Annotated in this window: 93 protein-coding genes, 2 tRNA genes and 3 pseudogenes (2 of these 98 cut by a window edge); 43 read left to right on the top strand and 55 right to left on the bottom strand. The window is 59.8% G+C overall.

All coding sequences use genetic code 11. The features are described 5' to 3' along the window. From L0U82_RS00720 to gatC, 4 genes are all read right to left on the bottom strand, one after another. Positions 1–168, bottom strand: the start of a protein-coding gene (locus tag L0U82_RS00720) for a PPK2 family polyphosphate kinase (RefSeq protein ID WP_233827807.1). Its footprint begins 672 nt before the window's first position; the window shows 168 of its 840 coding nt (coding positions 1–168); the start codon lies at positions 166–168; its stop codon lies beyond the left edge, outside the window. A gap of 166 nt (positions 169–334) precedes the next feature. Next, a complete protein-coding gene (gene gatB, locus L0U82_RS00715) occupies positions 335–1810 on the bottom strand; it encodes an Asp-tRNA(Asn)/Glu-tRNA(Gln) amidotransferase subunit GatB (RefSeq protein ID WP_233827806.1) in 1476 nt (491 codons plus the stop codon). Between the two features lie 5 nt (positions 1811–1815). Next, positions 1816–3309, bottom strand: a complete 1494-nt coding sequence (gene gatA, locus L0U82_RS00710) for an Asp-tRNA(Asn)/Glu-tRNA(Gln) amidotransferase subunit GatA (protein WP_233827805.1) — start codon at positions 3307–3309, stop codon at positions 1816–1818. A 143-nt stretch (positions 3310–3452) separates the two neighbouring features. Then, positions 3453–3752, bottom strand: coding sequence for an Asp-tRNA(Asn)/Glu-tRNA(Gln) amidotransferase subunit GatC (gatC, locus tag L0U82_RS00705; RefSeq protein WP_233827804.1), 300 nt, complete (start codon positions 3750–3752; stop codon positions 3453–3455). Between the two features lie 375 nt (positions 3753–4127). Between gatC and L0U82_RS00700 the strand changes: the two genes are divergently transcribed. From L0U82_RS00700 to rodA, 5 genes are all read left to right on the top strand, one after another. Beyond that, entirely contained in the window at positions 4128–5171 is a 1044-nt protein-coding gene (locus L0U82_RS00700) for a rod shape-determining protein (protein WP_004189550.1), read from the top strand. A gap of 154 nt (positions 5172–5325) precedes the next feature. Next, positions 5326–6489 carry a rod shape-determining protein MreC gene (gene mreC, locus L0U82_RS00695; RefSeq protein WP_233827803.1) on the top strand — a complete coding sequence of 388 codons (1164 nt, stop codon included), beginning with the start codon at positions 5326–5328 and terminating at the stop codon, positions 6487–6489. Continuing rightward, positions 6486–6998, top strand: a complete 513-nt coding sequence (gene mreD / locus L0U82_RS00690; RefSeq protein WP_233827802.1) for a rod shape-determining protein MreD — start codon at positions 6486–6488, stop codon at positions 6996–6998. Before mreC ends, mreD begins: the two co-directional genes overlap by 4 nt. Before the next feature lie 156 nt (positions 6999–7154). Then, positions 7155–9548 carry a penicillin-binding protein 2 gene (mrdA, locus tag L0U82_RS00685; RefSeq protein WP_233827801.1) on the top strand — a complete coding sequence of 798 codons (2394 nt, stop codon included), beginning with the start codon at positions 7155–7157 and terminating at the stop codon, positions 9546–9548. Positions 9549–9558: 10 nt separating this feature from the next. Continuing rightward, entirely contained in the window at positions 9559–10707 is a 1149-nt protein-coding gene (rodA, locus tag L0U82_RS00680) for a rod shape-determining protein RodA (RefSeq protein WP_233827800.1), read from the top strand. Positions 10708–10781: 74 nt separating this feature from the next. On the opposite strand, the gene L0U82_RS00675 is transcribed toward rodA, so the two are convergent. The 14 genes from L0U82_RS00675 to def form a co-directional block, all read right to left on the bottom strand. After that, entirely contained in the window at positions 10782–11492 is a 711-nt protein-coding gene (locus L0U82_RS00675) for a tetratricopeptide repeat protein (RefSeq protein WP_233827799.1), read from the bottom strand. Further along, on the bottom strand, positions 11489–12271 hold the full coding sequence (locus tag L0U82_RS00670; protein WP_233827796.1) for an HpcH/HpaI aldolase family protein: 783 nt from the start codon (positions 12269–12271) through the stop codon (positions 11489–11491). Before L0U82_RS00670 ends, L0U82_RS00675 begins: the two co-directional genes overlap by 4 nt. Positions 12272–12529: 258 nt before the next feature. Then, entirely contained in the window at positions 12530–12973 is a 444-nt protein-coding gene (gene queD / locus L0U82_RS00665; protein WP_233833063.1) for a 6-carboxytetrahydropterin synthase QueD, read from the bottom strand. Between the two features lie 9 nt (positions 12974–12982). Next, positions 12983–13615, bottom strand: a complete 633-nt coding sequence (queE, locus tag L0U82_RS00660) for a 7-carboxy-7-deazaguanine synthase (RefSeq protein WP_233827795.1) — start codon at positions 13613–13615, stop codon at positions 12983–12985. Positions 13616–13687: 72 nt separating this feature from the next. Continuing rightward, complete coding sequence (gene queC / locus L0U82_RS00655) at positions 13688–14419, bottom strand: 7-cyano-7-deazaguanine synthase QueC (RefSeq protein ID WP_233827794.1); 732 nt, start codon at positions 14417–14419, stop codon at positions 13688–13690. A 379-nt stretch (positions 14420–14798) separates the two neighbouring features. Then, a tRNA-Phe gene (locus L0U82_RS00650) sits at positions 14799–14874 on the bottom strand. A 94-nt stretch (positions 14875–14968) separates the two neighbouring features. After that, positions 14969–15658: a response regulator transcription factor EsaR gene (gene esaR, locus L0U82_RS00645; protein WP_233827793.1), complete on the bottom strand. Its 690-nt coding sequence runs from the start codon at positions 15656–15658 to the stop codon at positions 14969–14971. Then, positions 15659–18088: a sensor histidine kinase gene (locus L0U82_RS00640; protein ID WP_233827792.1), complete on the bottom strand. Its 2430-nt coding sequence runs from the start codon at positions 18086–18088 to the stop codon at positions 15659–15661. Further along, entirely contained in the window at positions 18078–18677 is a 600-nt protein-coding gene (locus L0U82_RS00635) for a DUF4390 domain-containing protein (protein ID WP_233827791.1), read from the bottom strand. The genes L0U82_RS00640 and L0U82_RS00635 overlap by 11 nt, the downstream gene beginning before the upstream one ends. Further along, on the bottom strand, positions 18674–20122 hold the full coding sequence (gene rsmB, locus L0U82_RS00630) for a 16S rRNA (cytosine(967)-C(5))-methyltransferase RsmB (RefSeq protein ID WP_233827789.1): 1449 nt from the start codon (positions 20120–20122) through the stop codon (positions 18674–18676). Before rsmB ends, L0U82_RS00635 begins: the two co-directional genes overlap by 4 nt. A 198-nt stretch (positions 20123–20320) precedes the next feature. After that, on the bottom strand, positions 20321–21178 hold the full coding sequence (htpX, locus tag L0U82_RS00625) for a zinc metalloprotease HtpX (RefSeq protein ID WP_233827788.1): 858 nt from the start codon (positions 21176–21178) through the stop codon (positions 20321–20323). 105 nt (positions 21179–21283) lie between these two features. Beyond that, positions 21284–21928, bottom strand: coding sequence for a LysE family translocator (locus L0U82_RS00620; RefSeq protein WP_233827787.1), 645 nt, complete (start codon positions 21926–21928; stop codon positions 21284–21286). Positions 21929–22044: 116 nt separating this feature from the next. Then, complete coding sequence (fmt, locus tag L0U82_RS00615; protein ID WP_233827784.1) at positions 22045–23034, bottom strand: methionyl-tRNA formyltransferase; 990 nt, start codon at positions 23032–23034, stop codon at positions 22045–22047. A 37-nt stretch (positions 23035–23071) separates the two neighbouring features. Next, positions 23072–23575 carry a peptide deformylase gene (def, locus tag L0U82_RS00610; RefSeq protein ID WP_233827782.1) on the bottom strand — a complete coding sequence of 168 codons (504 nt, stop codon included), beginning with the start codon at positions 23573–23575 and terminating at the stop codon, positions 23072–23074. Positions 23576–23816: 241 nt separating this feature from the next. Here def and dprA point away from each other — a divergent pair, with 241 nt between their 5' ends. From dprA to L0U82_RS00595, 3 genes are all read left to right on the top strand, one after another. Beyond that, a complete protein-coding gene (gene dprA, locus L0U82_RS00605; protein ID WP_233827781.1) occupies positions 23817–25124 on the top strand; it encodes a DNA-processing protein DprA in 1308 nt (435 codons plus the stop codon). A gap of 99 nt (positions 25125–25223) precedes the next feature. After that, positions 25224–25601 (top strand): thioredoxin family protein, encoded by a 378-nt coding sequence (locus L0U82_RS00600; RefSeq protein ID WP_233827780.1) that lies wholly within the window; start codon positions 25224–25226, stop codon positions 25599–25601. Between the two features lie 300 nt (positions 25602–25901). Further along, complete coding sequence (locus tag L0U82_RS00595) at positions 25902–28571, top strand: DNA topoisomerase III (RefSeq protein WP_233827779.1); 2670 nt, start codon at positions 25902–25904, stop codon at positions 28569–28571. A 220-nt stretch (positions 28572–28791) separates the two neighbouring features. Here the strand turns inward: L0U82_RS00595 and L0U82_RS00590 are convergent, their stop codons facing one another. Further along, positions 28792–29892 (bottom strand): LysR family transcriptional regulator, encoded by a 1101-nt coding sequence (locus L0U82_RS00590; protein ID WP_233827778.1) that lies wholly within the window; start codon positions 29890–29892, stop codon positions 28792–28794. Between the two features lie 38 nt (positions 29893–29930). Here L0U82_RS00590 and L0U82_RS00585 point away from each other — a divergent pair, with 38 nt between their 5' ends. Beyond that, positions 29931–30122 carry a hypothetical protein gene (locus tag L0U82_RS00585; protein WP_233827777.1) on the top strand — a complete coding sequence of 64 codons (192 nt, stop codon included), beginning with the start codon at positions 29931–29933 and terminating at the stop codon, positions 30120–30122. Between the two features lie 113 nt (positions 30123–30235). Here L0U82_RS00585 and L0U82_RS00580 read toward each other — a convergent pair whose 3' ends face one another. Beyond that, positions 30236–32092: a phosphoenolpyruvate carboxykinase (GTP) gene (locus tag L0U82_RS00580; protein WP_233827776.1), complete on the bottom strand. Its 1857-nt coding sequence runs from the start codon at positions 32090–32092 to the stop codon at positions 30236–30238. Positions 32093–32491: 399 nt separating this feature from the next. On the opposite strand from L0U82_RS00580, the gene L0U82_RS00575 reads away from it, so the two are divergent. Beyond that, the gene (locus L0U82_RS00575; RefSeq protein ID WP_233827775.1) at positions 32492–33505 is read left to right on the top strand and encodes a D-2-hydroxyacid dehydrogenase family protein; all 1014 of its coding nucleotides are present in this window, start codon (positions 32492–32494) and stop codon (positions 33503–33505) included. Between the two features lie 43 nt (positions 33506–33548). Here the strand turns inward: L0U82_RS00575 and L0U82_RS00570 are convergent, their stop codons facing one another. Together L0U82_RS00570 and L0U82_RS00565 are read right to left on the bottom strand one after the other, a co-directional pair. Next, entirely contained in the window at positions 33549–34424 is an 876-nt protein-coding gene (locus tag L0U82_RS00570) for a patatin-like phospholipase family protein (RefSeq protein WP_233827773.1), read from the bottom strand. A gap of 96 nt (positions 34425–34520) precedes the next feature. Next, complete coding sequence (locus tag L0U82_RS00565) at positions 34521–34925, bottom strand: PaaI family thioesterase (protein WP_233827772.1); 405 nt, start codon at positions 34923–34925, stop codon at positions 34521–34523. A 203-nt stretch (positions 34926–35128) separates the two neighbouring features. Here L0U82_RS00565 and L0U82_RS00560 point away from each other — a divergent pair. The 3 genes from L0U82_RS00560 to L0U82_RS00550 all read left to right on the top strand — a co-directional run bounded on the left by L0U82_RS00560 (position 35129) and on the right by L0U82_RS00550 (position 38219). Continuing rightward, a tRNA-Lys gene (locus L0U82_RS00560) sits at positions 35129–35204 on the top strand. A gap of 566 nt (positions 35205–35770) precedes the next feature. Beyond that, entirely contained in the window at positions 35771–37057 is a 1287-nt protein-coding gene (locus tag L0U82_RS00555) for an XRE family transcriptional regulator (protein WP_233827771.1), read from the top strand. Between the two features lie 13 nt (positions 37058–37070). Further along, the gene (locus tag L0U82_RS00550) at positions 37071–38219 is read left to right on the top strand and encodes a beta family protein (protein ID WP_233827770.1); all 1149 of its coding nucleotides are present in this window, start codon (positions 37071–37073) and stop codon (positions 38217–38219) included. 67 nt (positions 38220–38286) lie between these two features. On the opposite strand, the gene L0U82_RS00545 is transcribed toward L0U82_RS00550, so the two are convergent. From L0U82_RS00545 to mads1, 4 genes are read right to left on the bottom strand one after another with little or no spacing between them, the layout of a single operon-like run. Next, positions 38287–41004 carry a TnsA endonuclease N-terminal domain-containing protein gene (locus L0U82_RS00545; protein WP_233827769.1) on the bottom strand — a complete coding sequence of 906 codons (2718 nt, stop codon included), beginning with the start codon at positions 41002–41004 and terminating at the stop codon, positions 38287–38289. Beyond that, positions 40994–42952: a site-specific DNA-methyltransferase gene (locus L0U82_RS00540; protein WP_233827768.1), complete on the bottom strand. Its 1959-nt coding sequence runs from the start codon at positions 42950–42952 to the stop codon at positions 40994–40996. Before L0U82_RS00540 ends, L0U82_RS00545 begins: the two co-directional genes overlap by 11 nt. Further along, positions 42952–45873, bottom strand: coding sequence for an ATP-dependent helicase (locus L0U82_RS00535; protein ID WP_233827767.1), 2922 nt, complete (start codon positions 45871–45873; stop codon positions 42952–42954). The genes L0U82_RS00540 and L0U82_RS00535 overlap by 1 nt, the downstream gene beginning before the upstream one ends. Next, positions 45870–46082 (bottom strand): methylation-associated defense system helix-turn-helix domain-containing protein MAD1, encoded by a 213-nt coding sequence (mads1, locus tag L0U82_RS00530; protein ID WP_233827765.1) that lies wholly within the window; start codon positions 46080–46082, stop codon positions 45870–45872. The genes L0U82_RS00535 and mads1 overlap by 4 nt, the downstream gene beginning before the upstream one ends. Before the next feature lie 75 nt (positions 46083–46157). On the opposite strand from mads1, the gene L0U82_RS39670 reads away from it, so the two are divergent. The 6 genes from L0U82_RS39670 (at position 46158) to L0U82_RS00505 (ending at position 53566) form a co-directional block, all read left to right on the top strand. Next, positions 46158–49487, top strand: coding sequence for a sacsin N-terminal ATP-binding-like domain-containing protein (locus L0U82_RS39670; RefSeq protein ID WP_267929290.1), 3330 nt, complete (start codon positions 46158–46160; stop codon positions 49485–49487). Positions 49488–49815: 328 nt separating this feature from the next. Next, positions 49816–49947 carry a hypothetical protein gene (locus L0U82_RS39665; protein ID WP_267929289.1) on the top strand — a complete coding sequence of 44 codons (132 nt, stop codon included), beginning with the start codon at positions 49816–49818 and terminating at the stop codon, positions 49945–49947. After that, the gene (locus L0U82_RS00520; protein WP_233827764.1) at positions 49940–50428 is read left to right on the top strand and encodes a hypothetical protein; all 489 of its coding nucleotides are present in this window, start codon (positions 49940–49942) and stop codon (positions 50426–50428) included. The genes L0U82_RS39665 and L0U82_RS00520 overlap by 8 nt, the downstream gene beginning before the upstream one ends. A 90-nt stretch (positions 50429–50518) precedes the next feature. Beyond that, positions 50519–51484, top strand: a complete 966-nt coding sequence (locus L0U82_RS00515; protein WP_233827763.1) for a DUF932 domain-containing protein — start codon at positions 50519–50521, stop codon at positions 51482–51484. A gap of 74 nt (positions 51485–51558) precedes the next feature. Continuing rightward, complete coding sequence (locus L0U82_RS00510; RefSeq protein ID WP_233827762.1) at positions 51559–52554, top strand: YqaJ viral recombinase family nuclease; 996 nt, start codon at positions 51559–51561, stop codon at positions 52552–52554. Positions 52555–52603: 49 nt separating this feature from the next. Next, positions 52604–53566 carry a recombination directionality factor gene (locus L0U82_RS00505; RefSeq protein ID WP_233827761.1) on the top strand — a complete coding sequence of 321 codons (963 nt, stop codon included), beginning with the start codon at positions 52604–52606 and terminating at the stop codon, positions 53564–53566. 658 nt (positions 53567–54224) lie between these two features. Here the strand turns inward: L0U82_RS00505 and L0U82_RS00500 are convergent. After that, positions 54225–54482, bottom strand: a complete 258-nt coding sequence (locus tag L0U82_RS00500; RefSeq protein WP_233827760.1) for a helix-turn-helix domain-containing protein — start codon at positions 54480–54482, stop codon at positions 54225–54227. 67 nt (positions 54483–54549) lie between these two features. Between L0U82_RS00500 and L0U82_RS00495 the strand changes: the two genes are divergently transcribed. Then, a complete protein-coding gene (locus L0U82_RS00495; RefSeq protein WP_233827759.1) occupies positions 54550–54972 on the top strand; it encodes a hypothetical protein in 423 nt (140 codons plus the stop codon). Positions 54973–55073: 101 nt separating this feature from the next. Then, a complete protein-coding gene (locus L0U82_RS00490) occupies positions 55074–55292 on the top strand; it encodes a hypothetical protein (protein WP_233827757.1) in 219 nt (72 codons plus the stop codon). A 71-nt stretch (positions 55293–55363) separates the two neighbouring features. Here the strand turns inward: L0U82_RS00490 and L0U82_RS00485 are convergent, their stop codons facing one another. Further along, the gene (locus L0U82_RS00485) at positions 55364–55666 is read right to left on the bottom strand and encodes a helix-turn-helix domain-containing protein (protein WP_233827755.1); all 303 of its coding nucleotides are present in this window, start codon (positions 55664–55666) and stop codon (positions 55364–55366) included. A gap of 687 nt (positions 55667–56353) precedes the next feature. On the opposite strand from L0U82_RS00485, the gene L0U82_RS00480 reads away from it, so the two are divergent. After that, positions 56354–57088 (top strand): hypothetical protein, encoded by a 735-nt coding sequence (locus L0U82_RS00480; protein WP_233827753.1) that lies wholly within the window; start codon positions 56354–56356, stop codon positions 57086–57088. Between the two features lie 526 nt (positions 57089–57614). Here the strand turns inward: L0U82_RS00480 and L0U82_RS00475 are convergent. Together L0U82_RS00475 and L0U82_RS39830 are read right to left on the bottom strand one after the other, a co-directional pair. Further along, positions 57615–58742: a sensor histidine kinase gene (locus tag L0U82_RS00475; protein ID WP_233827751.1), complete on the bottom strand. Its 1128-nt coding sequence runs from the start codon at positions 58740–58742 to the stop codon at positions 57615–57617. 1289 nt (positions 58743–60031) lie between these two features. After that, a complete protein-coding gene (locus L0U82_RS39830) occupies positions 60032–61072 on the bottom strand; it encodes a helix-turn-helix domain-containing protein (protein WP_233827750.1) in 1041 nt (346 codons plus the stop codon). A gap of 521 nt (positions 61073–61593) precedes the next feature. On the opposite strand from L0U82_RS39830, the gene L0U82_RS00465 reads away from it, so the two are divergent. Next, positions 61594–62190 (top strand): recombinase family protein, encoded by a 597-nt coding sequence (locus tag L0U82_RS00465; RefSeq protein WP_233827748.1) that lies wholly within the window; start codon positions 61594–61596, stop codon positions 62188–62190. Between the two features lie 268 nt (positions 62191–62458). On the opposite strand, the gene L0U82_RS00460 is transcribed toward L0U82_RS00465, so the two are convergent. Next, entirely contained in the window at positions 62459–63043 is a 585-nt protein-coding gene (locus tag L0U82_RS00460; RefSeq protein ID WP_233827746.1) for a recombinase family protein, read from the bottom strand. A gap of 280 nt (positions 63044–63323) precedes the next feature. Between L0U82_RS00460 and L0U82_RS00455 the strand changes: the two genes are divergently transcribed. The 9 genes from L0U82_RS00455 (at position 63324) to L0U82_RS00415 (ending at position 73091) form a co-directional block, all read left to right on the top strand. Continuing rightward, positions 63324–64577, top strand: a complete 1254-nt coding sequence (locus L0U82_RS00455) for an EAL domain-containing protein (RefSeq protein WP_233827744.1) — start codon at positions 63324–63326, stop codon at positions 64575–64577. A gap of 69 nt (positions 64578–64646) precedes the next feature. After that, on the top strand, positions 64647–65174 hold the full coding sequence (locus L0U82_RS00450) for a Csu type fimbrial protein (RefSeq protein ID WP_233827742.1): 528 nt from the start codon (positions 64647–64649) through the stop codon (positions 65172–65174). 9 nt (positions 65175–65183) lie between these two features. Then, entirely contained in the window at positions 65184–65912 is a 729-nt protein-coding gene (locus L0U82_RS00445; protein ID WP_233827741.1) for a fimbrial biogenesis chaperone, read from the top strand. Positions 65913–65923: 11 nt separating this feature from the next. Next, the gene (locus L0U82_RS00440) at positions 65924–68206 is read left to right on the top strand and encodes a fimbria/pilus outer membrane usher protein (RefSeq protein ID WP_233827740.1); all 2283 of its coding nucleotides are present in this window, start codon (positions 65924–65926) and stop codon (positions 68204–68206) included. Next, complete coding sequence (locus L0U82_RS00435; protein ID WP_233827739.1) at positions 68203–68664, top strand: spore coat protein U domain-containing protein; 462 nt, start codon at positions 68203–68205, stop codon at positions 68662–68664. Before L0U82_RS00440 ends, L0U82_RS00435 begins: the two co-directional genes overlap by 4 nt. A 210-nt stretch (positions 68665–68874) precedes the next feature. After that, positions 68875–70335: an efflux transporter outer membrane subunit gene (locus L0U82_RS00430; RefSeq protein WP_233827738.1), complete on the top strand. Its 1461-nt coding sequence runs from the start codon at positions 68875–68877 to the stop codon at positions 70333–70335. A gap of 283 nt (positions 70336–70618) precedes the next feature. Continuing rightward, positions 70619–70762, top strand: coding sequence for a hypothetical protein (locus tag L0U82_RS00425; protein WP_233827737.1), 144 nt, complete (start codon positions 70619–70621; stop codon positions 70760–70762). Positions 70763–71183: 421 nt separating this feature from the next. Continuing rightward, positions 71184–71369, top strand: a complete 186-nt coding sequence (locus L0U82_RS00420) for a hypothetical protein (protein ID WP_233827736.1) — start codon at positions 71184–71186, stop codon at positions 71367–71369. Positions 71370–71969: 600 nt separating this feature from the next. Next, positions 71970–73091, top strand: coding sequence for a hypothetical protein (locus L0U82_RS00415; RefSeq protein WP_233827733.1), 1122 nt, complete (start codon positions 71970–71972; stop codon positions 73089–73091). 52 nt (positions 73092–73143) lie between these two features. On the opposite strand, the gene L0U82_RS00410 is transcribed toward L0U82_RS00415, so the two are convergent. The 10 genes and pseudogenes from L0U82_RS00410 to L0U82_RS00365 all read right to left on the bottom strand — a co-directional run. After that, positions 73144–74658 (bottom strand): hypothetical protein, encoded by a 1515-nt coding sequence (locus L0U82_RS00410; protein ID WP_233827731.1) that lies wholly within the window; start codon positions 74656–74658, stop codon positions 73144–73146. A gap of 250 nt (positions 74659–74908) precedes the next feature. Continuing rightward, positions 74909–76792: a hypothetical protein gene (locus tag L0U82_RS00405; RefSeq protein WP_233827729.1), complete on the bottom strand. Its 1884-nt coding sequence runs from the start codon at positions 76790–76792 to the stop codon at positions 74909–74911. Positions 76793–77119: 327 nt separating this feature from the next. Continuing rightward, positions 77120–77248, bottom strand: a pseudogene (locus L0U82_RS00400) (EamA/RhaT family transporter); the annotation flags it as partial. Positions 77249–77268: 20 nt separating this feature from the next. Further along, positions 77269–78438: an inovirus-type Gp2 protein gene (locus L0U82_RS00395; protein ID WP_233827727.1), complete on the bottom strand. Its 1170-nt coding sequence runs from the start codon at positions 78436–78438 to the stop codon at positions 77269–77271. 706 nt (positions 78439–79144) lie between these two features. Further along, positions 79145–80413 carry a hypothetical protein gene (locus tag L0U82_RS00390; protein WP_233827726.1) on the bottom strand — a complete coding sequence of 423 codons (1269 nt, stop codon included), beginning with the start codon at positions 80411–80413 and terminating at the stop codon, positions 79145–79147. 99 nt (positions 80414–80512) lie between these two features. Beyond that, the gene (locus L0U82_RS00385) at positions 80513–81934 is read right to left on the bottom strand and encodes a DUF3987 domain-containing protein (RefSeq protein ID WP_233827724.1); all 1422 of its coding nucleotides are present in this window, start codon (positions 81932–81934) and stop codon (positions 80513–80515) included. After that, positions 81934–82290, bottom strand: coding sequence for a hypothetical protein (locus tag L0U82_RS00380; protein ID WP_233827722.1), 357 nt, complete (start codon positions 82288–82290; stop codon positions 81934–81936). Before L0U82_RS00380 ends, L0U82_RS00385 begins: the two co-directional genes overlap by 1 nt. Before the next feature lie 742 nt (positions 82291–83032). Further along, positions 83033–83884: a hypothetical protein gene (locus L0U82_RS00375; protein WP_233827720.1), complete on the bottom strand. Its 852-nt coding sequence runs from the start codon at positions 83882–83884 to the stop codon at positions 83033–83035. A 112-nt stretch (positions 83885–83996) separates the two neighbouring features. After that, positions 83997–84311 (bottom strand): annotated as a pseudogene (locus L0U82_RS00370) (preprotein translocase); the annotation flags it as partial. A gap of 299 nt (positions 84312–84610) precedes the next feature. Next, positions 84611–84866, bottom strand: a pseudogene (locus L0U82_RS00365) (phage portal protein); the annotation flags it as partial. A gap of 499 nt (positions 84867–85365) precedes the next feature. On the opposite strand from L0U82_RS00365, the gene L0U82_RS00360 reads away from it, so the two are divergent. Continuing rightward, on the top strand, positions 85366–86268 hold the full coding sequence (locus L0U82_RS00360) for a glycosyltransferase family 2 protein (protein ID WP_233827718.1): 903 nt from the start codon (positions 85366–85368) through the stop codon (positions 86266–86268). 639 nt (positions 86269–86907) lie between these two features. Next, complete coding sequence (locus tag L0U82_RS00355; RefSeq protein WP_233827716.1) at positions 86908–87729, top strand: SIR2 family NAD-dependent protein deacylase; 822 nt, start codon at positions 86908–86910, stop codon at positions 87727–87729. Positions 87730–87938: 209 nt separating this feature from the next. On the opposite strand, the gene L0U82_RS00350 is transcribed toward L0U82_RS00355, so the two are convergent. Continuing rightward, positions 87939–88736 carry an 8-oxoguanine DNA glycosylase OGG fold protein gene (locus L0U82_RS00350; RefSeq protein WP_233827714.1) on the bottom strand — a complete coding sequence of 266 codons (798 nt, stop codon included), beginning with the start codon at positions 88734–88736 and terminating at the stop codon, positions 87939–87941. Positions 88737–89271: 535 nt separating this feature from the next. Next, entirely contained in the window at positions 89272–91431 is a 2160-nt protein-coding gene (locus tag L0U82_RS39825) for a C-terminal helicase domain-containing protein (protein ID WP_233827712.1), read from the bottom strand. A gap of 60 nt (positions 91432–91491) precedes the next feature. Between L0U82_RS39825 and L0U82_RS00340 the strand changes: the two genes are divergently transcribed. Next, on the top strand, positions 91492–91995 hold the full coding sequence (locus L0U82_RS00340) for a hypothetical protein (RefSeq protein WP_233827710.1): 504 nt from the start codon (positions 91492–91494) through the stop codon (positions 91993–91995). A gap of 107 nt (positions 91996–92102) precedes the next feature. Here L0U82_RS00340 and L0U82_RS00335 read toward each other — a convergent pair whose 3' ends face one another. From L0U82_RS00335 to L0U82_RS00310, 6 genes are all read right to left on the bottom strand, one after another. Further along, a complete protein-coding gene (locus L0U82_RS00335) occupies positions 92103–94127 on the bottom strand; it encodes a hypothetical protein (protein ID WP_233827708.1) in 2025 nt (674 codons plus the stop codon). Continuing rightward, positions 94124–95512 (bottom strand): hypothetical protein, encoded by a 1389-nt coding sequence (locus tag L0U82_RS00330; protein ID WP_233827706.1) that lies wholly within the window; start codon positions 95510–95512, stop codon positions 94124–94126. The genes L0U82_RS00335 and L0U82_RS00330 overlap by 4 nt, the downstream gene beginning before the upstream one ends. 209 nt (positions 95513–95721) lie before the next feature. Continuing rightward, complete coding sequence (locus L0U82_RS00325; RefSeq protein WP_233827704.1) at positions 95722–97431, bottom strand: LeoA/HP0731 family dynamin-like GTPase; 1710 nt, start codon at positions 97429–97431, stop codon at positions 95722–95724. Continuing rightward, positions 97431–99632 (bottom strand): hypothetical protein, encoded by a 2202-nt coding sequence (locus tag L0U82_RS00320; protein WP_233827702.1) that lies wholly within the window; start codon positions 99630–99632, stop codon positions 97431–97433. Before L0U82_RS00320 ends, L0U82_RS00325 begins: the two co-directional genes overlap by 1 nt. Positions 99633–99772: 140 nt before the next feature. Continuing rightward, entirely contained in the window at positions 99773–100123 is a 351-nt protein-coding gene (locus L0U82_RS00315; protein ID WP_233827701.1) for a hypothetical protein, read from the bottom strand. A gap of 706 nt (positions 100124–100829) precedes the next feature. Beyond that, a complete protein-coding gene (locus tag L0U82_RS00310; RefSeq protein ID WP_233827700.1) occupies positions 100830–101828 on the bottom strand; it encodes a helix-turn-helix transcriptional regulator in 999 nt (332 codons plus the stop codon). Positions 101829–102060: 232 nt separating this feature from the next. On the opposite strand from L0U82_RS00310, the gene L0U82_RS00305 reads away from it, so the two are divergent. Continuing rightward, positions 102061–102699 carry a hypothetical protein gene (locus L0U82_RS00305; RefSeq protein ID WP_233827699.1) on the top strand — a complete coding sequence of 213 codons (639 nt, stop codon included), beginning with the start codon at positions 102061–102063 and terminating at the stop codon, positions 102697–102699. On the opposite strand, the gene L0U82_RS00300 is transcribed toward L0U82_RS00305, so the two are convergent. Continuing rightward, positions 102700–103029 (bottom strand): helix-turn-helix domain-containing protein, encoded by a 330-nt coding sequence (locus L0U82_RS00300; RefSeq protein ID WP_233827698.1) that lies wholly within the window; start codon positions 103027–103029, stop codon positions 102700–102702. It lies immediately after the preceding gene. Between the two features lie 224 nt (positions 103030–103253). On the opposite strand from L0U82_RS00300, the gene L0U82_RS00295 reads away from it, so the two are divergent. Together L0U82_RS00295 and L0U82_RS00290 are read left to right on the top strand one after the other, a co-directional pair. After that, on the top strand, positions 103254–103883 hold the full coding sequence (locus tag L0U82_RS00295) for a hypothetical protein (RefSeq protein ID WP_233827697.1): 630 nt from the start codon (positions 103254–103256) through the stop codon (positions 103881–103883). Positions 103884–103976: 93 nt separating this feature from the next. After that, the gene (locus L0U82_RS00290) at positions 103977–105968 is read left to right on the top strand and encodes a cell wall anchor protein (protein ID WP_233827696.1); all 1992 of its coding nucleotides are present in this window, start codon (positions 103977–103979) and stop codon (positions 105966–105968) included. Positions 105969–106400: 432 nt separating this feature from the next. On the opposite strand, the gene L0U82_RS00285 is transcribed toward L0U82_RS00290, so the two are convergent. From L0U82_RS00285 to L0U82_RS00265, 5 genes are all read right to left on the bottom strand, one after another. Beyond that, positions 106401–106655: a hypothetical protein gene (locus L0U82_RS00285; RefSeq protein ID WP_233827695.1), complete on the bottom strand. Its 255-nt coding sequence runs from the start codon at positions 106653–106655 to the stop codon at positions 106401–106403. Between the two features lie 405 nt (positions 106656–107060). Further along, positions 107061–107429, bottom strand: a complete 369-nt coding sequence (locus L0U82_RS00280) for an ATP-binding protein (protein ID WP_233827693.1) — start codon at positions 107427–107429, stop codon at positions 107061–107063. 439 nt (positions 107430–107868) lie between these two features. After that, a complete protein-coding gene (locus tag L0U82_RS00275) occupies positions 107869–108054 on the bottom strand; it encodes a hypothetical protein (RefSeq protein WP_233827691.1) in 186 nt (61 codons plus the stop codon). Continuing rightward, entirely contained in the window at positions 108054–108584 is a 531-nt protein-coding gene (locus tag L0U82_RS00270; RefSeq protein ID WP_233827689.1) for a zeta toxin family protein, read from the bottom strand. The genes L0U82_RS00275 and L0U82_RS00270 overlap by 1 nt, the downstream gene beginning before the upstream one ends. Before the next feature lie 2 nt (positions 108585–108586). After that, positions 108587–109954 carry a tyrosine-type recombinase/integrase gene (locus tag L0U82_RS00265; RefSeq protein ID WP_233827687.1) on the bottom strand — a complete coding sequence of 456 codons (1368 nt, stop codon included), beginning with the start codon at positions 109952–109954 and terminating at the stop codon, positions 108587–108589. 768 nt (positions 109955–110722) lie between these two features. Here L0U82_RS00265 and L0U82_RS00260 point away from each other — a divergent pair. The 5 genes from L0U82_RS00260 to L0U82_RS00240 form a co-directional block, all read left to right on the top strand. Further along, positions 110723–111259 carry a PAAR domain-containing protein gene (locus tag L0U82_RS00260; protein ID WP_233827685.1) on the top strand — a complete coding sequence of 179 codons (537 nt, stop codon included), beginning with the start codon at positions 110723–110725 and terminating at the stop codon, positions 111257–111259. Then, positions 111256–112029 carry a nuclease gene (locus tag L0U82_RS00255; RefSeq protein ID WP_233827683.1) on the top strand — a complete coding sequence of 258 codons (774 nt, stop codon included), beginning with the start codon at positions 111256–111258 and terminating at the stop codon, positions 112027–112029. Before L0U82_RS00260 ends, L0U82_RS00255 begins: the two co-directional genes overlap by 4 nt. A 5-nt stretch (positions 112030–112034) precedes the next feature. Continuing rightward, complete coding sequence (locus tag L0U82_RS00250) at positions 112035–113153, top strand: type VI immunity family protein (RefSeq protein WP_233827681.1); 1119 nt, start codon at positions 112035–112037, stop codon at positions 113151–113153. A 332-nt stretch (positions 113154–113485) separates the two neighbouring features. After that, a protein-coding gene (locus L0U82_RS00245; protein WP_233827679.1) for an IS3 family transposase occupies positions 113486–114666 on the top strand; the annotation gives its coding sequence in 2 pieces (ribosomal slippage) (positions 113486–113738 and positions 113738–114666; 1182 coding nt in all). Between the two features lie 119 nt (positions 114667–114785). Next, on the top strand, positions 114786–115343 hold the 5' end (the start) of the coding sequence (locus tag L0U82_RS00240; RefSeq protein WP_233827677.1) for an IS3 family transposase. The gene runs 981 nt beyond the window's last position; only the first 558 of its 1539 coding nucleotides appear in the window; it begins with the start codon at positions 114786–114788; the stop codon falls past the right edge of the window.

Here is a 115343-nt window from a genome sequence, read left to right as displayed (position 1 = left end):
ATCGAGCTGCAGACCGATCTCCGATAATCGCGCGCGGTCCGCGTCTTTCGAGCCTCTCGAAAACGGCTTCGCGCCCGGGTCGAAAGCGTCGAGCAAGAAGTGAGCATTCTTCTTGCCGTCGTCGAAATACGGCACGCGGAAATCGTCGAGATCGGGTTGCTTCGACATACACACACTCCGTAGTCTGCGTCTACATACGTTCGAAGGGCTCGAGCGGGGCCGCAAAACAAAACGGGCCGTTGCGCCGCTTGCAGTCCGGCAACAGCCCGTGACACACAGGGCGCGAACGCCCGGCTTCAACACTCGAAGCGCCTGAAGCGCTTGAAGCTTCGACTCAGGACAGCTTCTTCTTCAGCAACTCATTGACCTGCGCCGGATTGGCCTTGCCCTTGGTCGCCTTCATCGCCTGGCCGATCAGCGCATTGAACGCCTTTTCCTTACCGGCGCGGAATTCTTCGACCGACTTCTGGTTAGCGGCGAGCACTTCGTCGATGATCGCTTCGAGCGCGCCGGTATCCGAAATCTGCTTCAGGCCCTTCGCCTCGATGATGCGATCGGCGGCGGCTTCGTCGGTGGCCTTCTCTTCCCAGATCGCGAGGAAAATTTCCTTCGCGATCTTGTTCGAGATCGTACCGTCGGCAATGCGCTGCAGCACCAACGCGAGCTGCGCGGCCGATACCGGGCACGCAGCAATGTCCAGTCCCTCGCGATTCAGCTGCGACGATACCTCGCCCATCACCCAGTTCGCCGCGACCTTCGCGTTCGCCGCGCCGGCCTTACCGACCACCGCCTCGAAATACGCAGCCATCGCCTTGCTCGAAGTCAGCACGTTCGCATCGTACGGCGTGAGGCCATATTGCAATACGAAACGCACCTGGATCGTTGCCGGCAGCTCCGGCATTTCGCTCTTCACGCGCTCGACCCACGCCGCGTCGATCACGAGCGGCATCAGATCGGGGTCGGGGAAATAGCGGTAATCGTGCGCGTCTTCCTTGCTGCGCATCGAGCGGGTTTCGCGCTTGTCCGGATCGTACAGACGGGTTTCCTGCACCACGGTGCCGCCGTCTTCGATCAGCTCGATCTGGCGGCGCACTTCGTACTGGATCGCCTCTTCGAGGAAGCGGAACGAGTTCAGGTTCTTGATCTCGGCGCGCGTGCCGAATTCCTCCTGACCAAGCGGACGCACCGACACGTTCGCGTCGCAGCGGAACGACCCTTCCTGCATGTTGCCGTCGCAGATGCCGAGCCATACGACGAGCGTATGCAGCGTCTTCGCATACGCCACCGCTTCGGCCGCGCTGCGCATTTCCGGCTCGGTGACGATTTCGAGCAGCGGCGTGCCGGCGCGATTCAGGTCGATGCCGGTCATGCCCGCGAAGTCTTCGTGCAGCGACTTGCCGGCGTCTTCTTCGAGGTGGGCGCGCGTCAGGTTGATGGTCTTCTCGTACGCGGCCTTGCCGGCCTTTTCATTGGCCGGCACCTGGATCGTCACCTGGCCGCCCTGCACGACGGGGATCTCGTACTGGCTGATCTGATAGCCCTTCGGCAGATCGGGGTAGAAATAATTCTTGCGCGCGAAGATGCTGCGCGGCGCGACCGTCGCGCCGATCGCGAGGCCGAATTGAATCGCGCGCTCGACGGCGCCGCGGTTCATCACCGGCAGCGTGCCCGGCAAGGCCAGATCGACGGGGCTTGCCTGGGTGTTCGGCGCGGCGCCGAACTGCGTCGCGGTGCCCGAGAAAATCTTCGATTGAGTCGACAGTTGCGTGTGGGTCTCCAGACCGATCACGACTTCCCATTGTTTGGCCATGGTGCTCACACTCCCGCCGGTGCCTGACGGTGCCAATCGGTCGCGCGCTGGAACGCGTCGGCCACCTGCAGCATCCGGGCTTCATTGAAATAGTTGCCGATGATCTGCAGACCGACCGGACGCTGCGCGTTCGCGCCGGCACCGAAACCGCACGGCACGCTCATGCCCGGCAGGCCGGCGAGGCTCACCGACAGCGTGTAGATGTCCGCGAGATACATCTGTACCGGATCGTCGCCCTTCGCGCCGATGTCCCACGCCACCGACGGCGCGACCGGTCCCATGATCACATCGCACTGCGTGAACGCCTGCTGGAAGTCCTGCGCGATGATGCGGCGAATCTTCTGTGCCTGCAGATAGTACGCGTCGTAGTAGCCGTGCGACAGCACGTACGCGCCGACCAGAATGCGGCGCTTCACTTCCGGGCCGAAACCTTCGGCGCGCGACTTCTTGTACATGTCGAGCAGATCGCGGTATTCGGCCGCGCGATGGCCGAAGCGCACGCCGTCGAAACGCGACAGGTTCGACGACGCTTCCGCCGGTGCGATCACGTAATAGACCGGGATCGACAGTTCGGTTTTCGGCAGCGAGACGTCGACGAGCGTCGCGCCGAGCGCTTCGTATTGCTTCAGCGCGGCGTCGATCGACGCGCGTACGTCGTCGGCGAGACCGGCGCCGAAGTATTCCTTCGGCAGACCGATGCGCAGGCCGGCAAGCGGCTTGCCCGCATTGTCGCCGCCTTCTTTCCACGCTTTGCCGAGATAGCGCGTGTAGTCTTCGTCGTCGCGCGCGAGGCTGGTGGAGTCGCGCTCGTCGAAGCCGGCCATCGCGTTGAGCAGCGTCGCGCAATCGGCGGCGCTTTGCGCCATCGGGCCGCCCTGATCGAGCGACGACGCGAACGCGATCATGCCGTAGCGCGACACGCGGCCGTACGTCGGCTTGATGCCGGTGATGCCCGAGAACGACGCCGGCTGACGGATCGAGCCGCCTGTGTCGGTGCCGGTCGCGGCGGGCACGAGACGCGCGGCCACAGCGGCTGCCGAGCCGCCCGACGAACCGCCAGGCACGGCCTTGCGATCCCACGGGTTCTGCACCGGGCCGAAGTACGAATTTTCATTGGACGAGCCCATCGCGAACTCGTCCATATTGGTCTTGCCCACGCACACCATCCCGGCGTTCTGCAGACGCGCAACCACGGTCGCGTCGAACGGGCTTTCGTAGTTCGCGAGCATCTTCGAGCCGGCCGTGGAGCGCCAGCCCTTCGTGACGAACACGTCCTTGTGCGCGATCGGCAGGCCGGCGAGCGGACCGGCGTGGCCGCTGTGCAGCAGCGCGTCGGCGGCTTTCGCCTGCGCGAGCGTCAGTTCGGGATCGACCTGGATGAACGCGTTCAGGCCATTGGCCGCGTCGATCCGCTTCAGGTACGACTGCGCCAGTTCGACGGCGGAGCATTCCTTGGCCGCGAGCGCGGCGCGCAGTTCGGTCAGACTTTTTTCATGCATTGCGTTTTATCCTGGAAAGCGCGGCAGCGCGGTCACGCTGCCGTGGAGGCGTCCGGTTGCCCATCGGGAGGCTGGGGCGCCAGCCATGCCCGCGGCGCAAAGCCGCGCGGCGGGGGCCGGGCCCGCGGCCTGCCCGGCGGGTCTTATTCGATCACCTTCGGCACGAGGTACAAGCCGTCCTGAACGGCCGGCGCGGGACGCTGAAAAGCCTCCCGCTCGACCGTTTCGGTGACGACGTCATCACGCAGACGCAACGCGACGTCTTCGATCTGCTCGATCGGATGAGCAAGCGGCGCGATGCCGGTGGTATCGACTGCCTGCATCTGTTCGACGAGGCCGAAGAAATCATTGAGCTGGGTGAGGGTGTGTTCGGCGTCGGCATCGGCGAGTTCGAGCCGCGCGAGATGCGCGATGCGTTTGACATCGGTCAGGGTCAGAGCCATGCGGTCACCGGAAAGAGGTGGAGTGTCGTAACGTTCAAAAAAACCGCGTTGTAACAGCGGGTTACGACACGATAGGACGGAGCCGGAAAAGGAACGGCGGTGACAAAAAGTGCCTTCCGTTTCCTTCAAAACATCCAAAATTATAAGGTATCATTACGCGTTCGACCCAAACCCGGACCGACTTACCAAGGCCTTACGGACAATTCCAAAGAACGTCCGGCGCTTTCCGCCCTGGCTTTGCAACGGCCTCCGGTAGACTCCCCCGCAGCTTCAAGTTCCAGTGGCGCCGCTTCGCCCGGTTGAAGCTGTTATTTATTCCGCTGCCGCCCTACGCATACGGTGCGAGGCCCGGCCCCCAGCGAGACAGGATTTTGAATGTTCGGCTTTTTGCGCAGCTACTTCTCCAACGATCTGGCGATTGACCTCGGCACCGCCAACACGCTTATCTACATGCGCGGCAAGGGCATCGTTCTCGACGAACCGTCGGTCGTGTCGATCCGCCAGGAAGGCGGCCCCAACGGCAAGAAAACCATTCAGGCAGTCGGCAAGGAAGCCAAGCAGATGCTCGGCAAGGTGCCGGGCAACATCGAGGCGATCCGCCCGATGAAGGACGGCGTGATCGCCGACTTCACCGTCACCGAACAGATGATCAAGCAGTTCATCAAGACGGCTCACGAATCGCGTATGTTCTCGCCGTCGCCGCGCATCATCATCTGCGTGCCGTGCGGCTCGACCCAGGTCGAGCGCCGCGCGATCAAGGAAGCCGCGCACGGCGCCGGCGCCTCGCAGGTCTACCTGATCGAGGAACCGATGGCCGCCGCGATCGGCGCCGGCCTGCCGGTGTCGGAAGCCACCGGCTCGATGGTCGTCGACATCGGCGGCGGCACCACCGAAGTCGGCGTAATCTCGCTCGGCGGCATCGTCTATAAAGGCTCGGTGCGCGTCGGTGGCGACAAGTTCGACGAAGCCATCGTCAACTACATCCGCCGCAACTACGGCATGCTGATCGGCGAACAAACCGCCGAAGCCATCAAGAAGGAAATCGGTTCCGCGTTCCCCGGCTCCGAAGTCAAGGAAATGGAAGTGAAGGGCCGCAATCTGTCGGAAGGCATCCCGCGCAGCTTCACGATCTCCAGCAACGAAATCCTCGAAGCACTGACCGATCCGCTGAACCAGATCGTGTCGTCGGTGAAAATCGCGCTCGAACAAACGCCGCCGGAACTCGGCGCCGACATCGCCGAGCGCGGCATGATGCTGACCGGCGGTGGCGCGCTGCTGCGCGATCTGGACCGTCTGCTCGCCGAAGAAACCGGCCTGCCGGTGCTCGTCGCAGAAGACCCGCTGACCTGCGTCGTACGCGGCTCGGGCATGGCGCTCGAACGCATGGACAAGCTCGGCAGCATCTTCTCGTACGAGTAAGCGAGCTTCTCTCCCATGTTCGTAGCGCGGATCTGGCACACGGCCCCTTGCGGGCCGCTTTGCCATTGGCTGGGCAAACCAGCCGCCGCGCGTTGAGCGTGCGCTTATCGCGCGCCGCCGTCTCACCCAACCGCTCACGCCCCCGGCGCCGACCATGGAATACAGTCCGCCGCCCCTGTTCAAGCAAGGTCCGTCGGCCCTCGCACGACTGGTGTTCTTCGTCGTGCTGGCGATCGCCCTGCTGATCTCCGATGCCCGCTTCCGGACGCTTGAGATCGTCCGCGGCGTGCTCGGCGCGGGTCTCTATCCGTTGCAGCGCGCGGCGCTCGTACCGCGCGATTTTTTTATGGGCGCCGCCGATCTCGCCGTGACCAGCGCCACGCTGCGCGACGAAAACGCCAAGCTGCGCGCAAAAGATCTGCAACTGTCGCTGCAAGCCAATACGGCCGCGTCGCTCGCCGCCGAAAACGGCCATCTGCGCGCGCTGCTGCAACTGTCGCAACACCTGACCACCCAATCGATGCCCGCCGAAATCCAGTACGACACGCGTGATCCGTTCACGCAAAAGGTCGTGATTGGGCGTGGCGCGCAACAGGGCATCCTGAACGGCTCGCCGGTTCTCAACGAAGATGGCGTGATCGGCCAGGTCACGCGCGTGTTTCCGCTGCAGGCCGAAGTCACGCTGCTCACGGACAAGGACCAGGCAGTACCGGTCGAAATCCTGCGCACCGGTTTGCGCAGCGTGATTTACGGCACGCCGAAGGGCGACGCGCTCGATCTGCGCTTCGTGCCGATCAGCGCCGACGTGCAGGCCGGCGACGAACTCGTCACGAGCGGACTCGACGGCGTGTATCCGCCGGGGCTGCCGGTCGCGAAGGTCGTGCGCGTCGACAAGCAGGCCGATACCGCATTCGCGCGCGTGGTCTGTCAGCCCGTCGCGGCGGTGCGCGGCGCGCGTCAGTTGCTCGTGCTGCATGTCGTCAACGACATACCGCCGCGTCCGGCCGAAGAGCCCGATGCGGCGACGGTCGCGAAGGAAGCGAAAGCGAAGAAGGGCGGCAAGACAGCGGACAGCAAGGGCGCGGCGGATAAATCCGCGCCCAAGGCCGGCGACAAGAACGCGGCTGACAAGAGCGTGGGCGACAAAGCCGCCACCGACAAACCCGCCGCAAAGGCGGCGGAGAAAACGCCCGCCAAATCCGCCGGCGCTGACAAAAAGACCGACAAGCAGGCTGAGAAGCAAGCCGACAAAAAGGCCGACAAGCCCGCCGCCGCGAAAACCGCGAAGCCGCAAGCCGCGCCGGGGGCTCAGCAATGAACCGTCCGCAATACATCCTGCAACCGGTCAACCCGTATTTCATCACCTTCAGCCTCGCCGCCGCGTTCCTGCTGAACCTGATGCCGTGGGGGCGTTTGGCCGGCGTGCCCGATTTCGTCGCGCTCGTGCTGCTGTTCTGGAACGTGCATCAGCCGCGCAAGGTCGGCATGGGCATCGCGTTTCTGCTCGGTCTGTTGATGGACGTGCACAATGCGAGCCTGCTCGGCGAGCACGCGCTCGCGTACACGCTACTGTCGTACGGCGCGATCACGATCCATCGCCGCGTACTGTGGATGTCGCTAGGCGTGCAGACATTCGCGGTGATGCCGTTGCTGGTCGTCGCGCAACTGGTGCCGTTCGTGATCCGTCTGCTGACCGGCGCGGCGTTTCCGGGTTGGAGTTATCTGATCGACGGTTTCGTCGAAGCCGCGCTGTGGCCGGTTGCAAGCGTGCTGCTGTTGATGCCGCAGCGCCGCCCCGCCGACCCGGACGACACGCGGCCTATTTGACCCCGCATCGGGCCCGCCGGCCGCTCTGTCGCGACGAATCGCAATAGAGCCGCGCGCCGCCGGCCGGCCCGACGCGCAAAGCAGTTTCTGCCCCCGGTCGAGGCCGGTTGGGCGCACACTCTTCATGGCCGCGCGCCGGCCTTTTGCTTACATCGCATGACCGAATTCAAGGACACTCAGCAGCAGCTCACGAAATTCCGCCTGCGCGTCGCGGCGGCGGGCCTGTTCGTGTTCATCTGCTTCGGGCTGATCGGCTTCCGTTTCCTGTTCCTGCAGGTCTGGCACTACAGCAAATACTCACTGCAAGCCGATGAAAACCGCATCTCCGTCGCGCCGATCGTGCCGAACCGCGGCATCATCACCGACCGCAACGGCGTCGTGCTGGCGAAGAACTACTCGGCCTACACGCTCGAAATCACGCCGTCGAAACTGAACGATTCGCTCGAAAACGTGATCGACAACCTGGCCACGGTCGTGTCGATCGACGCGCGCGACCGGCGCCGCTTCAAGAAGCTGCAGGAAGATTCGAAGAACTTCGAAAGCCTGCCGATCCGCACCCGCCTGACCGATGACGAAGTCGCGCGCTTTACCGCGCAGCGCTTCCGTTTTCCCGGCGTCGAAGTGCGCGCGCGCCTGTTCCGTCAGTACCCGCTCGGGCCGACCGCCGCGCACGTGATCGGCTACATCGGGCGGATTTCGCAGCGCGATCAGGAACGCATCGACGACGCGAGCGACCAGAACGACAGCGATCCGGACCACTACGATCCGCGTCTGGACGCCAACAACTACAAGGGCACCGACTACATCGGCAAGATCGGCGTCGAGCAGAGCTACGAGACCGAGCTGCATGGCCAGACCGGTTTCGAGGAAGTCGAGGTGACGGCCGGCGGCAGACCGGTGCGCACGCTGTCGCGCACGCAGGCCACACCGGGCAACAATCTCAAACTGTCGCTCGACATCGGCTTGCAGCAGGTCGCCGAGCAGGCGTTCGCCGGACGCCGCGGCGCACTGGTCGCGATCGAGCCGTCCACCGGCGACGTGCTCGCGTTCGTGTCGGCGCCGAGCTTCGATCCGAATTCGTTCGTCGATGGCATCGACCAGCAGACCTGGGACGAACTGAACAACTCGCCCGATCACCCGCTGCTGAACCGGCCGCTGCACGGCACCTATCCGCCGGGTTCGACGTACAAGCCGTTCATGGCGCTTGCCGCGCTGACGCTGCACAAACGCACGACGAGCTGGGGCTTCCAGGATCCGGGCTTTTACACGTTCGGCGGCCACACGTTCCGTAACGACGTGCGCTCGGGCCAGGGTTGGGTCGACATGAACCGCGCGATCGTCGTGTCGAACGACACGTACTTCTACATGCTCGCGCACGACCTCGGCGTGAACAACATTGCGAACTTCATGAAGCCGTGGGGCTTCGGCCAGATCACCGGCATCGATATTGCCGGCGAGGCAAAGGGCATTCTGCCGTCGACCGACTGGAAGCGCCACGCTTACCGCCGCCCCGAGCAGCAGAAGTGGTACGAAGGCGAGACGGTTAGCCTCGGCATCGGCCAGGGCTACAACTCGTTCACGATCCTTCAGCTCGCGCATGCCGTTGCAACGCTCGCCGACAACGGCATCGTGATGAAACCGCACCTCGTGCGCGACATCGAAAATCCGATCACGAAAGAAACGCGGCCGGTCGTGCGCGCTCCGAGCGACAAGATCGCGGTCAAGCAGCAAGACATCGACTTCATCAAGCACGCGATGGAAGGCGTGGTGACGAACGGCACGGCAGCCAAGGTGTTCGCGGGTGCGCCGTATCAAGCCGCCGGCAAGACCGGTACCGCGCAGGTGTACTCGCTGCAGGGCGCGAACTACAAGGGTCACGCGATCCCCGAGCGTCTGCGCGACCACGCGCTCTTCATCGCGTTCGCGCCCGTCGACCAGCCGAAGATCGCGCTCGCGCTGATCGTCGAAAACGGTGGCTGGGGTGCGGAGGCAGCCGGCCCGATCGCGCGCAAGGTGCTCGACTACTATCTCGTCGGCAAGAACAAACCGGGTGCCGAGGCGGCGGCTGTCGCGGCCGCGGCGTCGGCGACAGAAGACGCGTCCGCGCCGCAGGTCGGCGATGCGCCGCCTTCGCGCGATGACGCGCAGCCGCTCAGGATCGCGACGGGGTTCACCGCGCTGCCGATGCCGGGAGCGGCGGAAGCAGCCGCAGCGGCGTCGGGAGCTTCGGCGGCTGTTGCGGCTTCGGCCGCGGATGGTGGTGCGTCAGCGCCCGTCGGCGCATCGGCGGTGAGATCGGGCACTGCGCCGGTTGCTGCTTCCGCGAGCGCGGCACAAACAGCACAAGCGGCACAAGCGACGGCGGCATCGGCGGCGAAGCTCGCGTCGTCGACCGCCGCCGCGAAGAAATCGGCGTCGCGTTCACCGAACGCGCCGCATAAACCTCGTCCGGCGAGCGAACCGGTGCCAAGCGTTGCGGCGCCGTCGCGCGAGGACGCGGCTCAGGACGCCTCGCCACGCCAGCCGGCCACCGGCGGCATCGACGAATAAGGAGAAAGGCATGCAATTCGACAAGCGCGCCTGGCTCGACCGCATCAAACGGATGTTTGCGGGCTTCGACCGTCCGCTCGCACTGATCGTGTTTCTGCTGCTGTGCGTCGGCATCGTCACGCTGTATAGCGCGAGCCTCGACATGCCCGGCCGCGTCGAAGACCAGTTGCGCAACATCCTGCTGACGTTCGTGCTGATGTGGGGGCTCGCCAATGTGCCGCCGAATACGCTGATGCGATTCGCGGTCCCGCTCTATACATTCGGGATCGCGCTACTGATCGCGGTCGCGATGTTCGGCCTCACGCGCAAGGGCGCGAAGCGCTGGATCAATGTCGGCGTGGTGATCCAGCCGTCGGAGATCCTGAAGATCGCGACCCCGCTGATGCTCGCCTGGTACTATCAGCGCCGCGAAGGCGTGATGCGCTGGTACGACTATCTGGTCGGCTTCGTGATCCTCGCGGTGCCGGTCGGCCTGATCGCGAAGCAGCCCGACCTCGGCACTGCGGTGCTCGTGTTCGCGGCCGGCCTGTTCGTGATTTACTTCGCCGGCCTGAGCTTCAAGCTGATCGTGCCGGTGCTGATCGCGGGCGTGATCGCGGTCGCATCGATCGCGGCATTTCAGGACAAGATCTGTCAGCCCCAGGTGCAGTGGCCGCTGATGCACGACTATCAGAAGCACCGCATCTGCACGCTGCTCGATCCCACCTCCGATCCGCTCGGCAAAGGCTTCCACACGATTCAGGCGGTGATCGCGATCGGCTCCGGCGGCCCGCTCGGTAAAGGCTGGCTGAAGGGCACGCAGGCGCATCTGGAATTCATCCCCGAGAAGCACACCGACTTCATCTTCGCGGTGTTCTCCGAAGAATTCGGTCTGGCGGGGGGCATCGTGCTGCTGACGCTCTACATGCTATTGATCGTGCGCGGGCTCTACATCGCGGCCAACGGCGCGACGCTATTCGGACGATTATTGGCCGGCTCATTGACGATGGCGTTCTTCACTTACGCATTCGTGAATATCGGCATGGTGAGCGGGATCCTGCCGGTGGTCGGCGTGCCGCTGCCGTTCATGAGTTACGGCGGCACCGCACTGGCTACGCTGGGCGTCGCGGTCGGCCTGATCATGAGTGTCGCGCGGCAAAAGCGGCTGATGCAAAGTTAGCGTCGCATATGCTCAGCCGGGCACACGGCTAAAATACAAAGGGCGCTCTCGCTTTCGCGGAGCGCCCTTCTGTTTTATTGCGGCTTCACTTCCTTCTGATCGCGCAACTGCGCGCTCAACTGCTGATACTTCAGACGCGCCGCCGGATCGCCTTGCGCGGCCGCCGCCGCGTAATAGGCGCGCGCGACGTTCAGATTCCTGTCGACGCCATCGCCGCCGCGCTCATAGAACGAACCGGTCACGTACTGCGCGGTCATGTCGCCGCCTTGCGCCGCTTTCTTGTACCAGACGAATGCCTGCTTGTTGTCGCGCTCAGTGCCGCGGCCGTCGAGGAACTGATTGGCGAGCGCAAGCTCAGCCTGCACATGGCCCTGCTGCGCTGCCTTCAGGAACCAGCGGTGCGCCTCGGCCGGATCGCGCTCGACGAACTCGCCATCGTCATACATCTTGCCGTACACGTACTGCGCGTGCGACATGTTCGCGTCGGCGGCCTTACGCAGCCACTTCTTGCCCTCGTCGACGTTGACCGCCGTGCCCTCGCCATTGAGCAGCATCATCGCGTAATTGAATTGCGCGAGCCGGCTGCCGCGTTCGGCAGCCTGGTGGAATTCGTTCAGCGCCGCGCCGAGATTGCCGGCGTTGTAATCGGCGACCGCGGTCTGCGTCTGCGGATCGTTCGATTTCGCGACGCGATCCTGCGCGGACGCGAGGTTCGTTGCGCCAGTCGCGAGCAGCGCCGCCGCGACGGCGAGGCACCTCAGGACGCCCTGCATTCTGCCGTTCATGTCCTGACCTCCTGTAATGCCTGACGGGTCGCGCGCAACATCCAGATGACGTCCGCGCCTAGCGCGACGAAGCGAAAGCCGGCCTCGCGATGCTGCCGAGCGCTCGCGGCGTCCATCGCGAAAATGCCCGCGGCGATGCCGGCCTTGTCCGCGGCGCTGACGATCCGCGCCATCGCCGCCTGCACGTCGGGGTGCTTCGCGTCGCCGAGATGACCGAGGCTCGCGGCCAGATCGCCCGGCCCGACGAACAGGCAATCGATGCCCGGCGTCGCGGCAATCTTCTCGACTTCGTCGACACCGCGCGCCGACTCGATCTGCGCGATCGTCGCGATTTGCGCGTTGGCCGTTTGCACGTAGTCGCGCCGCATGCCGTAGCCGGCCGCGCGCACCATGCCCGCGACGCCGCGCTGGCCATCGAGCGCCTCGGCGGTCGGATATTGGGTCAGACGCACGGCGTGTGCCGCTTCCTCGGCCGATTCGATGTTCGGGAACATCAGCGTGCGCGCGCCGGCATCCAGCACGCGTTTGACCAGCCACGGCTCGCTCGCGGGCACGCGCACCACGGGCTCGCTCGGCAGATGCGCGGCGGCGATCGCGCGCAATTGCGACTCGACGCCGCCGCTATCGTTCGGTGCGTGCTCCATGTCGATCAGCAGCCAGTCGAAGCCCGCATGCGCAAGCGCTTCGGCTGCCGCCTCGCTGCCGAGCGACAGCCACAACCCGAACAGCGGCGTGCTTTCTTTCAGACGTTGTTTGAGGGGATTGGTGAACGTGCTCATCGGCTGGCCTCGTGCGGATTCGCAAACGTCGGGCGGGCCAGCGAGCAGCACGCCGCGGGCGGAGCCTCGGAAGACATCCAAGAGGAGACCCGAAGCGGGGCCAGATAAGAGATCAGGCAGAAACCGGGGCGCTCAGCGCCTCGATGCCTGCTGCGACGCAATGCGGTGACCGGCATGTCTCGCTCCGTATGGTTATCGGAGCGATCATACCGTGCCAATAAATAACGCGAGGGCGGGCTCGCGCGGCGGGGCGAAGCGTCAGTCGCGGACCACGTCGGCCCAGCAATTCGGCGTCTCGTACAACCGCACTTTATGCAGTTGCAGATTCACGCCGTAGTGCGCGTCGTACACGTTCGCGAGGATATCGAACGCAATCGCGGCGAGATTTTCGACGGTCGGAATGCGATCGAGCACCACCGTCTTGTGGCCCGCCATGCTTTCGAGAAAGCCGCGTACCTGCGTGTCGCCTTCGTAGACGAGGAACGCGTGGTCCCACTTGTCGACCAGATGCTCGTTTGCAAGCGACTTCACATCGGCGAAGTCCATCACCATGCCGCGATCGGGCGCGCCTTCGGTGTCGACCAGATCGCCTTGCAGCGTGATTTCGAGCACGTAGCGATGGCCGTGCAGATTACGGCACTGGCTGCGGTGATCGGGGATGCGGTGGCCCGCGTCGAATTCGAGTTTTCGGGTAATCGTCAGCACGGCAAATCAGGGAATGTTCAGGTACTTGTGGGTCTGCATCGACAGGCGCCACTGCGGATGGCGCTTGCACCAGTCGATCGCGAGCCGCGTGTTGATATCGCGCGACGGACCGTCCATCGGCTGGACGAGGAAATACTGGAAGTCGAGCTTTTCGTAATCGGCGAGGCGTTGGTTGTCTTGCGGGATCACGACCTTCAGTTCGTTGCCCTTCGTCACGACGAGCGGCGCGTCGGCCTTCGGGCTCACGCAGATCCAGTCGATCGTTTCGAGCACCGGCAACGAGCCATTGGTTTCGATCGCGATCACGAAGCCGGCCGCGTGCAGTGCGTCGACGAGCGGCTGATCGATCTGCAGCATCGGTTCGCCGCCGGTGCACACGACGAAACGCTCGCCCTCGCCTTGCGGCCATTGCGACGTGATCATCGCGACCAGTTCGTCGGCGGTGCGGTACTTGCCGCCGTTCTCGCCGTCGGTGCCGACGAAATCGGTGTCGCAGAAGCGGCATACGGCTTCCGCGCGATCCTCTTCGCGGCCCGACCACAGATTGCAGCCCGCGAAGCGGCAGAACACGGCGGGACGCCCGGCATTCGCGCCTTCGCCCTGCAACGTGTAGAAGATTTCCTTGACCGCGTAAGTCATGCTGCTATCTGCCTTGTGTTCCTGAAATGAGTGATTCGCGAGTGCCGCTCTCGCACTGCTGCGAAATGCCGGTTAGACGGGCTCGGTGACCTTTTCGCCGGCGAGGTACGCTTCATAACCGCGTTTGCGCAGACGGCATGCCGGGCATTCGCCACAGCCAAAACCCCAAGCATGCAGTTCCGAGCGCTCGCCGACGTAGCAGGTATGCGTGTCGACACGCACCAGTTCGACGAGTTCGTCGCCACCAAGCTCATGCGCGAGGCGCCATGTGTCGGCCTTGTCGAGCCACATCAGCGGCGTCTCGAGCGCGAAGCGCGTATCCATGCCGAGATTCAGCGCGACCTGCAACGCCTTCATCGTGTCGTCGCGGCAATCGGGATAGCCCGAAAAGTCCGTTTCGCACATGCCGCCGACCAGCACCTGCAAACCACGCCGATAGGCAATGGCCGCGGCGATCGTCATGAACATCAGATTACGGCCCGGCACGAACGTGTTCGGCAAGCCGTTGGCCGAAGCCTCGATTTCGATCTCGCGCGTCATCGCGGTATCGCTGATCGCGCCGAGCAGCGACAGATCGATCATGTGGTCGTCGCCGAGACGATCGGCCCACGCCGGAAACGCGCGCGTGATGGCTTGACGGAACCCTTCACGGCACTCGAGTTCGACGCGATGCCGCTGACCATAATCGAAGCCGAGCGTTTCGACCGTGTCGTAGCGATCGAGCGCCCATGCGAGACAGGTGGCGGAATCCTGGCCGCCGGAAAACAGCACGAGCGCGCTACGCTTAGCGTCTTTGCGGATCACCGTGAAACTCCGTGAATGAGAGTGCGACGTCGCGCTGCGCGAGGTACGCGATGCAGGCAACGCGGCGCGACGTGGGCCGGCACTATGCCAGCCCAAAGCAGTATAGGTCGCGCGTTGCGCGTGAACGTGGCTGGGCGCTTATACCGCCGATCGTCAATCGAAGAGTCTGGCGCGGTGGGCACTGCACATTGCACGCTGCGTCTCTGCGAACCGGACGCCACGCTTGCGTGCAAGTCCTTGAACTGGCGCGGATTTTATCACGCGGCACCGAATGGCACTCGCCCCTGCCGCCAGCGCCCTCGCTGGCTCGGCCGAAACAACAGCTGTCCGCCAAACGGAAAAGCCCCAGGAAATCTTGCGATTTCCTGGGGCTAAATCCTGGTGGCCTGGGGCGGAATCGAACCACCGACACGCGGATTTTCAATCCGCTGCTCTACCAACTGAGCTACCGGGCCAACGAAGAACGAAACTATATCAAAGGGATTTCGGCTCAGCAAGCCCTTTCGCGAAAAAAGCTGCCGGGAAGCCTTTGCTCGCAACGGGTGACCTTCACTCCCCCTTGTTCTTGCCGAGATCGACGCCGAGTTGCTTGAGCTTGCGATAAAGATGCGTACGCTCCAGACCGGTCTTCTCCGCGACGCGCGTCATGCTGCCGTTCTCGCGCGCGAGGTGATATTCGAAGTACGCGCGCTCGAATGCATCGCGTGCGTCGCGCAACGGGATATCGAACGAGATCGACGCGGTTTGCGACGTAAGCGCGCCGCCGCTCACGCCATCGGCCGACAACATCGGCAGCGCGGCCGCCGACGCCACCGTCGATGCGCTCACCGGCATGGCCGGCTTCGTCGTCGCACCACCGGGTACGGCCGCCGCATTGCCGCGCGCCAAACCCTGCTCGACCGCCTTCAGCAGCTTCTGCAACGCGATCGGCTTTTCGAGGAAATTGAGCGCCCCGATCTTGGTGGCTTCGACCGCGGTGTCAATCGTCGCGTGACCGGACATCATGATGACCGGCATCGTCAACTGACCTTGCGCGGCCCATTCCTTGAGCAGCGTCACGCCGTCGGTATCGGGCATCCAGATGTCGAGCAGCACGAGGTCCGGCGCCTGGCGCAGACGGAACTCGCGCGCCTCCTGCGCATTTTCAGCGGCCTCCACGACATGACCTTCGTCGCTCAGGATCTCCGAGAGCAATTCCCGGATGCCCATTTCATCATCTACCACCAGGATGGTTGCCATTTACGCTGCCCTTGTCTGCACTGTTGCTTTTGTCGTTCCTCGCGCCGCGCCGCCGTGCGCCGGATGCGCGCCGCTACCCGGCGCGTCGGGCGTTGAGGTGCCGTCCGCCAGTTGAAGGAAGAGGATCGAAATCTGCGCGCCTTCGATCACATCGCCGGCTTTCATGCGATTACGAATATCGATGCGCGCGCCATGCTCGTCGACGATCTTCTTGACCATCGCAAGACCCAGGCCCGTGCCCTTCGCCTTGGTCGTCACGTAAGGCTCGAACGCGCGCGTGAGAATGCGCGTGGGGAAGCCCGGTCCGTTATCCGACACGGTCAGACGTACCGCGACACGCACCTTTCCTTCCGCGTCGGGGTCTCCGTATTCTACTGTCCTCGTCTCGAGCAAAACACGCGGATGCCCGACCTCGGCCACTGCGTCCTGCGCGTTCTGCAGCAGGTTGTGAATCACCTGGCGCAGTTGCGTCGCGTCGCCGCGAATCGCCGGCAGCGCGGCGAGCTCCACCTGGATCGCGCCCTTGCCTTCCTCGATACCGTACAGCGTGAGCACTTCGCTGACCAGATCGTTCAACTGCAAATGCGCGAGCACCGCGGGCGGCGTGCGCGCGTAGTCGCGGAAATTGTCGACCATCTGCTTCATCGCCGCGACCTGATTGACGATCGTCGTCGCGCCGCGCTTGAGCACGTCCGCGTCCGACGGCGCGAGCTTGTCGGCGAGCTTCATCTGCAGACGCTCGGCGGACAGCTGGATCGGCGTGAGCGGATTCTTGATCTCGTGCGCGAGACGCCGCGCGACTTCGCCCCATGCAATCGAACGCTGCGCGGAGATCACGTCGGAGATGTCGTCGAACACGATCACATAGCCCGAGGTCTGCATGTCTTCGGCATCGCGTTCGGTCGCTGCCACGAGGCGCGCACCGCGCACGAGCAACGTAAGCGGCTCGGTTTCGCCCGGCACCTGCACCGAGAACTGCTGCTGCCAGTGGCCGTTGTCGTCGTGACCGTCCTCGCTCGCCGCCTCGCGATCGGCGAAGGCCTTGCGCACCATCGCGCCGAATTCGCTCAGCACGCTGATCTGGTCGAGCGACGAACCGAGCACGGTCTGGAACGGCTGGCGGAAAATCCGTTCGGCGCCGCGATTCGCGGTGGTGAGCCGGAACTGCCGGTCGAACACGAACACGCCCGCAGTGAGATTCGCGAGGATGCTTTCCAGATAGGTCTTCGAATGCTCGAGCGCGACGCGGTTCTTTTCGACCGCGGCGCGTGCCTCGGACAACTGCCGCGTCATCGCGTTGAACGACTGCGTCAGAAAGCCGAGTTCATCGCGCGATTTGATCTCGCGCTTCGGCGTGTAGTCACCCTCGGTGATTTCCTTCGTGCCCTGCGCGAGCAGGAACAGCGGCCGCGCAAGCTGATTGCCGAGCGCGAGCGCGAGCATCATCGCGATGAAGGTCGCGAGAAACAGCGACAGCGTCAGCGTACCGATATACATCTTGCGCAGACCGGTGCGGCCAAGTGCCTTCTCCTGATATTCACGATACGCGCGCTGCACCGAATCGGCATTGCGCGCGAGCGTCTGCGACACCGGTTGCGTGAGTTGCAGAAAGCGCTCGACAGGCTGTAACTGCGATGCGTTCGAATCGGGGATGCGCTGCACGACGCGCAGCCGCAGCGTGCCCTTGCCGCCCTTCGCTTGCGGATCGCCATCCACCTCGCCTTCGATCGCCGCATAGCCGCGGCCACGCGCCTGTTCGATCATCAGCGGCGTGGGCAGATCGTTCGACAGCAGCATCGCGTAATTGCCGGAGGCCTGCGCAATCACGTGCATGTCCGGCGTCGCGCCCGACATGCCGCTGCGGCTCGGCTCGACGATCGTCGCCTCCTGCACGCCGAACTGGTCGCGCAGGCGCAGTAGCGTCAGCGTCGTGCCGGCCGCGTCGGCGCTCGCCAGTTGCTCGGCCATCAGACGTGCCTTCGTCTGCAGATCGGACAGCGATGCGTCGAGCATGCCCCGCCCCAGATTCAGACCCGACGCGAGCGCGGTTTCGACGTTCACGTCGAACCACGATTCGATACTGCGCGACACGAACTGATACGACACGATATAGATAATGCCGCCCGGCACCACGCCGACAAGCGCCATGAAGAACGCGAGTTTCGCGAGCAGCCGCGTACCGAACTTACCGGTGCGCAATCGCACGGCAATGATGATGACGAGCGCCGTCACCACCAGCAGGAAGATCATCGCGACCGCCACGTTGGCCGCGTACAGCCACTGGTAATAGCGATCGAAGAATTCGGTGTTCGCGCTCGCGGCGGCCAGCAGCACGAGCAACAGCACGGCCGTCACTGCGACCGTCGACACCAGCACGCGCACGACGATGCTGCTGACGCTTGTGGAGGATGAGCGCACTTTATTTAGCACGTTCGGTCGCCGTGAAGGTAAAGCGCTTCCAGTCGGAGGCGAGGTTCCAGTCGCGGTTGTTCACTGCGTCGATCTGGAACGGCTTGGGCATCAGCGCGATGTCGAGTTGCATGCGTACCGACGCAGTATAGGTTTCGTCGGCGCGCACCTGATTACGGTCGATCACGTGCCATGACGTGATGTGCTTGATCACCGCGAGCGCGTCCTTGAGCGTGGAAAAACCGAGCTGCAAGCCGCCCGACGACACGCTCGACACACGATACTCGCGCGTGAGCGGCTGGAACGACAGGCGCAGACTCTGCGACACGCTGACCGGCTGCTCGTCGAACCAGTACCAGCGCGGCCGGCTCAGTTCGAAATCGGTCGTGAAGTAAAGCGGAATGCCTTTGTTGACCGCGTCTTCGAGGTTGCTGTTCAGCTCGAAGTCGAAATGCGCGTCGAGACTCCAGCCGCCGTTATCGGCTTGCAGCGACGCGCGCTGCACCGCGATCGAATCGGCATGCGCCACGCCCGGCGCTGCAAGCCAGACGGCCAGCGCGATCCAGAGCACGGCAGCGAGCCGAAGCGGGAAGAAGCGTTTGATGGTCACCGTTTCTGAAAGCGCGCGTAGAAAAATCCGTCGTGGTCTGAGTTCGCACCGGCGCTCTCTTCGCTGTATTGCGCGGGCAGTCCGGCTTGAGAACCGGCCGACGAATCGGCGGGCGCGCGGGCAACTGCGGGTAACAGTTGCCCCGGCGCGTCCAATCGTACCGCATCCTGATGCTTGTTTCCAAACCACTGCGCCTGCAACTCGCCTTCTTCGGGGAATATCGAGCACGTAACGTAAAGCAACTCGCCGCCTGGTTTTACGAGCGGCCACAGCGCGTCGAGAATGCGGCGCTGCTCGGCGACAAGCGCGGCGATGTCCGATGCGCGACGCAGCCAGCGGATATCCGGATGACGCCGCACGATGCCCGACGCCGAGCACGGTACGTCGGCGAGAATGCGGTCGAACGGCTGATCGAGGTCGTCATGCCATTGCGCGGGCGTGCCCGCGTCGCCGATGCGCACCTCCGCCTCGAGCTTCAGGCGCCGCAGGTTTTCGCCGATGCGTCGCGCGCGCGACGCATCGCTTTCGAGCGCGACGAGCTGAATATTGGCGAGTTCGAGCAGATGACCGGTCTTGCCGCCGGGCGCCGCGCACGCATCGAGCACGCGCATGCCATCGCGCGCGCCGAGCAGTTGCGCCGCGAGTTGCGCGCCCGCGTCCTGTACGGACACGACGCCTTCGTTGAAACCGGGGATGCGCTCGACGGACATCGGCGTCGCAAGCGTCACCGCCTGTTCGCCCGCTTTGCTCGCCGCAATCTGATGCCGTTGCAGCACTTGCAGATAGGCGTCGACCGTCGAATGGCGCACGTTCACGCGCAGTGTCAGTGGACCGTGCGTGTTGCCGGCGGCCAGCACGGCCTGCCACGCATCGGGCCATGCACGCTTCACCGCGTCGATCCACCATGCCGGGTAATTCCAGCGTGCGACCTCGTTGGCTTGCGCGGCGGCGAGCAGCGTATCGCGCTCACGCAGGAAATTACGCAGCACCGCGTTGACGAGCCCTTTCGCGAATGCGAATTCGCGGCGCGCGCTGATCGCGCTGACTGCCTGATCGACTACCGTGAAAGGCGTGTAGGCGGCGCTCGCTTCGTCGTCGACGAGCAGCGCGAGCGCGCACTCGAGCATATGCCCGACATGCGGCGGCGGCGCTTTCTTCACGAGCTTCGCGATCAGCCACTCGACAAGCGCGAGGCGTCGCATCGTCCGGTACGCGATGTCCTGCACCGCGCCACGCGCCGCCGCGACACTGCCTTCGGGCACCGCGACGAAAACGCTCTGCAACGCCGCGGGCAATGCCGCGCCGAGACGTACGGCGCCGACGGCCTGAGCGGCGCAGTCGAGCGCGAACCCGAGCGATTCGGGCGACAGGTGCAGCATCGACAAACGGGAATCGCGCGAACGCGCCGGCGAGGAAGCAGAACGCGAAGAAGGCTTTGAAGTCATGAAGAGGGCTAGGGCAAGCCGCACGGAACGCGCGGCGCAAACTGCACACATTGTAGCGTGGCGCTGGGCGGCGGCTGCCGCGGGCCGATGATCGCGGCCGTGTCGTCGCGCAACGGCAATGCAGACGCGAAAAAAAAAGCGGGCCGCGCTGGCCCGCTTTTCAGTATTCCGTGCTGACCGCTACAGCGGTTCGGCCACTCAGTCGAAGCGTCCCGTGCGCGCCATGTCCATCAGGCGCGCGATACGTTCCTCGGTGGCCGGGTGAGTCGAGAACAGGCTCGCGATGCCGCCACCCGACAGCGGGTTCATGATCATCATCTGCGCGGTGGCCGGATGCGCCTCCGCGGTCGGGAACGGAATACCGCTCGCGTAGCGATGGATCTTGTCGAGCGCCGCAGCGAGCGCCTGCGGATCGCCGGAAATCTGCGCGCCACCACGGTCGGCTTCGAATTCACGCGCACGCGAAATTGCCATCTGGATCAGCGCACCGGCGATCGGTGCGAGCAGCGCAACCGCGATGCTTGCGATCGGGTTCGAGGGACGGCCGTTTTCGTCGCGGCCGCCGAAGAACATCGCGAAGTTCGCCAACGCGGAGATCGCGCCGGCCATCGTGGCCGAAATCGTCGAGATCAGAATGTCGCGATGCTTGACGTGCGCGAGTTCGTGCGCCATCACGCCGCGCATTTCGCGCTCGGACAGCACCCGCAGGATGCCGGTAGTCGCCGCGACCGCCGCGTTCTCTGGATTGCGGCCGGTCGCGAACGCGTTCGGCGCGTCTTCGTTGATCAGGTACACGCGCGGCATCGGCAGGTTCGCGCGCGTGGCAAGCTCGCGCACCATCCGATAGAACTGCGGCGCACTGTTTTCGTCGACCTCCTGCGCGTTGTACATGCGCAGCACCATCTTGTCGGAAAACCAGTACGAGAAGAAATTCATCCCGAGCGCGATGATCAGCGCGAGCATCATGCCGCGCGAACCGCCGATCATCCCGCCGATCACGATGAAAAGGGCCGTGATGGCAGCCATCAACATCGCGGTTTTGACCCAATTGAACATGTCTGCTACTCCTTGCCCCAAGCGTGGGCTTCGTCTCTACGCCGCGCGATCGCGGCGTCAGATTGTAAGCTAAATGTTAGATAAGGGCAGTCAAGGAAAATTCAATCATCGCGACGCGGTGGCGAGCTTGATCCCAAGGCCGACGAACGCACTGCCGACGCCGCGATCGAGCCACCGTTTCACCGTGGGCTTACCGGAGAAGCGCTGCGTCACGCTGCCCGCGATCCACGCGACAAAACTGTTCCAGATCATGCTCATGACCACGAACACCGCGCCGAGCGTCAGAAACGCGAAGGTTTTGTGATCGCTGCCCGTCGCGACGAATTGCGGGAAGAACGACACGAAGAACAGCACCACCTTCGGGTTCAGCACGTTGGTCCAGAAACCTTGCAGGAAAAGCTGGCGCAGCGACTTCGGCGTTGCCGCCGATACGCGCGCTTCGCCCGCGGGCGCATCCGCCGCCGGCTTCGCGAAAATGAGGCGCACGCCGAGGTAAATCAGATAAATCGCGCCGATGAACTTGACGACGGTAAACGCCGTGGCCGACGCGGCGAGCAGCGCGGTCAGACCGAACGCGCAGGCAAGCGAGTGAATGCAGCAACCCGCCGAAATACCGAGTGCCGACATCAGCCCCGCGCCACGGCCCTGCGCGACGCTGCGCCCGACGATATAAGCGGTATCCGGCCCCGGCGTGATATTCAGCAGAAAAACCGCGACGACGAAAAACTCGAAATGGACGATGCCGAACATGGGATGAACCCTCGAAACTTTGGCTATTGCATGGAGAATTCTAACGCGCGGCAGGCCCGCGGCGGGGGCCGTGAACATCGGCCGAATGGCCGATGTTCACGCAGTGGGCAACGCGGTTATTCTGCGTCGAGAAGTTGAAAGTGCTGCCCCACGGCGAGCGTCGAGCCAGCGAGGAACTCGCGTACCGGCAGTCGCTTGCCGCCGGGTTTCTGCAATTGCGTCAAACGCAGCCCGCCTTCGCCACAAGCCACGACCACGCCTTCAGGTGAAACCTCGGTGATGATGCCGGGCGCCTTCTGGCCGCCCGAAACCGGCGCGGCAATGGCGCCCCAGATCTTGATGAGGCTGCCGTCTTCGAGCGTCGCAGCGCCGCCGGGGAACGGGTCGAACGCGCGCACCTGACGCGCGAGTGCCTCGGCCGGCCGGCGCCAGTCGAGCGCCGCCTCGTGTTTGGCGATTTTTTCGGCGTAGGTGACGCCGTCCGCCGGTTGCGGCGTCGACGCGAGCTTGCCGGCGCGTTCGAGTTCGACCAGCGCGTCGACGATCAGTCGCGCGCCGCCGTCGGCGAGACGGTCGTGCAGCGTGGCGGTGGTGTCGTCGGCGTCGATGGGCGTGCGCATTTCGGAGATCATCGCGCCGGTGTCGAGGCCGGCGTCCATCTGCATCAGCGTAATGCCGGTTTGCGCGTCACCGGCTTCGATCGCGCGATGGATCGGCGCCGCGCCGCGCCAGCGCGGCAGCAGCGACGCGTGGATGTTGATGCAACCGAAGCGCGGAATATCGAGCACTTCCTGCGGCAGGATCAGGCCGTACGCGGCCACCACCATCACATCGTGCGGCGTGGCACGCAGTTGATCGATCGCGGCGGCGGCTTCCTGTGGATATTTGCCGGCGCGGCGCAGCGACGTGGGCTGCGCAACCGTCAGCCCGTGCTCCTGCGCATAGCGCTTGACCGGACTCGCCTGCAGTTTCATGCCGCGACCGGCAGGGCGATCCGGCTGGGTCAGCACGAGCGGCACCGGAAAACCGGCACGATGAATCGCGGCCAGCGCGGCCGCGGCGAATTCCGGCGTACCGGCGAAGATGACGCGCAACGAATGACTCATGAAGGGCGGTGTGCGAGATATGCGGGGTGAGCGCGCGTTACATCGCGTGGGCGAGCTTCTTCATCTTGCCCTTGATGCGCGTCTGCTTCAGCGGCGACAGATATTCGACGAACACGCGGCCCATCAGGTGATCCATCTCGTGCTGGATGCACACCGCGAGCAGCCCTTCGCAATCGAGTTCGAAGGTTTCGCCCTTTTCGTTCAACGCGCGAACGCGCACTTTCTCGGCGCGCTCGACGTTGTCGTAGATGCCCGGCACCGACAGACAACCCTCTTCCGACAGCTTTCTCTCATCGCTCGACCAGACGATTTCCGGGTTGATGAAGGCGAGCAGTTCGTCGTGCGTTTCCGATACGTCGATCACGATCACGCGCTCATGCACGTCCACCTGGGTGGCGGCGAGACCGACGCCGGGCGCTGCATACATCGTTTCGGCCATGTCCGCGACGAGACGGCGAATGCGGTCGTTGACCTCCGCAACCGGCTTCGCAACCTTGTGCAGACGTTTGTCGGGGTAATTGAGGATATTCAGTAAAGCCATGATTTCAGTGTGAATTCAGACGCCGCTAACCGCTGGGAGACTCGCGTTGGCCGTTCGGCCAGGTTGTGAGCCCGTCGTAATACGCCGAGGATAGATGGCGTCGAACCGGTTCGATTCAACGCGCCCTCAGCGCCCAACGACGAGTCCGCGCGAGTGGGCGCGGCGTTATCGTTATTTCGGATGATGAAAATTTTAGCATGGCGCCTGCCCACCCGCAGGCCCTGCAGGAGGACCGCCCCGCATGCATACGTTGCCCGCAAGCCGAACCGAAGTGGCCGCCTGGCTGCGTCTATCGCTGGCGCCAGGGCTGAAACCCGCGGCGTTGCGCCTGATGTTGAGCGCATTCGGGCTGCCAGAAGCGATCTTCGCACAGTCGCTCGAGGCGCTCGCTGAGATCGCGGGCGAGGCTGCGGCGCGCGCGGCGCTAGCGCCGCCGGGTCCGGCGTTCGAAGGTCAACTCGACGCGGTGCTCGCGTGGTGCGAGTCACCCGGCAACCAGATCGTCACGCTCGACGACCCCGCGTATCCGCCCGCGCTGCTGACCATGCCCGATCCGCCGCCGCTGCTATATATAAAGGGCCGGCTCGATCTGCTGCACACGAGAGCAGTCGCGCTGGTCGGCAGCCGTAGCGCGACACCGCAAGGCCTCGAGGACGCGCAACGGTTCGCGCGGGAATTGTCGACGGCGGGCGTAACCATCGTGTCCGGGCTCGCGCTCGGTATCGATGGCGCCGCGCATCGGGGTGGGCTCGAAGGCATCGGCGGGACGGTCGCGGTGATCGGTACCGGCGCGGACCTCGTCTATCCGTCCGCGCATCATGCGCTTGCGCGGCAGATTGCTGCGCAGGGCGCAATTCTTTCGGAGTGGCCGCTCGGCACGCCGGGGCGCGCCGCCAACTTTCCGCAACGCAATCGCCTGATCGCTGGGCTGGTCAGCGGCGTCGTGATCATCGAGGCGGCGATGCGCTCGGGCTCGCTGATCACCGCGCGGCTCGCCAACGAGATGGGGCGCGATGTGTTCGCGTTGCCTGGCTCGATTCACGCTCCGCTGTCGCGCGGCTGTCATCGGATGATCAAGCAGGGCGCGCGGTTGGTGGAAACGCCTGAGGAAGTGCTGGAGGATCTCGGTTTCGCTGGCCATGCAGTGGCGCACGCCGCACGAATAGCGAGGCCGACCGGTCCGCTGACGGACGCGGGCTCGCAAGCTTCGTCAGAGGCCGGGCGCATAGGTGAGCGCACACTCACATCAATTCGAACACGCGAGGCATCGGCGGAGTCCGCAATAACAACGTCACGCCCCGCCGCAACTGGCACCGCGGCCTTTGAAGAACCGCCTCGCACCCGCAACCTGCCCCCGAAGCCACCGCTCGACCCCGATGCCCAGCGCCTGCTCGCCGCGCTCGGCCATGCACCGACCTCGCTTGAAATTCTTGCCGCCCGTACCGAGATGGAAGACGCCGCGTTACACGCCACGTTGCTGCAACTCGAACTCGCCGGCGAAGTCACGTTGCTGCCGGGCGGCCGGTTCATGCGGGCCCATCGGAGCTAAGTCGCGGCTGACCTGCGTCAACCGGCGTGCGCTGCCCTTCGCGAGCCGCCATGCTACATTCGCGCCAAAGCACCTGATCAAGACACAAGGAAATTACCCATGCCCGCGCTGAACCTCGACACCGACCAGGACCGGATCGCCGAGCGCGTCAACGAACCCGATACGCTGTTCGTTGCCTGCCTCTGCGCGGAGTGGTGCGGCACCTGTCGTGAATACCGGGACGCTTTCAATCAGCTTGCAGAGCGGCATCCGGAAGTCTGTTTCGCGTGGATCGACATCGAAACCCATGCGGATCGCTTCGACGATCTGGACGTCGAGAATTTCCCGACCATCCTGATCGAGGACTCGGTTACGACACGTTTCTTCGGTACGGTTTTGCCACAGGTATCGATCGTGGAGCGAATGTTGTCGGAGCGTACGGCACTGCCTGGCGTGACTGGCGCGCCCAAGCTGCGGCCCGCGCTGGCGGTCGCGTGACGGGCGTGTTGCCTCGCCTGGCAAGCGTCGCGGTACTGCTGGCGTGCGCCTTGCAGCACTGCGCCGAGTGGGCGGCATAGCAGCCAGTCGCGCATTTGACACGCCGCGTTTGCCTCAGCTTGATCAACGGCGAGGCGCGCAATTATGATGGCGCGCTTTCATGGCACTCGACCCGCCCGGTTCGCGCCATGTGCTATAAAGCGGTCGTTAATGGGTCGAAAAAGGTCTCAAACGAGCATCGCGCGGTACTCCGACGCGCTCCAGGCCACTAACCCGGATCTACCAACCTCACATCGAGTCATGTCCAAAGCACTGATCATCGCCGAAAAGCCTTCCGTCGCGAACGACATCGCGCGCGCTTTAGGCGGCTTTACCAAGCATGACGAATACTACGAAAGCGACGACTACGTCCTTTCCTCGGCAGTGGGCCATCTGCTGGAAATCGCCGCGCCCGACGACTACGAAGTCAAGCGCGGCAAGTGGAGCTTCGCCAATCTGCCCGTCATTCCGCCGCATTTCGATCTGAATCCGATCGCCAAGAGCGAGTCGCGCCTGAAGGTGCTGACCAAGCTGATCAAACGCAAAGACATCGACCGTCTGATCAACGCATGCGACGCGGGGCGCGAAGGCGAGCTGATTTTCCGCCTGATCGCGCAACACGCGAAAGCCAAACAGCCAGTGCAACGGCTGTGGCTGCAATCGATGACGGCCGGCTCGATCCGCGATGGCTTTGCGCGTCTGCGCAGCGACGAAGAGATGCAGCCGCTCGCCGATGCAGCGCGCTGCCGCTCTGAGGCGGACTGGCTCGTCGGCATCAACGGCACGCGCGCGATGACCGCGTTCAACAGCAAGGGCGGCGGCTTCTTCCTGACCACGGTCGGGCGCGTGCAGACGCCGACGCTGTCGATCGTCGTCGAACGCGAAGAAAAGATTCGCCGCTTCGTGCCGCGCGATTACTGGGAAGTGAAGGCGGAGTTCGTCTGCGCGGGCGGCTTCTACGAAGGCCGCTGGTTCGACCCGAAATTCAAACGTGACGAGTTCGACCCGGAAAAGCGCGATTCGCGCCTGTGGGCGCTCCCTGCGGCCGAGACGATCGTCGCGGCTTGTCGCGGCCAGCTCGGCACGGTGACCGAAGAGTCGAAACCGTCTACTCAGCTGTCGCCGGCCCTGTTCGATCTGACCAGCTTGCAGCGCGAAGCCAACGGCCGCTTCGGCTTCTCGGCGAAAAACACGCTGGGTCTCGCGCAAGCGCTGTACGAAAAGCACAAGGTGCTGACCTATCCGCGAACCGATGCGCGCGCGCTGCCGGAAGATTATCTGGATACGGTCAAGCAGACGCTCGGCATGCTCAAGGAGAGCAACAACTACCTGCCGTTCGCGAAGCAGGTGCTCGACAAGGGCTGGGTGAAGCCGAACAAGCGCATCTTCGACAACTCGAAGATCAGCGACCACTTCGCAATCATCCCGACGCTGCAGGCGCCGAAGAATCTGTCCGAGCCGGAGCAGAAGCTGTACGACCTCGTCGTCAAGCGCTTCCTCGCGGTGTTCTTCCCGGCTGCCGAATTCCGCGTGACGACGCGTATCACCGAAGTGGTCGGCCATCACTTCAAGACCGAAGGCAAGGTGCTGGTCGAGCCGGGCTGGCTGCAGATCTACGGCCGCGAAACCAGCGGCGACGACGCGAATCTCGTGCCGGTGCAGAAGGACGAGAAGGTCAAGACCGACAAGATCGCCGCGCAGCAACTGGTGACGAAGCCGCCCGCACGCTACAACGAAGCGACGCTGCTGTCGGCGATGGAAGGCGCGGGCAAGCTCGTCGAAGACGACGAGTTGCGTGAAGCAATGGCGGCCAAGGGCTTGGGTACGCCGGCGACGCGCGCAGCGATCATCGAAGGCTTGCTGACGGAAAAATATCTGATCCGCGAAGGCCGCGATCTGTTTCCGACAGCCAAGGCCTTCCAGCTGATGACGCTGCTGCGCGGTCTCGGCGTGAAGGAACTGACCGCGCCGGAATTGACCGGCGAGTGGGAATACAAGCTGTCGCAAATGGAACGCGGCAGCCTGCCGCGCGACGCGTTCATGCAGGAAATCGCTCGCATGACGCAGACCATCGTGAAGCGCGCGAAGGAATACGATTCAGACACGATCCCCGGCGATTACGCGACGTTGGCAACGCCTTGCCCGAATTGCGGCGGTCAGGTGAAGGAAAACTACCGGCGCTTCGCATGCTCGAAGTGCGAGTTTTCGATCTCGAAGATCCCGGGTGGGCGCCAGTTCGAAATCCCCGAAGTCGAAGAACTGCTGCAGAACAAGACGATTGGTCCGCTGTCGGGTTTCCGCAGCAAGATGGGCCGGCCGTTCTCGGCGATTCTGAAGCTGTCGTTCGACGACGAGATCAAGAACTACAAGCTCGAGTTCGACTTCGGTCAGGATGCGGCCGGCGAAGACGGCGAACCGCCCGACTTCTCCGATCAGCAACCGGTCGGCGCGTGCCCGAAGTGCCAGGGCCGCGTGTTCGAGCATGGCATGAGCTACGTCTGCGAGAACTCGGTCGCGAGCCCGAAGACGTGCGACTTCCGCTCCGGCAAGGTGATCCTGCAGCAGGAAATCGCGCGCGAGCAGATGGCCAAGCTGCTGGAGGAAGGCCGTACCGATCTGCTGACGAACTTCAAGTCGTCGCGTACCGGCCGTAACTTCAAGGCGTTCCTCGTCAAGCAGAACGACGGCAAGATCGGCTTCGAATTCGAGAAGAAGGAGCCGGCAGCGGGGAAAACCGCCGCGGCCAAGACGTCGGCGGCTCGTTCAGCGGCGAAGGCGATGCCGGAAGCGGACGAAGGCGATACCGCGGTGGCCGTGAAGGCCGAACCGGCGGCAAAGAAAGTGGCGGCGAAGAAGGCGCCCGCTGCGAAGACCGCCGCGGCTAAAAAGGCACCAGCGAAGAAAACCGCGGCGCGTAAAACCGGCTCGTAAGACGGACGGGCTTTCGCTTTCGCGCTCGCGCGGCTGGCCGATTGAAGCGCTTGTGTCGGCGCTTTAATCGGCGTTTGAGTCGCCAGTGCCGGAAGGTGGTTCACTTTCCACCTTCGCTTGAACCGTATCCGCCCATGAAAAAGGCGCAGTCACCTGAGGTGGCTGCGCCTTTTTAACTTCCGCCCGCACTCGCATTACCGCGGGCTTCAGCGTTAGCGACTCACAGCGGCGACAACACTGTCGTCCGCGTGCGATTCGTGGTCTTCGTGAGTGTCTTCGGCACGGGTGACAACTCGCTATCGAGCAGGCGCGACAGCGGCTCGGCACCGTCGAACGCTTCCGGCGCGCGAGGCTCGGTGGAGTCGAATGCCGCGGAAGTGGCCGGCCGCTCGAAGCCGTCCTTGATCCACTGCTCGCCGAGCAGACTGTTCGGCGTCTGGCTGAAGTGCTCGACCAGATGATCGATGAACGTGCGAACCTTGGCCGGCAAGTGACGGCGGCTCGGGTACGCAATGTTGATCTCCACCTGCGGCAGACGGTAGTCGCCGAGCAGACGCACGAGCCGGCCGCGCGTCATGTCGCGCCCGATCAGATAGCTCGGCAGAATCGCGATGCCCATGCCGAGCAGCGCGAACTGCCGCAGCATTTCCGTGTTATTCGCAACGATCACGTTCGACGGACGCACCCGCACTTCGCCTTCCGGCCCCGTGAACACACGCTCGTCGCCCCAGTATTCGGACGGCAAGCTCAGGCACGGATGTTCGAGCAGATGCTCAGGACGCGTCGGCATGCCGTGCTTTTCCAGATAAGCCGGCGTCGCACACACGGTCATGCAACCCGTAGTCAGCCGACGCGTAACGATGCTCGCGCTGCGCATCTGCCGCGCGATCACGACACCGACGTCGAAACCTTCTTCGACGAGATCGACCTGTCGATCGACCAGCGTGACGTCCGGAATGACTTTGGGATAGCGCTCGGCGTAGGTCTGCAACACCGGCGCGAGATTATGTAGCCCGAACACCACTGGCGCGACGATGCGCAGCGTGCCAACGGGTTCGTGATTGCGCGCGACCACCATCTGTTCGACGTCTTCCAGTTCGTCGAGGATCTGACGTGCGCGCTCGAGATAGACCTGACCGGATTCGGTCAGCGACAGACTGCGGGTTGTGCGATTGAGCAGCCGCGTACCAAGACGCCCTTCGAGGTCGGCAACGTGTCGGGTGGCAACTGCGTTGGAAATATCCATCGCGCTTGCGGCGCGGGCGAAACTGCCGAGATCCGCCACTTTGACGAAAACTCGCATCGACTGCAAATGATCCATAGGACAACTCCTGCCGTGTTACTGCTTCCTGACAATTAGTGAAAACCAGTGAAGCGAACTTGGAATTCTCCTACGACTCGCAAAATCGTGCAGAAGTTGCCCTCGAAAGACGAAATATTGTCAATTTTGGTGCGACTGTATCGACAGAAGCGGGGCACGAGCAGCTTTTATTCCCCAAAATAGAACAATCTGCTGCGCCGCAGCTTGCATTGCGTTTTTTGTTTGAATAGACGCAAGGGTCATCCCCGCGTTTCCCGGCCCCCGAAAACCCAGAACAAGGCGCTCGCGATAAAAGAAAAGCCGCCCGGAGGCGGCTTTCGGTACGCAGTAAGCACTCACCCGATCAGGCGGCGAGTTTCTCCTCCAGCGCGCGTTTGGCTTCGGCCAGTGCCGGCGGCAGCCCGTGCTGCAGCGTGTCAAACAGTTGCGCATGCAACGCGAGTTCGTCGCGCCATGCGGCATCGTCGACGGAAATCACCTGCTCGAACTGTTCGCGGCTGAAGTTCAGGCCGTTCCAGTCAATGTCCTCATAGTGCGGCGAAATCCCGAACGCATGCTCCTCGCCGCGCGCGCTGCCCTCGATGCGGCCGACCATCCAGCTCAGCACCCGCATGTTCTCGCCGAAGCCCGGCCAGACGAATTTGCCGTCGGGACCCTTGCGGAACCAGTTCACGCAGAAGATCTTCGGCAGCTTTGCGTTGAGCTGTTGCAGACGCTCGCCGGTCTTCAGCCAGTGGCCGAAGTAGTCGCTCATGTTGTAGCCGCAGAACGGCAGCATCGCGAACGGGTCGCGGCGCACCACGCCTTGCTGACCGGCCGCCGCGGCGGTGGTCTCGGAGCCCATCGTCGCCGCCATGTAGACGCCTTCGACCCAGTCGCGCGCTTCGGTGACGAGCGGCACGGTGGTCGAGCGGCGGCCGCCGAAGATGAATGCATCGATCGCGACACCTGCCGGGTTCTCCCAGTCGGCATCGATCGACGGGCACTGCGAAGCAGGCGCGGTGAAGCGTGCGTTCGGGTGCGCCGCCTTGCGGCCGGTTTCCTTCGCGATGGCCGGGGTCCAATCCTGACCCTGCCAGTCGATCAGGTGCGCGGGCGGCTCGTCGGTCATGCCTTCCCACCAGACGTCGTTGTCATCGGTCAGCGCGACGTTCGTGAAGATCACGTTTTCCTTCAGCGTAGCGAGCGCGTTCGGATTGGTTTTTTCGCTGGTGCCCGGTGCAACGCCGAAGTAGCCGGCTTCCGGGTTGATCGCGTACAGGCGGCCGTCCTTGCCCGGCTTGATCCATGCAATGTCGTCGCCGATCGTCGAAATTTTCCAGCCGTTCATGCCGGCCGGCGGAATCAGCATCGCGAAGTTGGTCTTGCCGCAGGCCGACGGGAACGCCGCCGCGACGTGATGCTTGCGTCCTTCCGGCGAGGTCACGCCGAGCACCAGCATGTGTTCGGCGAGCCAGCCTTCGTCGCGGCCCATCGTCGATGCGATGCGCAACGCGAAACACTTCTTGCCGAGCAGCGCGTTGCCGCCGTAGCCCGAGCCGAAACTCCAGATCTCGCGCGCTTCGGGGAAGTGCACGATGTACTTGGTCTTGTTGCACGGCCACGGCACGTCCTTCTCGCCAGCGGCGAGCGGCGCGCCGACCGAATGCACGCACGGCACGAACTCGCCGTCTTCGCCGAGCACGTCGTAAACCTCGCGGCCCATGCGCGTCATGATGCGCATGTTGGTCGCGACGTACGGGCTATCGCTCAGCTCGACGCCGATGTGCGCGATCGGCGAACCGAGCGGGCCCATCGAAAACGGCACCACGTACATCGTGCGGCCGCGCATCGCGCCGTCGAACAGACCACCGAGCGTCGAGCGCATTTCGGCGGGATCGGTCCAGTTATTGGTGGGGCCAGCGTCTTCGGCGTGCTGCGAGCAGATGAACGTCCGATCTTCGACGCGAGCGACGTCGGACGGATCGGAGCATGCAAGGTAGGAATTAGGGCGCTTGGCGGGGTTGAGCTTCTTGAGGGTACCTGCTTCGACCATCTGCGCGCACAGGCGGTCGTATTCTTCCTGCGAGCCGTCGCACCAGACAATTCTGGCCGGCTTGGTTAGCGCCGCGATGCGCTGCACCCAGTCGATCAGCTTGCGATGTTTGATCCATGTGGGCGCCTCGATAGTGGGCTGCCCTTCGAACGAGGGATGATTCATCGACCTGTCTCCGTTTTGAAAGCAATGGAAAAACGGTACAAGCCCGAGGGACGCTGCATGCGAGAGGCATTTTTCAATTCAGCACGCCGGCATGTCGATTTGTATCGATTTCACTGCCCGGCGCACAATTGCGCAGATCGTCCTGGGCCACGCAGCTTGCCAGGCGGAGGCGCGCTATCCACGAAGCTTCTGCAACCTTGTGTAAAGCGGCTTGCCTCAACACGCAACAAACTGCTAAAAACGTTCTCAATTCGCCTTCACGCAGTGCTGCCGTTCTTTTTCGCGACAGCTACAACGATAGGGCATCCAGCCAGACCAGCGTGTGAGCTAAGTAACATGCTGGGACAGTCAGCATAACATTCCGTTCGCACCATAGAGGTGCGTCGCAAAAAACATACCATGAAGATTGCCATCCTCGACGATTACCAGGACGCCGTCCGCAAGCTCGACTGCTTTCAAATGCTGGCCGACCATGAGGTGAAAGTTTTCAACAACACTGTGCGCGGTCTCGGTCAACTCGCAAGCCGTCTCGCCGAGGTCGATGCACTGGTCCTGATTCGCGAACGTACCCGCATCAACTCGCAACTGCTCGACAAGCTGCCGCGTTTGCGCATGATCAGCCAGACGGGCAAAGTGGCAAGCCACATCGATCTCGCGGCCTGTACCGAGCGCGGGATCGCCGTGCTCGAAGGCAGCGGCTCGCCGGTCGCGCCGGCCGAGCTGACGTGGGCACTCATCATGGCCGCTCAACGCCGCATTCCGCAATACGTAGCAAACCTTAAGCAAGGTGCCTGGCAGCAGTCCGGATTGAAGACGTCCGCGCTACCGCCGAACTTCGGTTTGGGTCAGGTGCTGCACGGGCAGACGCTCGGCATTTGGGGTTACGGCAAGATCGGCCGTCTGCTGGCGGGCTACGGCAAGGCGTTCGGCATGAAGGTGCTGATCTGGGGCCGCGAGCATTCGCGTGAAGCCGCGCGCGCCGACGGTTACGGTGTCGCCGAAAGCCGTGAGGATCTGTTCGAAAACAGCGACGTGCTGTCGCTGCATCTGCGTCTGCATGACGACACGCACGGTATCGTCAAGCAGGAAGACCTGATGCGCATGAAGCCGACCGCGTTGCTCGTGAATACGAGCCGCGCCGAGTTGCTCGAAGAAAACGCGCTGGTGAATGCGCTGTCGCACAACCGTCCGGGGATGGTTGCGATCGACGTCTACGAAAGCGAGCCGATCCTGCAGGGCTACAGCCTGCTGCGCATGGAAAACGTGATCTGCACGCCGCACATCGGCTATGTGGAGCGCGAGAGCTACGAGCTGTATTTCAGCGCGGCGTTCAAGAACATTCTGGCGTTCGACGCGGGCGATACCGCGAGTGTCGCGAATCCGGAAGCGTTGCAAGGCGGCCGGCGGCGCTGATTGCTGATTTGCTTAGGCGCGCCCGCGAGACCCCTACCGTTGTTTAGCGCGCCTCGTGCGCGCCTGCTTCCATCAGCGCGGGAATCCGTTCAAGGAAGACTTCCCCGTCGGCGCGTCCGAGGTTGTACGCATGCACCATCTGCGACGGACTCGTGTAATCCCAACTTGAAATCGGCACCTTGCGTGACGGCTGCACATACAGCCGTTGCTGCACGCCGTGCGGAACGACAAACATCTGCGGCCGCGGATAGAGACGCGTGACCATCACGAGCACATTGCCCGGCGTATCGGCATCGAGCGCGCCGACCGGCACGTTATCGACCATGCCGCCGTCCAGCACCGGCCGGCCGTTGCGCCGCAGAACCGGCGTGAACGGCGGTGTACTCGACGATTGCAGGATCAGATCCGCGAGTTCGTCGACGCTCGCGCAGTCCTGCGCGCGCACGAATTCCGGATGAAAACCGAGCGCGCGGCCGAAGGTCGGATGCAGCGTCTTGCGCACGTATTTTTCGATGTTGTACGCGATCAACCCGGCGGCGACCGCGCTACGCGCGCCGAGCCAGCGCGGCAGATGCGACACGCCGATGCGAATTTCCGGCGCATGCTCAAGCTTCGAAAATTTTTCGCCGTAGATATCAAGCAGCGCCTGCCGGTAGATCCGGTAATGCGGAAACACCGACTCGCCGCGCAGCAGATTGCCCCAATAGGCATTGCGCGTGTTGTCGCGCAGGGCGTTTTCGTAATAGCGCATGACCCACTCGGAATCGCGCGTGTAGAGCATGCACGCAGTCGCGGCACCGGCGGAAATACCGGTGATCACGCGTGGGCGGATATCGAGCCGCGGCTGTACGACGTCCCAGAAACCCGCCTGCCACCAGCAGCGGTTGCCGCCGCCGGCGAATACGACCTGATCGAACATGCTGCTTTTCCTTGCTTTGCTGCTTTCTTGCTTGCTTGTTTGCTTTGCCGCTGGTTTCGCGTGATGCTGGCTCGCGCGTCGGTCAGACTCGGACGATCAGTCGAGCAGTGCGTAGGTAGTGGTCGCGTGAACGGCCATGTTGCCGCTTTCGTCGAACAGCTCGACCTCACCGAACACGAGATTGCGGCCCATGCGCAGCACGCGCGCCTGAATCAGAACGTCGCCTTTGCGAACCGCACGCATGAAGCTGATATTCAGCGATACCGTGCTCATCGGTTTGAAGCCACCGAGCGCCGCGCTAATCGCGACGACCATCGCCGTATCGGCGGCCGCCATGAAAACCTGGCCGCTGATCATGCCGCCCGAGTGGCGCCACTCACCGGAAAACGGCAGACGCAGCGTGGCGCCCTCTTCGTCGGCTTTGACCGGCGTCAGCGTAAGCGCCCGGACCCATGGCGCGAGGACTCGGTCGAGTAGTTCGGTAACCTCTTTGTCATCCATCGCAATCCCTGGTCGAAAGCCGCGCGCCGCTTCGCGCGGCCATGTGTCCGCGACATGATACCGGGACGACCGGACACGGCGATGTTTTCAAGATGGCGGTGTTGTCGAACGAAAACTCGGACCTGGACGATGTGAATTTTTTAATTAGTTTGCTAAAGGGGCTTGGCAAGCGCGAAAAGTTACTGCATAATCTCGCTTCTGTTGGGGCGTTAGCTCAGTTGGTAGAGCAGCGGACTCTTAATCCGTAGGTCGAGTGTTCGAGTCACTCACGCCCCACCAAAGAAATCAAGCACTTAGCCCAGCCTACATGGCTGGGCTTTTTGCTTTTCGGATTCCATGTAGGCACGGTGTAGGCATTTTGAGTTCGCACTAATCAAAGTCAATCCATATCCTGGTTCGCAGGCTGCGCCGAGAGGCCGGCGCAGAGTCACCTCGGACGCAATCTTCCCTGCCCCCTCGCAGTCGCGCCCATTGTCGAACCGCCCCGAAAGCGGGCAACTCGAGACCACCAGTCCAACCCCCCAGCTTCTCGACCGAGTCCGGCCAGCCCTGAAGCAGCGACTCGAGGCAGAAGCCCTTCAAGGACGCGGTCAAAGCAAGTCCAGTTGCCACTCGGTAGTCTCCCGCGACGTCGCTGGTCACCAGAAAGTATCCGTCGTCTGATCGCGCGACTATTTCGAAGGGACGTTATCTGTTAGCAGTGTTTTCCAGCGCTGAGGTGTTACATATCTGGAAACAATCAATGACGCCTCCGATCATTTAGCGTCAATCCAGACTCATGACCATCGAAAGCGTTGTCCAAGCCCTTAGTTGCACCCAACAAATTTGTTGGGTAGAATCGGGCAATGTTATCGAATGCCCTTATTACCAACGACCGTAACGCGCGTGAGGTTTCCAGCCTTATTGATGAAATTTCGCTTGCGACGTCATCCGAGCAAACGCTCGCTGCAGTCGTCGGCGGCTTATCGCCCGACGTAGGTGAAAGTATCCGACGGGCGCTGAATGTTGAGCGCCAAGAACTTTCTGGCATGCTGTCAGCATACCAGGAAGCTAAGTGTGGCAATTTGGAGCCACTCAAGCAACGCGCCGGCGGGGACCTCGGCGATATGCTGATCGTTGCACGTATCGCAAAAGGCTGGTCCCAAAAGGAACTCGCCAGACAGATTGGTCTAAAAGAACAGGCCGTTCAGCGCTATGAAGCTGAACGCTACCGCTCAATCAGTCTCGCAGGCTTCCTCCGGGTGGCCAGAGCGCTGGGGCTGACAATTGCCTCGGATATTCAGTCGCCGGCCTCCACTCCGTGGCTGTCTTTGCCTTCTCTAGATGTTTCGGCTGCGGAGGCCCAGAAGGTCCTCAAACACGCTAGGGAAAACGGCTGGCTCGGAGATGGCGACTCCGACGAAAATGCATTGAGTCAGCTGAAACGGTATGTCTCGGAGCATGTTGGCGCACACGGGAAGCCGTCTCTGCTTCGAACTGGCTTGACCGTCGAAAACTACGCAGACGACTGGTCGTTGCTCTGCTGGAAGGCACAAATTACCCGTCGAGCCAATTTCTTAATTGATGCACATAAGGTGAAGTATCGGCCTCTTGACCTCTCCTGGCTGAAAGACCTACCCAAATTGAGTGCACAAGCGGACGGCCCGGTCCTTGCCAGACAATTGCTTCTGAGCCACGGCATTGTCCTTGTCATCGAGCGGAACATCTCAGGGATGAAGGTGGATGGCGCAGCGTTTCTGGTCGATGACATCCCGGTGATCGGGTTGACCCTTCGCCGCGACGCTGCTGACAATTTCTGGTTCACTCTTCTGCACGAAGTCGCTCATGTAGTGCTTCACTACCGCACGGGCTTGGCCGCCGGATTCTTCGATAACATTGAAACACCGGACGTCGACGCAATGGAAGGAGAAGCCGACCGTTTTGCGGGAAGCCTCCTCATCCCCCAAGAAGTTTGGCTACGCTCACCGGCTCGAATCGCTAAGGCAGCCGACACAATTGAACGATTCGCAAAACAACTAGGCATTTCTCCCGCAGTGGTGTTCGGCCGTATCAGGAAGGAACGACAGAACTACGCGATTTTTTCGGACAAGATAGGTTTGGGTCAGATTCGCAAGCAGTTTTTCCAACAGTAGTCGGAGGTTCTGAATGCATGATGGTTCGATGGTTTTGTACTGCCCTGCCTTACGCCTGAAGCTCGGCGAACTGGTAGGTGTGAAGGAACTTGATGACGCCGTAGCTCGTTACGTTCTGCCTCGTTTCGTCGTGCCTCCGCTGTCTGATCGAAAAGACGAAAAGCAATACGAACTCTTTGAGTCCGGCTACAGTGTTCCCGACGTTGGTGGCATGCTGAGCCGCCACTGGCTACGCCGTCGAGCATTTGTTGACGTGTCCTACCTGATTAAAGAGTGCTCTGCCGAGAAGAGCGCGGAATGGCTGCCGCCGATTTTCACTCGAGCGACCTCACTCGGTGTCCGCGCGATCCCTCTTGTCCGCTTGGGCGATCTGGACCCCAGCCTCATTACCGCTTTTAAGAAGGCTCTGCCCCCCTCGGAAAAGCTGAAGCTTGGTATCAGTGTACTGTCCGGTGATCTGGTGGAACCGCAAGAGTTCGGTGACAAACTCCGTGGCCTTCTGGCGGACTTGAGCGTCGAGTTCGCGGACTGCGCAGTGGTTGCCGACTTCGGGGACGCCGATTTCTCCGAAGTCGAACTGGTCAGCCCGATCATTACGTCGACAATGGAAGCATTGCAAGATCTCGGCCCTTGGCAATTAATCATTTTCCAAGGCACGTACTATCCCGAAAAGAACCCTGCCGTCGGCGGTCAAACCGTCGTCTGGCCACGCAACGAATGGCATGCATGGCATGGCGCCGTCAAGTTCGATGCCGCTACGGCCGAGTACTTTATCTTCGGAGATTTCGCCGCCGACTCAGCAAAGATGAATTTTGCGAAAGGTCGAGCAGCTCCCATCCGACACTACCGCTATTCAACACCGAGCGACTGGCTTATTGTTCGAGGCTCGGACACTGGCACGACCGAAACCATCATGACAGATGTGTGCACCCGAATTGTAGAAAGCGGTCAATTTGCCGGGCGCAGTTTCTCGCGGGCGGATAAGTACATTCACGCGACTGCATTCCGCCGAGACACACCGGGCAGCCCCACAACTTGGCGCCAAGTGAACACCACGCACCACATCACGCGCGTGGTGGTAGACGTCGCCAAGGTCAAGGGCATTGCCATCGCACCTCTGCCGTCTACTCCCGTCTGGCATCAGGCCCCCTTGTTTGGCTGAGCCCTTAGCCCTGACCACGCGTCGCCCGCCCATCTGGCTGCAGGCCGTCAGTAGCTGGTCGAGCCAGCTATAGCAGCACTCGGAAGTGACGCTTGTCCGCATCGGAGGACTTGAGGATGTGGTACTCCATCCCACTGGCCACGGCGATCTGCTGGGCGAAGTCCTTCTTGGCCTGCACCACAGCGTCCTCGATCTGGTTGTCAGCCTTCACCTCAACGATCACGTACTTCAGGCTACCATCTGGTTCTTCGCGCTGGAAGATGAAATCAGGGTAGTAGCTGCGCACGGTGCGCGAATCCGGGTCGATGTACTGGATGAAGAAGTCTGACTGACCGTGGGTCAGCATCCCGGTGAAGTAGATCTTCTTCACCCGCTGCTCACGCAGCAGATCCCAGAACAGCCAGCTCTCCGAGCCGGAATCAAAGCAGTAGGTATCAAGGTGAAAGCTCTTCGCGCGCTCCTCGCCCTTAATCTTCACGTCGTTCATCCGGACGATCTTGTCCTTGGCCGCCGACACCTCGTAGTAGCCGTTCGGGGGCATCTTGATCAGCTCGACTTCATGCTCCTCGATTTGCTGCGACTCGTCGAGGTCGTAGAGCTGGCGAAACAGGCGTGGGATGATCTCGTCATACAACAGCTCATTGAACTCATTGGTTATCGCCACCAACTCGTCAGTGCCCTCCTTCGTCGAATCCAGCAGCTCCTCAATGTTAAGTGGGCGTAGATTAAGGTAGCGGGACGCCTCCGCCACCAGCGTCATCCGTGAGAAGATGCGCTTTTCGCGGCGTTCGGTCAGGTCGAAGGTGCGACTGCCTGACGCGCGTGCGGCGTCGGCGGCGGTCAACCCCTCCTGCTTCGTTTCGATCAGCCGGTACTTCTCAACTAACCCCGCCCACTTCTCTCTGTTAGAACGTTCAGGAATCAGTTCCTGCCCAGGGACAAGCTGCTTTTCGCGCATCTGGTATTGCTTGCGCACACGCATAAGTTTGATCTTGACCGGCGGCTCCACTACTCGCACTTCCACGCGCTCCTTGTCGCTGCCCGTCTTTTGCAACTCGTCTGCGCTGATGCGGAAGTTCTGTTGTAACTCGTCGTTCAGGGTATTGAGGTTGTCGTTCGAGAGGAAGACATGGCCTGTGTGCTGGGCCTCGCCGATGGCACGCAGGCAGCGCATCGTGGCTTGCAGCACGAACACCCTGGACTTCGGTTCACGGAACAGGCCGACACCGAACAGCGATCGGCAGTTCCAGCCTTCACGCCCCTTGTTGACCAGCAGGACGAACTGCTTTTCCGAGCCTTCCGTGTCGAGCCGATTGAATTCGCGGATATCGTCGTTGGTGGTGAGCTTGTCATCACCAACGTTGACCAAGATGCGCGAGGTCGGAATGCCGTGCCTGATAAGCGCGCGCTCAACCGCCGGTTTCAGCTCGCTGGTCAGCTCGTCGATGGTGGCGGCGAAAAAGGCCAGCTTAGGCAGTAAACCGTCTGGGCGAAGTGTGCCGGACTCCTCCAGGAAGGCTTCGACGGCGATGTCCACGAACTCCTCGGTGCGGGTGTTGCTGTAGCCGTGCAGCAGCACCTTCTTAAGGAAGCCCTTGTCGATGGCTTCCTTCAAGCCGTAGGCATACACCACCTCCGGCAACACCTCGCGCCCGACATAGGGTGTACCCGTGTAGTTGTAGCAAGCCACCACGCGCGTGCCCGCCGCGTTGAGGCTGGCGGCGAGGATATCAATGGTTGTGCGCAGGCTGGTGTCCGTGTCCTTCGCACCAACGCCCATGTCCTTGGCGAGCGCCTTGCCAAAGGCGTGATGGGCCTCGTCCACGTAGATGCCCAACTGCTCCAGACGACGCAGCTTCTCGAACCGCTGGTTAGTGGTCAGTTCGCCCTCTTCCTCAGGTTGATCGAAGTTGTAGAGGTCGGCTGCATCGGCATAGACGCCAGTGGCCGCAAGCGTGTCGGCAGTAACGCCGAACAGCTTGTCAACGGAAGTCTTTTCCTTGTGCTGGCGCTTTAGGATGATCTTCTGCGTGTTGGAGACGATGATGTTGAAGCGCGAGCGATCCAGCGTATCCAGAGACGTACCTGCTTCTTCAAGGTAGTGGAAACGCAAGTGCGTGGTTAGGAAGTTGACGTACTCCGGCGGCACCACGCGGGTGAGGTCGAACGCTTCGATCTCCCTCAGCGATTGCAGCACCGTCTTGTCCGGCGCGAACACCAAGGCGTTGTGACAGTAGCGTGCATCCTTCTCGAATTTGTTGCCCAGCAGGAACTCGTAGAAGATGCAGGTCGCCATCAAGATGGTTTTGCCTGTCCCCATCGTCAGCGCGAAGATGTAATTCGGGTAGGCACGCGAGTTCTTGCGCATCTTCTCGAATAGAACCTTGTACGAGCTCAATTCCAAGTCGTCCGTCTCACCGAACTGGAACATCTCTTGCCCTGCGGTTCCGAGGAAGGAACCGAACTTGCGGCCCTCGAACTTGCCGCTACGCTCGTACCATGCCCTGAAGATTTCCTCGACCTTGGCGTTACCCAGAAACTCCTTCAGAAAGACGTAAGTCTCCAGCGCCTCAAACTGCGGCTGGCGGAGGAACGCCTTTGGGTTGTGCTCCGGATTATTGAAGTCGAGGAACTTGCGCGTCAGCTCCTTGTAGTTCTGGCGGATCACACCCCGATTGTCCTTGTAGAACTGCCACAGAAAGCGGAAGAAGGCGAAATCCAGCGACGCACCAGATGAGCTGACCACGTTGCCGTTGGCCTTGCCTGCTGCGCGTTTAGTCGCCATTGCTAATGCTCCCTTCCCACGATTCCGAGAGCAAATCGGTAATCTTCACGCGAATCGTCCCCGCGTCCTCTGGCACCTTGTAGACGCCCTTGACCAGCTCGTCCCTGCCCGGAATGTCTACCACCGCCGGTTGCAGCACCGCACCGTCGTAGTTCCAGTCGATCAGCACCGATTCGACCAGTTCCTTCCAGTCCTCGACTGACTCCTTCTGGAGCGAGAGCTTTTGCAGCAGGTTCATCGGGTAGAACTTCTCGATGGCTAGCTCGCCGTTTTTGACGGACATCTTGGCTTGCGAATCACGCTTGAATTCTAGGTCGGCTTTGTCGCGCAGGATGTCTACAACGTCCACGTCGATCTTGAAGGGCTTAGCTGCCAGTTCCAGTTGTGCTCGAAGATCTGGCTCGTGGCCCATACAGACGAGCATGATTTTCTCGACGGGGCGGTTCGGGTTCTCGTTCTGCTTGCGTTCCCACGCTTTGTAGTCGAAGCCCGCGATCAGCTCGTTTAGGTCCGCCCGCGTAGCGATGCGGTTGACGGGCATGATCTTAATCATACGTCCATCCTTCTCGCCGTCGAAGACAGTACTCAATTCGAGCTTTTGCACCTCAAGCGCTTCCAGTAGCAGGTCTTTGGCCTGCACCGGGTTACGGAAGATGTCGTACTGGTTGACGTTGTGGACCTCGAAGCCTGTGAAGCGCGGATGTGCTGAGTCTGGTAGTTCCTGCCTCAACTCGTCGGCTAAATTGATCAGCCGTTTGGTCGTTGTTTGGATTGCGCCCAAATTGACGTCAGCGCCGATGAACCGACGACCAAGACTCATGGCAACAGATTGCGTAGTTCCGGACCCCATAAAACAGTCAAATACCAAGTCATTTTGCTCGGTCGTCATGTTAATAATCCTCCTAAGCAGAGCTTCCGGCTTCTGCGTAGGGTAGTTCAAGCTTTCAGAGGCTTGCGAGTTGATGACGAATACGTCCGTCCAAAGATTGGGGACTGGCTGCCCTTTGTACTCGTCAACGAAGATTTTCCTGCGAATGCGCTTTGTTTTGTCGTCTGGAATCATTAGCTTGCCTTCTGATTCCCATTTTTCCATGATTTCCTTGGAAACCGACCAGCCCGTCGGCGGGGGCGGGAATCCCCGAAATTCATACATCAAGTTCGCCCTCGGACTCGGGCTGATCACTGGCGAATCCATGAATTTTCGCCCGGTCGTTGGGTCAGAGCGGTTAAATCGCTCCGTGATGTATTTCTTTGCCTCATCGCTGTCCTTTGTGTATTCAGCGAAATACTTTTTATCCGCGCCTCTTGAGTACCAAAGGATGGTATCCGTCACCGTACCAAGCTGCGAAGTCGGGTTAGCCGATCCGCCCTTTCTCTTCCAAATAATCTCGTTAACGAAATTCCCAACACCGAATATTTCATCTAACAGGCAGCGAATCAAATAGTTTTTCTGACTGTCGCAGTGTACGAATATATTGCCGGTTTTTGAGATTAACTCACGACACAGAACAAGCCGCTCAAAGATGAACTGAAGATACTCATCGTTAGCCCAAATGTCCGAGTACTGCTTGTCCTCAAAAGCTCCGCGATCGCTCTCCGCCCCGCGCCCTTTGATTGAAACCAGTTTTTTGTAGTCAGCCTTTGAGTCAAAGGGGGGGTCAATATAAATCAAATCGATCTTCCCACGAAACTCCTTCAGCAAATGACTCATGACCTGAAGGTTGTCGCCCCAGAAAATCTTGTTGCGCCACCCATCTACTTCTTCCCCATGGACTTCCTTCAGTTGCGCGGGGAAATATTGTGTTGAGCTGAACGGGCGCTTGCCGCGCCAGTTCAACATCGGATAGCCCTTGATCGGCTCAAACTCATACTTCTCGACGTTGGTCGCACCCGCACCGGACGCGACCAGTTGCAGGCTCTCCTGCGCAAGTGTGTTCGTGTTCGTCATTAGTCGTTCTTCCTGAATTTCCAGTTCTTGTTGTCGCAATAGGCGCGCATATCGCAGTTTTGGCATAGCTTGGCCGGGCGCGTGGCGATGCCGTAGTCCTGCCGCTCGATGCGCGCCACAATGTCGTCAAAGCGCGCGATGGTTTTGCCGATGGCGCGGTTATCCTTGTCGAAGGAAACGTAAGGATTTCCGCCGTCCTCGCCGGTGTAATAGAGATGCATCCGACTGACCTTCTGGCCAGTACGCCCTTCGACTAGGTGGGCATATACCTCCAACTGGTGCTGGTACTGCCGCAAACGGTCTCGATCCTTCTCCATGTCGGGTTTCTTCTCCGACTTGAAATCGATGATCTCGACTGTATCGTGCTCGCCACGAATAAGGTCAACGCTCCCCTTGAGAATGTACTGATCCTTGACCAGTGAAATCTCGACCTCCGCTTCCTTGATACGATCCCAGTTTCCATTCTCGCGCTGATAGTAGCGCAGCACGTGCAGCAGCGCTGCCTGTAGGGAGGACGGCGCGAGATAAACGCGCTCTTTCTTCGACAGCATGGCGTAGTTGGCCGAGAACCAGCCTTCAATGGCTTCGCGATTGAGGATACCCTCCTCGCCGCGAAGCACCGTCTTGTGGATGTCCTCGATGGTTTGATGCACCAGCGTACCGAATAGCATTGGGCTTTCACGGATGGGCGCGAATTCCAGTTCCTTGAAGAAGCGGTACTGCTCGGCGCAATTTTCGAACACAGTGATGTGCGAGGTGAAGGAGTACTCGCGCTTGAGATTGATCTGCTTGACCGCCTCAAAGGTCAACGCAGAGAGGTCGATGTCGCGCCAACTCGGTAGCTCGTAGAACAGGCGCTCGAAGTATTTCGACGGAGACTTGCCCAAGCCTCGACCCTGCCGCTCCTGTGCGGCCAACACCAGCAGGTTTTGTGCACGAGAGAACGCCGTGTAGAACAACCGCCAAAAGTCAAAATTCTTGATGTGATCGAGCGGCTCGAAGCGCTCCTTGGAAAGGTAGCCTCCGTCTTCCAGCAGCACGTCGAGTTCGCCATACTGCTTCCGCGGTACCGCCTCGAGCGAGCCACAAACGACGACCGGAAACTCCAGCCCCTTCGACTGGTGAACGGTAAGGAACGACACGCAGCCCTTGGGCGCGTACTCGGCTTCGTCCTCGTACTCGCCGATGCCGCCGTCCACCAAGAAGCGCAGGAACTGGTTGAACAGGTCGCGGATGTTCTTTTCCAGCCACTCCGGGTTCAACACGCTGACGTAGTGCAGGTACTCGAACTTGGTGAGCAGTTTGGAGAAAGTCCCCAGGTTGCGCGCCGCGCGGCCCTTGTCCACGCCTTGCACAGCTTCGTCAATGAGGAAACGCGAGAACAACGGGAACTGAAGCAGTTGGTAGAACAGGCTGGAGAAGGCGTAGTCAGTGTTCTGCGTGAGCACAGCGTGGCGTTTGGCCAGCGGGCGCGCCCAATCGAGCAGGGACTTGTTCTCCGGCTTACGCAGCTCCGCGGCGAAGGCCGCGAAACACTGGTGGTCGTAGTAGTCCCAGATGGGCAGCGTGACGCCTTCGGCCCACGCCCGCACTTTGGGAAACTGTGGAAACAGAAAGATAAGCGCGCCTATCACCAAACGGATTTCCTCTCGCTCGAAGAACATGTTCGAGCGAGGAGAAAACACAGGTACGCCCTCGGTTTCGAGGAAATGGGCTAGGGCAACCACTTTGTCGTTTTTGACGGAACGGAACAGGAAGGCGACCTGATTCCAGTCCGTCAACTGACCTGATGCCTCCAAGCCGTTGAGGAAGGCCAGCACTTCGGCATGCCAGTTGGTGGTTTCGTCCTTGTTGTCGGTGGCGGCAAGCCGCACTGCCGTAGGCACGTCTGGAAAGTCGTCCTCGCGCGGCACGATCTGCTTGGCGAAGCGAAACACGCGCGTGCCGTCGTCCCACGTCTGTTCGTGCATCCATTCGTTGTAGAAGCGGATGATGTCTGGATGTGAGCGGTAGTTAACCGAGAGCGTGACACGCCTGCACTGCCCTTCCGGAAATAGCGCGGGAAATTCCAGAATGTTGCGGATGGTAGCCCCGCGAAAGCGGTACAAGCCCTGATCGTCGTCTCCGACGACGCACAAATTACGGCGCTCACCCGCCAGTTGCAGCAGGATGCGCTCCTGAATGGTATTGGTGTCCTGGTACTCATCCACCATCAGGTGGGTCAGCTTTTCGCGCAACTGCGCCAGCACCTCGGGATGCTTCTCCAGCAGTTGCAGCGCTTCGTACTGGATTCCAGAGAAGTCGAGTGAGTTGTTCTCGTGGAGCAGCTCCTGATACTTCGCGAAGCATGCGGCCAGCGCGCGGATTTCCACTTCGGGGGCTGCTGCGAGCGTATCGAGGTCGAGGGCTTCCTCGCTGACCTTGTTGAGCCACTTGAGCAAGTTCTCCGACTGCGCCCAACGGCCGGATTGATCGTCACCCATGACGAGCTGCGCGTCTGGCAGTTCACGAAAATCTTTGATGTGCTGGTACAAAAAATATTGCTGGTCGAACTGGTCGAACAGCGTGAAGCTGCGCTTAAGGCGAGTGAACTCGCGGAAGTCTTCCAGCAGCCGCAGGCAGATCGAATGGAAGGTGCCGAGGTACATCTCGTTCAGGTTGAACTTGATGCCCACCTCGGTCAGCCGGTTCGAGATGCGGGTAGTCAGCTCTCGCGCGGCTTTGTCCGTGAACGTGACGACGAACAGCGATTCGGGAGCGACTCCCCTCTGCGTAATCAGATAGACGATCCGCTCGACGAGAGTGAAGGTTTTTCCTGAACCTGGGCCGGCGATGATGAGCACCGGACCGTCGGTGGCAAAGATGGCTTCGAGTTGCTGGGAGTTCGCCTTGGACTGGAGGGCAGTAGCATTGAGGATCATTCCTCCCCCTCACGGTCATCCACGATCACCTTGCCGATGCGACTGGCAATCCACTGATCCAGCTCACCGCGACGGAAACGCCAAGTACCGCCGAGCTTGAACGCCGGAAGCTCGCCGCTTGCCGCAAGGCGATACACTGTACGCTTGCCCGCCTTCAGATATGCGGCAACCTCGTCAATTGTGAGGATCTCGTCCGGCTGGTCAATCATCCGCTTTCCCATGTCATTTGCACCGAGCTTGGTTTACTGTCATATTTTGTCACGATATTTCGCGATTTGGCAGACTTGAGCAAACTTGGCATCAAACGGATGCCTGACCTGAGGGGAGCGGTGGTGGCATCCAACTACGATGCAATTTGCAAGGAAAACCGGGAGAGCTATGGCACCAAAGGCGCCCAGAAATCTGGGAAGTTGGCCGCTGGGCTGTACGACAATCGCACGCACTTCATCTTCGAACTGCTGCAAAACGCCGAGGACGCGCTCGGTAGGCGGGGCGACTGGCACGGATCGCACAAGGTTGCATTCAACCTAAAACCGACCAGCCTGACGCTCTCCCACTTCGGCAAGCCGTTCGACGAGGCCGACGTCCGAAGCGTCTGCGACATCGCCGAGAGCACGAAGAACGAGTCCTCCATTGGCCGCTTCGGCCTCGGCTTCAAGTCCGTTTACACCGTCACCGATCTTCCGGAAATTCACTCTGGAGACGAGGACTTCGCCATTGAGAACTACGTCTTTCCCAAACGGTTGGAACGCTCGCCACGCGCGGCGGACGAGACACAGATCATCCTGCCCCTGAAACCGGAGGACACGAGCGCAGCGCAGGACATCACCGCTGGGTTCCGCCACTTGGGCCCGGGCGCGCTGCTGTTCCTGCGCCACATTGACGAAATCAACTGGAGCGTCGAGGGCGGCGCGTCCGGGTTCTACCTGCGCAACACCCCCGAAACGCTCGGACCCAATGTCCAGCGCATCACGGTGATCGGCAAAGAGGATGATCGGCCCGAAGTTGATCAGAACTGGCTCGTGTTCCATCACGACGTGTTTTCTGCCGAGCGGCAGAAGGTCGGGCGGGTGGAAATCGCTTTCTCGCTGGTTGCGGCCAAGGACACCCCTGGTCGCTGGGCTGTGCAGTCTCTGGCAAAGTCGCCGCTAGTGGTCTTCTTCCCGACCGTTGTTGAGAGTCATCTTGGCTTTCTCGTGCAAGGGCCGTACCGAACCACGCCTAGCCGCGACAACATCCCGCCCAGCGAGCCGTGGAACCAGCATCTGGTCAAGGAAACGTCCGGCCTGCTGGCGGAAGCGATGCGCTGGATGCGGGACAAGGCGTTGCTGGATGTCTCGGCGTTGCGCTGCTTGCCGCTTGATCGCGAGAAATTTCCGGAAGATTCACGGTTCGCGCCGATGTTCAATGCCGTCCGGCAGGCGTTTCAGGAGGAGGCGCTGCTTCCCACCTTCGATGGCAGGCATGTCACCGCCCATCAGGCCAAGCTGGCGCGCACGCAAGAGTTGCGCGAGCTGTTCAGCCCGGAACAGGTTGCGGCGCTGTTCGGTTCGGAGGTCGCTGCTTGGCTGTCTGGCGATATCACTCAGGACAAGGCACCCGAGATTCGCCAGTACCTGATGCGCGAACTCGACATCGACGAGATCACGCCGACAAAACTGGTGCCGGGCCTGACCAAGTCATTCCTTGAGACACAAGCCGACGAGTGGGTGTTGCGGCTGTATGAATTCCTGAGCGGCCAAGAGAAAGCTCTGCGTCGCCACCTCGACACTGTTCCGCTCATCCGCCTTGATGATGGCACCCATGTCGTCGCCCGCGAGAATGGGAAAGCCAAGGCCTTCCTGCCCAGCGCCATTGCCACCAGTTTCCCGACGATGCGCCGCGCAGTATGCGCGACTCCCGAGGTGCGCCTGTTCCTGAGTTCGCTGGGGATCACCGAACCCGATCCGGTGGATGACGTGATCTGGAACCTCCTGCCGAAGTACCAGCAGGAAGAAGTGGATGTTGGCGACTATGCTTACGCTGCTGACATCGAACGCATCCGTGCTGCCTTCAGCACCGACTCGACAGCACAAAAAGAAAAGCTCCGTTCCGCCCTGCGCGATACCACCTTTGTGATGGTGGTGGACACCGGCGACGGCAAGGCATATGTCGCCAAGCCCGGCGAAGTCTACATCGCCACCGACCGCTTGCAGCAGCTCTTCGCCGGTGTGCCCGGCATCCTGATCGTCGACAACGAATATGATTGCCTGCGCGGTGAAGACATCCGCGACGTGCTCGTGTCATGTGGGGCAAGCCGCTATCTCATACCGGAGGCAACACCGTCGAGTCTGGGGTATTCGGAGAAGGAGCGAATCCGCAGAGAAGCGGGTCTCGAGCGCGCAAGCTGGGAAAACCCGCCCGAAGACTTCACCCTTCGCGGGCTGACGCAGCTTCTGGACTTCCTGCCCACGCTGAAATCTGGAGAGGCGGCAGCGAGAGTGAAAGTTCTGTGGGAGGCACTGGCTGATCTCGATGCTCGCAACACAGCTGCCTTTTACGGCTCCTACAAATGGGGCTATTCGCACGAGACAAAGACGGCCCGATTCGACGCAGCTTTCGTCCGGACGCTGAATCAGGTGGCTTGGGTGCCGAACGCCGACGGCGAATTGGTACCTCCGGGCCTCGTGGTGTTCGACACCGTTGGCTGGAAGCACAGCCCCTTCCTCCTGACCAAGATCGCCTTCAAGCCGCCGATCATCGACCAACTGGCCAAAGAGGCGGGCATCGATCCGGCGGCGCTCGATCTGCTGCGCAAGCTCGGTATCACCAACGTGGCCGACCTGACTTCCCGGCTGGGCATCACCAATCCACCATCTGAACCAGAGCCATCGACAGCCTCCGAGCCGGAAGCCGACGAGCCATCCGATGGCGACGTTTATGACGATGCGAAAGACCTATACGGCGATGACATGCCGGATATCCGGCCCGGCACACCTGACCCCGATGGTGACGACAGCGTAGTCAGTGATGCTGGGCGTGGCGGGAAAGGTCGCACGAGTACTGGAACACCACGCGGCGGTGGTCTGGGAACCGGAGGCACGCCCGGCAGCGCAGATGCACACAGTGTTTCTGGTGGCAAAGGCAATGGAAATGGTGGCAGTCATGGAAAGGGGGCACCCGGACAAACGGGGGGGCGCCCCTTCATTTCCTACATCGGCACACATCCGGACGACGATGGGCCCGATCCAGACGGCATCGATCATGCGACACGTATGCAGATCGAAGGGCATGCCATCGACCTGATTATTAAGCTTGAGCCAGCACTTCGCCGCACACCAGAAGGCAATCCGGGCTTCGACCTCTACGAAGCCGACCCCAGTGGCAGGCAAGTTCGCTGGGTCGAAGTGAAGTCAATGATGGGTAGTCTGGAAGATCGGCCTGTAGCGCTCTCACACACTCAATTCGACCACGCCCGTGAGAAAGGCAGTGCCTACTGGCTGTACGTGGTCGAGCATGCAACGGACGCGACAAAGGCCCGAGTGCTTAGGATTCGAAATCCGGTTGGCCTCGCTCGGACGTTTACTTTTGACCGGGGCTGGCGTGAGATTGCCCAAACGGAACTCTCGTTCTGAGTGGTGGGTACGCGACCCAACAAACGAAACCGCGTACTCAGGGCTGAGGCGTTACTATTAGTTCAGCAGCGGACGCGAGTTAGATTCCGGGTTCCGCCAACGATTATCGAAGGTTACTCTCGATTGGTTCTTTCGTTCGTACCTCCAATATCGGCACGAATTCGACGCCGTGCCTTCGGAAGGGCGACATGCTAAGGTCCTCCGATCGCATGCATCCCTGACCGCAATCAAACAAATCTGAGACATATATCACCCGCCTGAGCAGGGCAACAGCCTGTCGCTCCGCCGCTGCGACTGCGCACGGCGAACCCGCTTAAGGAGTCCGGTGATGCTTCCCACCCCGCCCCTCGATTATCTGACCGCATATGTGATCTGCTTCGCCCTCGGCGCGCTGTGGACGATGTGCGTCGGCTGCTACGTCAGCCACACCCGACGAAAGGCAACGTCCTGCCATGTCTGACCGTCGCCCACCCTATCTGCCGTTTGACGATGACGACGATGACGAACAGCTACGCGAACAGACGCGCCTGCACGACCACGAGTTTGCGCATGCATCGTCCCGATCGTTCGGCCACGGACTCCCTCCCTACCGCCCCGATACGGGAGAGGTGATCCACGGCTGTCCGGCCTGCGAATCGTTCCGCACGCAGCCGCGCCACATTGCACGGCGTATCGGCGGCGCGATTGGTGCTACAGCCGGTGGCACCAGCGCAGCCGCCGCGGCCTTGTCCGGGGCCGAACTGGGAGCCGTCGCCGGCACCCTCGGCGGCCCGTTCGGCGTGCTGTGCGGTGGCATCGCCGGCGCGATCATCGCTGGCCTCGCCGGCGCCGCGGCCGGCTGCGCCACCGGCGCGGCACTCGGAGAAAACCTCGACCAGAAGGTGCTGCGCAACTGGTACTGCAGCGCGTGTGGACACGCCTTCTCGATCCGGCCGGACTGACCGGCCCATTCCGTCCTTTTCCGATCTCGTTATCCCTTTTCTTCATCGCCCGGCCGCGCGCCGGGCTCTATGCACTCATCTGGAGGTTTTATGCATCTCGTTTCCTCGATGGCCTATCGCGGCGAGACTCCGTGGCATGGTCTTGGTAATCAGCTGTCCGCCAAGCAGCCCATCGAAATCTGGGCACGTCAGGCTGGTATGGATTGGACAATCGAATCGGCCGACGTCCGCTTCGTCGCCACGCCTCCCGGTTCCGGTTTCGGCTCGATCCACGCGTTTCCCGAACAGCGCGTGCTGTACCGCTCGGACACAAAGGCACCGCTGAGCGTCGTGTCATCGCGCTATCGGGTGGTGCAGCCGCGCGAAATCCTGGAGTTCTATCGTGACCTCACCGAGGTCGGCGGCTTCGAGCTGGAGACGGCCGGCGTGCTCAAGGACGGCAAGAAACTATTCGCCCTCGCCCGTACCGGCCAGTCCGTCTCGCTCAGGGGACGCGATGAGGTGAACGGCTATCTACTGCTCGCCACCGCCTGCGACGGCACGCTCGCGACCACGGCCCAATTCACATCGGTACGTGTCGTCTGCAACAACACGCTACAGATCGCGCTGGGCGATTCTGCTGGCTGCGTGAAGGTGCCTCATCGCTCCCGATTCGACGCGCAGGCCGTCAAACGGCAGCTCGGCATCGCAATCTCGTCGTGGGACGGCTTCATGGTACGCATGAAAGCTCTGGCAGATCGCAAAGTGAACGATGCAGCGGCCGAGGCGTTCTTCCGTCGCGTGCTGACCTATCCAGCCAGTTCCAGTGTCTCGATGCCGGCCACCAACGACAGCGCGATCCGGGCCGTACAAGCGCTGTATGCCGGACTGGGAATGGGTGCCGACCTCTCATCTGCATGTGGCAGTCTTTGGGGCGCGCTGAACGCTATTACAGAATTCATTGACCACCGACGCCGTGCGCGCAGCGAGGATCACCGGCGCGACGCCGCCTGGTTCGGCGCCGGTGCAGCGATCAAGCAGCGCGCTTGGGACGAGGCAATGAAGCTAGTTGCCTGAGCGAGTGTCCATCACGTCATACGGCCCGCCGGGATCACGTCCCGCCGGGCCTTCTTCTTTTCTGGAGGTTGCACATGCCTTTGCCTGAATCAGTCGGGCGCAGTCGATCTCGGCCTGCATTGCGACTCGTCGATACGAAATCGCTTTCACACGAAGACTGGCTATCGGTAAGAAAGAATGGCATCGGCGGCTCCGATGCAGCCGCTGCTGTGGGGCTTTCACCGTACATGAGTCCACTGGAACTGTGGCTCATCAAGACGGGCCGAGATGAGGGTCTGCCAAAACCTGATCCGGGGGATACGGCGGAGCCGGTGTATTGGGGCACCCTGCTCGAGCCCATCGTTGCGGCGTCTTACACGAAGCAGACCGGCAACCGGGTGCGACGGGTCAACGCGATACTTCAGCATCCAACGATACCGTTCATGCTGGCCAACGTAGATCGCGAAGTCGTGGGCCGTCGAGACGTGCAACTGCTTGAATGCAAGACAGCGGGTGAGTTTGGAGCACGGCTATGGCACAACGGTGTGCCTGAATACGTGGAGTTACAGGTTCAGCACCAGCTTGCGGTTACGGGCAAGTCATCTGTCGACGTGGCGGTATTGCTCTGCGGCCAGAAGCTCAAGGTGCATCGAATTGAACGAGACGACGAGCTCATCGCCCGCCTGATCGAACTTGAAGCCGCGTTCTGGAGGCACGTCGAAGCCGATACGCCGCCCGTCGCTGACGGCTCGGAATCAGCCGATCGCGCGTTGCGCTGCCTGTATCCGGGCACAGGAGGCGCGGTCGATTTCACGCACGATCGCAATCTGTCTTCCGTGTTTTCCGATCTGGTAGCCGTACGCGCTGACATAGAAGGTCGCCAGGCCATCGAAGCGAAGCTCAAACAGACAATCCAGCAGGCGATGGGCGAAGCTGATCGGGCTACGTTTGAAACTGGATCAGTGTCATTCAAACGTAGCCAGGACAGTGCCAGCGTTGACCTGCCGCGGCTGCTGGCCGATCACCCCGGACTCGCCGCACAGTACGCCGTCACGAAGCCCGGTTCGCGCCGCTTTCTAGTGAACAGCTGAATTCCGCTGATCTTGCTGTTCCCCCTCCGTCTATGTACAGGAGAAGTCCATGTTAAAAGGCTTGAGCATCACTCCACCCGTTATCGGGAGGATTTCCATCGGCCGCATCGTCGAGAAGAACGGCAAACGCCTGCCCGAGAAAGACGATCAATTTACAGTCACAACCCAGATCCAGCAGCGAGGCGAATGGATACTACATCCGCTGAACGAATCGCTGCGCAAGGCCGCTACCGGCAAGCTACGCGCGATTCCTGTGCGATTTCTCTTCAACGATCCCGACCTCAATCTGCGGGCCGAGTATTCGCTGTTCGATCGAGATACGGGGCGCCCAATGTGCGTCGGCAATGGCGCAACGTGTAAACGCGTGTGCGAGAGCGGTATTGAAGAGCTGCCCTGCCCGTCGCCCGACGGTTGTGCGTTCGGACAAGCCCGCAACTGCAAGCCGTACGGGCGCCTCAATGTCACCATCGGTGATGAGGACGAACTGGGCAGTTTCATCTTCAGAACGACGTCCTACAACTCGATCAGGACACTGGCCGCACGCCTGCATTACTTCAGCGCGGTATCGGGCAACCTGCTTGCGTGTCTGCCACTGGAACTGAAGCTGCGCGGCAAGTCCACCACGCAGAGCTACAGAGGCGCGATCTATTACGTCGATCTCAGTGTCCGGACGGACAGTACGCTTGAACAGGCAATCGCGCAAGCCCGTGAACTCGACGGGAAGCGGCGCACAGCGGGATTCGATCAGGCGGCGCTTGATGCGGCAGCGCGTGCAGGATTTGCAAATGGCGCATTCGAGGACAGTGCCGAGGACGGCAGCGCAGTTGTCGACGAGCTCCATCCTGATGTCGGGCGAGATGGCGACGTTGGTTCCGGCTCCGGTTCCGCTGCCAATGTCAGTGGAGGCACCGATGCGACTGGCGGGGCAACGGTTGCTCCCGCTAACGGATCGCCGACGCTGCGCCAGAAGCTCGAGCGCAAGGCGGTGCTGCTGGGCGGGGCGAGCGCTTGAGCGCGGCACAACGATGGGTGGTCGCAGCGGCGGCGGCCACGACCGGGACGGCAGTATGCCTTTCGACAATTGCTGGCTGGCGGCGCGGCGGCTCATTCGCCGAGCATGTCGTCTGGATCGCGATGGGTGCGGCACTGATCGTGAGCGCGCACCTGCTGCCCGTAATCAACCGCGGTTCACCGGTTGCAGTCCGAGTCATGGGTCGTGTGCTGTGGGGCGCGTACATGGTCACCGCCTGCCTCTGGCAACCTTTGATAACGACGTGACTAGGCTCGCCAGTGATATCAGTGCAGGTCAGGTAAGACTGACCGTCGCCGGGATCCGGCGCCATCTTGGCTGTTCACAGGCGCACGCTTCTGCACTATGCCGCCGGCTTCTGAAAACCCGACCGTGACCCGAACGCGTCCTGCGCCCGGTCTTTTCTCTTCACTTCGCGGGTTTCGCATCAGGGCGGGCACGCATCCCGTGCTCGCCCGTTCACCTTCGCTGCGACTTGGGCAGCCTCAGTGCTGCTGATCGCCGTCAGAACGACCTGCCACTCGAACCCGGGCTACGGCAATTTTCCAATGATCTGCTCCTGAATGGGCAGACCATCTTGATCATCGCGGAATGGGATCGGTCCTCTACCACGCTCCATCTACCAGAACGGTACTAAACACTAGCGCGGCAACGAAGAAATCGGCTGATTCAGTAACTCATCAATAAACGCGTGGGGATCGGACTCCAGCGCCCGGAGAAAATCCAGCAGTTCAACCAGATCGATACGGCGGGCGCCGCTTTCGACTTTCGACACAAAGCCCTGCGGTCGTCCGAGCCGATTTGCAACGTCCTGTTGCAGCAGGCCGTGTTGCTTTCGGAGTTCGCCGAGCAGCGTGGCAATGCGCTGGTAGCGGGAGTCATGGATCGGATGAGTCATTCTAGAATTCTAAATACAGATGCGGAATATTCCAGATACGGATACGATATAGGCGAGGAGGTGTTTCATGTTTCTCGCAGTTCAATTGATATGGGCGGCTTGCGTCGTCATCACGGCATGTGCCATTGCATTCGACATGCACCAACTCGGCGCCCAAAGCGTCGCCTTGACACGTGTCGAGTGGATCGCCATATCGGTGTGTGCCGGACCGCTAGCTGGAATGATGTACATGAGCCGACGCGGCGCTGCACGACGCGAATTGATCCAGTCGGCATGGGTCATTGTCGGCAACTCGACCTTTTCCACTCAGATCCGTCGCGAGCGGTTGAGCGCCCTTAAGCGCACTGGCGTGCTGGGTCCAGCGATTTACCGCACCTGTTCAACGGCATTGGATGCCAAAACACCCGTCATGGCTAAACAGGCGGTACGCGAAGTGGATACGTCTCGAGCGACGGCCGGCACCTCGGTCGCCCCCTCCCAAGAGAAGTAATAGCGTGACGAACTCAAAACAAGCATCCGCACGGACGCCCTTACCAGCTCAACCGATCGATCAACCATTGCCTACCAGCAATCGATGCAAAGCCCACAACCATGAGCAAATACGTTATCACCATTGAGGATATTCCGGACGGCTCGCTCCAGATAACAAGTACACCCTCACTCGAGCATCTTGCTGTCCTCATCGAACAACCCGAGACGCTGACGCAGGCTGAAATCTACGCGGCACGTGTTCATGCTGCCATCCTTGCCGAGCATCAACGGGCAAGCGGCAGCCGTATTCGCAATCGGAAAGCTGGAGGCAAAGTCTGAATGCGCCAGACTCTGTTGTCTCGGGATGCTGCCGAAAAAAACCGTGCAGTGGCCATACTCCGTCAATTGACTCAACGGAGGAGTTCATCCACAAAACTTAGAACCCTCTCTCTTTGACCTTTGCGCAGTCGATGAAATTTCAGCAACAGATCCGCTTCGGAAGCATCAGTCGCATAAAAGAACGCTGCGGGAATATCTAATACCGACGCGATTCGCTCTACCAGTTCCAAGTCGGGCACGCGCTTTCCCAATTCATAACGGTTCATCCTCGTGCTGGCAGACATGGGGTCCAAGCCCGCTTCAATCCCTAGTTTCTCTTGGGAAAGTCCCGAGCGTTGGCGAGCTTCCTTGAGCCGTTGAGCAAGGACGGGCATCTTCCGCTTCCAAAACTGAAAGCAAAAATCCTCCTGGTTTAGCTCACGTCATATACTACCTATTTGGTAGTATTCGGTCGCTAATGAGGAACTGCCCAGCCGCGATTCTCAGTCACGTGTTTGAGCGATTCACACTAGTCATGTGATTGACCGCAGACCTACTTTTCAAACCGAAAGCAGCCTTGATCGCGACCAACTCGGTTGGCCGTTTGTCCGTCACACCGGCCATGGAATCAACAAGCAAATAGACAAAAAATGAAATTCAGATTTGAAAGGGGTTTGGAGGACCGAGTAGGCGGCACGACGGGCATTGCCGACGTGATGCACAACATCACGCACCCAACGACAGATCAGTGGCTGAGTCAATGGCGCGCGACTACCCGGTACAGATGCTCAACGGGCCAGACAATTCCCCGCGACCCGGATGGCTATCTGATGCGGGATGCCCCACACGCTGTCGCACCGTTCCCACGAATCCGCAAGACGCCCACGCCTCATGCTTCCTGCTTCCTGCTTCCTGCTTCCTGCTTCCTGCCTCCTGCTTCCTGCTTCCTGCCTCCTGCCTCCTGCTTCCTGCTTCCTCAGCACAAAGGTAGCTGCGCAGTGGACGCCTGAGGCACGAAGTCGTGCATGTTCAATACGAAACCTCAATAACACCAGCCGTTACTTAAAGAGAAAGACACAAACATGAAAATCACGCGCAACACGATACCGTTCAGACATATCGCGCTATATACCCTTCTGTCCGCAGGACTTACCGCCTGCGGACATAGCGCTCCATCAGAAAGCGACGCACGGAAAGCTATCGAAGCACGTATCGGCGATTGTGAGTACATTAAAGTACAAGATGCCAGCAAGACTAATGGCACTCCGATCGACGATAACGATTATCGAGTCGAAGTCAAGTACACTCTCAAGCTCAATCCAACCGACGGCATGAAGGCGCAAGCTGATAAGGTCAAAGCTGATTTCTCCAAGCTGGCTGATTCCAAGGCGGCTTACGATAAGGCGCGGGAAGATTTCAAGGCGAACGAAGAGGCTTACGCGCAAGCGCATCAGCATGACCCGGATAACAGCATCGCCACGCATGATCCCGCAGATCCGACCAAAGTCACCTACACCGTAGAACTAGGTGTAAATGGCGCGCGTGAGCAGTATGACCGTCAGAATTCGAGTGGTCTGAACGGCGGCGATATGGCTCAAACATACTCGGAAGCTGAAGAAATAGTGCGTCAAGACAAGATAATGCTTCCGTATGCGCAGGAGATCAGCGGCGCTTGCTCGGGTATTGGTTACAAGATGCTCAATGAAGCATTCGCGAAAATACATCTACCCGACGGTCTCACTAATGGCAATGAAACTCAGTGGAAGGAAACCATTTCGATGGTGAAGACTGACAACGGCTGGCAAGAAGCACGATAGTCGCTGGAACGTTACCACGTCCCGTACAGGGACACAGACGTGCTCGGCCGCTCCCCCGCCCGCTCGCAATCATTTAGGAATCGGGCTTCTAAGTTTAAGGCCGCGAAAAGCTGAACAGTTTCCAGAAGCCGCGTTGCGGCCACATTTGCCACGCGGTGACACACAGCAGTGCGACTTCCGTCGCACTGCTGTGTGTGTAGCACCATTTTTTTGTCTTCAGGCTGAGGCAGCGGCAACTTCTTATCGGACCGCCACTTCATGAAAAAAACATATGCGCCGCTATGCTGTCGGTCTCGACGTCAGAGGTTCAACTGCTATTAACAAAGTGAGCCAGTTTCGCCTCTCGACGACCGTAAATCGGCCATAGCCGCCGTTCGCAATTACCCGCAATTCCCGGGTGATGAATGACCGCTGGTGCGAAGGTCGGATGAGTGTTGACGACACGAATCTGCCTGTCGATTTATCCGTAATCAAACGTCCGGTCTCTATTGTCAACGGTCATCTGCTCGGGCGCTGTCCAGCGCATTCAGATGGACAGCGAAGGCGAAGCCGGTATCTGCACGGTAAAGCGGGTACCACGTTCCGACGATTCAACGCTTATCGTTCCCTGATGCGCAGAGGCAATACAGCGGCAAATGTAAAGGCCCAGACCCATGCCCGCGGCCATTCCGCTCCGGTCGGGCGTGGTCGCCCTCGTTAGCGGATCGAACAGCGTGGGGAGTGCGCGCTCCGGTATCGGATTGCCTTCGTTGGCGACGACCACGGTGACCTGTCCATCGTGAGCACGGGCTTCGACGACAATCTGCCCCGAACCATAGCGGACCGCGTTTACCAGTAGATTGACTAACAACTGTCCGAACCGGCCGCCGTCCCATCGACCCCGGAGATCCCCCTCAAGACGCAGCTCGATGAGTGCGTCCGGATAGGACGCGCACACTTCATCCACCGCGTCGCGACAGATGCGCTCCATGTCCTGAGGGCTGAAACCTACCGGCAGTGTGTCGCCCAGACGAGCGCGCGTAAAAATCAGCAGGTCCTCAATCATCTGTCTCATGCGCATCGTGCCGCGCTGTATGAATGCGAGTGCCCTTATACTGGCTGGAGCGAGGCCTTCGTCGCGCAGCAGCACTTCGGCGGAATTCAATATCGCTCCAAGCGGCGACCGGAGGTCGTGCGCAAGCACGCCGGCAAAAAGGTCCCGGATGCGTTCCGTACGCTGCGCATAGTGCCATACCGACTCTGCAAGCACCTGGTCAATCGCCTCGTTGAACCGGATCATCTGCTGAAACGCCGTAGCTCCGCCCGGGGAAGTCGTCTGCCAGCGGCGCAGCACAGTGGCGCGCAGGGCGCGAAACTCCGCGACGACATCATTGATACCGAACGCGTGTGAAAGGCGGTCCTCTGCGTACAGGCGTGCGACGTGACTGAACTTAGATTGTGGGACATATTTTTCGCCGCGCGACTTGCTCTGCTGCTGCGCCTGGTTCTGAGGCTCGCGCATGTCCGCCGCGATGGCGGCCAGGATGTCGGCAGCCGAATTGCGCAACTGGCCTTCGGAGAGTTGACTTTCCTCCTGGCTAATTGCAACGGCATATTCAGTCCAATCGTCGACCAAGGCCTGAATGTTGCCCTCAATGAAGTCCGTCAGGTCCATCCAGGCCTCCGATCGGTTACGTGCGCGCACGTCAGGCGTTGCATCCGGATTTTACTCGTGCAAGCTTCGGACGGCAGTGTCCGCTAACGAAAGCGGAGTTGGCCGCCGAATGTCCGACCGACCATGGATGCAAGCGGTGGTTCGCGGCCGGCCAGGGTCTCATGCGTTTTGCATCAACTCCAGCCTCCGTGGCGCCCCGGTGGCCGGCCGAAATCGTTAAGGGTTATTCGATATCTGCCTTCGGCCGCAGGAATGAGACGGTGCCGCTGCGCGTGCTGGCAGGCGTCGAATAACCCTTAACGCACTCCGTCACTGTTCGCCAACAATTCCCAGACGGGCCAAGCTCAGACCTTGAATCTGCCGGACGACCGGGGAGCGGTAGTCGAGAAGCCAGCCACCGTGAAGATTGAAGAGTTTCCGGGGACCTGCGTCGTCACGCGGGAATGGCAGTGCCTGAGCTTGTTGTGCGAGTGACCCGGAGGCTTCGACCAGCTTTGCCCGAACGATCCAGTCGCAGCGCGCTCCGGTTGTAGACAGCGAGATCTGGCACGACTCGATCAGGTGTTCGGTCCGTAATCGCTGTCCCGACCGCGCATACGCAAGCAACTGACTAGCCACCATGAACGTGAGCAACTCGGCTTTCGTTTCCGCTGTAGGTGACGTTGGAGGTTTGCGCGCCGGAATATTCGACGCACTGGTTCGAATCGCGGCACCCGAAGGCGTGCGCTATGAAGCTCGCGGGGCGGCTCACGAAAATCGGCATCAGTCAGGACCGGCATTTGGAGCGCGTGCCGCATCTGTTCGATCAATCGCGGCCATCGTTGTCGGCCACGAGCACTTCCGACACCATTTGCACTGGGTTTCGTGCGTACGACCACGGCATGCCATCGCGATAGCGCACCTTGTTCACTGCACGGAACGCTCAGCCCTCGCAATTCACCCGCTCGATCATGCGCCCTTCTCTACTTTCAGCGATCCAGTGCGCCCTGTTCGAAGTCGGAATCCACCGGGCAGGTAACGTCGTCTAGTCACGACCAGTCGGTGCATCGTTGATGTTTCCCGCGCACTTTGAGATCGAGTGTAGCCAAGTAGGCGATTGCGGTTTGCCGTTAAACACAGGGAAAATTTTTCCGCTCCGCGCCTTATGTGATGGGGTGTTCGGCCGTTTTCAACAATTGTTTCACGGTCGATCTGGGTGATAGGAGCATCGGGGATGCACGGACATGGAAGCAGGGGGCTTCATGTAGAAAACGCCACAATTTTCGTGTCACTCAAATGATGCCGCGAACTCAGCCCCGTAGCAAATGCAGCCATCGGTCCATCGAATAGCGTGGGCCACCCGAGATTGGCATATGCACGGGGCGCTGTGGTGCGGCCGCGAAAAGCTCGCGGGCGCTGTAGCCGAACTGCTCGCGGAACGAGCGACTGAAGTGGGCGGCTGTCTTGAAGCCGTGCATCTCGGCGATGCGGTGAAGGTGAGGGCGATGCTGGGCAGAGGTGAGCAGCGTGTGGATGTTGTACAGCCTGCGCTCCTTTATGAAACCCGCCACGCCGCCGAGTGGTTCGAACATCCGGTATAACGCGCTTCGGGAGATCTTGAAGTGCTTGCAGATGACGTCGGGCGTAAGGTCCGGGTTCGTGAGATTCGCCTCGATGAAATGGCGCACCTGACGCATCAGCGTCGCTTCGACAACCGGCCGCGCCAGCGCAAGTGTGTCCAGGGTGGGCGTGACGGCGGCCGCCAGCAATTGAAGCGTTGCGCCTGTCACCGCGGGTAGCTGTTCGCGTGTCAGTCCGCCGACCGTTTGCGTCAGCGTCGTGAGATGCGAAGCGAGCAGCACACTACATGGGCCGTTCAACGTAACACCATGCAAATCGACCGGGCGCGGGAGGAGAGGATCAAGCCGGTCACGCGGAATGATGACATTAATGGTCGTGCCGCCGTGGACGTGCGCAAGCTCTGGCTGAGCCATATGGGTAAGCACGGTTCCGCCTGCTTCCACATGAATAAGGCGACGTCCAAGGACCATATCGGTGTTGGCACCGTTTCCGATTCGAAAATGGATCTTGTAGTGATCGAGCTGGTCCAGCTTTATCGATCGTTCGGAGCGGTGCAGAATATGTGGGCTACATTCGCGCACGCTCAGCATCATGTCGCCGAGCATCCACATTTCGTTTCGGGCTTTGAACTCCGATGCGGTGAGGCCGCCTGGAAAACTTAACGTGCACACGTTGGACAGGCTGCCCTGCCAATAGTCGAGACGCTCGTCAGGCAACACGTCCTTCGAGTCGAAGCGGACATAAGGTATCTGTTGGGCAGCGGGGGACACGGCATGAGGCTCCCGTTCTCTCCGTACATATCACTAACGCGACGGCTGGCACCTTCAGACAATGATCGGGACGGACAGAACACAATCGGAATTTAAGTGGCTTTAGAATTCTGCCACTAAAAGTTCTCAGGACGCTAACGCCCAACAAGAAGGATCAAGCAATCAGTGCAATGTTGATTGCTCCCTAATAAGGCGTCGCCCTATCTCTGATCCGAATCGAGACTCGCTGGCGCGGTATAGCGGTTGTGACCGCAACTAAATGCGGATGAGCAAACGTTGTCGCGTTTCAGCGCGATATCCGGGACGAAATCCATTCGGGCGCGGGGCAGGGCACTCGCCTCCAACAGCTTCGCGGCGATCCGCCACAGCTGCCACTTGCGCATCCGCACTGTGCCGACCACCCGTTTGCATAGCGGCGCAATCGAACGCGGATTCGTCAATCTGGAAAAGTGACTTGAACAGCCCCTCGCCATTAAAAGCTATTCGGCTATGGATTGGCCCGCCCGCAAGAAAGACGACGTATGAGAATTGGCTATGCACGTGTATCGACCGATGACCAGCATCTGGATCTGCAGATCGCAGCGCTAGAGCGGGCATCGTGTGATCGCATTTTTACCGACCACGGAGTATCGGGTGCGAAGTTCAAACGGCCCGGTCTCGATCGAGCGCTTCGAACGCTTAAAAAGGGCGACACCCTGATCGTTTGGCGTCTTGATCGCCTGGGACGTTCGCTGTTGAAGCTTATCGAATTGACGGCTCGTTTCGCAAAGAAAGGCATTCACTTCGTCAGTCTGATGGATACCATCGACACGACAACGCCGATGGGCTCTTTCTACTTTCATCTCGTCGCCGCGTTCTCGCAGCTCGAGCGCGAGATGATCGGCGAGCGCACTCGCGCCGGCATTGCTGCCGCTCGCGCAAAGGGCCGGCCACACGGTCGACGTCGGGCGCTCACTGATGAGCAATGTCGCGAGGCGCAACGGCTCCTGCGAGAACTCCCACGAAAAGTGGTAGCACAGCGCTACGAGATCCACCCCCAGACACTGACGCGCAGCCTCATAAGGGTGGGGATTGTGCCGGTTTATATGCGCGGGTCGCCTGTTGCAACATCCCATTAACAGACGATTCGCATAGCGATATATTTCGCGAATTGTACGGATACGTTCCGATGCATCATGATGGCAGCATCGAGGCGAGCGATCGGCGCGCTGCATACGGACAGCCGACGAATACCGCCCTCGAACACTGCCTCATCAATCGAATCCGTTTCTTGACAAGCGTAGACGATGGATTTAAGTCTCCCATTAGTCGTTGTCGCGTTGGAAACATGCCATTCTCGATCTGCGCATTAGTGCATGCAACCGAGACGTTTCGCCCTAACATGGCTCACGCAGAACGGTCGGTATTCTCCCGAGCGCCTGGTATCTTCTTGGCCAGACGTCGAATTGTCTGGTCACTCACATTGAAGATTGAGCCGACCTCTTCAAACGAATGGTTCTCCAGCAACCTGATGGCCGTGTCCTGCTGTTGCGCCGTAAGGGCCGGGGATCGCCCATGTTGAACACCTCGCGCCCGCGCTGCGGCGATACCTGCCTTCGTCCGCTCGCTGATCAACGTGCGCTCAAACTGAGCCATTGACGCCATCAAGTGAAAAACCAGCATGCCACCGGGAGTGGTGGTGTCGATGGCTTCGGTCAGCGAGCGGAAGTGAACGCGCTTTACGCTTAACTTCTCGATTAACTTCACAAGATGCCCCAAAGACCGGCCAAGCCGGTCCAGACGCCATACCACCAACGTGTCCCCGGGCTTCAGGCGTGCCAGTGCCTTATCCAGCCCAGGGCGGGACGCATTCTTGCCCGACACTCCATGATCAGCATAGAGCAGTTCGCACTTTGCCTCTTTCAGGGCGGTCAGCTGAAGGTCGAGATGTTGATCCTCTGTCGATACGCGGGCGTAGCCAATATTTCTCATGATCGCTCCCTTTTTCGAGCGATAGGGTAATCGCCACCTGACTCCGCGCGGAAGTCCGACATGTGGTCCTGTATCGCTTAAATCACACCTGGCACCTAAGGATTGACGGAAACCTTCCTTTTCGTCACCGTCGTTTCTACCGCGACATGCCAACCGCGCATCATTGATTTCCTTCCGTTTTTTGCGTAAGTTTCCTAGCAGGCAGAACTCTCGCAGAAACGAACCTTTTCGTCACCGAACGCTCTTTTGCACCCTCGATCATTGACGATCGGGTGCCCGCATGAGCTTCAATTCGCTACCAGAAGCGTCTGAGCTCCGCGCGCTTTTTTCGCGTCTCGACGTAAAGAGAGCGCCGAGCCATGCTGCCCGCGAACCCCTGTGCATCGTTGCGTCCGTAACAAACCTGCGACAGATAGAGCAGGCCTACGGTGCGACTTTTGCATCGGCTGTGCGGCACGTTGTCTTTGAGCGCGCACGCGTGCTTTGTGAGGAACGCAGGGGCTCCTTTGCCCCGAGCGGTGATCACATGCTTTTCCTTTTCAACGCGCCCGCACCACGAACTGTGCGGGACGTCGGCTGTTCGCCGGTGGCGGCGATCCTGCTCGACCGCATACTGGCTGTGCTAGGTGACCGGCCCATCATCACCGGCTCGACAATTGCATTTGCAGCGATCACAGCGAAGATCGCGCATATGGATGACGACAGGCCCTTCGACCCTTCGGTGATCGCTGCACCCAAAGTGCAGGATGCGCAGCCACGAAAAGCCTGGCGTGATCAGTTCATAGCCGACACGGTCGTCGCGGAACGCGTTTTCGAAGCAATGGCCACCGGCCGTTTGAGCATGTCGTTTGAGCCGATTCGTGAAGCCAATCGACCAGGCGCGTTGGTCTACGAAGAAGCGCTGCTTTCCGAAACACCCAAAGGAAAATCTGACCGGATTCGAGTCGGTCGTCAGTTGCCGAGTCTCGAACGCCTGGGCTTGATACGTCGCCTCGATCGTTGGGTGGTCGATGCGGTTATCAATACCTTGCGCGATGATCCGGACGCCCATATCGGTTGCAATATTTCCGCGGAGAGCGCTACCGTCGACGCGTGGTGGGCGCTCACGCTCCTGAAGCTGAGCGAGGCTCCCAACGTTGCCAAACGGCTGACTGTTGAGATTACCGAAACTGCTCCACTTATCGACTTCGAAGAAGCGTTCGGTTTTGTTCGTGCGCTCAAGAACGTCGGTTGTCGCGTCGCTCTTGATGATGTTGGCAGTGGATATAGCAGTTTCAAAAGCCTGCTTACTCTAGACGTCGATGTTGTAAAAGTCGACGGCTCACTTTTACGTCATGCTCGCCTCGACGAGACGGCACGGGTCAGGTTGACGCAGCTGGTCAGCCTCGCGAAAGCATGCGTACAAACGGTGGTCGTTGAAGGAATCGAGACCGAGACGGACGTGCGTATAGCACGGCTCAGCGGGGCGACGTGGCTTCAAGGCTATCTCTTTTCTCGGGGTGAGCAAGGTCGCAGCAGCGGCCGCCACGCCTAATCTCGGTGTTATCGCAACGCAGCCGCGGCGTAGCCGGGCCGCAATTCTCTAAAACGAAAAGGACAACAAATGAAGAACAATCACGCTCTGCCGCGCAAGCTTCTGATCGCATCCCTCGCTGGTCTCGCACTGGTCGCCGCCGCGCCTGTCGCAGCGGCCAGTGGGACGGCGCAAGGCGTACTGGGTGTATCGGCTGACGTCACCGCATCCTGTTCGGTCGGGGCCTCCACTGACATTGCTCTCTCCGACCTTAGCTTTGCCGCTGACGGTGCGGGCCAAGGTGCGGTGAACATCACATGCACAACCGGAACGAGCTATAACGTCGGCCTCGATCAAGGAGGTGCGACGGGTGCCACAGTGACAACCCGCAAGCTCACCATCGACGATCAGTCCGGGGCAACGCTTGCATACTCGCTCACCACCGATCAGCAGGGCCAGACAAATTGGGGCGATACGGTCGGAACCGACACGGTGCCAGGAACCGGCAACGGCGCCACTCAGTCGATTCCGGTCTATATGCAGATTCGGGCTGCAGATCTCCAGGCCGCTGTTGTCGGACACTACTCCGACACTGTCAACGTAACGGTGACGTACTGATCGATGGTCATGTCGCTTGTCCGGATTACTTCAGTTATTGCGTGTGTTCTTTTTCTTGGCGTCCCTTTGAGTGCCTGCGCGCAAAGCTTGGAATTACATCCGGTCTCGATCGAAATACAACCGCAGCGGTCGTCGGCGACGCTGGTCATCACGAATCCGTCGGATGAGCCGGTATCGCTGCAATTGCGCGCTTTCGCGTGGACGCAACCCCCGAGCGGACCGGACAAGCTTGTTGAGTCGGACGACCTGATCGTGAGTCCCCCAGCAGCTGATATTGCTCCGGGCGAATCGCAGATCATTCGTGTGCTGTTGCGCGCTGGTCAGCGCGATGCGGAGGGGACGTACCGCTTGCTGGTCGATGAACTGCCGACCGGAAACGCTGCATCCGGTGTGCGCCTTTCGTTGCATTTCTCGGTGCCGGTCTTCTTCGAGGCACGGCCCAGGGCAGCCAGCGATCTGCATTGGACGCTTTCGATTCCGCGCAACGGTACCAGCGTGCTGAAGGCTGTCAATGAAGGCGGTAAGCGTGTGCGGATCGGGCAGATGTCGATTACGGGCGAGGGTTTAGTCGCCACCGACGTCAAATTCAATGGAAGTGCGTATGTATTGGGAGGAGCAGAGCGACGCTGGGACGTTCCTGAAGGCTCTGCCTTACGTACTGCATCGTCGGCGCAGCTTGAGGTACAGATCAATGGACAGTCAAAACAGATTGCGGTGCCAGTTGTTCAGGTGCCGTAATCGCACCGCTGATGGTCAGGGTCATCGCACGCCTCGTGCTCGTCACTCTCGTTTCGGGCAACGTCGCTTTCGCGGCAGATAAACAGTTTGTGCTGGAAGTCTTTATGAACGGTAGGGATACAGGGCAGGTCATTGCGGTAAGGCAGCGCGGCGCGAAGCTCGTTGCTTCGAGCCATGATCTGCTTTCGCACGGCCTGATGGTTTCGGACCTCCCGACCGATCATTCCAAAGACGGTCTCGTCGACCTGGCCGATATTCACGGCTTGTCATACCGGCTCGATATGCATTCTCAGGCGCTGTACCTGATAGCTGGCCGGGGAGTAATCGCCACGACGCAATTGGGCACCGCGAACGCCGGCATTGCGAAGCAAGTTTCCCCGGCGGCACCAGGCATCGTCGTGAACTACGATCTGGTCAGCACCAACGGCGCAGGCGTGCATTCCAGCGGCGGTACCCTCGATATGCGTGCGTTCGATCGATATGGCGTTCTCAGTTCCGGATTACAGGCAGTCAACAGCAGGAACTCTGATTCGTTGACGTCGCGTCTCGACACTACTTACACGTACTCAAATCCGAACGGCATGTATCGGTACCGGCTCGGCGATGTCATCACAGGCGGTCTCGCATGGTCGCAACCGGTTCGCCTCGGCGGCATCCAGCTCGCGACGGACTTTTCGTTGCGCCCTGACCTCGTGACCTATCCGGTGCCGAGCTTCGGTGGGACGGCTGCCGTGCCGACCACTGTCAGCGTGCTGGTCAACGGTATTCAGCAGATGTCGAAGCCAATTCCTGCCGGGCCGTTCGATATCGCGCAGCTTCCCGTGACCACTGGCGGCGGAAGCGTTTCGGTCGTCATGACAGACGCGTTGGGCCGGCAGATCGTCCAGACGCTACCGTTCTATGCGAGTCCGTCGCTGCTGAAACCGGGCCTTAGCTCGCTGAGCGCTGAAGTCGGCTCGGTGCGGCTCGACTATGCCAGCCCCAACGATCATTACGAGTCGGCTGCCGGCGAACTCTCGTATCGCCGCGGGATCACACCGTGGCTAACGGTTGAAGGGCACGGTGAAGGTTCTCCGGACGTCGCAATGGGCGGCGTCGGCGCTTCGCTATCGGTCGGCGACTTCGGCGTCGTGTCGGCCTCTGCTGCCGGGGCCACGGCTGCGCAGGTAGGCACGGGCAGGCAATACATGATCGGCTTTGAGCACATCAACCATGTGTTCAGCTTCAGCGCGTCGACGCAGCGCGCGACTGACGACTTCCGCGATATTGCGACGGTGAATGGCGATATTCCGCAGCGACGGCTCGACCGCGCGTCGCTCGGATTCGGGCTATCGAGATGGGGTTCGCTCGGGGTGACGTACGCCGGTGTGAAGACAAACGAGCAGAACGTGAAACTGCTATCGGTTAGCTACTCGGCGCATCTGATCGGATCGGTCTCTGGTTATTTGACGGCCTTTCGCGAGATGGCGGATGGTGCAAGCACGGGTGTGTTTCTTTCGCTCACGATGCCCTTTGGGCAGCGGGGTAGTGTTAGCACAAGCACAAGCATTCAGGGTGGACAGGCAGTCGCGGAGCTGCAGGCCTCGCAATCGGCTAACACGGTGGGCGATGTAGGTTGGAACGTGGCGGCGCAGGGCACTGGAAACGTGCGGCAACAGCACGTTTTCGGCAACGTGGACTACAAGTCGGACCACGGACTGGTTGGAGTTGGCGTGGACCGGATTGGACGTAACACCACCACGCAAGTGTCCGCGCAAGGCGCAGTCGTCCTGTCGGATGGCTCGATCTTCGCGGCGAACACAGTGCAGGACGCATTTGCGGTCGTGGATACCGAGCCGGGCGTTACGGTCTACAACGAGAATCGATTTGTAGGCAAAACGGGATCGAGCGGTCGGGTGCTCATTCCGGATCTTCGTTCGTACCAGCTGAATCATGTTTCGATCGATCCACGCGATGTTCCAGCTGATGCTGATATTGAACAGGCGGAGCATGAAATCGTGCCTGCAGACCGCTCGTCGGTCACGGTGCGCTTTCCTGTCCATCGAAACCACGGCGCCGTTGTGCGGCTTGTCCGGAGCAATGGGACGCCGGTCGTGCTCGGGAGCACGGTGCTCTCGGAGCAGGGTGCACGGCGAGGCACGGTTGGCTACGAAGGAAAGGTCTATCTGGAAAATCTGGAGAGTTGGAATCGCGTCCACGTGACCGGTCGTGATGGCTTCCGCTGTGTCGCATCGTTCGAATACAAGGCCTCCCGCGGCGATCTCCCGAACATCGGGCCGGTGACATGCAAATGATGCGCGTACACGTCACTCTGGCTATCGCTTCGTTGCTCGCCATGCCGATCGCCGCGATCGCCGCTGGTTGCACGGTGACGGCTACCGCATTGAATTTCGGCATCTACAACCCGTTGGCGTCGGCAAATGACGACAGCACGGGCACGCTCGACGTCGAGTGTCCGGGACAGACGGTGACCTATACCGTCGCGGCCGCCGCCGGGAATGGAACGTTCACGGAGCGTCAAATGCTCGCCGGCAGCCAGGCGCTTGCCTACAACGTCTACATCGACACACAACGCAGCAAGATCTGGGGAGACGGCACGGGCGCTACTTCCGTCATCTCAGGATCCTATCCGCCTGCGTCGGGTAGCGGCGCACTAACGTTCTATGGACGCATCAACGCGCGACAAACCGGTGTCGTCGCGGGCTCGGGCAACACGTTCACGGATAGCCTGGCCGTCACGGTCACTTTCTGACGAGGCGAAGTTGACAAATGGTGAAAGGAGTCACCGGACCACACGCATCTACACGAGCTTTTCGCAACGAGCGTCGCACGGGCTATTGCGGCCGGCGGGCTCGGCAAATAAATCTGATCTCCATCACCCGGGCATGTCCCCGGTTGAGTGCGCCACCACTGTATCCCGGGTGGGGCGATTACTGTTTCCGCATTCCTACTGCTATAAAACATGTTTAGGTCTTTGGCGGCGCCTATTGGTGCCGTGCTGCTTCTTGCCGGGTGCTCGCTCGAGCCTGCGTATCAACGTCCCGAACCCCCAATTCCGGCGTCTTATCCCGCGTTCTCGCGCGCGACCCTTAACGCGACGGTGGATGCCAAGTCGGCGCCCAGCAAGCGAGCTACACCGGATATCGGGTGGCGTGACTTCCTCGGCGATCCGCGCCTTGATCGACTTGTCGAGCTTGCGCTGATAAACAACCGTGATTATCGTGTGTCGCTTCTCAATGTCGAAGCCGCGCGGGCGCAGTACCAAGTTGCAGAGCTAGGCTTCTTGCCGACATTCCAGGCGCAGGGGGCATTGAACAGGTCACATAGCCCTGAGAACACGCTGAAGTCGGGCGAGCGCTCGCTTTCGAGTTCGTATTCGGTGGGCGCATACTCAGCTTGGGAGATTGATCTGTTCGGCCGTACGCTGAGCCTGAAGCGTGAGGCGCTCAATCAGTTCTTCGCCGTAGAGGAAAATCGGAAAGCGGCGCAAATGACACTGGTCTCCGCAGTCGCGAATCAGTATCTGATGCTGGTCGCTTGCGACGCGCAGCTTGATGTCACGGCCAACACGCTGAAGGCGGCTGAAGGACAGCTGAAAATCACGCAGAACGAGTTCGCGCAGGGTACGGTATCCGAACTCGATGTTGAATCAGCGGAGACCGTAGTCGCACAGGCTCAAGCTGCGCAGCAAGAGCAGATGCGCAACCGCGCGCAGACGCAGGACGCGCTTGTGCTTCTGGTCGGTTCGGATTTGCCTGCGAACCTTCCGCCAGGCCTCCCGCTCGACAGCCAGAAGATCCTAACCGATATACCGGCCGAGCTGCCATCGGATCTCTTGCATCGGCGTCCAGACATCGTGGCTGCGGAGGAGACGCTTAAAGCGGCCAATGCGAGTATCGGTGCAGCTCGCGCAGCGTTCTTTCCGGAGATATCGCTCACCGGCAATTTCGGTTCGGAGTCGAAGCAGTTGAGCGGTCTGTTTAAGCCGGGCTCGACAGCGTGGGCATTTGGCCCGCAGATTTCGCTGCCGATCTTCGATGCGGGTCAGAATGAGGCAAACCTGGACCTCGCACACATACAGAAGCGTATCGAGATCGCTTCATATGAGAAGGCGATTCAGACGGCGTTTCAGGAAGTGTCCGATGGATTGGCCGCGCGCAGCGCATACGAAATCCAGATTAAGTCTCTGGAGCGGTCGCAGGCGAGTCTTGAGCGCATCCTCAGAATCAGCAACAACCGGTTCAATTCCGGTGTGGATAGCTACCTCACGGTGCTCACCGCGGAGACGAATCTTTACACCACGCAACAGGCATTGATAGCCGCGCGACTGGCGCAACTCACGAACCTTGTGGATTTGTATCAATACCTCGGTGGCGGATGGATAGAGCACACGGATGACAGACCACGAGCGCCGGATGTTTAAGGCCAGAACGCGCACGTTGAAAGGCTGTCCCGTTTGCGGGAGCAATCTGCCTCGCGCTGCGAATGCATGCGGGCATTGCGGGGCACGTCGCTCTCAATCCACTCGAAGCTTGATCAGGCAATGGGCATGCCTTTGGTGGCTTGCCTGCGGTTTGCTTATCCAATGGACGCGCCCAAGGCACTACGCATGGCTTCTGATAGTGGTGGCCGTGATTGGTCTGCTCCTGAAGCCGCGATACATGTGGGTTCGAAGGCAAATCGATCACGCTGGGTAAAAAGGAGGATTGAATGATCTCGCGAATGCGAAGCGCGGCGAATTCCAGTGGATGAAGGCCTGCTCTACTGCGCAGCGAAACCTCATCGCGATGCTGGAGGTCGGGCTACAGCGTATCGAATATGTGCCCTCCCGCGGGATCGCGATCGACTGATCGTTGAGCTACGCAAACAGGATGTCGCACGCGCTGGTGTCCTGCCGCAGCGCTGTTTGATTCTGTTTTTTTACGGGCGGAAGTCAACCTACGGATTAGGAATACACAGTAATGAACGTATTAGTTAAACAGGACCCCGGCCTGTGCGTAACGGTCGCGGTCTTGGGTGCTGCATTTGGTGCAGTGATCGTCGCGGCTGTCATGAGCGCACGGCAACCTGTGATGCCAGTTCAAACGAACCACGTCACTATTACAGACGTTGGGGGCCGTGTCGCAATGCCGCTCGCTGTCGGCCCCTTTGTATCGCGCGTGTCGGCTTGTATCGATGCTATGCGGGATGGTCATGCCGGGGGGAGTTGACATGGCGCTAGTTTTTTGAAAATGCCCTTCACGTCCACCGAAGCCGGGAGATGTGGACGGCATGCAGGAATTCGTGGATGAACTCGACGCCGAGACGTCGACCGGGGACATTTCTGTCGAGAATCCTCAGCATCCGGGCGATGACAGTCCGCTGCCGCATCCAGAGTTGCCACAACGAACGAGCGAGACTACCCCGTTGCGCCTGATCAGCGCGATGAGTTGTCGTTACGCCGCCCACGCTGTCTGACGCAAAAATCTATCTGTAAGACGACAGCACTACTCTTTTCGGGCGTGACTTGGCATGGCATAAACGTTTCATGCAATTCGCTTGCTTGATGTGCGGTGAACATTTCGTACCGGGCGACGCTGTCACGCAGTGCGAAGGGGAGCGGCCGGTTCCCCTTCGCACTCAAATCGGCACGACCGATTGGCATCTATCGCAGTTCTGGTTCTTCTTTGCAGGGAAACGGAATTGGCTGGACTGGAGCGCGATTAGCTGAACTCGAAAGCACGGAATTGCTTGGACTGTCCAGATCCGCAGCGGCAACCAGCAACCCGGTCTCCCGCAGGGGGGCGTTATCCGAGGCGACCGGCATCTCGCGACCCGTTTCGGACGATGATCGGAGGAATACGTCAACGGCAGCTCCCAAGGTGCAATGGTCATCCTCGCCTACCTGCTGACCGACCGGTGAGGTCTTCGCAGTCGTTCGCTAAGCGACCGCGTATTATTCGCACCCCGCGATTCTGAAAAGCGGCGTCTGCGCGCGGAGTATTATCGGGAGCGCGGAATCGCGGGAGCATGCACTAACCCGAGGCCAGCACTAGATTGAGCGAAGCAAAGGCGAATATGAGCGAGAACAAATCGAAGATATTCCTGCTGAACGAGAGCGAGCCCGGGCTGGTTCTGCTGACCGAAACCGCTTACGAGAAGGAAGCGCATCTGCAGGACTATCTAGCCAGATACCCGGACCTGCTGCCCGGCGACCAGATCGGGTCGCCCGCACGCAGATGGCTCTTCATCTCACGTGAACTGGGCGTGCCTGACAGCAAGGATTCAGGAGGAAAGTGGAGCCTCGATCACCTTTTTCTCGACCAGGACGGTATGCCCACGTTCGTCGAGTGCAAGCGCTCAACTGACACCCGTGGGAGAAGGGAGGTCGTCGCCCAGATGCTCGACTATGCCGCCAATGGCGTCGCGTACTGGACCATCGATCACATCACGAAAGCCTTCGAGGCAGGTTGCACTGACAAGCTGCCACCCGACAAACTGGACGAGTTCCTGAACCAGGGCGACGGTCTGACGTACCCGACACCCGACGAATTCTGGCAAAAGGTTCACGAAAACCTCGTTGCGAGACGAATCCGGCTGATTTTTGTTGCCGACAAGATTCAACCCGAATTGAAGCGGCTCGTTGAATTCCTGAACGAGGAAATGCTGAACGTGGAAGTGCTTGCTGTAGAGATCCGCCAGTATCAGCGCACGGGCTCTTCCCAACGCGTGCTCGTGCCCGATCTGGTCGGTGCGACAACGCTCGCCCGCTCAGTCAAGGACAGGTCGCGCCTCACCAGGATCGACCGTGATGGCTTCATGGCGAGAGTCTCGGATGCCGCGCGGCCCTTTTACGAAGACCTCTTCGCAGCGCTCCCGAAACTCGGGGCCGTTGTGGAACTGGGCACCAAGGGTCTTTCAATCCGGATGCAAAATCCTGCGCTGGGCAAACTCGCGACGGTCGCCTATTGCTACCCGCCTGACGAATTCCAGTACTACGTCGACACGACTGGGCTTGCTTCGGACACTGAGCGCGGCACCCTTCGCGAGAGGGTGATCACGGAGAGCGGCGGAGCGCTGGTGAAGACGGGGCAATACATGGCGAAGTGCAACCTCAACTCAATGAACCGTGCCCTCGTGCTGAGGGCGGCACTTGACGCCTTCATGCGGGTCAGGGACGCACTTGCGAAGCTGGCCTGAGACAAGGCCGAGGTAACCATTTCCGTGACCCGGCCCTCGACTCGTGCCTCCATCAATAGCACTCCTTTGGCTGACCATTGTAGGCGCCACAATGGATCACGTTCCAGACTGCGCCATTGATGAAATAATCATCATGAGCGGATGGTGGCCATTCAAAAAACAACCACCGGGTAGCGTTGTCGACATAAACATTGATGAACTTCAGCGGAAGAATCTTGCCGGCTTGAGGGTTGCCGGCGTCTCGCTGATATTTGCTAGGCACCGGCCACGTCAGCAGATCGTCTGTATCGCTAAACGCTACAACAGATAGCTGTTCGCTTGGCGGGTCATCGTGACCACGGGGGTTCAGTGCAACCGCGGCCTGTTTGGCGACGCTCAGTCGGCAACCCACGTTAACACACCTGTCGATTGCCGCCTGAGCTCGGCCCTGAACGCCTGCGGCCAGCGACAGGTCTTGGCCTTGGTCCTGTTGTCCAATGAGATCAACCGCGGGTTTATCGACTATCGAGTCGGAGGTGTCTTGTGCGGTGGTGTTGGCCATACCGAGAAACGAAAGCTGGTTGGCCATCATGTAGACGACCGGGGTCCTGCTCATGACGTCAGACATATACGTCGATGACCGTGGAAACTCAGTCGCTAGAGCCGCCCGGTCGACCCCTGGCGCGTCTAGGTCCATGAGTCCGAGAAGAGTGTCATAGAGAAGCCGGCCTCCAAGGCTGTGCGTCACGAAGATAAAGCCCGTGTGAGGCGCGACGGTTGCCTTGTTCCAGTCGCAAACGGGAGCCTGCCTGTCACCTTGCCCATCTACTACGGGTTGCCCTGTCAACGCATGGCATAGGGCATCAGCCACCCCGAGTTGCATCACGGAATGATATTGGCCCATGTAGATGGCGGCGTCTGCCAGATTGCGATCGAGCAAGTCCTCTTTCAGAACGCGATTGATAGCGAGGCGCGGCGGCGGTTTCCCGCTTACTGGATCTATCTCTCCAGATATGACCAGATCGTCGTTACAGGAAACATTCCCTTTTTCAGTGTAGTCGTCGACAAGCTGTCGGTTTTTGATCCACTGCGTGAGTGGCGACCACGTTATTTCGATCGCCTCTACATGAGCCTTGGCAGTGCCATAGGTGAAGTTTTGCGTGCGCAGCGCGACGTAGGACTGGTTGTCAAACGGGTGTACAACAGAGCCGTCCGGTGTCGACAGGAATTCGTCGCTATAGATTTTTGTGGTTTTCGTGGGCTCAGGGTCGATAGGAGTAAGACCCAACTTGGCGGCCTTTTTGTCATCGAACCAGCCACCGGCTGTACCTCCGCTCAGCGCATAGCCTGGACAATGGTCCCCAACTCCGTGCAGGAAAACCAGTTTGATATCTGTGACTGTAGAGGGGATGTACCCGGCAAGTGACTCCACCGAACCTGACGGTTTGCCCACCTGGTCATAGACGACGGCCGTCGAGCATCCAGCAATCGCCATCAGTGAGGGGACCAGGGGCCCGCACAGAACGACCCGACAGCGAACTCCGCTGAGACGGGCCAGGAGATGAAATAGCCGGACGATCTTGTTCATTGAGCGCTCACTCGATATTTTTTGTCACCGCAAGGTAGTTGTGGCGGGATTCCTTCACCACGCGACTAGAGCTGCTGCGCCGACGCATTGCAGGTGTTCGAGGATGACGCAGCAGAATGCGGCGCTCGTAGAGGAAGCCACTGCTGTCGCATATCATCTCAGCGCAGGCGACGGGGCGATGCGAGACGGTCTCATTCTTCAGGCTGGACTTCGCCCACAGTCGCTGAGCTAGCCGGTCGTTGCTTCGCCTTCACGGCCCACCTTCCGGGCAGGCTACGGTCGGAAGCTTGCCCGCCTTAACGATCGCCTGCGCCTGGCTTATACAATCCGACTGCGCCTTCAGGGCGTTGTCCGCAAAACTGGCATTGCTACTCGCGAGGGAAGCGTTGCTGGTCAAAACTCCTTCCTGAGCGGTGATCGCACCGTTTCGCGCGGTGATTGCGGCATTCTGAGCAGTCACTGTGCTAGTGTACGCAGTAGCGGCGCCTCCAATTGCAGTAAGTCCCGAACCTATCGTTGAGTTGTCTTGGAAAGACAGCGTGTTCACTGCGCCGTCGGCACCCACGATCACACCAAGCGTCATATCCTTGCCGAAGGTATTGTGAAGCGGCAGATGCAACGTCTTGCCAAGCTGCGGCACTGAGACCGGCATTTCAGGCAGCAGATCGACATCCTTCTGGGCAGGGTCTTGCATGACAACACCGCGAATGTTGGGCTCCCTGCAAACCCCTAGGCAGGTTCGATAGTACCCGACCGCTGGCTGTCGCACGACCAAACCCTCTTCTTCGGTGGCCACACCGGAAGCTACCTGCGGTGCCACGACAACGCTACGAGAAGCGCTCGCTTTAGCGGGCACTGGCTGATCTTTCTTCTTCGCTAACCCACCGAAGCTGTACTTGCGAACGAAGAGGTGGAAAGAGACGTCGTCAACTTCGGGGACAACCAGCGCAGCGGTAGCAACGGGCTGATGTGCCTTGGACGCGGCGCTTGATGCGGCTTCTGCCGCTGCAGCAGCGTCAGCGGCGGCAATCGCCGCGTCTGAGGCCGCTGCAGGCGCTGAAGCTGCCGCTTCCGAGGCCGCTTGTGTAGCGTCTGTCGCGGCGTTGGCTGCCACAATCGCTGCCGCTGCGGCGGCGACTGCGGCGGAGTCTGTCGGCAACGCCTCTGTCGCGGGCTTCGAGCCGTTAAAAGAGACGTCAATCCATCCAGCCTGAAACTCCTGTCGCACCCAGATCGGCCTCAGGTATTTGAGCAAATCGTCCCTGTAAATCTTGACCAGTTTCAATTGACCGTTGACGACGAAATCATCCAATGTCGGTTCAATCGTAATCGGTATGGTTACGGTCACATGCTTGGTCGCTTCGATGACGTCGTTCGCCGCCTTGATGACCGCTGCGTCAGACGCTGCCGTTGGCGCGGACGCAGCGCCCTGCGGGCCATTTGTCGGTTTTGATTTAGCCTGCGCGGTCTTCAACGCTTTCTGCGCCTTCTCGAGGTTTCCTACGGCGGTTATGGCGTCATCGCTGCATGCTGTGACGAAGCGCTGAGTGGGTGCCGTGGCCGAGGGCTTTTCCCCATTATCGATTAACCTCTTGGCCTCTTTGAGCGACTCCTCACGGTACACAACATCTTCTCGCGCCTGTACCTTCTGAGACTCAGTAGTCGCCTGCTGAACATGCACATTGCCTGTAAAGGCTGCACCAGCTATCGCCGCCGCTGTCTGAAGGAAGGCACCAGTGACCTGCAAAGTCTGGTCGCTCGATTCGGTGTTGACGCTCTGCAATGTGTTGTCGCTGTTGGTCACGATTTTCAAGGTCGTAGATTTGAAAAATGACGTCAGCTGTGTGTAATCGACGTAATATCGTTGATTTTCATCAACCTCAAACAAAGGCGCTGTGGCCGCGGTCACCTTGAGGTCCATCGACGGGTACTTTGAATTTTGCACAGCGGTGCATGTGGCAAGCGTCACCGTGAAAACCGTCGTTAGGCGCGTCTTGGTCAACGCATAGGGAAACGAAGCTGGCGGGATCTCCGTGTCGTCCGCCATGTGATAAGAGATGAGATCCGTGCAGGCCACCGTCAAAGCAAGACTTGCCAAGGCCACGACCATTTTTGTCGCCGCAACGCGATCCATGGATTTCTCCTTTGACGACGGTTACGACAGACAACTTCACAGGTATAGGAGAGAGCGCTCGGAGGTTCAAGGGCAGTGTGGGTAATCCCTACCGCATGTCCGATGGGTCGCCTCATTAGGGTAAATATTTACCTCCTTGAGTCTCCGGATTTTGTCGGCTACTCGCGCACTTCGGCTACGTCCTTACCCATTATAAGCAGTTCCGTCTCCTGCCCGAGCCACTGGGGCAGACGTGCGATCGACCAGTTTCAGTCTTGCAGAATGGTTGTGGTAGAGCACACTCGAATCGCCTGACAACTCGCAAGCTTCGCTCCGGGAATTTCCTGGGCTTCCAACGAGCACAACCGCACATCCAGCGATCACCACCAGTGTGATCGTCTCACGTAGGAAAGCAGCGCCCCAGATCATTCCAAAAATAGGGATGAGAAAAGTGACAGACTCAGCGTATGCGGAGCCGACACGCTCACCCGCGATAACTATCGCCCCTTTGTGAGCGTCTGCGCTTTCGCCGTTGGTTTGACGCGCACCATCTGTCCATCGTCTTTTGCGAAGTACCCGACAACGTAATCAACGAACCTTGTAACCTGCCCCCCGTCGGAGCAGTCCAAGCGATCAATTGCCCACTGCACATGCGACTCGATGCTGCGCCGGTAAGCCTCGTCGTGACAATCGAATACCAACCCCTGCCCGCGAGTAACTCGACGCCAACGATCCCCCAAGCCGTATCGTAGTGCAGGCACGTCAGCCTTCTTCAACCCACTTGCGTCGAAGAGAAAAACGCAATGAAAGTGATTTACGCCGTTCTTGCCGCCCTGTTCCTGCTTGCAGACATGTCCGACCATGCGCTCAAACAGATGTTTGTCGGCTCCCCTGCGATTCGCAAAAAAACTGTCTCTATCTGCCGTTGCCGATCTGGTGTCGATGCGGGCGCGTGTCTCCTGTCTTCCATGGCTGACAGGTACGCATGACGGAACCATCTTCCAGCCTACGCCACTGCTCAATGACCAGCTCATACGCGACATTGCGTCGCTGGCGTCAAACGCGTCTTCTGCATAGCCCAGATCGAGGCGTATTGGCACAAGGCTCCCGAACTGGCTCGTAAGTTCGCCAAGATAACAACCGATTGACTTCGCCTGATCGCCAAGATTAGCTCGTGCATCCGCCAACTTCTTCCTCACCCCTTGACGTACCGCTTCAGCGCGCAGACAACCAACAAAGTCGTTGTAGAGTTTCGCAGCGGTTACTCTATCAACGTGCCCCATGAGCGTCCCATTGCTGAATAGTCGGGAATATTGATGCCGCATGAAGCAGTCGAAGAAGAGCTGCAAGTCGGCGCTATACGCATAGTCCGGCCAGCACAGGTCCATCCATTGCGCGCACTGTGGCATGAAGCCAACCAGGCTTTTGTAGCCAGAGACACCAACCGGGTTGCGTACCGCATAAGCGTTCCACGATTGATACAGGATCTCAAACGGAACCTGATCTGTTTCAAGTACGGTCTTGAGGAAGCTTTCGAGGCTCTGCAATAGACTCCGGTATTCCCCTACCTCCCAGTATCTGACAGGTCCAGCAGGTTCCCGACTGCCGTCTGTTATGGACGATACGAACTGATTCGATCCCAATGCTCCTAATTCGTAGCTCATCATGAAATCTCCTTGAATGGACATTTCATAGACGAACCTAGTTATTTTCCATGTATCAAACGGGCATAACGCATCTTCGCGTTAATCTAACAAGCCATCTTCGATGGTTCTTTGCATTGGTGATTGATCGCATGTTTCATGTCATCAATCCTGTCGACTGATAGCTCAAGAGAGCTCATTCAATCACTCAATGAACTCTTGATCATTCATGCTATATCCACCTGTCCTCTGAACTGTTCTGCATCTATAGATACCCTTCTACTACATCTACAAATTCCAACGACTATCCTAATATAGAAGACGATGAAATCCATCTACAAATTACAAGCTTAATCACAACATAATTCCACGACATGGATCGTACAGATCTCTCCAGTTAAACGAGAAATCCATCCATGTTCTGGGCGGCAACGATTACAGAAACATCCCGACGTTCAGAGCAGAAATCAACTCCCGTGGAAATAATCCACTGTAACCAAGGCGCGTTTCGACGAGAATATTGTGGAAAATTTCACGAAAAATTATCGCGGAAATTTTTGATGACTCGGGAAAATTTTGCGCAAATTTCCCGTGAAATTCTCTTGGGAAAAAAATACCGAGGCGGTGCATCGAGCACTTCCTCGGGTCCGCTGAGTGTGGGGCTCGCCGCCGAACCGGCGAATCAGAAATTACTTAGAATCAATAGGTTAGGCGTTTTGGACATTGTTTTTTAAGCGGACCGCCTGCGCGTTTCAGCGCCTCTGACTGACCGGCGTGGACTGCGGAGCTGACGCTCCGACACACGGAAATACTCTCCCGGCGGCTCATTTTTCAGGCGTACCAGCGCTCGCCGGAGCGCCAAGTAACCCAGCATTTCCTTGAGCTTTTCGCATCGGGAAATGTCATCGGCTCGAACCTCGCCGTGTACCCAGTTCCGGTTATACAGCCAAGGGCTCTGATCACCTCGGAGATAGCTCCCCCGGCCCTCTGTCGCGATTCGAACCCAGTACGCTCCGACTTGATCGGCGTAGTCTGTAAACGCATCGGCGAGCTCTGCGGATGCCATCCCTCTGTCTTCGAGCACCCGCCGCAGGGCCACACTGTTGAAGAGCAGGGTGATGTGCAGTTCGTACCCGCCTTCGAATGATGGAATGATCGACCATACAGAGCCCGGCGCATCAGTGAACAGCGATGGTTTGCGTCTGATTCGATCCAGAAAAATTCCCCGGGATCTTCGAAGCGCTTGAAGGTCACGATGCTGCTCCTCCACCGGTGCGCTAATCAGACTGGCTCGCTCTCTGGCATGCGACAGACGAAGATGGAGCACCGTGACACTGCCGTTTTGAGCGAACAAACCGTCCAGATAGGTATTCAGGTTCGCGACGTTCTCCCGGCTACCGAACTCCCAATTGTGCCGCTCCCGACGCAGCAGTTTCTTTTCCCGCATGGTTTGACGGAAATGGGCAACAAAATCGTTACAGAGTTCCGCAAGGATGCGCCCCGTGCAATCAACTTGCGAGTCGATGCTGCATCCGCCCCTCGCGACTGGGTGGCTAAGAAATACGTCGAGTAGCAGCCGTATATGCGGTGAATACAGTAGTCGACTTTCAAGTTGACTCATTGCCAGATCCCCAACGTCGCGCATCATCGCCCAGAAGAAGAGATCCGGGAAAAGGCCCGCTAACTCCCGGGCGGCCGGATCAGAGAAATTCGGGGTAGCACTCTTGACGTAGACTGGCTGAGAAACGCGCCGCATGCTACCTGTTGGTCCCACCTGCCCTATGAAGATCCGGCGAGTTTGGACGAAAATGAACGGGTCCAATGAGGCTTCAAGCGCCAGTCTGACGAAGCGGTCAAGCGCGGCCAGACGTGAAATCTCCGGGCCGTTGAAAACGCTATTGGGATAAATACGGGAATTCAGATTGCATTCGACATGTACGGCCAGTGCGTCAACGAGGAGCAATGGCGTGCGAGTGGCTGGAACCTTCGGTGATGTCATCGTAGTGTTGTCGCATTGGGTGAAGGGTAGCGGAACAGGGCACACGTGGCCTGTCATATCCCCAAAATCCCGCCCACCTCATGGCGGACGGGAAAACCATCAGCTCAGCCAGGGGGCATTTGGCAGGCCGACCTGATTCGCCAGTTGGAACATGGGGACGGGATTCAGGATCAGCTCAAGCTTGATGACCCGCCGACCGTTTTCGATGCGTGGCATCACCTGGGCAAGGCCCTGCCCGCATATCGACGTGATGGCAGCCTTCATTTCCGTCTTGCTCCAGCCAAAGTTCGGGGCCAACGCACTGACATCAGACTCTCGCCAGCTCGCAGTTCCCGTCCGGTGGAAAAAACAACGGAGCCAATCAAGGAGGCGCCGTCCACGCTGGACGGCATCAGGTATCGACGGCGTCGGAAACACGAGCGCGAGCCAGTGCGCCCCGAAGCATTCCGCAATCGTCGCCGCGCGGATCATCGTATCGCCTGATACGGCTCCCTCATAGCGCTCGAAAACGTGCATGCATCCAGCAATCCTTCGCGCATTAGCGGCCAGGCGAGCGCCAAACACGCGTGCGCTGTTCGGCGACAGGACAGGGCTCGCAGCCAGAATGAAGCGCTCCTGGGCCTGCCGGAGAATCTGCTCAGCCTCAGGCATGAGGGCTATCACGGGCAGTTCGTTCGCGGACAAGGCTTCGAGCCTGACCCGCGCGCTTGCAATCAGCTCCGCAATGCGGTGGTCGTAGTCCAGAAGGGTTTGTTCAGGTTGTAGGCCTCCGGCTCCCTCCACAGCAATCTGATCGGCTTCCATCATCAGCAGACGATACAGGTAGCCCGACTCCATCGCGTCTTGCGCATGCTTGTCGAGCCATGCACGATTTCTGTCATTCTGGACATTCACACACGCGACAAATATCGCGCTGTCTGGTGCATTGGCGAGTGCATCATCATCGTCGTCAGCACGATCAAACGCTGGCACATGGCCGTCGTATAGGTCGTTTAGTTCCGGGTACGCACAACTGAGCTGGCCATTGACCTGGTCACCGAGATGGCCACGTCCTTCGGCCATGCTGAGCATCGAAAAATCCGCACCACTGCGAATCTTTCGCAGCAGCGCGGGAGGCGTCACGTTGCCGAATAGCCAGTTCGTCTTCCAGCCTTTCATCGCCTCAATGACAGGTATGCTGAACCTATCATGGGCAGCCGATTTACCGCTCATAGGTGGCCCAGCAAAGCGGATTTGCAGGGCGAGCGGCATCGCTTTGCCGCTGTGACCGCGAATGCGGAAATTACCGGCGGCAGCGAAAGATACCTTGCCGAGCAGGTTGGCAAGAATGGCTCCATAGTCCGCACCGTAAATGAAGTGGCATTCACGGGCGACACGGTACAGATCAGGTGTTAGAGCATTGATAGCTTGCGGCAACGAAGGCGGGTAGTGACCTATCGCCGGACAGCTCGTCGGCTGATGAGGAACAAAGCTTGGCATGGGCATATAGCCCCCGCCAACCGGATTGACGGGACTATGCATCACGCAGACTCCTTTTCTGTTACTACACCGGATTGCGGTACGCCAGCTGACTGGTCAAAGTCCTTGATCCATGAAGGCTGCTCCGCCTTATTGCCTGAGTTCGAGCTCTGCTTGATTTTCCCGCGTAGATATTCAGCCTCCTTTTTCGTGAATGAAGGGCCACCGTGCTCTCGAATAAGAGCAAGGATCGCCGACCATGACCATTCTTTTTTCAAGGCTTCGTCGATTACGCGCATGAACGGTCGCAGGCGCTCGATCCGGATCTGCTCGCGCGACTGCTTCGAATGGATTGCCTTCAGTGCGCCTTCCACGTCGGGTGCGGAGTTTTCGGAACGCGATTTTGTGGATTTAGCCATGCTTGCCTCCCGACGCCACCATGCACCGTTGACCCTCGTCCTTTCTGGACGCATCGCAGACTTGGCATGAAGCATCGAAGGTCGCCAACTCCACGTCAGTACACGCGGAGACCGCGTCTCCGCCTTCCGCGGCTGCACCTACGGACGCGAGAGCCACCAGACCGACCTCGTCTGCACAAAAGTGCTTGCCGACGGAAATCGCGATTGACCCATTCGCTTTGCCGACTCCGCGTTCCCATGCCGTAACGGTAGACAGGGATTTGGATTTTCTATTGCGTCCGCGCATGTTAGTCCCCGTCCTTGTCGTTCGACGAATCAGCGAACAGTTTCTCAATCTCGTCGGAAGGCCAGGCAAGGCGGCGATTCGGTAATCGAACCGGTCGGATCCCGCAATAAGACCCGTCACGCGAATAGGATTTGAGGATCGTTTGCCGCAATACCAGCATGCGCTCTGCAAACTCATCAGTCGAGACATGGCGACGCTTCAAGGCGTCGGCGAAGTTTGGGTGCAACATCTTCAATAGCTCCGATTCAGGTCGCAAAAATGTGGGACTTCGCGCCGCAAGGAACTATCTACTGTCGTACCAGAAGTAGATTGGGCACCTCACGAAGCGAGGTGCCCAATCTAACTATCTCCATGTCTTTATTCGATCAATGTTCCGGAATGTTCCGCTATGCTCCGTGAGCCAAGTGATGATTCCATGTTGCGGAGGTCCACCGGCGTCGATCGACTCGAGCAAAATCACGACGCCCGCTCGTGATTGCGTCGCTTTCGAAGATAGCGAGCGAACGAGTCGAAGCGCATGATCGTATTCGCTCCGTCTTTTCTATATGTCAAGCTTTTCTTCTCGATAAACTCGACAAGCGTTGCATTCCTGCTTTCGCCAGTTCGGAGAATTTCAACAAGGAGTGGAAATACATCTGCAGCTGAATACTGGTCTGCGCCGCTCCGCCTTGCGCTGTCCCGTGCTTTCTCTATCTCCATGATGAGATCGTGTTTCTTGTGCGTGTCGCTATTTCGAGCTTCGGCTCCACGCGAAGCGGCCTGCCGGACGAGATCGAAAGGGGTGTGATTATTATTTTTCTTCGACGGAAATTGACAAAGTTCGACAAACGCGTCGAAATATGTTGAATTGCGTAGGGGACTATCGTCGCCATATTCCCACCACCAACCCACGAACTCGTCATACCTCAACTCGGTGGGCACACTGGTTCCGTCGGAGAGTAACCCTTCACAGAAGTCATTCCACACCTCCAGGATCGTGCAAACATCGCGCAGCCTGCGACGCGACTCCGACTTGAATAGCCGTGCGCCCTCAGGCTCCCCAACAGGCAATTGGTTGAAAAGTGGCGCGCCCTTAGGCTCCTCGATAGGCATATTCGCTGAATCTGCAGCATCGGACACTAGTTTCGACACAGCACGATGTTCGAGACTGCCCCAATCGCAAGCTTTGAGTGTGTCCCAGCGGTTACTGGGGTTGAGTCCAGACAGGAGCAAGGCCCCGTCTATCGGGTGCCACGGTGACCATTTAATGTATTTTTCAGCCCAAGCTCGCAGCTTGAGATTGAATTCAATCAGATCGGACTCTGTCATAGCAAGTAGTTCGTTTCTTCGAAACGTTAAACTCTCCAAAAACACGATGACACGTATGATCGCAGATCGAGTCAATATCGTTTATTGAGATTTACAAAAAGCGACTTATCGGTCAGTGGATAGAGTTATCGACGGCAAATGAGATGTCCACCTGCTCAAGCATCCAGGCCTCGATCCGGTCATGCCAGAGGCGCGCCAGGTCGAGCGGGCGGCGGCGATAGTGTTTCTCGGCGATGGCGGACGGCTTGTGCCCCTGAATCTGCGCGACGACGCCGACTGGAACCTCGACCCACTCGGACCGCGTGCCGAACGAACGCCGAAGGCCATGCGGCGTAACGTGAGGCAACCCCACCCATTCTTCCCGGCGCGCGCCGGTAAGCAGCAACCCTTGCAGGTAGGCGCCATGCACCGGATTCGCGACTCGGCGAGCCACGACGACTGGCGTTATGACAAAACCGCTTGTGTGGTCACGGCGTCGGCGGAATTTCCGCTTTCGGCAGAGAAAGAGCGTAGACGCGGCGGGCGCGATCTATGTTTGCCCTCCCCTCGCCAAGTCATGATCCACATAAGCCGATGCCTATTGCTTTTAATAGGAAGGGCGCGGCTCGGTAAGCTAAGCCCGGTTACTTTGCTGGGCGCCCCTGCAACCTCGCTTCACGCAGCTCAATGAATGGATCGGCGACGACATTGTGAGGTTCCTGCTTGGCAGCATCGCCGCAGCCAGGCAATTTCATTCGCACCGAACACCTCAGCCGCAGTGGCGGCCGCGCCAAACCCGCCGGTATTGCTCGGCACGATCCAGATTAGCTGCGGCGGCACGCGACGCACCGCGAGCAAGTCATCGCGGGTGACGTTCTTGATATTGATAATTCATCTTTAGTCGCGACCCCGAGACACGGGAATGAGCTGAATTCCGCCCTTCTCGCCTTCGGCGCGTACATGAACGGGTTACGGAAATTCCCGGCCCTTTGCGGTTTTTCAATATAGCGGGCAGAACGCCTCGCTGAAGATTTATTTACGCTGTAAACACTTCAAATGTTGAAGTGTTTACACTACAATTATTCGCGAGATCCGGACCAGTGATCGACTGGAAGAAAAACCGACGCCGTGTCGGCCTGCTTGAAAGGATCATCCACCCCAACGGCATGAGTCGCGACAGATAAAGCGCTTCTGGCTTTGGGGCGCCTCATATGCGGGGTAACAGATGACGTTTCATCCGCCGAACCGCGTCGGCAGCGTGGCCATCTCGGATGGGCTATGACTTCCGCATGCAAGGCTACCGACACGGTTAGATACCAGCATCGTTGGGTCGGAAAAGCGGTTCAGTTTTTTCTTAGGGCGCAGCGCTCCGTTTGAGCTAAGCGTGTTTCGCCGATAAACGGTGTTAGGGAATTTACGCACTTGATCATTGATCGTGATCCGCAGCGTCAATCGAAGCGCTCAGGAAATCCCACATGTGATGGTGTGCCCGGAGTGAAACTATGAAAGCGGCCACTGTATTGATTCCGGCTCGCAATGCGGAACAGACTCTGGCTGAAACGCTGGAGAGTCTCGTGAGACAGACCTTCAGGGACTTCGACGTGGTCCTGGTCGACGACGCCTCCACGGATCGCACCGTGGACATTGCCCGTAGTTTTCAGGCACGGCTGAATATCAGAATATTGTCCCCCGATGCTCATCTCGGGGTTGCCGGCGCGGCCAACTTCGGGTTGCGTGTCATTGAGAGCGCCTACATCGCGCGTATCGATGCGGACGACATTGCCATGCCCACCCGTCTGGAAAAGCAGTTTGCATTTCTGGAAGCCAATCCGGACGTGGATGTACTGGGCACCGGCATGGAGCTTTTCTACGGGCAGCCCGGCAACAAGGTTCGTACATCGATCAAGCCCGAAGATGATGCGTCCATCAAGACGGCTCTGGTTCAAATTTGCTCCCTGTCCAACGGCAGCGCAATGTTTCGCAATAGCTTTTTCAGGGACATTGGCACTTACGATACGCGTCTCGCCGTCGCCGAAGACTACGATCTGTGGTGCCGTGGAGCGTTACTGGGAAAGCGCTACGCCAATCTGCCGGAGCCGCTTACCCGCTACCGTCAGCGCGGTACGGTCGATGTTCAGAAATTGCAGCTGGAGCGTGAACTTGATCTACTGGTCAAGCGAAAATATCTGAAGGCTCTGCTGGGTGGTGAATCACCGCACTACCTTGCGGAATTCTTTTCCCTGATGACGGAATTCGTCAGCCGCGACATAGCTTTTCGGGTCGTCCAGCAATCCACGCCGCTATTGTTCAAGCTGTCGCGGAAGGTGCCGAACGAGACCATGTTCGGCAACATCGTCGTTGAATGCCTTAGTCGGCATTTGCAACAAGGGCGCGCTCAAATTTGAAGTACAACACCCAAGCCCAAAACACTTGGGCAAGCGAATCGACGGTCTCGCTTTTTAACGGCCTGGTCAACGAGTTGCATGGTCAGGCCAGGAAACGATCCGCCAGCAAGTCGACATCAACTAGTGCGTTTGTCAACGGGTGTAGAAATGAGCCGTGTCGAGAACCAGACCGGCACTCCAATCGCAACTGACGGCCGAACGCATTCACCGACGAAAAAGAACCGTATTGGCGCGATGCTTTGGACTATTCTTGCGCTGTTCGTGGCTTTCCTCGCCGCAGGCATTTACATGCCCCAGCATTCGCATTTCGTATGCATCCACGTTTCTCTTTATCTGGCTCGGGGGCGTGGTTCTCGGACGCCTTGGCGTGTGGATCGGCAATGCTGTCCGGCGGATTGCCGAGCCCAACGTCATCGTCACAAATGGGGGAATTTCAGAGATGCTTTGGATCAGGATTTGCTCGAGCATCGGTCTGCAACTGGTCCTGGTCGGTCTGTATCTTGGTGCCGTCAGTGGTACCAGCATTCTCGTCAATTGGGTGGCATGAACCGGATCACATTCATGTCGAACTGAGGTTCAAATCCTGGAGATTTCGTAGCTGCGGCCCGTGGCCACGGTCTGGTCAAGCAGGAGCATCTCATGGCACTATCGCCAACAGAACTGGCGGCAGACTGGATAGGTAACGCCGAAGGTTTGCTTATTACTGCGGGAGCCGGAATGGGTGTTGATTCTGGCTTGCCGGATTTTCGAGGCAAAGAGGGGTTCTGGAATGCCTACCCGGCGCTGCGAGCAGAAGGGCTCTCCTTCGCGGAAGCTGCTAGTCCACATACCTTTTACAGCGATCCACTGCGTGCGTGGGGCTTCTACGGTCACAGGCTCGCGATGTACCGATCGACCGTGCCGCACGAAGGATTCCAGATTCTGCGGAAATGGGAAAAAATCTGTCCCGCGGGTGCCTTTGTGTACACCAGCAATGTGGACGGAGCATTCCAAAAAGCGGGTTTCCCTCCGTCGCGCGTCGCGGAATGTCACGGCTCGATCCATACCATGCAATGCCTTGGCACCTGCACCGGCAGGACATGGAGCACGCATGGTTTCAGCCCCGAAGTTGACGACGCCACAACGCGATTGCGCAACCCGCTACCGCGCTGCCCGACCTGCGGCGGACTGGCGCGGCCGAATATTCTCATGTTTGACGATGGTAACTGGCTCGGTCGGCAGTATGAGTGCGCCGTGGAGCAGGCTCGTGCGTGGACTCAGGATGTCGACAAACTTGTGATCATCGAAATCGGCGCGGGGAGGACCATTCCGACAGTACGCCGCTTTGGCGAGCGCAGCGGTGGGCTCTTTATCCGCATCAATCCCGACGACTCGAAGGTGTCGCGCGAGCGCGCCATCGGTCTGCACGGCGGTGCGCTCGATGTGCTGCGGCAGATTGATAGAGTGATTGGCACCGGATAGCCTACGCGGCAGCCTAACGATGCAATCCGAAGGTACGCGTGCGACCAACCTAGCTCGACCCGATGCGGTCAACCTCGAAAGCGCGTAGTGATAAAAGTGGCAGTATCGGACGCGGCGAACGCAAGGTAATCGAGGACGGTGAATTCCATGACGTACGCGTGAGTCATCTCCCCAGACCCTTCTGTTGTTTTCCCAAAGAGAAGAATGCCTTACTGCTGTTTTGCCTTGAGCTTCCAGTCAAGTCGCTTGAGGAACGACCGCCATTCAGACCTCGAATCAGAAAACAGCCAACATTCGACATCTGCACCGTCGATGCGTCCCAAGGGCTTAATCAATGCCTCGACGCTCAAGCAATACGATTCATAATCGTCCCCTGACATGTTAAGCGCGATGCTGGTGCCTCCATATCCCAAGCGAACGCAATTGGCGTCCCCTCCGACAAACGCCAGCCCGCCATCCATTGTCGGATGCCAGTTCGCGGTCCGCAGTGCCAACATAGCCTTTCCCATCCATTGATCAAGAATGTAGGCGTTTGGGCAGCCGAAGAAGAACATTAGCTTGGTGAAGAATGAAGCCCGCATGCCTCGAAGAACTCCGGAAGCAACGAGTCGTTGGAATTCGGCGAACGCCTGTTTGCGAGTGAGTTCGGGAAGGAGCTTGAGCAGCGGCGTAATATTTTCGATGGAGGCCCACAGATTCCGGTTGTTTTGGGGGTTCCGCGCATTTGAGCGTCCCCAAGCCATAACGGCCGCTACTCGAAATTCAAGCGGAACGTCAGAGCGCATGCAAAACGCCATCAGCTTGTGTCGGTTGAGATGCTGACTAAGCTCCCCGTATCCGGCCGCGGCGAACAAGACGGCCAATTCAGGAGAGAAAGTTCGAGCCCAAGTAATTGCGGTCAATCCAATCCATTCCCTCGGCGCTTTGAGCGTGCAAAGCCACGCGACAAGGTCTTCGCGGAAGGTCGATTGATTGGGCTGTTGAGTGTTGAAGTGAAAGGAAGCCATCGTTTTCTCCTGCGATGAAATATCCGATGGCCTTTCGCTGGGCCCCATGCCCTTCGGTCGACGCATCGGACAGGACTTTTGACAATGACTGCAAGGTGGCAGTCATTGTCAAAAGTCCTTAACCGAAGCTATCGATCCGAAGGCCTAGGTAATCCAGGCGGGCTTTTGCTAGCCCTCCGCGCCGAAGCGCAGATTCCGAACCTAATCGTCCGAACCGTTGTTTCGGTGCGGAGTCGTTGCTTGCTTCCTCGATTAGGGAGAGGCGAGTGTAGTGCGGAGCTTCAATTCCGTCAACTGAGCCTCTTGGACGCCACCGCTAACGCGCTCCGATGAACGTTCGTGGCCCTTCGCTGTGAGCCGAAGTTACACCTGTAATTGAACGTGTTGGGTTTTGCGTACTCGCCATGGCCCGCGCGTTGTGCCCAGTGTTAAAGCTCGAACCGAACAAGAAACGCGAGTAGCCGTCAGCAATGTCCCGTACCTCGGCGCTGCGACGTAGCCGGAGCGTCTGCGAAACCCGATGACGCGCGCGCATTTATTGCCCAATCATCTCCGTTTCCGGCGAGTCATCGTGATCAGGACGCCGGTCTCGCCGTGCTTCAGGCTCTGTAGCACCATCCACATCACCACCCTGCTCTGCCGCGAGTGGCGAAAAGTTCGGCGCACCGCGGTTAATATCCTCGATTACTTCCGCGAGATCAGGATAATCTGCCGCGATGTGCGGCGAGATCACGACACCGTGCAATTGCGCGCGCAAGTCGTCCCAACGCGTGCGCAGCACTTCCCAATTTTTTTCGTCGTAGGTGCCACGAAATACAACCGGGCGCACGCGAATACGTGGAAACGTCTTGCCCGACACCCCATCGAGAATCGCCTGCTGTAGTTGCTGTTCCCATAGACTGCCGAGCCGGTCGACGCGGCCGATCTGCTGCTCGACCACGCCTGGATTCCACTCCGGATGAAGCAGCACGACGGTGCGGCATGCCTTGTGCAGATTCAGACCTTCACGACCCACTAGTGATTGTGCGACGAGCACACGCGGATAGCTGTTTGCACGATTGAACGCGAGCTGCAAAAGACGCCGGGTATCGGGTTCTGTCTTTCCGTACATCAGTCGCGCAAAACCGCCTTCAGGGCGACTGTATTCATCCGTTAGGCGCTTTTCGAGAATCTGCCATTGCGCGGCAGCGGCGAGGCCGTCGCCGGCATCAAGATCGTCGGCAGGCCCTTCGCTGTCGACGCCGGCATCACTCGAGCCCGCATCGCGGTCACTGGTGGCATCGATCAGTTCAATGAAAGCGCGTGCGAAGTCCAATGGCGCGGCCTCTGGTGACAGCAACTCCTGAAGTGCCCTTGCGACGATTGCCAACGGGCCAGGTTTGCCCAAGGTGCCAGCTACAGTCCACGCATCAGCAGACTGACGGAAGGCGTCAAACAGACGCATCAACCTTGGCGCCGACCCTTCCTCCTTGAAACCGGCTTCGATCCGTTCGATCAGCCGTTGGCGAAACACCTCGCGACGGCTCTCCAGTTTGCTGTACTGGGCGTCCAGCGCGCGATTCAACGACTCACGATCGAGCACGCTCGACGGATACAGTTGCCGATGCGCAGCCTCGACGGCCTCCCAGCCACCGTCGGGCACCTTCGATTGCGGCCAAGGCTGTTCCTGCTCGATGCAGAGAAGCATCTGCCGCGCATTGAGCAGCTCCACCAGCTTCTGCAGCGGCACTGTGAAACGGCCGAACACCAGCACCTTCTCGCCAGCGCGGGTCGACTGCTCAATCGCATGAACCGCCGCGACGACTGCAGGATGCTCGAACAGATCCCGGTCACTGCGATCGAGTGCGTTGCGCATCACGCTCATCCACCATTCGGTACGCGCGCGGCGCTTCGGATCGGTATCGGGCTCTTTTTCTGCAGCGACGATACCGGCGGCGACTTCGTCAGCACTCGCAACCGCGTCAATCGTGTTCTGCTTGCGATCGTCGTCCTGATCGCGCAGCCCCTCGTCGAGCAGCGTCGCGATTCCGTGACCGTTGCCGAGCGTCAAACGCAATCGCTTCGCTTCCATCTCGGTGGCACCGAGGGTCACCAGCGACAACGCCTCCGCGGCGCACACCGCGCGCCGCCAGCGCATGGGGAGATCCGTGGTCTCGATCAGAATGTCTTCTGCTTGACGATACGCATGCATGGATTCGCCGGTCGCCCGCGCAAACTTCTGCACTAGTTGATCCTCACGCTTGTCGCGCCGCAGCAACCACTGCGACAACGCGGTTTCGAATCGCTGCGCGGCCACCGCGTACGACACGCGGGCGTCGGTATTGCTCACGCACTGTCGGATGCGCTCGACAGCACGCGCGTAGTCGGCAATCACTCCTTTCACGAGCGCCGCGTCCGCGCCAATCCGCGTCAGGATCTGCTCCCATTGCGAGATATCGAGTTCGACCGGTGTAGCGGTCATTGCCAGTCTGCGACCTGAGTGATGCGTCAGCACGACATGCTCGAGCAACCGCGTCAAGCCGCTGTCGCTGCCACGGCTCTTGTGGGCTTCGTCGACGATAACCAGATCGAACATGCCCAGCCCCAAACCAACCGCCTGTTCGAGACAGATGCGCAGTGCCTCGCCGCTGCCATATGCGCCCGCATCGAGCGCGCCGGGCCACGGAGTGCGCTTCACCAGTTCGTCGAGCTGCACCCGTGCAGGGCTGTCCAAGGGAAGCGCGCCAGCCATCTGCACGATGCTTTGCGCCGCTCGTTGGACCCACTCGTCACCGAGCTTGTCGCGGTTGTCGTCGTCGAAATATCCGCGCGGCACGCGGTTGGTCGTGTCCTTGCGCCACGCAGCATAGATTTCCGGCAGGAGCGCCCATCGCCACGGCGCGCTCTTCGCACCAAGCTTCCAGTTAGTGAACGCATGCGACAGCATGACTACCGGTTGATCGAACCACGAAACCGGCGCACCGTCGACCGCCTCGACCTGCACTGCAGGTTTGGCGTGCTTCGCCTGCCGGTGATCGCCATCGCTCCACGCTTCGAGGTATTGCCAGACGCTACGCAGCAGCGGTGGCGCGAACGCGCCGCTCGCGCGCAATTCGGCTTGCCATTGAAAACCGAGCCCGGGCGGCACCAGAATCGCCACTCGACCACCGCATTCGGTAACGCAGCGCGTCAGCTCGGTAGCGATCCGGGTCTTGCCCATGCCGACCTCATCGGCTATCACGACCCCATTGCGCGGCAACCGCTTCGCGAGCGCGCGTAGGCTCGCCCGTTGACCATCGTTCAGCTGCGTTGCACCCACTTCCTGCGGTTTATTGGCGACATCACACAAACGCTCGCCGACAGCAGCCCAACCTTCAAAACGCTGATTCATCGTGTCACCTCGAGACCTTTCAGGCCATCTACCCGCCAGGCACTCGCAATGCGCCGCAGCGCTTCGAGATACCGCTCGCCCGCCTCTGAGTTGTCGAGCTCCGCGAATGCCGGACGAAACGGCACAGCGCGCAGCGGACTCAATGGATTGATTTCCAGCTCGATAAAGGTCTCCACGCCGACACTGTTACTCGCGCGTATCAGCGTCTGCTCCAGACGGTTACACCACACGAACCAGTCGGCTTCGACCACCGCGGTCTGTCGCGCCGCGACGTTCTCGACCAATTCCATCATCTGCCGGATCGCGTAATCTCCGCGCATCGGCGCAGACCTCGGTAGCGGCTGCTGATCGCCGGTAACTGGATCGTCGGGTATGCCTTCCCGGTCAACGCCCTCATCGTCTGGCGTAGATGGAAATTGCGCGAGTTGCCACGCCACCTCGTCGAGATCGAGCGATGACAGTCCCGTCGCGGCGACCCGTCCGAATTCGTCCAGCACGGGCAGCAAGGTTTCGTGCCTTGCACCCGTTTCTCCGGTCCAGCGGACTTTCACCTGACGCGGACGCTCGCCTCGCCACAGGAAATCGCCATCGAGCATGACGCATGATTGGCCAGCCTCATCTAACACCGCGAACCCACTGGTGGTCGACAGCGGCTCGGGTAGACTGAGGCGGCCATTAGATCGCGTTGCAGCGACCGGTTCGATCCACGTCACCCATGCGACGGGCGACGCAATCGACACCTGCGGGCGTACCGGCATATCGCCCCCGGCCGTCAACCCGGTGTCGCTGTCGTATTGGGCACTCCATTGCATCGGCAACAGGTTCGTGACGACCTGGGCAGGCGCGACACCGGCCTTCTGATACCAGCACAGGCCCTCGGGAGCGAACACGACTCCCGCTTCGAGATTGCCGCGACCCAAGGCCGCCTTGGTGTCGAACCCCGGTCCGGTCAGGTTGCCGGAGCCGAGATAGATCCAGGCGCTGGTGCAATTGTTGAAGCCTTCCCGCTTGTTCGCGGCGAACAGAAATTTCGCGTGCAGCTTGCGGGCATCGCCGTCCGGAAACAGCATCGCGGGCGGGTGCGCCGGCCGCACGACGAAGCCTTCGGCAGCCAGCTCGTTCACCGATTGCGCGACCGCCTGACAGCCAAGCGGATTGACGAACACGTCGATCTCGCACTGTCTGGTCAATCGCCCTTTTTCCTTCAACGTCTCGACGATCCTGCGCAGCACCTTGGGAACCGCGCTCTCGCTTTTTGCCGTTTCGTAGAAGCCCGAGCCCATCGCGAGATAGTGGCAGGCCGCGGTGATCCCTGCACGCTCGATGCACTTCGCCAACTGTGCAAGCAGAGAATGGTTACGGTTGTCGAAGAAGCGCGGGTGCCCCCGTTTGCATTCGGCAATTCGATCCAGCCAACGGTCCAACTGGTTTCGCCATTGGTTTGTATCGCTCGGGTAGTCTCCGCCGCTCAGGGTGAGCAAGCGCTGGTCGAAGTAATCTGCCAGATACACAAGAAGGTCGTGCGCTGCGTGGATATCACTGCAACTCAGTTGCGTCTGTGCGTCTGGCGCTTCAAGCGCGTCGCTGGCCACATCGACGCGCCACACCAGATCGAGAGTCTCTTCGAGCGTCTCCCGGGTCCAGTTGCCGGTCGAGACGAGCAGACGCACGACCCAGCGCGCCGGGTCATGTGGATCACGAAATCCCAGCAGCGCCACCTTTGCGTGCAGCAACTCGAACGTCTTCTGCTTGGCTTCGTACATCGACAGGCTTGCCACGCCGGGCGCATCGATCGGCGCTATCAGCGGATTGCCTGGATCGAGCATCACCGCGAGTGCAATCCGCCCGGCATGTGCTCGCTGTGCCCGGGCTTGTCCAGTGAATCGCTCGGCCGCCATGTCCAGAAAATCGGCGTCGGCTGAATATCCGCAAAGCCAGCCAAAGGCACCTACATAGCCGGTGGGTGGATCGAAATGCTGGACAAGGGACACGCCGTTGGATTTGTGGATGCGCTTGCTCACAGACTTTCTCCATTGACGGCTGCCAGATCGCGCCAGTCGTCAAGTTTGCCAAGCAGATCGGCATTCAACAGAAACAGATTGCGAACCCGGTATGAGAGACCGTCGGGCCATTCCGCGGAAGGGTTCAAAGCTGTCGAGCGAGAGCCCTCTTCATTTAGCTCGGCTTCCGCGCCACCTTCTTCATCCTCGGCCCGCGCGTTACGCCCTCCATCGAAGGCCGGCCCCGGCACGACATCGCTACCCTTCAGATACAGCACCCGTTCATCGCGCTCAACCAGTTTGCGCAATACTTCGCTGTCGTTCGCCGCGATACACTCGCGGCAAAACGCTGCGGCGTCGGCCGCAGCGTCGGCGTGCTCGAGACCTGACGGATCGGCAGTCGCGGAACGCTGTTGATCATGATTCAAATAGTCGTGCGCGATACGGCGCAGCACTTCAAGGCGTGACGTCACCCCAACCGGCGTATCGCTATGCAGCGAGTAGCGCGAGCCATGGCCCGCTTCTCCGATGTGCTGCTCAAGCGCATCCAGCACCGCAAGCGCGGCATCGCGGGTCTGAAAAAACAATCCACCGGCCTGCAGATCCTGCCAATGTCCCAGGTCTGTGATCTCATCCGGTACATCCGACCACGCAAAATTGAGCGCACTTTTCTTGCGCAGCGATTCGACCCACGTCAGTGCCGCTCGTCGACGTTGCGTCTGCTGCGCACTTTCATGCGAGCCGCCCAGACGTAGCCGCTCGAACACGACGGCGCGTGCATCGCCGGACAACGCTGTCAGCGGCGATAATGCCGCAGCCACTTTCGCCGCGGGCTGCTTGACCTCGCCTTTCACCCAGTCAACCAGATGGTCGACCACATCGCGCGTGAAGTAACAAGGGTTGTACGGCGCAGTCTGCGCAGCAATCAGCGCCTCACCAGCTGGTGTGCAGGAAAACGTGTTGAAGCGGCTACTGCCAGCATCGACAAGCCCCAGCGACGGGAGTGCCTGAACGATCGCCATACGCATCGGCTGCGAGACATAAAACCCCGCCACCCTTACCTTCGCAAACGAGACGTCATCTTTGCCCGCCAGCTTGCGGAAGCCTCGCAGACGGGGATCCGGCCTGGAATCACTGATACTGCGCAGGCCATACCAGCATGCCAACGCCTCGATCGCATTGGCGACCTCGATGTTGGTCACCTGTTTGTGTCGACTGCGCGTCTGTTGAGCAACGCAGACACCCAACGTAGCAAGGAATAGATGCTTGCCAAGCCACACGCCGCCCAGGCCCGGCACGGCCAGGTCGTTAAACGACCTTACGGCACGGCCCAACCTGAGTGTGCGGGTGCGCCGCTCCACTCCCAACGTATCGGGGCCGAGCAGCCCCCACATCATTGTTGTCACTGATTTACCCCGACTTCATACGTTCTGAATTTGTTATCGATCGAGCCCGCAGGTGACTGGACGCGCGGCGCAAAGCACTTGTTCCTGCCGGCTTCGACGAACTCCCCGACGGAACATTGCATCCGGGCTGGAGTGCCAGTCAGAACCCGCTCTCCGGTCGAGCACATCAGGCACGGTGCGATCCAACGCGAAAATTAACGCAAGCTCTATCAGGCGGCATCGATCATCCGGAACTCCGCGTCGATCGCTTCCCCACGATCGCGCCAGCGATGGAACTGCTCGCGCTTCTCGCGTCCCGCCGCAACGCTTTGCGCTACCGCCGCTACGTTTGCACGCAACTCGACGAGTTCCGGGAAGAACTGATCCTCGAAGTGCGGCCCCTCGATCAAACCAAGCAATTCTTTGCGCTGCATCTCGAAGTTTTCGACCATCTTGCCGATCATTTCGCGAAATGCCTGCTCGCGTCTCATCTCCTCCACCGAGCCCCAGATTTCGAGTGCAAGTCCGAGCGCCGACAATAGTCCATTGAGTCCCTTCGCCAGATTGACAGCACCCCACGGCTTGAACTTGAGCATCTTGCCAAGATCGAGGCCCACGACCTTCGCGGCGCCCACTATGCCATCGCGCGCCGCAAGCACTGACGTGTTGTTAATCAATCCACCTTTGACAACGTAATCGATGCCCTGCTTGCCAAATGCCCGTACGCTGGTATTGAAGTGATTCACTTCCGCATCGAAGCCGACGGCCATTTTGCTGACCTCGAATTTCACCGAGCGCATCTGCTGATCGAACGCGTTTTGCAGATTCGCATTCAAAACCACGCCGTCCGATCCGATGTTGCGCTCGAAGAATTCCGTGAACGTATCGAGCGACTGTCCACGCACCTGAAGGATCAGATCGGTGAAGAAGTCCGTCACGAAACTGCGCAAGCCGATGCGCACGTCGTTGATGCGTGCATCGGATGTAACCATTTGCTTTCGCAACTGGTTACTCATCGTTTCGAGACGGCTTACCTCCTGCGCGATGCGGTCGTCGTTATGGACGGCGATCGGCAACTGCTTGCCGAGCACGTCGCGCACGATACTGCGCCGCGTCTCGTCGACAACCGCCGCTATTCCTCCCGCCGCGGAAACCTTTTCCGATGTCGCGCGCTGGAGCAGCCCGATGCGCGAGAGTGTGCGGAAGCGCTCGAGGTCCGCGAGCCAGTATTCGGTGCCCATCTCGAAGGGATCTGCCGCGACGGCTACCACGGCGAGTTCCGCGGTCTCCGCGTCGGTCAGCGAGATCAGATCGCGCAGGCGGCCCGCCACGTTGTCCTTCTTGATCGCGAAAAGCTTCGCATATTCGCGCTCGTCTTCGACATCCGCGACCGCGTCGAAGCGGCTCAGCACGAACACCGTGCGCGGCAGCAGGTTCAGCGAGCGGAAGAGCCATGTGAGATCGTCTCGATGGCTCTCCTTGATCGGGTTGGTCGGGTCCATCACGTAGACCACGAGATGCGCCTCGCTCACATACTTGCGCGTGAGTTCCTTGTACTTTTCAAGCGTGTTGGTTTGTGCGTCGAACTGCTCCTTGAAGCCGAACAGGCCCGGCGTGTCGATCAGCAGGCAATCGGGTCCCGCCTCGTAGACCGTCACCGCATTCGACGATTCCTCGTGGCTGATCTTCATCGTCGACTTGTCGAGCCGTTCGAGCCACGCGGCCGCGATTGCTGTCTTGCCCTCGGAGAAACCGCCGATCAGCACGACGCGCAGCTTCTCCTCTTCCATGCTGCGGATCGCGCTGTCGAGCTTCGCCTTGACGTTCGGATCGGCATCAATACCAAACGTTTCGCCTTGTGTCAGGAACGCCTGAAGGTCGTTGAGCACCTTCAACGTTTCCGCTTGCCGCCCCTTGAAAGAGTTGAGTGTCTGTTCCATTACACTACCTCTGTTTCGGACATCGTTGTAGAAAAATGCGTGAGCTTCGCGCTGACCCGGATCAGAGCGGAATTGACTTGCGCAACCTGATCGACCGATCGCTCGACTTCCGCCGCGATCTCTTCAATGCTCGCGGTGACGCTCTCCATCACCTTGTCGCAATTGCTTTTCATCGCGTCCTCCAGGCGGCCGACGACGCGACCAATGTTCTGGTTCACCGCTTTGCGCTGCTGCGATTTCTTGTAATCGCTGTCGACGAGCCCCCACAGTGCTTTGGCGATACTCACGACAAGCGTCACGCCGCCAATCGCAAGCGTCACCCAGCCGGCGGGATTCCAGATCATCATGAGCCCCCCGGCGAGCGCCGCAATGAGCGACACGTACTTGATGCCGCTGTCGAACGTCATATTCAATTCGAAGCCACCGAGCGTCGGTGTGCCGATCGATCGATACACGTCCTGGAGTTCAGCAACGCGTCGCTGAAAGCGTTCGAGCGTATCGCTCACGTCCTGCTGGAATCGCTCGAGTTCCGCCTCCATTTGGGACGGTAGCGCCGATTCAAACTCTGCCTGCTCGCGCGTCATCGCCGCGCCCAAGGCATCCTTCACGTCATCGTTATCGATACCACCCTCGATTCGCGTGTAGATCTGCTCGCGAACACGCGTCTCGAACTTTCGAATCGCCGAATCGGCGCGTGTCTGCAACGCGGGGGCGAGAGCGCCTACCGCGAGTGCGAGCTGCTGACTGACGTGTGCCCAGTCGCGCTGCACGTCCTCTGCAAGCGGCCCGACCTTCTCGCGCTGGATCAGCGCGATCTTGCCGGCTGCCGTCTTCACGGCACTGCGCACCTTGTTGACGTTCGCGGCGCGAATGCGCGCATCGCTATCGGCGACCATGCCGCCGCTCAGCCAGTCGACAAACGGCTGGAAACCCGACCTCGCGAGCATATCGGCGGGCGTCGCTTTCGCGAGGAACTTCTCGCGGCTGCGCGCGGTATCCGAAGCCGGCACGAGACAGTCGGCCGCCGCGAGAAAGGCGGGCTGAGCGCTCAGAGCGATGTAGCGCTGATAGTTGTCGCCCAGATGCTCGCGCATCGTCTCGTCGAGCACCGCGAGGCTCGCACGTTCGCCCTGATTCAGCAGATCGCCTTTTTCGAGCTGGATCGGATTCGTGATGCGCTTGTTGAAGATCGACCAGACCTCGGTTTGATCGCCGAGATGCTCACGAATTTTTTCGAGCGTGCCTTGCCCGTCCTTGTCGCCGGTCTGTGGTGCCGAGGGCTTGCCGGTCACGTAGAACACCGCGTGTGCGGCCTTCACCGCGCCGAGAATGCTGTCCATCACACGCGCTTCTTTCCCCTCGATGCCAGGCACATCGAGCAGTTCGAAGCGCTGGCCGTTCGCATGGAATTCGTAGCCATGCGTGTCGAGCGTATAGTCGGAGCGCCCCGTGCCGATGATCTGGCCATCGGCGAACGGCGCGAGGCTGTCGAGCATCGCATGCGCCTTCGCCTGCTGTGATTCAAGCGATTGAAGCGCGGTTTGCGCGCTGTCGAGCTGGGTATCGAGCCTCGCGCGCTCCGTCGCATGCGCCGCCGCAAGTTCCCGTTGTTGCTGCCCGATACGCACGAGTTGGAGTTGTTCCGGTGGTTTGATGAACAGCCACACGAGCTTTTGCCAGAACGACGCGCTCTGTTTCTTCGCCTCGAGAGCGAGGCGCAGGTGATTCAGTTCCTGCTGAAGTGCATCGTGCTCCGCATCGAGTTGCCCGTTACGTCCGGCCGCGTCCGTGCGCTTCGCGTCGAGCGCCGCGCGGCTCGCCTCGATTGACTGCGCAAGCGCCGCCAGGGCAGCTTCGCTGATGCCGAACTCCGCCTCCTTCGCACGGAACGCGGAGCGCGCCTCGGCCTTGGTTCGCTCCTGCAGCAGGATACGCAGCGTTTCGATGATCGTCGACTTGCCCGCGTTCGTTTCACCATAAAACGCGATGGTGAACGTGTCCCAGCGCGCGTGCTGTTGCAAGGCCTCTATTCGCTTCGCAAGATCGTCATGAATCGGAGCGACGAGATCGGCTACCTGTTCCATCGTGCTCGCAACGCGAGGGTCCGTCGTATCGAGCTCGAGTTGCCTGAGCAAATGGTCGATTTCGGTCAATACGGCCTGGTGCAGGCCGTTCGATGATGTATCGTCGGTTCGTTGCATGCTGGATCAGTATTGCGAATGCTGTTGAAGAAACAAAACCGGGTGTGGATGCAAGTAACTGTGCCGCAGCCGCGACACGTCGGACTTGTCGGAAAGGCGACGGTCCTTCCAGCACCACTTCACACGTGGTTTCGATTTCGTTATTTTTCTTTCTTGTAGACGATGCTCAGATGCCCCTTGATCTGGTTCTTCCCCAACTCATAGTCCGGGTCCCACGTCGCGAGGTTGTGCGCTGCAATCGCGGCGGCCGATGCCACGCCGGCAATTGCTGTAATTCCACCGAGCACTGATCCCGCCATGACCGCCGACCGGTACTCCGTGTACACGCGACAGCTCAAGCCCGCCTTTTCGATCCGGCCTTCGACTTTTTCGACCACTGAGCTCATGTGCTGGATGTTGACGATCTGAAACGAGGCTTTGGCATCGATCAGACTGCTCAGCTTCGTGTCTGTCAATTCGTCCGGGGTATATCGCGCCAACTCAATAGACATGGAAAGGCTGCCTTAAAGTTATTAGAAATTGATCGAACAGCGCGACAGTGCCAACAATACTGATCACGCCTCAAATCGCCCACGACGAACTATCTCCGTGAGCGTCGTACTTCAATCACCTACCCTACAAAATCTGCCTCAATCGGCCGGACAATCGCTCGATCAAATTCGGCTGCGAACGAACCAACGCATGTGCACCACACCGCGGGCAATGCGAACGGATGTCGATGTCCGGCACCAGAACGTCACTACGTGGAGCAAAGGTATGCTTCCAACCGCATTGATTGCATTTCAACGTAAAAGGCGCTGGGCGTACTGGCATATCGCTTCTAGTAGTCTGTTTGTTGTATGTGGCGGGCTACCTTGGACTCACCATTCAATGCAACGCATGTCATTCATCCGCGCTGCGCATCGCTCGTTACCGAATCGACATAGGCTCCTACGGCTACAGTCCCCACCACTGCTGCAACAAAAACAATCGCAAATGCGGCCAGATGTTGCAGGGGGGAGGAATTGCAATTCGTGTACATGTTTTCTCCTGCGAAAGCTGTAAAAGGACGGCCTCGATGCGCCGCCCCATCAACTTAGCGTCACGTTCAGACAAATCATGTCCGAACGCCCCCCGGAAAATATCGATCCACGAGCGCAACGGTAGCTGCTCGTGCGCCGCAATCAGCCCGTGCATCGACGCAGCACTTTCACGATCTCACCTGCCTGCATAAATCCCGGCCAGAGCCATCGCTTCTGCTGCCAACTCGGAGCGCAACCGCTCCGGCGCCAGCACCTCGACGTTCGGCCCAAACGCCCGCAACCACCACCGTAAGCGCTGGCTCAACAGCACAGTGCCGCGCACCTCCAGCGTGTCGTCGCCCTGTCTGACCTGCTGATCATCGGATAGCGGCGCCTCGAGTAGATGGTTCCCTGCCCCATTCCTGAAACGCAGCCTCAGATCTATCACGCCCTCAACCATGAAATCGAAGTGACGCTGCTCCCGCACGTACTCCGAGAGTCTGAACCCGCGCGGTTGTGCAAACGACTCAGGCAACATGGTTGCGCGGACGAGACGGTCGAGCCGGTACATCGCCGGATTGGGATGACGCGGCATCGCTGCCACGAGATAGACCAATCCACCCACCTCCACAAGCCCGAGCGGATGAACAACCTTCGCTTCCGTGTTGTCGACCTTCGTGCGTGGCTGATAAACAATCTCGAGTTTCTGCTCGTTAAAAAGCGCCTGCGAAACCATTGCGAAGATATCGGAATCGACTTCAGGGTATTGCAACGCGAAGCTGCCCGTTTCGACTTCGATCTTGTCGATCCATTTACGGTAGCGCCGCTCGTGCTGGTTGTTGACTGTCGCAAGACGTTTGGCGGCCACATCGAACAGCGGCGAGAGCGTTTCGGCCACCAGCGTCGGAATTCGCCACGTGGAAAAACGGCGCAACGTCTGCAAGGCCAGCGCCTCGTCGTACGTCATCGTGCCTGCAGCCTTCGCAGCGAGACCGCTTGCGCCTGCAACCTTTCGCCAATACTTGGCGCGCCCGCGCTGCTCCATGACGACCAGCGAATCCCTGAGCATCTCTTCGAGCCGTCGCTGCACGGTCTTTACGACCGGCGGATCGAGCAATCTGACGCAAAGTTTGCCATGTACGTCGGGAGTAGAGATTGGCTCCTCGCCCTTACCTGCATCGGGCAAGACCTGCATGATTTCTCGATCCAGCATGTCGGGGAATGGAATTAGTGGAAACGGCTCAAATGTCTTTCTTGGGCTAACGGCCGATTCCAGGAATCTCTTAAGCGTTTATTCAAAACATTTTTTCGAGAGTGCCTTCTGGCCGCTTCGCCGCAAGACCACACCGTTCGTCGGACAAGAATTGTCCCGCTTGCTCAATAGACTCCGGGTTCGTTGATGACCAACCTGTAGGAGCACGCCACGTATGGGATTTCTCGTCCAGAAACTGTTGCCAACACTGCATCCTGAACAACGCCTCGGCGTCGTCGGCTCGGGTACCGCGCTGTACAGCAGGCAGGGTGCATGGGACGGTAGCTGCGCGCTGCATTGTGCGGCGATGGCGCTGGCGACGCTCGGGCTGCTGCACGATCCGTCCTGCTTGCGCAGCTATACCGAAGGCGCGGAGGCCGAGTTTTGGGATCGCGCGTGGCCGCACTACTTGCATGGCGTCACGATGAGTGAGCTGAGCGGAGTTCTGGCGGAACTGCGCTGGGGTCTGCGGACGGCGACAGCCGAGGGACCGCACGAAACAGTAGCTTACTTCTGCGAACGAGAACTGTCCGAAGGATGGCCCGTCGTCGTGAGCTTGAGACAATCGGACGAATCGCTCTGTCGTGCCGCACTGGCGATCGGACTCGAAGGACGGACACGCGGGCACCACTTCAAGCCGAACACCATGTTGATGCTCGACCCGGACGAATCGGAGCGACGCCTGATGACTCACAACGCGCGACTAGCCTACGACCAGCCCGACCTTCCGGGTCAGGCGCGCTACATTACCGCCTACGACCGGCACACCGTAGTGCTAGAAGGCGCACTCTCGATCAGGACGGCGCGGACCTGATCAACGCAGGCGGCTGCGTTTGATCTCTGGCGGTGTGGCAGCGTTGATCCGGCGCGCGCCGGTCGGTTTCAGCGAAACCCCGTCTAGCGGTTCGAACAGCCCGGCCAGCGTGATGCCAATCGCATAACAGACGTTCGCGAGCGTCTCCACCGAGGGGTTGGCGATTCCTCGTTCGATGGCTGAGATATAGGTCCTGTCGACGTGCGCTTCGAACGCAAGCGTCTCTTGCGATTTCCCGGCTTCGTGCCGGCACTCCTTGATCCGCTTGCCGAGGGCAATCGAAATCGGGGCCGGTTGGGTAGACGGAGAAGTTGAGCGCTTGGGAGTCATGGCGTGCAGGATGCCTACCCGTCGACTGAATCTCGACGTTGTATACACTTCAATTTATGTAGCATTTACTCTTCAGTTTTAATAATTGCAGCCGATATAGCTGTTAGTGAGCTACCCGGTTTAGGCCAAATCACGCTTTGATTTGTAGAGTAAACACGACAATTTAATCAATTCAGAAAGTAGGACGACCTCACCGATCGCCCCGCTTTCCCAAAGAGACTGTCATGACCCGCTTCAAATGCAAGACGATCGTCCGGCTTACGCTATGCGTCTCCGTGCTCACCACAATGGCCGCGTGCGGCCATTCCACCCCGAGCGAGTCCAATGCCAGGGCCGTCATCCAGTCGCAACTCGATGGCTGCCCGTACCTCTCGCCGGGGGACTTCAAGAAGAGCAACGGCATTCCCGGCGATGACCCAAACAACTATCGGATCAACATTGCCTACACGCTGAAATTCAAGCCCATGAGTGACGAACAGGGCAGCATGAAGGAACGGGCGAAGCTGACGAAGCGGCAAGCGGCCCTAGACCAGTTGGAAGAGCAGGACCTCAACACGGCATCGGCGAAAGACCCTTCAGGCACGGATGAGTCTTCGGCCGCCATCAAGGAAATCGAAGCGAAATACAAAGACCGCCAAGACGATCTGAAGCAGCAGCTAAGCCAGACACCCGACGCACGGAATTTCCTTAATAGCCTGCCGAACAAGTGCTCCAACCTGCCGCGCTCGTTCTGGATGAATTTCTTCGCGAGCGACCAGGAGTACAAGGACATGGTCCAGGGAGGCGCAGAGAAGTCCTACACCGACACGATCTCCATGATCAAAACCGACAACGGCTGGCAGGCCGCCCGGTAGCTCTCTCATCAAGCTCATCGCCCACCGCGTGTCCGGCGGCGGGCACTCATCCGGGTTCCGTCCGGAGCCCATTACTTCAACAGGAAAAACAAGATGAAAAACAAACGCGCATCGGGGATCGCGCAGCTTGCGCTGTGCGCTGCCGCGACCGCCGCGCTCACCGCGTGTGGCGGCGGATCGTCGGGAGGCTCCACGAACGGCTCGGCCGATACGCCCCCGGCCTCGGCCAGTTCCATGGGCGGGACAGTCGCGATCGGTAATGCACTGGTCGGCGCATCCGTCATCGTGACGGACGCTATTGGCAAAACAGTCACGGCTACTTCCGGGAGTAACGGCTCCTACACCGTCCCGATCATCGGCATGACGGCCCCCTTCGTAATTATGGCAACGGATCCGTCCGGCGCGACCGGGACCCTCTATTCCGTCGTCGCAAGTAGCGTGACCAATAACGACGCGCCGGTCACGGCCAATGTGACGCCGCTCACGACGGCTATCGCCGCACTGCTGACTGCGAACGGCAATCCGATCACCCTCACGCAAAACGGCGGTCTGTCCGTCGTGACCTCCTCAGCCGTGACTACGGCAGTGACGACGCTCGACACGGCACTTGCGCCGATCCTCAAGGCGAACGGTCTGCCGACCATGTCATTCGATCCGGTGGGCGGCGCGTTCACACCGAGCCAGACCGGAGCGGACGCCGTAATTGATTCGGTCTCGGTCACGCCTTCGGCCTCGGGTGGTGGCATGCAGATCACGAGCCTTGCCGATCCCGATACGGCCATCCAGCTCAATGCGTCCACCGCCATTTCGACCGCGCTCGCGGCGCCTGCTCAGCCGGCGAACTACCTCGCCAACCTGCAAGCCTCGCTGAGCGCTTGTGCCTCGGACGTCCAAGGCGGTGCTGCGGACACCTCCGACAGCAACTGCACGTCGGCTATCGACGCGAACTACCTGAACAACGGCATCGGCGCGGGCGTCGCCAGCTTCGCCAAGCGTCATACGCTCTTTACTAAGGGTACGGTGCTGACTGGTATCAAGACGGTCGCGTTCGTCCCGGCGGGTACGCTTGCCGGCATCAGCAATCCGTCGGCACTCGTCTATCTGCTGATGACCGATCCAGACGGCACGCCCGACTTCGGCATGGATTACGTGCAGCAATTGCCTAACGGCCAATGGGACATCATCGGCAACCAGTTGCAGGACGGCAGCTACATCGCGTCGTTCCTCGGTCGTATCCAGTACATGGATTCGGCAGATGCGGGCAACGCGCACTATGAGTCAGGTCTCAATATCCAGATTCCGTCTTCGGTGAAGGTCAACGGCACGGCCACGAGCGTCGGTTCTGCCGTCGTGACGGGACCGGGCCTGCCCGCTAGTGGCCTGTGGCTCCAGACCGCTGGTAACGGTACGGGTGCTGGATATCTGCAAATTCCGACAGGCACGCTCACCGCGCCGCTCACGAGTGTTGGCAACCGCGTCAATGGCGGCATGTCCACGACCTATAAGTGGGCATGGGCCCCGCTCTCGGGCAGCACGACGTCATTCTCGTTGAACGGTCTGCCGGAATATGCGTCGTCATCGCAAAACGTCGCGACGATCTCGAACTTCGGTGTCTACACAGTGACGCTATACGATACAACCGGCACTGAGATCCGTTCGGAGCAAATCCAGAACATCGCGCGCAACTATTCGGCGGCGGCAGGCAGCACGGTGGCATGGCAGACACTCAGCAACGACGTGATCGCGAACTACCTGACGCCGGGTGGCTCCGGTACCCAAAGTGCACCGGGTATGTCGGCCTCGCTCGACTGGACGATTCCGGCCAGCTCCCTCTATCCAAACTTCTGGGCATCAATCAATTCCCTCGGAGTTGCCCAGGCGGGCATACCGGGCACGACCTACGATGCGACAGTATGGGGGGCGAGTACGGGCAATACGCCGTCACCGTTCACGTTCAACACTCCGTTCACCGACGTGCTGACATCGACTGCAGCCGCGACGGCAGAGCAAACCGTTCAGGTGCAGCTTGGCTGGCAAGCTGATGGCGAGTATTACACCAACACTTGGCAGTACGGCAATCCGTAACGCCGCCCTGTAAGCACAGAGGAACCCGCGACGACACGGGTTCTTATTTTTTGCCATCACGGTCACTTCACGAAATGTGATCCACCGTATTACGGCAACAATCGCGCCGCTCCTGGCCGTCCATTGGCTACCGGCGGTTGCAATTGGCTGTACCAGACCTTCGCGCCTTTTAGCGAAGCATCCGAGGACCGACGCAAGCGCAACTCGGCCATAGCGAGCCACCTGAAGCGTGACGGCTTCGATGTACTCGCGCATGCTGGCGACGGATTTTTCACGCGCGAAATATTCGCACGAGACTGGCCTTCAACGGCCAGTCACCGGCATCGTTCCGGCTTCTGCCTGCGGTCGTTCCTACTGTTTGCGCGGCTTCGGACTCAGCGAGATGCGCCATTGCCCGACGGTTCTCGGCGCTGTCTGAGTCGAACGTCCGCTCTAGGCAAGACAGCAGATCTTCTTGGCGCGGCTGAGCGGCAGCGCCATCACTGTGCGTTCGATCTGCGACCCGCCTTCGACCTCGTAGATCCAGAGCGGAATCAGATCGTTGGCATTGGCTGGCCGGCTCTCGACGGCCAAATCGAACAGTGTGCTCCAGACATCGCCGTGCACGCCAAGCGCACGTTGCGGTGCCGTATGCCCGTGCCTGAGCGCCACGTTTTTGCGGACGGCGTAACCCTTGTAGCGATGCACGCGTCCGGCTCGTCGAAGAGCGAGAGAACCTGCAAGCTGCGTTGCGCAGCGGCTGCATCGTGATCAAGCCACGAAAGTTGAAAAGCCATGATCGCGGATCACTGGAGTTTATTTTTCATGCCGTCCGTGAGGGCTGGAAGAACACGTCCCCGTGGAGGTCGATCCACAATAAATGCACTTGTTGGCACCGCTCCCATGCTTGTGCTTCCGGAACGGACTGTTGCTACATGTGCCATATGACGACGATCCACAGAACTCGCAATGCTTTTCGTCATCGTGGTGCTCATGCTTCCCATGCGGGCTAGAGCTACACGTGCCATATGACGATGATCCACAAAATTTGCATTTCCCCGACATGCCTGATCCCCATTGAGACGTTGATATTGTGATATTGCAACTGGCGCATCAGCTAGATACTCGGACGAATCCCATTCGCTGCGCCGGGTCTTCTTTCAGCGCACATTCTTCCTCAAGCGCCGTGACAAATGCCTCCGCCGAGTGGCCCGGATAAAAGCGATGACGGCGCACGACTGCCGCATAGTCGCCCGGAGTAATCGCATGAATCCGCACGAGGCGTGCACGGGTTACGGCGAGCGGCTGAGGCAACCCGCGTGCCCTCGCCTCACGACATAACAGCATCCATGCTTGATCGGCACAAAGGTAGTCAAACCTTAGCGTCAGATCGAACCGACGCAACACGGCCTGCTCGAATCCGTCGAGCAGGTTGGTCGATGCGATGAAAACCCCTTCAAACGCCTCCATCTGCGTAAGCATTTCGTCAACCGAGGTTACCTCCCGCCCGTGCGTCACCTGGCCGTACGGCCGGCCTTAACGCGGGCCCGTGGGCACCGAGGAACCGGCGGCGACATGGGTTCGTCTTTTTTTGTCACCGCATTCGATGTCAGCAACCGGGGGCCCTACAATCGGAAAACCTTGCAGGTGTCCGTGGTTTCGTTCGAGTGGTCAATGGCAACCATTCTAGCGGACACCCAATCCTCGGCCGATAAGGCTTGACCAATGTGTCGGACATCAGAAAACGACGTGCGTTGCCGCAATGTTGCATTACGGAATGCGCCCGAAGTATTGCGGCTGCGGATGGGAAAGGAGCTCAAAGTGCGCTTGGGCGGCGCAAGGCTATTCGCAATTGAGAGACGCAAAAATCAGCATGAGTACTGCTGGTCGACAGCAATACCGCTCACGAAAAGAACGCAAGTTACGTCGATTGCCCGTTTCGCAATTCCTCGGCCGAAATACGCACCAGCTTGCCGTTCTGCACCACGACGATAGCCGTATCGGTCTGCACGGCAGTACGGCGCGCGAGTTCGGCCGCACGCTGCATGGCGGCAAGCGATGCGCGCAAATCCGGGTTTTTGGCCTTGGATAGGTCCTGCTGCTTCATCAGTTCTCTCCCCACTCCAGCATGACGGGCGTATTGCCGGAATTATCGTACAGTGCCCAGTCGTCCACCGCGTGACGGTAATGCTGCTCGAAATTCTTCAGGCCAGCAGCAAACCGCCGACGGATGACCAGCTCGGGAATATCGTGGCCGCCCTGGCGTACCCGCTCGGCCACGCGCGCAATAGCGGTTTCCGCGTCAGGCAGGCTCAGGAAAAACAGGCTAACACGGTAGCCCTGCGCTCGCCATCGCCGGACGTGCCGGATGTACACCAGACCCGACAGGGTAGTTTCAAACGCGAAACTCTCGCCGAGTCGGGCGTATTGCGCTATTTCTTCCAGCATCAGCCGGGCCGCTTTGATCGCCGCGGTTTCCGGTGCAAACGGGGCAAGCCCGGCCGCGATCAGGTCTGCGTTCACGAAACGGGGAAGCTGTGCTTCGGCAGGCAGGAACGACCGAGCGAACGTTGTCTTGCCAGCCCCATTGGGACCGGCAATGATGATGACCTTCTTGTTTGCTGCATCCGTTTCCATACTCAGGAACCTTCTGCGCCGGCAGCGGCCGACGGTGACGTGAATGGAATCTCTGCCTGTTCCAGCATCCAAGCCTCAATGCGGTCATGCCAGAGCCGCAGCAGGTCGAGCGGGCGGCGGCGATAGTGTTTCTCGGCGATGGCGGACGGCTTGTGCCCCTGAATCTGCGCGACGACGCCGACCGGAACCTCGACCCACTCGGACAGCGTGCCGAACGAACGCCGAAGGCCATGCAGCGTAACGTGAGGCAAACCGGCTGCGGCCAGCGCCTTGTTATGCGCAATACGCGGCTCGGCAATCTTGCCATCCGCCGACGTCTTGCTGGAAAAAACCCACTCCGATGGCGTCCACACCTCCCCGCGCTCCTTCAAGCGAGCGAGTTCCCGGCGACCGGGCGGCGTCTCGTTCAGCCGCTTCAAGTTCGTTAACACCGTCGCCAGATATGGCGTCAGCGGGATCGTTCGTCCTCCGGTCCCCTCGACCTTGTCGTCCAGCACGAGACTGCGCCAGCGGAAATCGACATCTTCCCAGCGCAACCCCGCCCATTCTTCCCGGCGCGCGCCGGTAATCAGCAACCCTTGCAGGTAGGCGCTATGAACCGGGTTCGCGATCAGGCGAACCTCGCGAAACCACACAACCAGTTGCTCTCGCTGCAATGAATCGCCATCTTTTGCCTTCACGCGCGGAACGACGTCACGGACATCCCGGGCCTTGTAGGCATCGGCCGGAACGATGCCTTTGTAGACTGGCGTGTCATCAACCCAGCGGATAAACCCTCGCAGCAGACGAAACGATAGCGCCGACATCGTCGGTCGCTCCTTCGATTCGGCCGCGAGCCATTCGGCGATCCGCTCACTGCTCAACTCGGACAGCTTCAGGGAACGAAGTGGGGCCAAGGGGCCAGGTTGCGTCACGCCTTTGCCACGCTTCTTCGGCTGGCCCCCTTCATCCGCATGCTGCAAGTGATCACGATAATGGCGCTCCCCCCAGAATGCCTTCCGGCTCTCAACATACTCGTCCCACACGGCACCAAACATCGCGTCCTGCCGCTTGGCCTCCGCGCGACGTGCCTCATGCGCCGCCTGCTGCTCTGCCCGTACTTCGCGCGGGTCCTTCCCATCGTCAATAAGCGTCTTGAGCCGCGCGGCTTCGGTGCGGGCGCGCCCCAAATCCCACGCCCGAGCATCCCCAACTGTCACCCGCACCGTTTTGCTAAAGAGTCGAGATTCAAATATGTAGGCCCGCGCGCCGGCCGCCGTCACGCGCAACCCGAAGCCGGGTGTCTTCGCGTCCCAGTAGATAGTCTGCAGCTTGCCGGGCTCGCATTCGAAGCTATCGACCCGAGCCGCCGTGAAGTTCTGTTTGCTCATCCATTTCCCATGTAGGCACCATGTAGGCAAATACTAGGAAAATCAGTCCACATGAGTCAACAAAAAAATCCGTAGGTTAAGGCTGAAATCCTTACCCACAAAGGATTTAAAGTGCCTACACGGATATCAATCCACATGAAAGAATGCGATATCTCTCGGACTCTTAATCCGTAGGTCGAGTGTTCGAGTCACTCACGCCCCACCAACGAATTCAAGCACTTAGCCCAGCCTACACGGCTGGGCTTTTTGCTTTCTGGGTTTCGTGTAGCGGATGGTGTCGGCGTTTTGGGCCCATCTCAGTCAACGTCGATCCACATCGACGGGTCTAGGCAGCGGTTTCGTATTGACGCTTGAATCTTCCTTCTCATTGATCTGACCTCGTATGGTGCAGGCTGGGCAGCCTATTACCCAGGCCCTCATAGGGCAAACGCCGCACTCTCCTTCCTTTCGCGACGTGTGCGCCGCGTTCACGTAATGCGTCCCGCCGCTTTGGCGGTTGCCTGAACCACCTTCAGGCGAGCGTGGTGTTGTTAGGGCTCGTCCGCCATCTCGCAAGATTGCTTCCCTAGCCCGTCCGGCATTTCCGCAACCCCTCCCTTGAAACCGGGTCTCGTTTCCGCTCGAGCGCCTTCTCTTTCAGCGCTCCAGAACCTCGCCGAGCGTAACAACCGCAAGCGCAGCACGTGACAACTGTCGGCATTGACAAGTGGCCTCGGGAAAACCCGCTGTGCTACATTCCTCCGACAAAAAAGAGAGAGGGCATGCATTATGGGTTTCGCGTTCATTCGCGAGGGCGACACGACCTCGCACGGCGGTCGCGTGCTTGCGTGTTCGCCGGAGAACAAATCGGACGGCGTCGCTATTGCGCTCTTGGGCGACAAGGTGTCGTGTCCGAAGTGTGGTGGAGTCTATCCAATCGTCGGGGTCAAGAGCCTCGGCGTGACGTTCGACGGTCGGCCCGTTGCTTCGGAGGGAGATACGACGGCATGCGGCGCCACGCTCATCGCGTCGCAAAGCGATACAACGGCCGAACCGACTAGCGGCGGCTCCATAGGCGGCGGGAAAAGCGTTCTATCCGAAACGAATCCGCAAACGCCGTATCGCGGGCGTTTCCAGTTGCTAGACGATGTAACGCGTCAGCCCGTCACCGGTCACTCGTACACGGTACGCGCCGCAGACGGACGCGTGATCCAGGGCAAGACGGACGCTAACGGGTTCACCGATTGGCTTGAAGGTCATGACGCGTCGTCGCTCACGTTCAGCCACCGAGGAACGTCTGGACCTACGAGCTTGAGCGGAGCATGAGCGGATACGTTGGCAGCGAAGCGCCAGGCGGCATGAGCGCTGGCGGACAAACCACTATCGTCGGAGCCAGGACAGGTATCACGCCACACGACAAGGCTTTCCTTTGTCGCGTCATGTGCAACTGCGGCAAGGTCGGCGTTTGGACACGCGGAGGCGGACGACTTCAGCGACAGAGGTGCGTCGAACAACGAATCGACGCCGAAAACGCCCGATCGATCGCGGAGACTGGACAAAAGACCGTGTACGTCCCGGAGGTCAACTACATCATGACCACGGTGCCGCCCTCTCCGATCATGTCTGCCGATGATCCCCTCAAACCTCACGATGACTTGCTCGGCTATATCTACAATAACTGGCCCGGAAAGATGAAAGGCTATCTCGAAGGGAAGAAGACCGGGCTCGATCAGACCCGCAGGCCTGACGTAGTGATCGTGCAAGACCCCTCCCAGCCACCTGAGCAATCAAACATCAGAGCCGTCATCGAAATGAAGTTTGATGACGAGCTCACGAGGGGCCAAGCGGCCGACTACATCAAGATCGCAGGCGACGAAGCGAAGTACGTGCCGCTGAAGAAGGCACAATGTGGCTGCCCGGACGAGGATGCGGAGAAGGAGCCGGCACAGTCGACTCAACGCAGTACCACCACCGACACCGACGAACTGTTCGGCGGAAATGCAGGCGGAGCGCATAAAACCGGCCCACTCGGATTGCCGCCATTACCACCGGTCGGCCCCGGCCCAGCAGCTCCCGGCATCGCCTTTCCTTTTTGAAGATCATGACGAAAGACGAACTGATTGCGTGGGCCAACGACCCACGACGACAAGACACACTGCCCTTCGGGCTATACGAACCACTCGAACAGAAAGCTATCGTCGGGGCGGCCTTGGTTGTGCGCGGGGTGCTGTACTTTAAAGGCGGATACACAAAGCCCGTGCGCGCCGCTCTCGTCGGCTGCTACGACCGCTACATGGCGGCAGTCGATGATTTCGCGAAGGTCTTTGCAAAAGCTGCGGAGCAGCCCGCCCCGAAGGCGAGCCCAATGCGTTGGTTCTACGAGGAGGGACAGAAGCCGGTCGAGTTCGCCAAAGCACGCAGATTCCCGGCGGTCGCCGACGGCCTGCCGAGCAGTCAGGTTCTCGTGGCAACGACGACCAGCGCCGACCATAAACTCGCTACCGGCTTTTTTGAGTTCTCAGCGTTTTGCATTTCGGATTGGCAAGCGGAACTTGGGGACCGGGGGCTCGACGCGATGGTGTTCACCGTACCCCGTCGATTTCTGGAAATGTGCCCCGGCACGTTCGAGAAGCTGTTCGCAGAATTTGCCGCGGCGGTGCCGGCCATATGGGGGCACGCGGGAATCGGAGTAAATCTTCCGCCACTGGACCCGGAAGCGAATGAAGCGAGCGAAAATTTCTGGTCGAGGCTGTACGGTCCAGGGGTCGATGTTGGCGACCCGATGCGAACGTCAATTCGCGACCTTGTGGACAAGATCAAGACTGTCGATTGGTTGACGGCTCTTGACGAGGACTTCGTCCGCCGTGCCGGCGGCGTAGACGCCTTGATGCTCCCGCCTGGTTGGTTCCGCAAGACACCGCTAGGTAATGGCGCACTGCTCATTCAAGCCGGTGTTGAGCCGGTTGCAGGAATCCCAATGGGCAAAGGGATACCGCCCGCGGCCCCGGCTGCGTACGTCCTGCTTAACCACGCGCTGCATCCGATCGTAGGCGATAAGATCGGCATCTTACAGCGCGGCACGATCAACAGTACCGCACCGTTGCTAAATACGACCGTGGCAAGCGAGGCATGGTTGCGGCGCTTCAACGTGCCAAGCGATGAACTGAACGGATACTGGGTCGAGTTGCATAAGACGCCAAAGCTCTCGCCGTCATCGTGATCGCTGCGCAACGTCAACGACACCGCGTAGGACCATAACGCGCCGGAAGTGTGCGGCGTCGCCGTGACGGACACCCCAGCACCTTATTCGCCCATCCCTTTGTGCATCTCATTAAGTGCGATCTGTACGGTTTGCCGCCACGGCGGTTGAATCGTTTGTATATCGCACTCAATAGCTGATATCGCCGAGTGTCCGTTTGGGGAATGCGCAATGACCCTGAGTATCCGGGTCGCGTCACCAGACCGCGCTGTAGCCAAAGCTATGAGCTTCCCCTGAAATTTCGCCTTCCAACCGGTCATGTATAAACTCGACGGAAAGGAAGGGAATCAGGGATGTTTAAAGTACCGAAACAAGCGTACACGGCGGAGTTCAAGGTAGCCGCCGTCCAGCGGGTCAAGGAAGGCCAGGGCTTCGCTGTGGTGGCCCGGGAACTGGGCATGTCGGAGCAGACGCTGCGCAACTGGGTGAAGGCAGAGGCGTCGGGCAAGCTGAATGGAGCTGGAGCGAAGCCAGTCACGCCGGAACAGATGGAGCTGTCGCGTCTGCGAGCCGAGAACAAGCGCCTGCAAATGGAGCTTGAGATTGCAAAAAAAGCGGCAGCATACTTCGCGAAGGACCTGCTGTGAGGTATGCCTGGATCGACGGGCAGGTTGGGCAATATGCGCTGTCCTCGCTGTGCGAGGTGTTGTCGGTTAGTGTGAACGGGTATCGCGCGTGGAAGCGTGGCGGCAAGCCGGGACGAACGCGACTGACGGACCCGCAATTGCTGACGCTGATGCGGACGGTGCACGCCGAGGTCAAGAGTGCCTACGGTTCTCCGCGTATGACCGGGGAAATCCGTGACTGCGGCTTTCCGGTCAGCAAGGAACGCGTGGAACGGCTGATGCGTGAAAACGGCATCCGGGCCCGGCACAAGCGCCGCTACCGGGTGACAACCGACTCGAAGCACAAGCTGCCGGTCGCGCCGAATCTGTTGAATCGCGAGTTCACGCCTGCCGGGCCGAACCAGGTGTTCAGCTCGGACATCACGTACATCTGGACCGACGAGGGCTGGCTGTACCTGGCCGTGGTGCTCGATCTGTTTAACCGGGAAGTGGTGGGCTGGTCGATCAAGCCGCGCATGACGGCCGATCTCGTGATCGACGCACTGACGATGGCCTGGTTCCGGCGCCGCCCCGCGCCCGGCGCGCTGTGTCATTCGGATAGAGGCAGTCAGTACGCGAGTCATGAATACCAGCGCAAGCTGGGCGCTTACGGCATGCGCTGCCCGATGAGTCGCAAAGGAAATTGTTGGGACAATGCGCCGACGGAAAGCTTCTTCAACAGCTTGAAAAACGAACGGGTTCACGCCACGCGTTACCGGACGCATCAGGACGCGAAGGCCGATCTGTTCGAATACATCGAAGTGTTTTACAACCGCAGTCGTCGTCATTCGTCGCTCGGTCTGGTTTCTCCGGAGCGGTTCCTTCGGGACTGGATCAAAGCTCAGCAGACCAACGATGCCGCTGCATAACTCGGGGCCGATGGAAGGCGAAAAACCGAGGGAAGCTCACTATGTCTGTGTGTTGATTTCCACCAAATACTGACCCACTGGGGATGCGGACAAAATTTTGGACTACCTGGAGGTGGTCCATGTATTCATACGAAGACCGCGTTCGGGCGGTCGAGCTGTACCTGAAACTCGGGAAGCGCATCAAGGCGACCATCCGTCAGTTGGGTTACCCGACGAAGAATTCTCTTAAGGCGTGGTGTGCGGAATTCGAGAGCAGTGGCGATCTGCAGAAGGAGTATGTTCGCGGAAAGCCGAAATATTCAGAAAAACAGAAGAACGTAGCACTCGAGCACTACGTCAACCACGGACGCTGCTTCGCCTTCACCCTCAGGGCATTAGGCTATCCCTGTCGCCAGATACTGACGGCGTGGGTTCGCGAGCGCTATCCGGAAACCAGGAGATGCGTGGTTGGCAAGGCAGGTCGACCGGCCGCATCATTGGAGTCTAGGCAGGCCGCGGTGTACGAACTACGCACACGTGAAGGCAGTGCGCTGGCGTTGGCGCGAAAGCTGGACGTCGACAGGGTGACGCTGTACAACTGGAAGAATCAGTTACTCGGCCGAGAGGCCCCCGCATCCATGAAACGCGACAAGCGATCACCTGCAGAGACGGATCGGGACGAACTGGAGCGGCAGGTC

Source organism: Paraburkholderia sp. ZP32-5, from assembly GCF_021390495.1.
Classification (GTDB): Bacteria; Pseudomonadota; Gammaproteobacteria; order Burkholderiales; family Burkholderiaceae; genus Paraburkholderia.
The sequence above is the reverse complement of the archived record's forward strand: the minus strand, read 5'-3'. Positions and strand labels throughout refer to the sequence as shown.

What these genes read in the sequence shown, in the direction of transcription:
- gatB (WP_233827806.1), bottom strand. Translation starts at nt 1,810, where the DNA reads ATGGCCAAACAATGGGAAGTCGTGATCGGTCTGGAGACCCACACGCAA.
- gatA (WP_233827805.1), bottom strand. Translation starts at nt 3,309, where the DNA reads ATGCATGAAAAAAGTCTGACCGAACTGCGCGCCGCGCTCGCGGCCAAG.
- gatC (WP_233827804.1), bottom strand. Translation starts at nt 3,752, where the DNA reads ATGGCTCTGACCCTGACCGATGTCAAACGCATCGCGCATCTCGCGCGG.
- L0U82_RS00700 (WP_004189550.1), top strand. Translation starts at nt 4,128, where the DNA reads ATGTTCGGCTTTTTGCGCAGCTACTTCTCCAACGATCTGGCGATTGAC.
- mreC (WP_233827803.1), top strand. Translation starts at nt 5,326, where the DNA reads ATGGAATACAGTCCGCCGCCCCTGTTCAAGCAAGGTCCGTCGGCCCTC.
- mreD (WP_233827802.1), top strand. Translation starts at nt 6,486, where the DNA reads ATGAACCGTCCGCAATACATCCTGCAACCGGTCAACCCGTATTTCATC.
- mrdA (WP_233827801.1), top strand. Translation starts at nt 7,155, where the DNA reads ATGACCGAATTCAAGGACACTCAGCAGCAGCTCACGAAATTCCGCCTG.
- rodA (WP_233827800.1), top strand. Translation starts at nt 9,559, where the DNA reads ATGCAATTCGACAAGCGCGCCTGGCTCGACCGCATCAAACGGATGTTT.
- L0U82_RS00675 (WP_233827799.1), bottom strand. Translation starts at nt 11,492, where the DNA reads ATGAACGGCAGAATGCAGGGCGTCCTGAGGTGCCTCGCCGTCGCGGCG.
- L0U82_RS00670 (WP_233827796.1), bottom strand. Translation starts at nt 12,271, where the DNA reads ATGAGCACGTTCACCAATCCCCTCAAACAACGTCTGAAAGAAAGCACG.
- queE (WP_233827795.1), bottom strand. Translation starts at nt 13,615, where the DNA reads ATGACTTACGCGGTCAAGGAAATCTTCTACACGTTGCAGGGCGAAGGC.
- esaR (WP_233827793.1), bottom strand. Translation starts at nt 15,658, where the DNA reads ATGGCAACCATCCTGGTGGTAGATGATGAAATGGGCATCCGGGAATTG.
- rsmB (WP_233827789.1), bottom strand. Translation starts at nt 20,122, where the DNA reads ATGACTTCAAAGCCTTCTTCGCGTTCTGCTTCCTCGCCGGCGCGTTCG.
- htpX (WP_233827788.1), bottom strand. Translation starts at nt 21,178, where the DNA reads ATGTTCAATTGGGTCAAAACCGCGATGTTGATGGCTGCCATCACGGCC.
- L0U82_RS00620 (WP_233827787.1), bottom strand. Translation starts at nt 21,928, where the DNA reads ATGTTCGGCATCGTCCATTTCGAGTTTTTCGTCGTCGCGGTTTTTCTG.
- fmt (WP_233827784.1), bottom strand. Translation starts at nt 23,034, where the DNA reads ATGAGTCATTCGTTGCGCGTCATCTTCGCCGGTACGCCGGAATTCGCC.
- def (WP_233827782.1), bottom strand. Translation starts at nt 23,575, where the DNA reads ATGGCTTTACTGAATATCCTCAATTACCCCGACAAACGTCTGCACAAG.
- dprA (WP_233827781.1), top strand. Translation starts at nt 23,817, where the DNA reads ATGCATACGTTGCCCGCAAGCCGAACCGAAGTGGCCGCCTGGCTGCGT.
- L0U82_RS00600 (WP_233827780.1), top strand. Translation starts at nt 25,224, where the DNA reads ATGCCCGCGCTGAACCTCGACACCGACCAGGACCGGATCGCCGAGCGC.
- L0U82_RS00595 (WP_233827779.1), top strand. Translation starts at nt 25,902, where the DNA reads ATGTCCAAAGCACTGATCATCGCCGAAAAGCCTTCCGTCGCGAACGAC.
- L0U82_RS00590 (WP_233827778.1), bottom strand. Translation starts at nt 29,892, where the DNA reads ATGGATCATTTGCAGTCGATGCGAGTTTTCGTCAAAGTGGCGGATCTC.
- L0U82_RS00580 (WP_233827776.1), bottom strand. Translation starts at nt 32,092, where the DNA reads ATGAATCATCCCTCGTTCGAAGGGCAGCCCACTATCGAGGCGCCCACA.
- L0U82_RS00575 (WP_233827775.1), top strand. Translation starts at nt 32,492, where the DNA reads ATGAAGATTGCCATCCTCGACGATTACCAGGACGCCGTCCGCAAGCTC.
- L0U82_RS00570 (WP_233827773.1), bottom strand. Translation starts at nt 34,424, where the DNA reads ATGTTCGATCAGGTCGTATTCGCCGGCGGCGGCAACCGCTGCTGGTGG.
- L0U82_RS00565 (WP_233827772.1), bottom strand. Translation starts at nt 34,925, where the DNA reads ATGGATGACAAAGAGGTTACCGAACTACTCGACCGAGTCCTCGCGCCA.
- L0U82_RS00555 (WP_233827771.1), top strand. Translation starts at nt 35,771, where the DNA reads ATGTTATCGAATGCCCTTATTACCAACGACCGTAACGCGCGTGAGGTT.
- L0U82_RS00550 (WP_233827770.1), top strand. Translation starts at nt 37,071, where the DNA reads ATGCATGATGGTTCGATGGTTTTGTACTGCCCTGCCTTACGCCTGAAG.
- L0U82_RS00545 (WP_233827769.1), bottom strand. Translation starts at nt 41,004, where the DNA reads ATGGCGACTAAACGCGCAGCAGGCAAGGCCAACGGCAACGTGGTCAGC.
- L0U82_RS00540 (WP_233827768.1), bottom strand. Translation starts at nt 42,952, where the DNA reads ATGACGAACACGAACACACTTGCGCAGGAGAGCCTGCAACTGGTCGCG.
- L0U82_RS00535 (WP_233827767.1), bottom strand. Translation starts at nt 45,873, where the DNA reads ATGATCCTCAATGCTACTGCCCTCCAGTCCAAGGCGAACTCCCAGCAA.
- mads1 (WP_233827765.1), bottom strand. Translation starts at nt 46,082, where the DNA reads ATGATTGACCAGCCGGACGAGATCCTCACAATTGACGAGGTTGCCGCA.
- L0U82_RS39665 (WP_267929289.1), top strand. Translation starts at nt 49,816, where the DNA reads ATGCTTCCCACCCCGCCCCTCGATTATCTGACCGCATATGTGATCTGC.
- L0U82_RS00520 (WP_233827764.1), top strand. Translation starts at nt 49,940, where the DNA reads ATGTCTGACCGTCGCCCACCCTATCTGCCGTTTGACGATGACGACGAT.
- L0U82_RS00515 (WP_233827763.1), top strand. Translation starts at nt 50,519, where the DNA reads ATGCATCTCGTTTCCTCGATGGCCTATCGCGGCGAGACTCCGTGGCAT.
- L0U82_RS00510 (WP_233827762.1), top strand. Translation starts at nt 51,559, where the DNA reads ATGCCTTTGCCTGAATCAGTCGGGCGCAGTCGATCTCGGCCTGCATTG.
- L0U82_RS00505 (WP_233827761.1), top strand. Translation starts at nt 52,604, where the DNA reads ATGTTAAAAGGCTTGAGCATCACTCCACCCGTTATCGGGAGGATTTCC.
- L0U82_RS00500 (WP_233827760.1), bottom strand. Translation starts at nt 54,482, where the DNA reads ATGACTCATCCGATCCATGACTCCCGCTACCAGCGCATTGCCACGCTG.
- L0U82_RS00495 (WP_233827759.1), top strand. Translation starts at nt 54,550, where the DNA reads ATGTTTCTCGCAGTTCAATTGATATGGGCGGCTTGCGTCGTCATCACG.
- L0U82_RS00490 (WP_233827757.1), top strand. Translation starts at nt 55,074, where the DNA reads ATGAGCAAATACGTTATCACCATTGAGGATATTCCGGACGGCTCGCTC.
- L0U82_RS00485 (WP_233827755.1), bottom strand. Translation starts at nt 55,666, where the DNA reads ATGCCCGTCCTTGCTCAACGGCTCAAGGAAGCTCGCCAACGCTCGGGA.
- L0U82_RS00480 (WP_233827753.1), top strand. Translation starts at nt 56,354, where the DNA reads ATGAAAATCACGCGCAACACGATACCGTTCAGACATATCGCGCTATAT.
- L0U82_RS00475 (WP_233827751.1), bottom strand. Translation starts at nt 58,742, where the DNA reads ATGGACCTGACGGACTTCATTGAGGGCAACATTCAGGCCTTGGTCGAC.
- L0U82_RS00465 (WP_233827748.1), top strand. Translation starts at nt 61,594, where the DNA reads ATGAGAATTGGCTATGCACGTGTATCGACCGATGACCAGCATCTGGAT.
- L0U82_RS00460 (WP_233827746.1), bottom strand. Translation starts at nt 63,043, where the DNA reads ATGAGAAATATTGGCTACGCCCGCGTATCGACAGAGGATCAACATCTC.
- L0U82_RS00455 (WP_233827744.1), top strand. Translation starts at nt 63,324, where the DNA reads ATGAGCTTCAATTCGCTACCAGAAGCGTCTGAGCTCCGCGCGCTTTTT.
- L0U82_RS00450 (WP_233827742.1), top strand. Translation starts at nt 64,647, where the DNA reads ATGAAGAACAATCACGCTCTGCCGCGCAAGCTTCTGATCGCATCCCTC.
- L0U82_RS00445 (WP_233827741.1), top strand. Translation starts at nt 65,184, where the DNA reads ATGTCGCTTGTCCGGATTACTTCAGTTATTGCGTGTGTTCTTTTTCTT.
- L0U82_RS00440 (WP_233827740.1), top strand. Translation starts at nt 65,924, where the DNA reads ATGGTCAGGGTCATCGCACGCCTCGTGCTCGTCACTCTCGTTTCGGGC.
- L0U82_RS00435 (WP_233827739.1), top strand. Translation starts at nt 68,203, where the DNA reads ATGATGCGCGTACACGTCACTCTGGCTATCGCTTCGTTGCTCGCCATG.
- L0U82_RS00430 (WP_233827738.1), top strand. Translation starts at nt 68,875, where the DNA reads ATGTTTAGGTCTTTGGCGGCGCCTATTGGTGCCGTGCTGCTTCTTGCC.
- L0U82_RS00420 (WP_233827736.1), top strand. Translation starts at nt 71,184, where the DNA reads ATGCAGGAATTCGTGGATGAACTCGACGCCGAGACGTCGACCGGGGAC.
- L0U82_RS00415 (WP_233827733.1), top strand. Translation starts at nt 71,970, where the DNA reads ATGAGCGAGAACAAATCGAAGATATTCCTGCTGAACGAGAGCGAGCCC.
- L0U82_RS00410 (WP_233827731.1), bottom strand. Translation starts at nt 74,658, where the DNA reads ATGAACAAGATCGTCCGGCTATTTCATCTCCTGGCCCGTCTCAGCGGA.
- L0U82_RS00405 (WP_233827729.1), bottom strand. Translation starts at nt 76,792, where the DNA reads ATGGATCGCGTTGCGGCGACAAAAATGGTCGTGGCCTTGGCAAGTCTT.
- L0U82_RS00395 (WP_233827727.1), bottom strand. Translation starts at nt 78,438, where the DNA reads ATGATGAGCTACGAATTAGGAGCATTGGGATCGAATCAGTTCGTATCG.
- L0U82_RS00390 (WP_233827726.1), bottom strand. Translation starts at nt 80,413, where the DNA reads ATGACATCACCGAAGGTTCCAGCCACTCGCACGCCATTGCTCCTCGTT.
- L0U82_RS00385 (WP_233827724.1), bottom strand. Translation starts at nt 81,934, where the DNA reads ATGCATAGTCCCGTCAATCCGGTTGGCGGGGGCTATATGCCCATGCCA.
- L0U82_RS00380 (WP_233827722.1), bottom strand. Translation starts at nt 82,290, where the DNA reads ATGGCTAAATCCACAAAATCGCGTTCCGAAAACTCCGCACCCGACGTG.
- L0U82_RS00375 (WP_233827720.1), bottom strand. Translation starts at nt 83,884, where the DNA reads ATGACAGAGTCCGATCTGATTGAATTCAATCTCAAGCTGCGAGCTTGG.
- L0U82_RS00360 (WP_233827718.1), top strand. Translation starts at nt 85,366, where the DNA reads ATGAAAGCGGCCACTGTATTGATTCCGGCTCGCAATGCGGAACAGACT.
- L0U82_RS00355 (WP_233827716.1), top strand. Translation starts at nt 86,908, where the DNA reads ATGGCACTATCGCCAACAGAACTGGCGGCAGACTGGATAGGTAACGCC.
- L0U82_RS00350 (WP_233827714.1), bottom strand. Translation starts at nt 88,736, where the DNA reads ATGGCTTCCTTTCACTTCAACACTCAACAGCCCAATCAATCGACCTTC.
- L0U82_RS00325 (WP_233827704.1), bottom strand. Translation starts at nt 97,431, where the DNA reads ATGGAACAGACACTCAACTCTTTCAAGGGGCGGCAAGCGGAAACGTTG.
- L0U82_RS00320 (WP_233827702.1), bottom strand. Translation starts at nt 99,632, where the DNA reads ATGCAACGAACCGACGATACATCATCGAACGGCCTGCACCAGGCCGTA.
- L0U82_RS00315 (WP_233827701.1), bottom strand. Translation starts at nt 100,123, where the DNA reads ATGTCTATTGAGTTGGCGCGATATACCCCGGACGAATTGACAGACACG.
- L0U82_RS00310 (WP_233827700.1), bottom strand. Translation starts at nt 101,828, where the DNA reads ATGCAGGTCTTGCCCGATGCAGGTAAGGGCGAGGAGCCAATCTCTACT.
- L0U82_RS00305 (WP_233827699.1), top strand. Translation starts at nt 102,061, where the DNA reads ATGGGATTTCTCGTCCAGAAACTGTTGCCAACACTGCATCCTGAACAA.
- L0U82_RS00300 (WP_233827698.1), bottom strand. Translation starts at nt 103,029, where the DNA reads ATGACTCCCAAGCGCTCAACTTCTCCGTCTACCCAACCGGCCCCGATT.
- L0U82_RS00295 (WP_233827697.1), top strand. Translation starts at nt 103,254, where the DNA reads ATGACCCGCTTCAAATGCAAGACGATCGTCCGGCTTACGCTATGCGTC.
- L0U82_RS00290 (WP_233827696.1), top strand. Translation starts at nt 103,977, where the DNA reads ATGAAAAACAAACGCGCATCGGGGATCGCGCAGCTTGCGCTGTGCGCT.
- L0U82_RS00280 (WP_233827693.1), bottom strand. Translation starts at nt 107,429, where the DNA reads ATGCTTACGCAGATGGAGGCGTTTGAAGGGGTTTTCATCGCATCGACC.
- L0U82_RS00275 (WP_233827691.1), bottom strand. Translation starts at nt 108,054, where the DNA reads ATGAAGCAGCAGGACCTATCCAAGGCCAAAAACCCGGATTTGCGCGCA.
- L0U82_RS00270 (WP_233827689.1), bottom strand. Translation starts at nt 108,584, where the DNA reads ATGGAAACGGATGCAGCAAACAAGAAGGTCATCATCATTGCCGGTCCC.
- L0U82_RS00265 (WP_233827687.1), bottom strand. Translation starts at nt 109,954, where the DNA reads ATGAGCAAACAGAACTTCACGGCGGCTCGGGTCGATAGCTTCGAATGC.
- L0U82_RS00260 (WP_233827685.1), top strand. Translation starts at nt 110,723, where the DNA reads ATGGGTTTCGCGTTCATTCGCGAGGGCGACACGACCTCGCACGGCGGT.
- L0U82_RS00255 (WP_233827683.1), top strand. Translation starts at nt 111,256, where the DNA reads ATGAGCGGATACGTTGGCAGCGAAGCGCCAGGCGGCATGAGCGCTGGC.
- L0U82_RS00250 (WP_233827681.1), top strand. Translation starts at nt 112,035, where the DNA reads ATGACGAAAGACGAACTGATTGCGTGGGCCAACGACCCACGACGACAA.